The sequence below is a fragment of the Enterococcus sp. DIV1420a genome (genome assembly GCF_051712165.1).
Taxonomy (GTDB): Bacteria; Bacillota; Bacilli; order Lactobacillales; family Enterococcaceae; genus Enterococcus; species Enterococcus faecalis.
This window is the reverse complement of sequence record NZ_JBIOOI010000001.1, coordinates 657501-772843: the sequence shown is the minus strand read 5'-3', so window position 1 is coordinate 772843 and position 115343 is coordinate 657501. Positions and strand designations below refer to the sequence as shown.

Annotated in this window: 99 protein-coding genes, 1 rRNA gene and 2 other annotated features (2 of these 102 cut by a window edge); of the genes, 47 read left to right on the top strand and 53 right to left on the bottom strand. The window is 39.1% G+C overall.

Translation table 11 applies throughout. The features are described 5' to 3' along the window. Positions 1-430: the 5' portion of a Holliday junction branch migration protein RuvA gene (ruvA, locus tag IGI80_RS03840; RefSeq protein WP_002359241.1), read on the bottom strand. It extends 185 nt beyond the left edge of the window; the window shows 430 of its 615 coding nt (coding positions 1-430); it begins with the start codon at positions 428-430; the stop codon falls past the left edge of the window. Positions 431-648: 218 nt separating this feature from the next. On the opposite strand from ruvA, the gene IGI80_RS03835 reads away from it, so the two are divergent. Both IGI80_RS03835 and IGI80_RS03830 read left to right on the top strand, forming a co-directional pair. Continuing rightward, positions 649-1635 (top strand): LLM class flavin-dependent oxidoreductase, encoded by a 987-nt coding sequence (locus IGI80_RS03835; protein ID WP_002356071.1) that lies wholly within the window; start codon positions 649-651, stop codon positions 1633-1635. Positions 1636-1649: 14 nt separating this feature from the next. Further along, entirely contained in the window at positions 1650-1874 is a 225-nt protein-coding gene (locus tag IGI80_RS03830; RefSeq protein WP_002356070.1) for a DUF896 domain-containing protein, read from the top strand. 46 nt (positions 1875-1920) lie between these two features. Here IGI80_RS03830 and IGI80_RS03825 read toward each other — a convergent pair whose 3' ends face one another. The 20 genes from IGI80_RS03825 to IGI80_RS03730 all read right to left on the bottom strand — a co-directional run bounded on the left by IGI80_RS03825 (position 1921) and on the right by IGI80_RS03730 (position 24692). Next, positions 1921-3600, bottom strand: a complete 1680-nt coding sequence (locus tag IGI80_RS03825; protein ID WP_002356069.1) for a peptide ABC transporter substrate-binding protein — start codon at positions 3598-3600, stop codon at positions 1921-1923. A 135-nt stretch (positions 3601-3735) separates the two neighbouring features. Then, on the bottom strand, positions 3736-7677 hold the full coding sequence (locus IGI80_RS03820; RefSeq protein WP_438722696.1) for a 5'-nucleotidase C-terminal domain-containing protein: 3942 nt from the start codon (positions 7675-7677) through the stop codon (positions 3736-3738). A 393-nt stretch (positions 7678-8070) separates the two neighbouring features. Next, positions 8071-9456, bottom strand: a complete 1386-nt coding sequence (gene glmU / locus IGI80_RS03815; protein WP_438722694.1) for a bifunctional UDP-N-acetylglucosamine diphosphorylase/glucosamine-1-phosphate N-acetyltransferase GlmU — start codon at positions 9454-9456, stop codon at positions 8071-8073. A 201-nt stretch (positions 9457-9657) separates the two neighbouring features. Further along, positions 9658-10479, bottom strand: a complete 822-nt coding sequence (purR, locus tag IGI80_RS03810) for a pur operon repressor (protein WP_002381336.1) — start codon at positions 10477-10479, stop codon at positions 9658-9660. A gap of 143 nt (positions 10480-10622) precedes the next feature. Beyond that, complete coding sequence (locus IGI80_RS03805; RefSeq protein ID WP_002383493.1) at positions 10623-11462, bottom strand: metal ABC transporter permease; 840 nt, start codon at positions 11460-11462, stop codon at positions 10623-10625. Between the two features lie 161 nt (positions 11463-11623). Next, positions 11624-12316 (bottom strand): metal ABC transporter ATP-binding protein, encoded by a 693-nt coding sequence (locus tag IGI80_RS03800; protein WP_002356064.1) that lies wholly within the window; start codon positions 12314-12316, stop codon positions 11624-11626. A 25-nt stretch (positions 12317-12341) separates the two neighbouring features. Further along, positions 12342-13295 carry a metal ABC transporter substrate-binding protein gene (locus IGI80_RS03795; RefSeq protein WP_002379847.1) on the bottom strand — a complete coding sequence of 318 codons (954 nt, stop codon included), beginning with the start codon at positions 13293-13295 and terminating at the stop codon, positions 12342-12344. 166 nt (positions 13296-13461) lie between these two features. Beyond that, positions 13462-14313 carry a 4-(cytidine 5'-diphospho)-2-C-methyl-D-erythritol kinase gene (gene ispE / locus IGI80_RS03790; RefSeq protein ID WP_002356061.1) on the bottom strand — a complete coding sequence of 284 codons (852 nt, stop codon included), beginning with the start codon at positions 14311-14313 and terminating at the stop codon, positions 13462-13464. Between the two features lie 180 nt (positions 14314-14493). After that, positions 14494-14796, bottom strand: a complete 303-nt coding sequence (locus tag IGI80_RS03785; protein WP_002383497.1) for a Veg family protein — start codon at positions 14794-14796, stop codon at positions 14494-14496. 57 nt (positions 14797-14853) lie between these two features. Further along, entirely contained in the window at positions 14854-15420 is a 567-nt protein-coding gene (locus tag IGI80_RS03780; RefSeq protein WP_002356059.1) for a sigma-70 family RNA polymerase sigma factor, read from the bottom strand. A gap of 85 nt (positions 15421-15505) precedes the next feature. Next, the gene (locus IGI80_RS03775; protein ID WP_002356058.1) at positions 15506-16036 is read right to left on the bottom strand and encodes an NYN domain-containing protein; all 531 of its coding nucleotides are present in this window, start codon (positions 16034-16036) and stop codon (positions 15506-15508) included. 14 nt (positions 16037-16050) lie between these two features. After that, positions 16051-16908, bottom strand: coding sequence for a 23S rRNA (guanosine(2251)-2'-O)-methyltransferase RlmB (rlmB, locus tag IGI80_RS03770; protein ID WP_002378685.1), 858 nt, complete (start codon positions 16906-16908; stop codon positions 16051-16053). Further along, positions 16898-17296 carry a Mini-ribonuclease 3 gene (locus tag IGI80_RS03765; RefSeq protein ID WP_002356056.1) on the bottom strand — a complete coding sequence of 133 codons (399 nt, stop codon included), beginning with the start codon at positions 17294-17296 and terminating at the stop codon, positions 16898-16900. The genes rlmB and IGI80_RS03765 overlap by 11 nt, the downstream gene beginning before the upstream one ends. Then, positions 17293-18705 carry a cysteine--tRNA ligase gene (gene cysS / locus IGI80_RS03760; RefSeq protein WP_438722692.1) on the bottom strand — a complete coding sequence of 471 codons (1413 nt, stop codon included), beginning with the start codon at positions 18703-18705 and terminating at the stop codon, positions 17293-17295. Before cysS ends, IGI80_RS03765 begins: the two co-directional genes overlap by 4 nt. After that, entirely contained in the window at positions 18698-19237 is a 540-nt protein-coding gene (gene epsC, locus IGI80_RS03755) for a serine O-acetyltransferase EpsC (RefSeq protein ID WP_002356054.1), read from the bottom strand. Before epsC ends, cysS begins: the two co-directional genes overlap by 8 nt. 64 nt (positions 19238-19301) lie before the next feature. Continuing rightward, positions 19302-19508 (bottom strand) — a binding site (T-box leader). Continuing rightward, on the bottom strand, positions 19507-20964 hold the full coding sequence (gltX, locus tag IGI80_RS03750; RefSeq protein ID WP_002389540.1) for a glutamate--tRNA ligase: 1458 nt from the start codon (positions 20962-20964) through the stop codon (positions 19507-19509). It overlaps the preceding feature by 2 nt. A gap of 52 nt (positions 20965-21016) precedes the next feature. Next, positions 21017-21490 carry a 2-C-methyl-D-erythritol 2,4-cyclodiphosphate synthase gene (gene ispF, locus IGI80_RS03745; protein WP_002407586.1) on the bottom strand — a complete coding sequence of 158 codons (474 nt, stop codon included), beginning with the start codon at positions 21488-21490 and terminating at the stop codon, positions 21017-21019. A gap of 18 nt (positions 21491-21508) precedes the next feature. Further along, positions 21509-22654 carry a PIN/TRAM domain-containing protein gene (locus IGI80_RS03740; RefSeq protein ID WP_002368622.1) on the bottom strand — a complete coding sequence of 382 codons (1146 nt, stop codon included), beginning with the start codon at positions 22652-22654 and terminating at the stop codon, positions 21509-21511. Positions 22655-22757: 103 nt separating this feature from the next. After that, a complete protein-coding gene (radA, locus tag IGI80_RS03735; protein WP_002356050.1) occupies positions 22758-24128 on the bottom strand; it encodes a DNA repair protein RadA in 1371 nt (456 codons plus the stop codon). Between the two features lie 78 nt (positions 24129-24206). Continuing rightward, positions 24207-24692: a dUTP diphosphatase gene (locus IGI80_RS03730; RefSeq protein WP_002359232.1), complete on the bottom strand. Its 486-nt coding sequence runs from the start codon at positions 24690-24692 to the stop codon at positions 24207-24209. 319 nt (positions 24693-25011) lie between these two features. On the opposite strand from IGI80_RS03730, the gene proB reads away from it, so the two are divergent. Further along, the gene (gene proB / locus IGI80_RS03725; protein ID WP_002389550.1) at positions 25012-25827 is read left to right on the top strand and encodes a glutamate 5-kinase; all 816 of its coding nucleotides are present in this window, start codon (positions 25012-25014) and stop codon (positions 25825-25827) included. Beyond that, positions 25814-27067: a glutamate-5-semialdehyde dehydrogenase gene (locus IGI80_RS03720; protein ID WP_002385467.1), complete on the top strand. Its 1254-nt coding sequence runs from the start codon at positions 25814-25816 to the stop codon at positions 27065-27067. The genes proB and IGI80_RS03720 overlap by 14 nt, the downstream gene beginning before the upstream one ends. 91 nt (positions 27068-27158) lie before the next feature. On the opposite strand, the gene IGI80_RS03715 is transcribed toward IGI80_RS03720, so the two are convergent. Then, positions 27159-28106 (bottom strand): helix-turn-helix transcriptional regulator, encoded by a 948-nt coding sequence (locus IGI80_RS03715; protein ID WP_002404711.1) that lies wholly within the window; start codon positions 28104-28106, stop codon positions 27159-27161. 64 nt (positions 28107-28170) lie between these two features. Between IGI80_RS03715 and IGI80_RS03710 the strand changes: the two genes are divergently transcribed. The 3 genes from IGI80_RS03710 (at position 28171) to IGI80_RS03700 (ending at position 32315) form a co-directional block, all read left to right on the top strand. After that, on the top strand, positions 28171-28638 hold the full coding sequence (locus IGI80_RS03710) for a VOC family protein (RefSeq protein WP_438722689.1): 468 nt from the start codon (positions 28171-28173) through the stop codon (positions 28636-28638). Positions 28639-28645: 7 nt separating this feature from the next. After that, positions 28646-29155 carry a ClbS/DfsB family four-helix bundle protein gene (locus IGI80_RS03705; protein ID WP_438723404.1) on the top strand — a complete coding sequence of 170 codons (510 nt, stop codon included), beginning with the start codon at positions 28646-28648 and terminating at the stop codon, positions 29153-29155. 544 nt (positions 29156-29699) lie between these two features. Then, a complete protein-coding gene (locus IGI80_RS03700; RefSeq protein WP_002413969.1) occupies positions 29700-32315 on the top strand; it encodes a YfhO family protein in 2616 nt (871 codons plus the stop codon). Between the two features lie 36 nt (positions 32316-32351). Here IGI80_RS03700 and mprF read toward each other — a convergent pair whose 3' ends face one another. The 5 genes from mprF to IGI80_RS03675 all read right to left on the bottom strand — a co-directional run bounded on the left by mprF (position 32352) and on the right by IGI80_RS03675 (position 39342). Then, positions 32352-34943: a bifunctional lysylphosphatidylglycerol flippase/synthetase MprF gene (gene mprF, locus IGI80_RS03695; protein ID WP_438722688.1), complete on the bottom strand. Its 2592-nt coding sequence runs from the start codon at positions 34941-34943 to the stop codon at positions 32352-32354. Between the two features lie 202 nt (positions 34944-35145). Next, positions 35146-35526 (bottom strand): RidA family protein, encoded by a 381-nt coding sequence (locus IGI80_RS03690; protein WP_033598408.1) that lies wholly within the window; start codon positions 35524-35526, stop codon positions 35146-35148. A gap of 99 nt (positions 35527-35625) precedes the next feature. Continuing rightward, positions 35626-36840, bottom strand: a complete 1215-nt coding sequence (locus IGI80_RS03685) for a MalY/PatB family protein (RefSeq protein ID WP_016635155.1) — start codon at positions 36838-36840, stop codon at positions 35626-35628. 14 nt (positions 36841-36854) lie between these two features. Continuing rightward, positions 36855-38423, bottom strand: a complete 1569-nt coding sequence (gene malX / locus IGI80_RS03680) for a maltose/glucose-specific PTS transporter subunit IIBC (protein WP_002378674.1) — start codon at positions 38421-38423, stop codon at positions 36855-36857. A gap of 148 nt (positions 38424-38571) precedes the next feature. Next, the gene (locus IGI80_RS03675; RefSeq protein WP_002387434.1) at positions 38572-39342 is read right to left on the bottom strand and encodes a MurR/RpiR family transcriptional regulator; all 771 of its coding nucleotides are present in this window, start codon (positions 39340-39342) and stop codon (positions 38572-38574) included. A gap of 197 nt (positions 39343-39539) precedes the next feature. On the opposite strand from IGI80_RS03675, the gene IGI80_RS03670 reads away from it, so the two are divergent. After that, entirely contained in the window at positions 39540-39743 is a 204-nt protein-coding gene (locus tag IGI80_RS03670) for a hypothetical protein (protein WP_002381332.1), read from the top strand. Positions 39744-39790: 47 nt separating this feature from the next. Here IGI80_RS03670 and IGI80_RS03665 read toward each other — a convergent pair whose 3' ends face one another. The 7 genes from IGI80_RS03665 to IGI80_RS03635 form a co-directional block, all read right to left on the bottom strand. Beyond that, entirely contained in the window at positions 39791-40318 is a 528-nt protein-coding gene (locus tag IGI80_RS03665; protein WP_002356034.1) for an HdeD family acid-resistance protein, read from the bottom strand. 247 nt (positions 40319-40565) lie between these two features. Next, positions 40566-40943 (bottom strand): DUF956 family protein, encoded by a 378-nt coding sequence (locus tag IGI80_RS03660; RefSeq protein WP_002356033.1) that lies wholly within the window; start codon positions 40941-40943, stop codon positions 40566-40568. A gap of 161 nt (positions 40944-41104) precedes the next feature. Continuing rightward, positions 41105-42016 carry a PTS system mannose/fructose/sorbose family transporter subunit IID gene (locus IGI80_RS03655; RefSeq protein WP_002356032.1) on the bottom strand — a complete coding sequence of 304 codons (912 nt, stop codon included), beginning with the start codon at positions 42014-42016 and terminating at the stop codon, positions 41105-41107. Between the two features lie 22 nt (positions 42017-42038). Beyond that, complete coding sequence (locus tag IGI80_RS03650; RefSeq protein WP_002356031.1) at positions 42039-42842, bottom strand: PTS mannose/fructose/sorbose transporter subunit IIC; 804 nt, start codon at positions 42840-42842, stop codon at positions 42039-42041. A gap of 34 nt (positions 42843-42876) precedes the next feature. Next, complete coding sequence (locus tag IGI80_RS03645; RefSeq protein WP_002356030.1) at positions 42877-43869, bottom strand: mannose/fructose/sorbose PTS transporter subunit IIA; 993 nt, start codon at positions 43867-43869, stop codon at positions 42877-42879. Between the two features lie 234 nt (positions 43870-44103). After that, on the bottom strand, positions 44104-44616 hold the full coding sequence (locus IGI80_RS03640) for a mannose/fructose/sorbose PTS transporter subunit IIB (protein ID WP_002385473.1): 513 nt from the start codon (positions 44614-44616) through the stop codon (positions 44104-44106). 202 nt (positions 44617-44818) lie between these two features. Next, entirely contained in the window at positions 44819-47704 is a 2886-nt protein-coding gene (locus IGI80_RS03635) for a sigma 54-interacting transcriptional regulator (protein WP_002356028.1), read from the bottom strand. 252 nt (positions 47705-47956) lie between these two features. Between IGI80_RS03635 and IGI80_RS03630 the strand changes: the two genes are divergently transcribed. After that, the gene (locus IGI80_RS03630) at positions 47957-49588 is read left to right on the top strand and encodes an ABC-F family ATP-binding cassette domain-containing protein (RefSeq protein WP_002359215.1); all 1632 of its coding nucleotides are present in this window, start codon (positions 47957-47959) and stop codon (positions 49586-49588) included. Between the two features lie 238 nt (positions 49589-49826). Here the strand turns inward: IGI80_RS03630 and IGI80_RS03625 are convergent, their stop codons facing one another. From IGI80_RS03625 to dnaA, 14 genes are all read right to left on the bottom strand, one after another. After that, positions 49827-50696 carry a DegV family protein gene (locus IGI80_RS03625; RefSeq protein WP_002359214.1) on the bottom strand — a complete coding sequence of 290 codons (870 nt, stop codon included), beginning with the start codon at positions 50694-50696 and terminating at the stop codon, positions 49827-49829. Positions 50697-50820: 124 nt separating this feature from the next. After that, positions 50821-52113 (bottom strand): adenylosuccinate synthase, encoded by a 1293-nt coding sequence (locus tag IGI80_RS03620; protein WP_438723403.1) that lies wholly within the window; start codon positions 52111-52113, stop codon positions 50821-50823. A gap of 236 nt (positions 52114-52349) precedes the next feature. Continuing rightward, positions 52350-53717, bottom strand: a complete 1368-nt coding sequence (dnaB, locus tag IGI80_RS03615; protein ID WP_002381331.1) for a replicative DNA helicase — start codon at positions 53715-53717, stop codon at positions 52350-52352. A gap of 274 nt (positions 53718-53991) precedes the next feature. Beyond that, entirely contained in the window at positions 53992-54444 is a 453-nt protein-coding gene (rplI, locus tag IGI80_RS03610; protein ID WP_002356023.1) for a 50S ribosomal protein L9, read from the bottom strand. Positions 54445-54449: 5 nt separating this feature from the next. Next, positions 54450-56426, bottom strand: coding sequence for a DHH family phosphoesterase (locus IGI80_RS03605; protein WP_002356022.1), 1977 nt, complete (start codon positions 56424-56426; stop codon positions 54450-54452). A gap of 205 nt (positions 56427-56631) precedes the next feature. Further along, complete coding sequence (rpsR, locus tag IGI80_RS03600) at positions 56632-56871, bottom strand: 30S ribosomal protein S18 (protein WP_002356021.1); 240 nt, start codon at positions 56869-56871, stop codon at positions 56632-56634. Between the two features lie 25 nt (positions 56872-56896). Further along, complete coding sequence (gene ssb, locus IGI80_RS03595) at positions 56897-57463, bottom strand: single-stranded DNA-binding protein (RefSeq protein WP_002364599.1); 567 nt, start codon at positions 57461-57463, stop codon at positions 56897-56899. 44 nt (positions 57464-57507) lie between these two features. Further along, positions 57508-57810 carry a 30S ribosomal protein S6 gene (gene rpsF, locus IGI80_RS03590; protein WP_002356019.1) on the bottom strand — a complete coding sequence of 101 codons (303 nt, stop codon included), beginning with the start codon at positions 57808-57810 and terminating at the stop codon, positions 57508-57510. Between the two features lie 174 nt (positions 57811-57984). Continuing rightward, entirely contained in the window at positions 57985-60486 is a 2502-nt protein-coding gene (gyrA, locus tag IGI80_RS03585) for a DNA gyrase subunit A (protein ID WP_002361457.1), read from the bottom strand. Between the two features lie 55 nt (positions 60487-60541). Beyond that, entirely contained in the window at positions 60542-62491 is a 1950-nt protein-coding gene (gene gyrB, locus IGI80_RS03580) for a DNA topoisomerase (ATP-hydrolyzing) subunit B (protein ID WP_002359210.1), read from the bottom strand. Then, a complete protein-coding gene (recF, locus tag IGI80_RS03575) occupies positions 62488-63615 on the bottom strand; it encodes a DNA replication/repair protein RecF (protein ID WP_002356016.1) in 1128 nt (375 codons plus the stop codon). The genes gyrB and recF overlap by 4 nt, the downstream gene beginning before the upstream one ends. Then, complete coding sequence (gene yaaA, locus IGI80_RS03570; protein WP_002356015.1) at positions 63602-63847, bottom strand: S4 domain-containing protein YaaA; 246 nt, start codon at positions 63845-63847, stop codon at positions 63602-63604. The genes recF and yaaA overlap by 14 nt, the downstream gene beginning before the upstream one ends. Before the next feature lie 578 nt (positions 63848-64425). After that, positions 64426-65556 (bottom strand): DNA polymerase III subunit beta, encoded by a 1131-nt coding sequence (gene dnaN / locus IGI80_RS03565; RefSeq protein WP_002356014.1) that lies wholly within the window; start codon positions 65554-65556, stop codon positions 64426-64428. Between the two features lie 201 nt (positions 65557-65757). Then, a complete protein-coding gene (gene dnaA, locus IGI80_RS03560) occupies positions 65758-67101 on the bottom strand; it encodes a chromosomal replication initiator protein DnaA (RefSeq protein WP_002356013.1) in 1344 nt (447 codons plus the stop codon). A gap of 522 nt (positions 67102-67623) precedes the next feature. On the opposite strand from dnaA, the gene rpmH reads away from it, so the two are divergent. The 5 genes from rpmH (at position 67624) to IGI80_RS03535 (ending at position 70836) form a co-directional block, all read left to right on the top strand. Continuing rightward, positions 67624-67758, top strand: a complete 135-nt coding sequence (gene rpmH / locus IGI80_RS03555) for a 50S ribosomal protein L34 (protein ID WP_002356012.1) — start codon at positions 67624-67626, stop codon at positions 67756-67758. A gap of 203 nt (positions 67759-67961) precedes the next feature. Continuing rightward, positions 67962-68318, top strand: coding sequence for a ribonuclease P protein component (rnpA, locus tag IGI80_RS03550; protein ID WP_002356011.1), 357 nt, complete (start codon positions 67962-67964; stop codon positions 68316-68318). Beyond that, entirely contained in the window at positions 68318-69145 is an 828-nt protein-coding gene (locus IGI80_RS03545) for a YidC/Oxa1 family membrane protein insertase (RefSeq protein ID WP_002356010.1), read from the top strand. The genes rnpA and IGI80_RS03545 overlap by 1 nt, the downstream gene beginning before the upstream one ends. A 14-nt stretch (positions 69146-69159) precedes the next feature. After that, entirely contained in the window at positions 69160-69936 is a 777-nt protein-coding gene (jag, locus tag IGI80_RS03540) for an RNA-binding cell elongation regulator Jag/EloR (protein ID WP_002356009.1), read from the top strand. Positions 69937-70113: 177 nt separating this feature from the next. Beyond that, entirely contained in the window at positions 70114-70836 is a 723-nt protein-coding gene (locus IGI80_RS03535) for a response regulator transcription factor (protein ID WP_002363545.1), read from the top strand. A 43-nt stretch (positions 70837-70879) separates the two neighbouring features. On the opposite strand, the gene IGI80_RS03530 is transcribed toward IGI80_RS03535, so the two are convergent. Both IGI80_RS03530 and IGI80_RS03525 read right to left on the bottom strand, forming a co-directional pair. Beyond that, positions 70880-71575: a GntR family transcriptional regulator gene (locus tag IGI80_RS03530; protein WP_002356006.1), complete on the bottom strand. Its 696-nt coding sequence runs from the start codon at positions 71573-71575 to the stop codon at positions 70880-70882. Between the two features lie 133 nt (positions 71576-71708). Further along, positions 71709-73106: a CitMHS family transporter gene (locus IGI80_RS03525; RefSeq protein WP_002356005.1), complete on the bottom strand. Its 1398-nt coding sequence runs from the start codon at positions 73104-73106 to the stop codon at positions 71709-71711. 403 nt (positions 73107-73509) lie between these two features. Between IGI80_RS03525 and IGI80_RS03520 the strand changes: the two genes are divergently transcribed. The 32 genes from IGI80_RS03520 to guaB all read left to right on the top strand — a co-directional run bounded on the left by IGI80_RS03520 (position 73510) and on the right by guaB (position 110331). Next, the gene (locus IGI80_RS03520; protein ID WP_002356004.1) at positions 73510-73872 is read left to right on the top strand and encodes a hypothetical protein; all 363 of its coding nucleotides are present in this window, start codon (positions 73510-73512) and stop codon (positions 73870-73872) included. Then, positions 73856-74257, top strand: a complete 402-nt coding sequence (locus IGI80_RS03515) for an acetyl-CoA carboxylase biotin carboxyl carrier protein subunit (RefSeq protein ID WP_002363547.1) — start codon at positions 73856-73858, stop codon at positions 74255-74257. The genes IGI80_RS03520 and IGI80_RS03515 overlap by 17 nt, the downstream gene beginning before the upstream one ends. Positions 74258-74286: 29 nt before the next feature. After that, the gene (locus tag IGI80_RS03510; protein ID WP_002383526.1) at positions 74287-75402 is read left to right on the top strand and encodes a sodium ion-translocating decarboxylase subunit beta; all 1116 of its coding nucleotides are present in this window, start codon (positions 74287-74289) and stop codon (positions 75400-75402) included. 21 nt (positions 75403-75423) lie between these two features. Further along, positions 75424-75558 (top strand): OadG-related small transporter subunit, encoded by a 135-nt coding sequence (locus tag IGI80_RS03505; protein ID WP_002356001.1) that lies wholly within the window; start codon positions 75424-75426, stop codon positions 75556-75558. A gap of 32 nt (positions 75559-75590) precedes the next feature. Continuing rightward, positions 75591-76583 carry a [citrate (pro-3S)-lyase] ligase gene (gene citC, locus IGI80_RS03500; protein ID WP_002359207.1) on the top strand — a complete coding sequence of 331 codons (993 nt, stop codon included), beginning with the start codon at positions 75591-75593 and terminating at the stop codon, positions 76581-76583. Between the two features lie 5 nt (positions 76584-76588). Continuing rightward, complete coding sequence (citD, locus tag IGI80_RS03495; RefSeq protein WP_002355999.1) at positions 76589-76897, top strand: citrate lyase acyl carrier protein; 309 nt, start codon at positions 76589-76591, stop codon at positions 76895-76897. Then, positions 76885-77772: a citrate (pro-3S)-lyase subunit beta gene (gene citE / locus IGI80_RS03490; RefSeq protein WP_002355998.1), complete on the top strand. Its 888-nt coding sequence runs from the start codon at positions 76885-76887 to the stop codon at positions 77770-77772. The genes citD and citE overlap by 13 nt, the downstream gene beginning before the upstream one ends. 2 nt (positions 77773-77774) lie before the next feature. After that, positions 77775-79307, top strand: coding sequence for a citrate lyase subunit alpha (gene citF, locus IGI80_RS03485; RefSeq protein WP_002355996.1), 1533 nt, complete (start codon positions 77775-77777; stop codon positions 79305-79307). After that, a complete protein-coding gene (gene citX, locus IGI80_RS03480) occupies positions 79300-79836 on the top strand; it encodes a citrate lyase holo-[acyl-carrier protein] synthase (protein ID WP_002386428.1) in 537 nt (178 codons plus the stop codon). The genes citF and citX overlap by 8 nt, the downstream gene beginning before the upstream one ends. Then, a complete protein-coding gene (locus IGI80_RS03475) occupies positions 79829-81226 on the top strand; it encodes an oxaloacetate decarboxylase subunit alpha (protein ID WP_438722685.1) in 1398 nt (465 codons plus the stop codon). Before citX ends, IGI80_RS03475 begins: the two co-directional genes overlap by 8 nt. Positions 81227-81343: 117 nt before the next feature. After that, on the top strand, positions 81344-82516 hold the full coding sequence (locus IGI80_RS03470) for an NAD(P)-dependent malic enzyme (RefSeq protein ID WP_002363552.1): 1173 nt from the start codon (positions 81344-81346) through the stop codon (positions 82514-82516). A gap of 6 nt (positions 82517-82522) precedes the next feature. Beyond that, positions 82523-83392 (top strand): triphosphoribosyl-dephospho-CoA synthase CitG, encoded by an 870-nt coding sequence (gene citG / locus IGI80_RS03465; RefSeq protein ID WP_002359201.1) that lies wholly within the window; start codon positions 82523-82525, stop codon positions 83390-83392. A 672-nt stretch (positions 83393-84064) separates the two neighbouring features. Next, positions 84065-89041, top strand: a complete 4977-nt coding sequence (locus tag IGI80_RS03460) for an Ig-like domain-containing protein (protein ID WP_438722682.1) — start codon at positions 84065-84067, stop codon at positions 89039-89041. Between the two features lie 232 nt (positions 89042-89273). Beyond that, on the top strand, positions 89274-90671 hold the full coding sequence (mnmE, locus tag IGI80_RS03455) for a tRNA uridine-5-carboxymethylaminomethyl(34) synthesis GTPase MnmE (RefSeq protein WP_010707908.1): 1398 nt from the start codon (positions 89274-89276) through the stop codon (positions 90669-90671). 19 nt (positions 90672-90690) lie between these two features. Beyond that, a complete protein-coding gene (gene mnmG / locus IGI80_RS03450; RefSeq protein WP_002355988.1) occupies positions 90691-92589 on the top strand; it encodes a tRNA uridine-5-carboxymethylaminomethyl(34) synthesis enzyme MnmG in 1899 nt (632 codons plus the stop codon). A 171-nt stretch (positions 92590-92760) separates the two neighbouring features. After that, positions 92761-93561, top strand: coding sequence for an SDR family oxidoreductase (locus tag IGI80_RS03445; protein WP_438722680.1), 801 nt, complete (start codon positions 92761-92763; stop codon positions 93559-93561). 15 nt (positions 93562-93576) lie between these two features. Beyond that, entirely contained in the window at positions 93577-95439 is a 1863-nt protein-coding gene (locus tag IGI80_RS03440; RefSeq protein WP_438722678.1) for a BglG family transcription antiterminator, read from the top strand. Beyond that, entirely contained in the window at positions 95436-95921 is a 486-nt protein-coding gene (locus tag IGI80_RS03435; protein WP_002355985.1) for a transcriptional regulator GutM, read from the top strand. Before IGI80_RS03440 ends, IGI80_RS03435 begins: the two co-directional genes overlap by 4 nt. Next, positions 95921-96475, top strand: coding sequence for a PTS glucitol/sorbitol transporter subunit IIC (srlA, locus tag IGI80_RS03430; protein ID WP_002355983.1), 555 nt, complete (start codon positions 95921-95923; stop codon positions 96473-96475). Before IGI80_RS03435 ends, srlA begins: the two co-directional genes overlap by 1 nt. A gap of 16 nt (positions 96476-96491) precedes the next feature. Continuing rightward, positions 96492-97487: a PTS glucitol/sorbitol transporter subunit IIB gene (srlE, locus tag IGI80_RS03425; RefSeq protein ID WP_002379286.1), complete on the top strand. Its 996-nt coding sequence runs from the start codon at positions 96492-96494 to the stop codon at positions 97485-97487. Between the two features lie 23 nt (positions 97488-97510). Then, positions 97511-97867, top strand: a complete 357-nt coding sequence (locus IGI80_RS03420; RefSeq protein WP_002355981.1) for a PTS glucitol/sorbitol transporter subunit IIA — start codon at positions 97511-97513, stop codon at positions 97865-97867. 27 nt (positions 97868-97894) lie between these two features. After that, complete coding sequence (locus IGI80_RS03415; protein ID WP_002355980.1) at positions 97895-98572, top strand: fructose-6-phosphate aldolase; 678 nt, start codon at positions 97895-97897, stop codon at positions 98570-98572. 200 nt (positions 98573-98772) lie between these two features. Continuing rightward, positions 98773-100545: an oleate hydratase gene (locus IGI80_RS03410; protein WP_002361446.1), complete on the top strand. Its 1773-nt coding sequence runs from the start codon at positions 98773-98775 to the stop codon at positions 100543-100545. A gap of 410 nt (positions 100546-100955) precedes the next feature. Then, on the top strand, positions 100956-101942 hold the full coding sequence (locus IGI80_RS03405; protein WP_002388658.1) for a DUF3114 domain-containing protein: 987 nt from the start codon (positions 100956-100958) through the stop codon (positions 101940-101942). Positions 101943-102190: 248 nt separating this feature from the next. Next, a complete protein-coding gene (gene rsmG, locus IGI80_RS03400; protein ID WP_002355977.1) occupies positions 102191-102907 on the top strand; it encodes a 16S rRNA (guanine(527)-N(7))-methyltransferase RsmG in 717 nt (238 codons plus the stop codon). A 15-nt stretch (positions 102908-102922) separates the two neighbouring features. Continuing rightward, positions 102923-103684 (top strand): ParA family protein, encoded by a 762-nt coding sequence (locus IGI80_RS03395; RefSeq protein ID WP_002355976.1) that lies wholly within the window; start codon positions 102923-102925, stop codon positions 103682-103684. After that, a complete protein-coding gene (locus tag IGI80_RS03390; protein ID WP_002355975.1) occupies positions 103677-104567 on the top strand; it encodes a ParB/RepB/Spo0J family partition protein in 891 nt (296 codons plus the stop codon). The genes IGI80_RS03395 and IGI80_RS03390 overlap by 8 nt, the downstream gene beginning before the upstream one ends. A 117-nt stretch (positions 104568-104684) precedes the next feature. Continuing rightward, positions 104685-104870 carry a DUF951 domain-containing protein gene (locus IGI80_RS03385; protein WP_002355974.1) on the top strand — a complete coding sequence of 62 codons (186 nt, stop codon included), beginning with the start codon at positions 104685-104687 and terminating at the stop codon, positions 104868-104870. 56 nt (positions 104871-104926) lie between these two features. Continuing rightward, positions 104927-106042, top strand: coding sequence for a redox-regulated ATPase YchF (gene ychF / locus IGI80_RS03380; RefSeq protein ID WP_002355971.1), 1116 nt, complete (start codon positions 104927-104929; stop codon positions 106040-106042). Between the two features lie 112 nt (positions 106043-106154). Further along, positions 106155-106844: a DUF1129 domain-containing protein gene (locus IGI80_RS03375; RefSeq protein ID WP_002363563.1), complete on the top strand. Its 690-nt coding sequence runs from the start codon at positions 106155-106157 to the stop codon at positions 106842-106844. A gap of 165 nt (positions 106845-107009) precedes the next feature. Next, positions 107010-108692, top strand: a complete 1683-nt coding sequence (locus tag IGI80_RS03370; protein ID WP_438722676.1) for a 6-pyruvoyl-tetrahydropterin synthase-related protein — start codon at positions 107010-107012, stop codon at positions 108690-108692. A 157-nt stretch (positions 108693-108849) separates the two neighbouring features. After that, positions 108850-110331 carry an IMP dehydrogenase gene (gene guaB / locus IGI80_RS03365; protein WP_002355966.1) on the top strand — a complete coding sequence of 494 codons (1482 nt, stop codon included), beginning with the start codon at positions 108850-108852 and terminating at the stop codon, positions 110329-110331. 168 nt (positions 110332-110499) lie between these two features. Here guaB and serS read toward each other — a convergent pair whose 3' ends face one another. The 3 genes from serS to IGI80_RS03350 all read right to left on the bottom strand — a co-directional run bounded on the left by serS (position 110500) and on the right by IGI80_RS03350 (position 113966). Then, complete coding sequence (gene serS, locus IGI80_RS03360; RefSeq protein ID WP_002355965.1) at positions 110500-111771, bottom strand: serine--tRNA ligase; 1272 nt, start codon at positions 111769-111771, stop codon at positions 110500-110502. An 87-nt stretch (positions 111772-111858) separates the two neighbouring features. Next, positions 111859-112065 (bottom strand) — a binding site (T-box leader). Positions 112066-112105: 40 nt separating this feature from the next. After that, the gene (locus IGI80_RS03355) at positions 112106-113287 is read right to left on the bottom strand and encodes a sensor histidine kinase (protein ID WP_002363566.1); all 1182 of its coding nucleotides are present in this window, start codon (positions 113285-113287) and stop codon (positions 112106-112108) included. Then, the gene (locus IGI80_RS03350) at positions 113277-113966 is read right to left on the bottom strand and encodes a response regulator transcription factor (RefSeq protein ID WP_002355963.1); all 690 of its coding nucleotides are present in this window, start codon (positions 113964-113966) and stop codon (positions 113277-113279) included. The genes IGI80_RS03355 and IGI80_RS03350 overlap by 11 nt, the downstream gene beginning before the upstream one ends. 667 nt (positions 113967-114633) lie before the next feature. Here IGI80_RS03350 and IGI80_RS03345 point away from each other — a divergent pair. Next, positions 114634-115343, top strand: a 16S ribosomal RNA gene (locus IGI80_RS03345) (it continues 851 nt past the right edge of the window).

The window sequence follows — 115343 nt, the reverse complement described above, 5'->3', positions numbered from 1 at the left end:
CCGCAACCGCTGCTTCGGAAGACTCTAATTCGCCTAATTTTCCTTTTAAATCTAAAATCATTTGTTGGGCTGTTTTCTTGCCAACACCTGGGAACTTCGTTAAATATGTAACATCTTCCCCTTCAATTGCATTGATTAAACCACCATGATCAGCCACAGAAGCCATGATAGCTAAGCCACTTTTAGGTCCAATTCCAGAGACACTGATTAATTTTAAGAACAATTGTTTTTCTTCTAAACTGCCAAAACCAAATAAAAGTTGTGCATCTTCCCGCACGACTTGGTGAAGATATAGTTTAATATCCGTATCCATTTTTCCTGAATAGCGATACGGGTTATCGACTGAAATCTGATAGCCAATGCCATTTGTTTCAACGACAATATAGTATGGGCTAACAAACGTTACTTTTCCAATAATATATTCGTACATGTTGTCACCTTTCCAATTGCTGATTGCGTACATATGTTCCATTTTAACACAAAGCATCAAAAAGCCATAGCGGAGAATTTTTTATCATCGATCTTGGCTACATCTATTTGTTACTTTTCGCTCACTAGGGAATTAAAAAGTGCGTACTGTTTTTTTTGACATGCTTGCGTGATAATAGCGGTAGCTTCAAAAAAATAACCAAGAAGGAGACTACATACATGAAATTAAGTATCTTAGATCAATTAACGGTTCCTAAAAATCAATCAGCAAGCGACACATTACAAGAAGCCAAAGAGCTCGCTCAATTAGCGGAAAAACTTGGTTACACAAGAATTTGGTATGCCGAACATCACGGCTCAGACGCCTTTGCCAGTGCAACGCCAGAAATTTTAGTTGCACATATTGCTAGTGCCACCGAAAAAATTCGTGTTGGCGCGGGTGGCATCATGACCATGCATTATGCGCCATTTAAAGTCGCAGAAACGTTTAAAACATTAGCAGCTTTATATCCTGATCGAATCGATTTAGGCATGGGCCGCTCGCCTGGCGGCAGCCCTTTGACTACGTTAGCGTTAAATAATGGTCAGCCACCACAGCTAGACCAATTTGATAAATTACCTGAAATTTTACTCTTTTTAAGAGAGGAATTTCCTGAAGATCATTTATATTCTAAAATTTCAGCTGTTCCGCGGGAAGTTCTATTACCACAACCCTGGTTACTAGGTGCTAGCAAAGAAAGCGCACGTTCAGCTGGTGAATATGGCATTAATTTTTCCTTTGCGCAGTTTATTCATGGACATTTGCCCAAAGAAGTATTGTCCGCATATTACAAGCATTTCCGACCAGTAACTGAACAACAAGAGCCGCAAGTGAGCGCTGCGTATTTCACTTTTGCCGCCGACACGAAAGAAGAAGCAGAATACCATGCGGCTAGTTTCGAGCATTATATCTTTGCCACCGAACATGGGCTTCCAAATAAATTTTTATCGCCAGAAGAAGCCCTAGCTTTCCCTTACAGTGAAATGGACAAACTGGTTTTAGAACAAAATAAACAACGCTTTGTCATTGGCAGTAGCCAAGAAGTTGCGGAGTTTTTCCACCAACAAGAAGAACTAGGGTTGACAGAAGCAATGCTAATCACCCCAGGTTATGACAAACAAACGCGCTTTCAATCGTTTGAACGCCTAGCAAAAGAATTATTATAGAAAGGAAATGAGAAATGTTAGAGGTTTTAAAAAGAATTAATACGCTTGCACAAAAAGAGCGTGAACAAGGTTTAACATCTGAAGAACAAGCTCTTCGTGTCGATTTGCGACAAGAATATTTGCGGACCATTCGTGAACAATTCAATAAAACATTAATGGGCGTCACTATTTATGATCCTACTGGTGAAGATGTAACCCCAGAAAAATTAAAAGAAGAACAGCAGAAATATTTTGATTAAAAGAGACACAGAACAGTCGATTTGACTATTCTGTGTCTCTTTTTAACTACTCTTCTGTCACATATGTCCACTTATAATCATATTGTGCGCCAGCACCATGGGCAACGACGCCTTTCACTTCTTTACTGCGTAGATGGGCAGTCGCCTTTTGATAAAGTGGTGCTAAAGCGGTCTCTTCACCAATCAATAACTTCTCAGCCTTAACCATGTCTTCCCAACGTTTTTCAGGATCTGAAGCATCTCTTGTAGCTGAAGCCTCAATCAACTCATCGTAGGCTTTACTTGAAAAACGCCCGCGATTATAGTTATTACCAGTAACAAAAAGATCTAAGAAACTACTGGGATCTGCGTAATCCGCAGCCCAACCACCTAAGATTGTCTCAAAATCGCCGCGACTACCTCGATCAATTCGAACTGAAAACGGCACTGGGCTCACTGTTACATCAATGCCCTCTAAAGTATCCTTTAACGTACCTTGAATATATTCCGCTAACTTTTTCGTAGAATCGACATCATCGGCAACAATATCCATTTTGAGTGTTGTTATGCCCAATTCTTTCTTCGCTTTTGCCCAATATTCTTTTGCTTTTTCTGGGCTATATTCAACAATTTTTTTATTTTCATCAGCAAAATCTGTGTCATCTGTCGGCGAATACGACATCCCTTCTGGAATTAAGCCGGTAGCGACTACTGAGCCGTCGCCTAAAATTTTATCTACTAATGCGTTGCGATCAATCGCTGCTGAAATTGCTTTGCGTAAATTCACATTATTATACGGTGAATTTTTATCTCGCTGATTAAATTCCAAATAGCTGGTTCGTGCTTCTTTTTCGATAACCAATTCTGGATCCTTCGCCATTTGCTGGGCCAATTCGCCACTTAAAATAACATCGTCTGCTTGACCATCTTGGAATAAGTTCAAGGCAGTTGGTGCCTCCTTGACGACATCAAAATTGATTTTATCTAATTTGACATTGTCTTTATCCCAATAGTTTTCATTTTTTTCCAAAGTCCAATTGGTATCTGAGCCAGCCCCTTCAAAGTTAGCTAAGACAAACGGACCATTATAGACTGCTTTTTCACTGGAAGCAGCGTAATCTTTGCCATATTTCTCTACGGTTGCTTGATGTTGCGGGAAAAATAGTGGAAAGGCCAGTAAATAATCAAAATATGGTGTTGGTTTTGCCAGTTTAATTTCTAGCTCATAATCCCCGTTTGCTTTAATGCCTAATTCAGAAACTGGTTTCTTACCAGCTACAATATCTGCGCCGTTTTCAATCATTTCTAGAAAATAAGCATACTCAGCGCCAGTCTGAGGATCTGCTGTACGTTGCCAACTAAAAACATAATCGGCAGCTGTGACAGGATCACCATTGGACCATTTTGCTTCTTCTCTTAGTTTCACTGTGTACGTCAGACCATCATCACTGACTTGCACTTTTTCTTTAGCCCCTGCTGGTTGCGGCTTGCTTTTATCATCTAAACGATAAATTCCTTCATACGCATTATTCAGTGCCGTAAAACTAATTGTATCTGTTCCTAAAGATAAATCTGCAGAAGGCATTTCTTGTTGAACTACTACTTTAAATTCTTGTTTAGCGGCAGTTTTCTCTGATCCGCCCTTTGCTTTTTCGGCGCCAGCTCCCCCATCACCACCACAAGCAGCTAAAACTAACAGCGTTGTTAAACTTAACCCGATAAGTCCTTTTATACGTTTACTTTTCATGCCTTTCTCCCTTCACAGAAAAAACTCTTCATTTTTTAATTTTTAGAATATTCTTATAATACTAAAATTAAAAACAAATGGCAAGCATTAAAATAAAAAAAGAACCAATCCCGAAGGACGGTTCTTAAAAAATGACTAACTAGCTTTGTTACGTCGTTTATAAATATACCAGCCAGAAGAAGAAAGTCCAACGAACAGTAAACCATATAATGCAAGCGTTTCTGTTTCTGTACCCGTTTTAGGTAAAAAGCCGCCATACTTTTTCTTCTCTGTTACGGATGGATTGCTCTGTCTTGCTCCCGCTTGGTTTTGTTTATTGGTTGCTACTGGTGTTTCTGGTGTTGGTTTCGGGTCTGGTTTTGGATCTGGTTTTGGCGTCTCTCCTCCACCGATTAACTCTTTGTAAGCTTCTTCCGAAATAGAAACAATTCGTTCGCCTGGGAATGGTTCTTTATATTGTGCTAAATCAATCGTCGTTGCTGCACGATACAACCGCAAGCTGGTTGCACTTTTTAAGTATTCAATTAAGACAGCATCTAGTGAAATCCCTTCTTCTCGTTCACCACCTAGCATATCGTAACCATCACCACCAGCAGCTAAGAAATCATTGGTAGCCATCCGGTATTGTTTCTTCTCATCCAATGGTTCAAACTTTTGTGTTTGCCGATTTTTAATTTCTATTCCTAATACGCGACTACCGACAATCGTTTGTCCTGTTTCATTGCCTTCGTCACTAGCCAAGCGAGTACCTGGTTTTGTGGAATCATAGTGGATACGAATGGAGCTTGAAACATGTAGGAAACCACCATTTGCGCCAAGTTTTGGTTGGCCAGCATCATCTAGTAAAATTGTGCCATTCTCATCTTTTTGTGGAATCGAACGAACAGACATTTCAAACATTTCTTTAACTTGAGCGCCGGTTACTTGAATTTGCGCAATGCTATTGCCAAAAGGTAACACAGCAATGACATCCCCAACTTTAATTGGCCCTTGTTTAATATCAGCGCGAATGCCGCCACCATTAGTTACTGCAAAATCAGCAGGTTGACTAAACGCGTCTTGGCCATATGACATAATCGCATCACCAATCAAATTCCCTAAGTTGGTCTCTCGTGTGCGCACATTTTCTCGTTGTCCATCCAATGTGAATGGAATATAATCGACAATTACTTTTTCATTTTCAGCGTTAAAATTCGTTCGTGCTTCATCAACGATGGCTTTAACTGCCGGGTTTTCTGGCAATTCTAGCAACTCTGCTGCTGAAATCAATTTTGCTGTTTTCTTAGTTGGTTCACTCTCTGGTGCTGTGACGATCCCAACATTATTTAAATAATTACCTGTTTGAGTATAGATCACTTTGCCATAACGTTTGCCGCTTTCGACGGCTGTATGCGAATGTCCATCAATCACATTAATATCTAACTCAGGATATGTTTGACTAAGGGTTTCTGCTAGCGTATCACCACGCCAGATATGCGGCGTCGTTTCATCTACGCCTAAATGCCCAGTAACTACGAAAGCTTGAATATCCGCGTACTTCTCTTTAATTTCATTAATCACTGCTTCTACTTCTGGAATCGGGTCTTTAAATGTCACCTTCTCCACGTTTTTCGGGTGTGTTTTCGTTGCTGTTTCTGGGGTCGTCACACCTACAATGGCAAACTTTTTCCCGGCTTTTTCTACGATTGTATACGGATCAAAAACCCGTCCACTGCCATCTTTGTAATACGTATTACTAGATAAAATCGGAAAATTCAGTTGGTCTTTATAACCTAGTGCAATCTCTAAACCAAAATCAAACTCGTGATTTCCCACCGCCATGGCATCATAACCAACTTCATTCATTGCTTTGGCCATATCCGCGCCTTTGGAGAAATTGGAGATTGGTAATCCTTGGAAAACATCCCCTGCATCCACCATCAAGGTTGGGTTTTCTTGGTCTTTAAAGGTTTTTAGACGCGCCATACCCAATTCGCCTTTCCCTGCTTCTAATCGTCCATGAACGTCATTTGTGTGCATAATGGTATATGCATTATCTAAATCAAAACCCGCATTACGGACATCTTGTTTCGTAATAGCGGCGGCGTTTGGTGTACGTCCATCAGGAGAAGTCGGAATTTGAAGAGTGCCGTCATTCACTAATTCGATTGCTTTGGCACGCCATTTTTCATCAAAATTTGTCCCAATAATTGACCAATTTCGTTCGATTTCTTGTTCTGGATCAAGCGTTCCTTTTTTCTTAATATAATCAACAATCATTCCTCGTAAGGTTTCTGGATCAGAATTTTTAATAGGTTCTCCTACTTGAATCCCTTGGCTAGCTAAACCGCCGTAACGATAATTATTCATAGCAATCGTATATTCTTTGGCAGGATCCAACGGTTGGCCGTCAATTTTCGCATCTACAATTCGTTCACCCACTGGTTTTGAAATGTCAATCTTGTAGTCCACTCCAGAAATCATGTCATAGTTATATACACGAATGTTTGGATTAAAACTAACGGTCAAATCATCTGGCTGTGTTTGGTTATAGTACGCCCCTTGTTTTTCTAAATACTTCAGTAAGTTTTCACCGTTAATGGGAACACTCACTAAGGTATTCGGGTATTTGTAGATATCAAAAATCGTGGCATAGGAAATCTTCCCCGCAGGTAATTTACTGTCGTATTTAAACAACGCTGCCGCACTTAATTGTGCACCTGTTACTTCTTTTTGAACGTTATTAATTAAAGAAATCATCGCTGTTGGTTGTAATTGTGCTTCGGGAATTCCTTTAATTTCTTGTTTTGGTAAAAAATCAGCTGTTGCTGTGCCGATCTCCTCCTGAATAAACGCTCGCGTTTTTTCATGGTATTCTTTTGTCGCTGCCTTAACTGCTTCATCTGCTGGAACATTCGTTGTTGGTACAATCGTTGCTGTACCTTCTTGCACTTCCCACTTATCGGCATTTTTAGCAACTGAAAGATCAATCTTAACAACTTCTGTCCCCGTATCTTTCGGTCCCCCTACCGGTACAGTTTTTCCATTCGGCGCTGCTCCTTGCTTGGTAAAAGAAAGGTGGTCATGACCCAGAATATACGCATCAATCCCCGCGACATTTTCAATTACTTGGTCGGCGCTGGCAGCCGGATCACTATTTTGTTGTCCCGCATGAATCGAGGCAACAATAATGTCAGCCTGATCGTTAGCTTTCAACTCAGTAACTGCTTTTTCTGCTTCTTCTTTCAAAGGTAAAAAATTAAGCGAAGTAACACGAGGGCCATCCCACAAAGGAATGTGCGGAATTGTTAAGCCGATAATCCCAACTTTTAAATCTGGCTGCCCATCTTGATTAAAATCAAGTTCCTTCGTGGTAGTCCCTTCAACAAAACGAAGACCATCTTCCTTATTGTAGGTATTCGCAGACAAGATTGGAAAAGTGGCTTCTTGTTGAATTTTTTTGATTAACGGTAAACCAAAATTAAACTCATGATTTCCCAAAACCATTGCATCATACTTCATCACATTCATGGCGGTGATCATTGGATGGGTCTTTTCATTCACTAAAGGCGCTTTATTATACAAGTCATCTGTTAAAATAGTGCCTTGAATATTGTCGCCATTATCAATTAAAACGGTGCCTGCTGGGTTTTGTGCCCGGACTTGGTTGACGACTGTACTTACTTGGGACAAACCAACTGGTAGTTCTTTATCATCTTCATAAGACCAATTCCATAATTGACCATGAACATCTGACGTACCTAAAATTGTTATTTTTTGCGGCGTGCTCGTTTCTTCTTTTTCAGCGGTTGACGTTTCTAAATTCGTCGTCTCTGTTGGTGCTGTGGTTTCTTGTGACTGCTTGACACTGTCACTCGTAGCCTGATTTGGTGCTTCTTGTTTGATGTCTGTTGTTTCCTGTGTAATGACTGGTTCTTGTTTTCTACTTGAATCGGTGGTACTTGTTACTGCTTCTGAACTTTGTTGACTCGTTGTTTCTACTGCATATGCCGTACTAGTAACGCTTGGCGCTATCAACGCAACAGCCATTAAAAAATGCATGCCCCACTTCACTTTTTTAAAGCTCAACTTTTTCACAAATTTCCTCCTTGTGTTTCAACCCATTTGCAACAAACAATTGTCAAAGTAACAAACAACAAAAAGAGCCTTCCCCCATCACGCTGCTCTTCTTTTCCTATCATAATATATCCGTTAAATAAAAAACAGTAAATTCCGTTAAAATAAGATGTTTTTCCTGTAAATTGTTTTTATTTTTGGACAATACAGCGGATTTGTTTGTGAAAAAAATAGTAATTTTGACCAAAACACGAACTTTATAAAAAAGAAAGTCTTTTTATATTGGAAAAGCAGAACAAAAACTATTTTTTTGAAAAAAATAACTAAAAATACCGAATAAACAGCATTGGTCTAGTCCTTGAATGTCTCTAAACAAATATTAGCAGCAATTGGTCTAGTCTTTTTTATTTGAGGTTAATCCTTCATGTAAGGTAACTTTTTAGCATAGCCTTCTTTATTCACTTGACGTGCCCGGGCAATCGCCAAATCTTCTGAAGGGACATCTTCTGTGATGGTTGAACCAGCAGCAGTCACCGCATGATCACCAATCGTGACTGGCGCAACAATGTTCGTTGCAGAGCCAATAAACGCGTGATCACCCACGACTGTTTGGTGTTTATTTTTGCCATCATAATTAACAAAAACAACGCCGCAACCGACATTAATATCTTTGCCTAATGTTGCATCACCAACGTATGTTAAATGGCCCACTTTTGTTCCTTCATCGATTGTTGCATTTTTTACTTCCACGAAGTTACCAATGTGTACGTTTGCCCCCACATCTGCTTTAGGACGTAAATGTGCATACGGACCCACATCGGCCCCCTCGCGAACCACACTTTCTTCAATCACAGACTGTTTAACAACCACTTGATTGCCGATATGACTATCAACGATTTCTGAATGTGCGCCAATCAAGCAATCTTCGCCAATCACTGTTTTTCCTTTGATAGTGACTCCCGCTTCAATGACTGTGTCTGAACCAATTACCACGCCTTCATCAATATATATTGTATCTGGATCAATAAATGTAACACCATTTCGCATATGCATCTCATTTAAACGACGATGCATAATTTTATTAGCAGTGGATAAAGCAACACGATCATTTACACCCATTGCTTCGTCAAAGTCTGCCATTTGGTAAGCAGCGACAGCTTTGCCTTCTTTTTTCAAAATTTCAATGATATCTGTTAAATAGTATTCCCCTTGTGTATTGTTTGTATCTGTTTTCGCTAACGCTTCAAACAATGATTCATTATCAAAACAGAAGGTTCCTGTATTAATTTCTTGAACACGTGCTTCTTCTTCACTGGCATCTTTTTGTTCCACGATTCGTTCAACAATGCCCACATGATCACGAATAATTCGACCATAGCCTGTTGGGTCTTCCGCATGCGCTGTTAAAATAGTCGCACTTGCATTCTTACCTTGATGGTAATCGAATAAATTTTTCAAGGTTTCCGCAGTTAATAACGGCGTATCCCCTGTAATAACTAATGTTGTTCCTTGTTTGCCACCTAATAACTCTTGTGCTTGCATGACTGCATGCCCAGTTCCCAATTGTTCAGCTTGTAAGGCATATTGACTACGTTCGCCTAAATGGCTTTTAATCATTTCCGCCCCGTGTCCAACGATCGTCACGATTTCTGTTGGTTCTGTTTGTTCTACTTGATCTAAAATATGTTCGACCATTGGTTTACCAGCAACTGGATGCAATACTTTATAAAGTTTAGATTTCATGCGTGTTCCTTTACCAGCTGCTAAAATAATTGCGTATCTATTTTCCACGTTTGCCACCTCAAATTAACTAAATTGTTTGATTTTCTTCTAAATCGTCCTCATTATACCTTTTCTAGTTTATCTTACTCTTTTGTCTTTTTCAACAAAATAAGGCATTTAAAAGGTAGACCAATTTATTTTCTCATCTTTTTTTAAAGGAATAAAACAGAAAAAAAGAACCTGAAAATGGAATGGACCATTTTCAGTTTCTTTTTCAAATTATTTCTCTGTGAAATAGTTTCCTGGGACTACGCTAATCGTTTTTGTTTGTGTATCCACATCTTCCACATATAATAGCGAAGTGTAGTCATCGATTGCACGACGGCCATTGAATTTTGACTCAGCAAAAACGGTAATGCCCACAAGTTCTGCTTCAAATTCTTCAATCATACTCTTCATACCATTGACGGTGCCGCCGCCTTTCATGAAGTCATCCACGACTAAAACTTTTGATCCGCGTTTTAAGCTGCGTTTTGAAAGTTCCATTTTTTCGATACGTTCTGAAGACCCTGATACATAGTTCACGCTCACCGTTGAACCTTCAGTAATCTTAGAATCGCGACGAACAATCACAAACGGAACATTTAAGTAATAAGACACAGCTTGCGCAATTGGTACTCCTTTGGTCGCAACGGTCATTACCGCATCAATTTGTTTGCCTAAATATTTAGAAGCAATAATCCGGCCCACTTGTCTTAATAAATTCGGTTCCCCAAGTAAATCTGAAAGATAAACATAACCCCCAGGTAATAAGCGATCTTGTTCTGACAAACGATCACACAAATCCATAATCAACTGCTCCGCTTCCTCATAAGGAATTTCAGGGATAAAGCGGACACCGCCTGCAGCGCCTGGAATCGTTTCTAAAATACCTGTTCCACGTTCTTTAAATGTTTTTTTAACAATTGCTAAATCTTCACTAATGGAAGACTTGGCAGATTGGTATCGGTCAGCAAAATATGTCAAAGAAACCAATGTATGGGGATGATCTAAAAGATATTGGGTCATATCGATTAATCGTTCACTTCTCCGAATTTTCAAATTCGTCACTCCTTTTCATTCTATCGTTCCTTATTATAAGGGGTTTAACCGAAAAATTCGAGGATTTTTTTCAAATAACTGAAAATAGTTCGCCATTTCTTTTAAAAAAAAGAAATAAAGGAGAAAAACTTTCGTTTTTCTCCTTAGTTTCTTTGCATTTTTTGTTTTCGTTGGACCATAACAACCACTCGGCGATAAATATTGACTAATAAGAATAAACCAATAAAAATTAGGGTAATGCTTGCACTCGGTGGTGTTTCCAAATAATACGAGCTAGTCAACCCTGTTAGCATGCCAATCAAGCCCATAAACACACTGATGATGATCACCGTGTTGAAGCCTTTACCAATTCGCATACCTATCGCAGCTGGTAAGACCATAATTGCTGAAATTAACAAGGCTCCCGCGATCGGAATCATCACAGCAATCGCCACACCAGTAATTACATTAAAAAGCATCGACATCCAATGAATAGGTAGCCCATCAACATGAGCAGTATCTTCATCAAATGTTAAAACATACATTGGGCGTTTAAATAACATAAACAATAGAACTAAAACTACGAATAAAATTGCCAACATAACCACTTGATCCCACGTAATCGTGACGATGGAACCAAATAAATACGATTGAATACTAGCAGCTGAATTGCCTCCTGTTAAATTCATTAAAACTAACGCCAAAGCCAAACCGCCTGACATTAAAATAGCAATCGAAATTTCTGAATAGGTGCTATAAATCATTCGTAAATATTCTAGAATGATTGCAGCCACAATCACGACAATTAAGGTCATTAAATTAGGATTCCAATTAAAAAAGAAGCCTAGTGCCACACCGGCTAATGACACATGTGAAAGGGTATCTGCCATTAAAGATTGTCGGCGAATAACTAGAAAGACGCCGAGCATTGGGGCAATCACTGAGATAAACAGTGCTGCTAAAAAGGCCTTTTGCATAAATGCATAAGAAAGCATTTCTGCCATACGATTCACTCCTTACCGCTAAAATGAACACTACCATTGTAGCGACGTTTAAGCGAATTAATTTTTTAATTCCTGCTTATTTTTTAAATTTTTCCAACATTTCTTTAAGCCGTTCCTTGGCTTTCGTTATTATCGAGCCAGATAACGTTTTATTGGAAAATTTACGTATACGATTCTTCACTCATATGGAAGCAACGCCATTTCGAATCTTCTTTGCGGACAAGACGAATTTGACGATCCACATAGGTTTTGATATCTTCATGATCATGCGTAATCATCAAAATAGCTTTTCCATGTTCATGCGCACTGTGTTGCAACAATTGATAAAATTCGTTTCGCGATTGTTCATCCATACCTGTTGTTGGCTCATCTAAAATAAACAAATCTGGATCAGTCGCAAACACTCGTGCTAAACTAATTCGTTGCTTTTGCCCGCCAGAAAGCTCGCCAATTCGTTTGTGGCGCATTTCCCACATGTCCACTGATTTCAAAGCTTTTTCCACATGAAGATGATCTTTTTTCGTCAACGGTTTGAACCAACGATTTCTGGGAAAACGACCTGAACGTACTAATTCAATGACGGTGCTAGGAAAGCCCGCATTGAAAGAAGCGACTTGTTGTGGAATGTAGCCAATGCTGATTTTTTCACCAGCACTATTTTTTTTAGCGACCGTAATTTTGCCACTTGTTGGTTTTAATAACCCTAAGGTACTTTTGATCAGCGTTGACTTGGCAGCGCCATTTTCTCCTGTTAAAATAACGAATTCCCCTGGATCAACATAATAAGAAACATCTTCTAAAACAGGTTCATCATCATAATAGAAGGTTAAATTTTCGACTTCAATATAATGCATAAGTTGGCTCCTTTCTGTTGCCAGATTAATGAATGCTTTTTTGTAAAGCAGCGAGGTTTTCTTTCATGACAGACACGTAGTTCTCGCCTGCTTCTTGTTCTTTTTGAGTTAAACTCTCTAAAGGATTCAATACGGCTAATTCGACGCCTGTCTCGTCTGCCAATGTTTTGGCTACTTTTGTAGAAGCCGATGCTTCAAAATAGATCACAGAAACATTGTTTGTTTTAATATATTTTTTTAATTCGGCTAAACGACTTGGCGAAGGTTCTTGGTCTGGAGAAATCCCAGCAATCGGTTCTTGGGTCAAGCCATATTGTTTCGCCAAATAGCCAAATGCAGCATGTTGCGTCACAAAGGTCCGATTTTTAGCGCCTGCAAATGCAGCTTGGTATTCCTTATCTAGCGCAGTCAATTTTTCCAAATAAGCAGCGGTATTTTTTTCAAATACGGCTTTTTTCTCAGGATATTTTTTGATAAGCGCATCCCGAATCGCTATCACTTCTTTTTGCGCTAACACGGGATCTAACCAGACATGCGGATCCAGTTCGTGAGAATGGTTATGGCCTTCATGACCTTCTTCGCCAGATTCTTCCTCTTCTGTTCCTTGCATCAATTGAATGGATTGACTGGCTTCCACGATTGAAACTTTTTTCGTGTCCAAGTTTTCAATAACATTCGGAACCCAAGTTTCTAGCTCTTTACTATTATAAACAAAGACATCCGCATCAGTAATTTTCGCTAAGTCTTTTGCGCTTGGTTCATAATCGTGTGGTTCCGTTCCAGCTGGAATCAACAGCTCAACCTCTCCCTCATCACCAACGACTTGTTTTGCGAAATCGTACATCGGATAAAAAGTAGTCATTACCGTGAGCTCTTTCTTCTCTTTTGGCGATTGTGTGGTTTGCCCACAGCTAGCTAAAAGAAAAGCACTGATTGCTAAAGTAACGCCGATTATCAAACGGCGGTAGATTTTCGTCATGTTCTGTCCTCTTTTCGATTTACCTATTATAAACCGTAATATTTACGATTTGCCAGGAATAATGTACCAAATGGATCACGGGACGTCAAGGAATAAATTTAAAAAAACAACAGAGCGTGGGACAAAAATCACTTTGGGTTTTTGCTCCACGCTCTGTTGTTTTTATTTATTTCAATGTCCGAACCAAATAAACTTCTTCACAAAAGCCTTTAAGTCCATTATAAATCCGTTGTGCTCGTGTTTTCTTTTCACATAAAGCAAAGACTGTCGGTCCACTGCCGCTCATCAACGCTGCATCAGCGCCGTACTTCAGCATGCGATCCTTGATTTGTTGCACGATTGGATGTCTGGCAATCGTGACACTTTCCAACGCATTGCCAACCGTTTGGGTCATCCCAGTATAATCACCATTTTCAATAGCTATTCTTAGTCCAGCAATATCTGGATGGTGCAATTCATCTACCGCTAAATCATTAAAAACGGTACTAGTAGATACACTAATTCTTGGTTTAACTAACACAATCCAACATTGAGGCATGGTCGGTAATGCTTCAATTTTCTCCCCACGTCCGTTTGCAAAGGCTGTTCCGCCCCTTAAACAATAAGGAACATCCATACCAATTTGGCTGCCAATTTCACAGAGTTCGTCCATCGTCAACCCCAGATTCCACAGCTTGTTCAAGCCTCGTAATGCTGCGGCACAGTCACTGCTACCCCCTGCTAAACCAGCTGCCACGGGGATACGTTTTTCAATATATATTTTAATTCCTTTATGAATATTATAGGTACGCTTTAATAAGTCAACTGCTTGATAGACATGATTCCGTCGATCCACGGGTAAAAAAGAGCTGTCCGTTTCAATACGAATGATGTCTTCTTCTAGATTTTCAAAAGTTAAATGATCGGCTAAATCTACACTTGCAAAAATAGATTCAACTTCATGATAGCCATCCACACGTTTATGCAGAACATCTAACCCAAGATTAATTTTCGCAGGAGCTCGTTCGATTATTTCCATCGGTTCCCTGATTCACCTTCCTTAATCTTTTGTCTACCAACATTTTAATCTTTTAGATTCTATCATATGTCCATGAAGAAGTACACCGAAGATTGCTCTTTCTCTGACGACAGATGGCTGAAATTAAAAAGAGCTTAGGAACGAAGGGCTCTTCCTTCACTCCTAAGCGGACTTTCTAAATTATACGGCTTGACCGATGAATTCGATTTCAACGGTGCGTGTTAAAACATCTGAATAGCTATAAGATACACGTTCAAATGAGTTCTCGTCTGGATCCAAGTCAACAACAAAAACAGATGGATAAGTCTCCGTTAAGATTCCTTTACGTTCTGTTTGGCGCTTTCTTCCAGTCTGAGCAACTAACATAATTTCACTGCCGATACGGCCTTCCAAATCTTTCTTAATTGACGATAACGTTGTTGGCATTGCATTCACCTCGAGAAACATTATATCACTTTTTTTAAAAAATTTCAAGTTTATCATACTAGAAGTCTGTTTGCAACTACTTTTGCTCGACAAACCGGCTGTTTTGTCGAATTTTTATTCATTTTCTAATGTATATTTCATTTTTGCTTTGGCACGATCATAGGCACTTCGGACAGCTGAAAAAGTTCCCCCACGCACTTTAGCGATTTCTTCTAACGTGTAGCCTTTTAAGTATGCGTTTAAAATTTGTTGTTCCAACGAGGAAAGACGTGTCGGAAAAGCTGCCAATTTTTCTTGAATCATTAATTGACCTAATGGGTCGGTAGCCGCTGTCCCTAAATAGTCCACTAACTCTTCACCAGCGCTTTCTAATCGTTGTTCCAGAGAAATAGACAAGGTATCTGTTCGCCGCTTATAGGCGCATTGATGGCGAATTAAGCTATGTACGTGATTTTCAAAATTTCGTTTAAAAAACTTTCCTAATGATGCTTGTTTTTCTGAATCAAATCGTTCTAACGTCCGAAAGAAGACAATTCGTCCTTCTTGAAGCCAGTCTTCAGTATCATAATCTTTTAAATAGTATTTTTTCATGCACTTATAAATCACTGGCTGATATTGCCCATATAAGGCTTGAAATTGTTCTTGGTCTCCTGCTAATGCTTGTTGAATCTGTTCTAACATAAAAAGCCCTCCTTTTCGATAAACGTATCGAATGATTTAGGAGAGCATAGCATGTTAGAAATTTATGACTTAAGCGAACATTTGTTTAATCTTTTTTTTGAGACAATTCTTCTAGCTTCTCAGAAAGTTTTGATAACTGCTCCACGTTCCATGGAGAATTTCGACGAAATTGCTGGAAATGGATATCCGTTGCATGAATGGCAATCGTCTTTTCTGTTTTCTGGACAGCTTTGTAAAGTTCATTGGCCGAAGTCCGCAATGCACCTTGTGAAAAGACCACCCATTGTTCAGCCAAATCACTCGTTGCGACTGTTACTTGCGTTAAACGATCATTTTTTTCACCAGCTAGACGTTCAATATAACTATCTGCTGTTTCATCTTCTTTGGTGAAAACCACGGTCAAAAGGTACTTTTTGTACGTTTGCTGAATACCTGGGACTAATTGGGCATCAAAGACCACAATGATTTCCAACCCTTCATATTTGGCATAATTGGACAGACGACTAAGAAGCAGTTCACGCGCATCCTCTAAACGCTCTTGCTTTTTCAACTGGACCAATTCTGGCCAAGCACCAATCATATTATAGCCATCAACGATTAACAATTGTTTTTTCATACAATCGCCTTCTTCTATAATGGGTTGCGGCCACGATAGACTTCATACATTAGCAAGCCTGCAGCCACACCAGCGTTTAAGCTTTGAACGTGTCCAGTCATTGGAATCGTTAATAATTCATCCACTTCTTTATGAAGACCTTGACTCATGCCACGACCTTCATTTCCGATGATTAAGGCAATTGCGCCTTGTGTATTCCAGCGACGATAATCCGTCCCAGACATATCTGTACCAAAAATCCAAAATTGATTCTCTTTTAGCGTTGCAATACTTTGCGCTAGATTCGTTACACGAGCCACTGGAATATGTTCCACGGCCCCTGTTGATGCTTTGGTTACGGTTGGTGTAATTCCCACTGCACGATGTTTCGGAATGATAATACCGTCCACGCCTGTCGCATCAGCAGTTCGCAAAATTGAGCCAAAGTTATGTGGGTCCTCTAGACTGTCTAAAATTAGGAAAAATGGTGTTGCTGTCTTTTCTTTTGTTTGTTCCAATAATTCTTCTAAAGTTAAATATTGATACGCCGTGATTGCTAAAACCATGCCTTGATGCACGCCGTGATCACTCATCGTATCTAATTTTGCTTTAGGCACCCATTTGACTGGAACAGCCTGTTCTTTCGCTGCTTGTTTTAATTGCTCAATTTTCTCGCCACGAGCATCTTCTTGTAAAAACAATTTATTTCCGCGTCCTTGCTGCAACGCCTCAACAGTGGCATGGAAACCAAAGACAAAGTTATCTGCTAGCTCTTCTGAGGTTCCATCAGCACCTGCTGTCGCTGGTCGTGGGTTCCGTTCTTTTGAACGCTTATCTGAACGTTCTGGACGTTTCTTACCTTTTTTAAAAGGACGAGATTTTTCATTTTTCATTGGTTTCACCTACTTTCTTGATACACCAGTTAATTAATTCTTCTAAACGTTCTTTTTGTTGTGTTAAATGTAAATAACCCATCAAGGATTCGAAACCGGTCGCTACCCGATAGGTCGTAACATCAGCATTTTTGGCAAAGGTGTGACTTTTAGCATTCCGACCGCGTTTGTACATCACTTCTTCTTCCTCCGTTAGCATTTCTCCCGCTAACATCGCTTGCATTAAGCTTGCTTGGGCTTTTGCTGACACGTAATGTGTCGCCATGCGATGCAAAACATTCGGTTTCGTTTGTCCTAAGGAAACTAAATAATCACGAATGTAAATTTCATAAATCGCATCGCCAACATAGGCCAAAGCTAAACCGTTTAATTGTTTGTAATCTCTCATTCACTTCTTCTCCATCTCGTTCCTTGCGGAGTATCTTCTAAAACAATGCCTTGTTCTTTTAATAAATCGCGGATTTCATCACTTCGGGAAAAATCACGGTCTTTCCGTGCTTGGTTCCGTTCTTCAATTAACGCATCGACTTGTGCATCCACTAATTCTTCGTTTTTAAAGAATAAACCAAAAATAGCTAACCAGCCACTGAAAAGCTTATCCATCGCCACTAGAACTGGTTCCGAAACTGTCGCTTGTTCACTGTACTGATTCATCATCTTCGCTAATTCATAAACGACCGTAATCCCGTTAGCTGCATTGAAATCATCGTCCATTTCCGTAATAAAACGTTGTTCTAATTCGTTTAATTGAGCCAAATAGTGTTCATCCTCTGGCAAACTTGCGACCGCATCTGCTTGTCTAAAACGTAAATTTTCAAACGCATTTTTCAATTTTTGATAATTGGCTGCTGCCTCTTTTAGAGTGCTTTCGCTATAACGAATCGGGCGACGGTACTGGGTGGTGGACATAAAGAAACGTAAAATTTGCGGATCCACTTTTTGAATCATTTCATGAACAGTAATGAAGTTACCTAGGGATTTGCTCATTTTTTCATCGTCTTCACCAATTGTGACATAGCCGTTATGCATCCAGTAATTGGCAAAGGTATGGCCTGTTTTGGCTTCGCTCTGTGCAATTTCATTCTCATGATGTGGAAATTCTAAATCTTGTCCACCACCGTGAATATCAATCGTCTCTCCCAAGTGTTTTGTCGCCATGACAGAGCATTCAATATGCCAGCCGGGACGTCCTTTCCCCCAAGGAGAATCCCAAGAAATTTCATCTTCTTTGGCACTTTTCCAAAGAGCAAAATCCAATGGGTCTTCTTTTAATTGTTGTTCAACGCCAGTTCGTTGACTTGCCCCCACTTCTAATTCATCAATTGATTGATGGCTTAATTTACCATAATTAGGGAATTTACGGGTGCGATAATACACATCACCTGCGACCTCATAAGCAAAACCTTTTTCAATTAAAACGTCGATGAAAGCTAAGATATCAGGCATGTGGTCCATCACCCGAGGATGTAACGTTGCTGGTTGGACATTCAATGCTTGCGTGTCTTCTTCAAAGGCTTTGATAAAACGCTCCGCCACTTCCGGCGCAGTAATTTTCAATTCTTTAGCTGCCTTGATAATTTTATCATCGACATCTGTAAAGTTCGAGACATAATTCACTTCATACCCACGATATTCAAAATAACGACGAATCGTATCAAAGGCGATCGCACTGCGCGCATTACCGATATGGATATAGTTATACACGGTTGGTCCGCAGACATACATCCGAACTTTATGCGCCTCAATTGGCGTAAATACTTCTTTTTCTCTGGTCAATGTATTATAAATTTTAATCATGCCCTTTTTCCACCTTTCTTCCATTTAGACGAACGACTTTCGCAGGAACACCCACAGCTGTGGCATCTGCTGGGATGTCTGAAATAACAACAGCACCCGCACCAATTTTTGAACGTTCACCAATCACAACTGGCCCTAAAATTTGAGCTCGTGCCGAAATCATCGCTCCTTTTTTCACTGTTGGATGGCGTTTACCCGTATCACGACCGGTCCCACCTAACGTCACTCCGTGAAACAAAACAACATCTTCTTCTATTTCCGCGGTTTCCCCAATCACAATGCCCATGCCGTGATCGATAAAAACTCCCGCTCCAATTGTGGCTCCGGGATGAATTTCTACGCCCGTTATGAAACGCCAAAATTGTGCATGAATCTTCGCCAACAAAAACAACTGATGCCTATATAAGAAATGAGACAAGCGATGCCAAAACAGGGCGTGCAAGCCAGGATACGTTAAAAGAACTTCTAGTGTGGTCCGCGCTGCAGGATCGTTTCTTTTAACAGCTGCGACGCTACGTTTCAACCAACTCATATGGTGAACTCCTTTCTACTATACAAAAATAAAAAACGTCTTTTAAGCAACAAAAAAACGTTGCTTAAAAGACGCCCATGCGTGGTTCCACTTTTCTTCACAAGAACTAGCTCTTGCCTCGATACAGTTAACGCCTGCCGACGTCTTCGGTTACTTTTTTCACCAAAGCCACTCATAGATGCATTTCGACAAAAGATGCTCGCTGTTCTCACCACCCACAGCGTCTCTGAAATCCATCTGCTTGTCTACTTCTTCTATTCTTTGTGTTTTTATAACACTTTATTTAAATGATCTAATGCTTTTTCTTTGCCTAATAATTCGATGGTTTCGCCTAATTCAGGACCATGCATTTGTCCAGAAACAGCAATTCGAATTGGCATAAACAAGTTTTTGCCTTTAACGCCGGTTTCTTTTTGGACGGCTTTAATCGCTGCTTTAATACTTGGGACATCGAAAACGTCCAAGGCTTCTAATTGTTCTTTAAACGCATGTAACACAGTTGGCACTGTTTCTCCTTGCAAGAATTCTTTCGCAGCATCATCTAAAACTGGATGTTCATTAAAGAACAAGTTTGATAGTTCCACAATTTCAGCTGCATAACTCATTTGTGGTTGATACAAGCTAACTAATTGTTTTAACCATTCGATTTTTTCAGGAGATGGATTTTCTTCAACACGACCGTCAGCGACTAAATAAGGAAGACACATATCTGTTAGTTCACTTAAGTCCATTTGTTTCATGTATTGATTGTTAATCCATTCTAATTTTTTCGCATCAAAGGCCGCTGGTGACTTGCTTAAGCGTTGTTCATCAAACAATTTAATCAAGTCTTCTTGTGAGAAGATTTCTTCTTCGCCAACAGGAGACCATCCTAGTAAAGCAATAAAGTTGAACATGGCTTCTGGTAAGTAACCTAATTCACGGTATTGTTCAATAAATTGTAAAATTGTTTCATCACGTTTGCTCAATTTTTTGCCAGTTTCTGAATTAATGATTAAGGTCATATGGCCAAAGACAGGTGGTGTCCATTCAAACGCTTCGTAAATCATTAATTGTTTTGGTGTGTTCGCAATGTGATCATCGCCACGTAAAACATGAGAAATTTTCATTAAGTGATCATCTACTGCAACGGCAAAGTTATACGTTGGCATCCCATCGCGTTTTTGGATGACAAAATCGCCACCAATGTTATCTGACTCAAAAGTAATTTCACCTTTCACGATGTCATCAAATTTGTATTCTGTGTTACGTGGCACACGGAAACGAATCACTGGTTCTAGACCAGCCGCTTCTTTGGCTGCTTGTTCAGAAGGTGTTAAATTCGCACAAGTGCCTGCGTAGTGAGGCATTTCCCCACGAGCTTGTTGTGCTTCACGTTCTGCTTCTAATTCTTCTGGCGTACAATAACACTTATACGCACGATTGCTACTTAATAATTGATCAATCAATGGTTGGTAAATTTCTTTACGTTCTGATTGACGATATGGACCATATTCTCCCGGATGAGCAGGTGATTCATCCCATTCCATCCCTAACCATGCTAAGTTTTCCAACTGACTTTTCTCGCCGTCTTCGATGTTCCGTTTTTGGTCGGTATCCTCGATACGAATGATAAATTCTCCGTCATTGTGGCGGGCAAATAAGTAGTTAAATAATGCTGTTCTTGCATTCCCAATGTGCAAGTGTCCAGTTGGACTTGGTGCGTAACGCACACGAACTTTCGTCATGTTCATTCCTCTTTCCATTTTTTAAAAACAGACGGTTTAACGTCGTTTTCAGTTATTTTTCCAATAAAGCAACGGCAATTGCGCCGATTCCTTCTTTTTTACCAACAAAGCCCATCGCTTCCATGGTCGTTGCCTTAATGTTCACTTGTGTGACCGCTAAGTGGCAACTCGCGGCTAGATTCTTTTTCATCTCTGCCAAGTATGGGCTCATCTTTGGCTCTTCCGCTAAAATTGTACAATCAATATTGCCAATAGTAAAGCCCGACCGCCCAACTTTTTCATTTACTTTTGTTAATAAGTTTACAGAATTCGCATTTTTGAACTGCGGATCGGTTTCGGGAAACAGTTGCCCAATATCACCCAGACCAGCGGCACCAAGGATTGCATCAATAATTGCATGTGTTAAAACATCGGCATCTGAGTGACCTAACAGACCTTTTTCATAAGGAAGAGTAACCCCACCAATAATTAAAGGTCGTTGCGGAACTAATTGATGAACATCAAAACCTTGACCGATTCGAATCATACTAAGTCCTCACTTTGCTTAATTTTTATCGTTTTTAGGATGGTTATCCTTGCGATCATTAATCCCGCGACCCGCGTGTGCCGGTTTGGCAAAAATCATACGCCCAGCTGCGGTTTGTAAAGCACTTGTGACGACCACTTCGATTTGCTCATTCATGTAATGCTGGCCATCTTCTACCACAACCATTGTGCCATCATCTAAGTAAGCGACCCCTTGTTGACGCTCTGTTCCGGCTTTTACAACCATCACATTCATCGTTTCACCTGGAATCACCACTGGTTTCACAGCATTAGCTAAAGCATTAATGTTTAAAACAGGCACATTTTGAAATTCAGAGACTTTATTTAAGTTGTAGTCATTGGTCACAACCACGCCATCTAATAATTTTGCTAATTTGATTAATTTACTGTCTACTTCAGAAATATCCTCGAAATCTCCGTCATACATCTCAACGGAGATACCTTCTTCTTTTTGTAAAGCATTTAAAATATCTAAGCCACGACGACCTCTCACCCGTTTTAAACTGTCTCCAGAATCAGCAATGTATTGTAATTCATATAAAACAAAGTTAGGGATGAGCAAAACACCTTCTAAAAAGCCTGTTTTAGCGATATCGTAGATTCTGCCATCAATGATGACACTGGTGTCTAAAATTTTGTATTTATGGAAGTTGTCTTCCACTTTACGTTCCAACATTTGTCCTTCGGTGTCTTCCGTATTTGCTTTCTTTTGGCGAGGTGTAAAAACTTTTTTCCACTCCTCAATCCGTGTTGTTCCCATTCGGAAACCTAAGTAACCCAGAATAATCATAACTAGAATTGGCAGTAAACTATTCACGACAGGAATTTGTAAGTTGTACATTGGAATGGAGATAATGACGCCAATTGTTAAACCAATGATGGCACCAATACTTCCAAATAATAAATAGGTTAAACTCATTTCATTTAAAGCTGCTTCGATTTTTTTGACAGCGGAAACAATATACTTTGCTAACCCTAAAGATAAAATAAAGAAAATAATTGCACCGATTAATCCGTTCGTAAAGTTATTGTTTAACCAACTGTTATTGCCTTGCTTAGCCATTTCCCAAGCCATTGGGAAAAGAGAAATTCCTAAACTTGCACCAGCAATGATCATCAGCAACGTGATGATTCGTTTTTGCATATAGCCATCCTCCTCGTTTATTTAATAAAGACGTCTAGTGTTGTGGGGCGTACAAAAATCATACGCCACTAACAACCTAAACGGATTATTTCTACTTTTTTCATTATTTAAAAACTTTTCTTAACGTTTCACCAATTGTTGAAACGCCAATAATTTCAATCCCTTCAGGCGCTTCCCAGCCACCAAGGTTATTTTTAGGGACATAGACTTTTGTAAAGCCTAGTTTTTGCGCTTCACGCACTCGTTGTTCAATACTATTCACGCGGCGGATTTCACCAGTTAAACCAATCTCACCAATGAAACATTCTGAAGATGAGGTTCCTTTTTCTTTATAGCTAGAAGCAATACTGATTGCTAACGCTAAATCAATAGCTGGTTCATTAATTTTGACTCCACCAGCCGCTTTTAGATACGCATCCTGGTTTTGTAATAAAAGGCCTGCCCGTTTTTCTAAAACCGCCATGATTAAAGAAACGCGATTAAAGTCCAACCCGGTGGTCGTTCGCTTGGCATTGCCAAACATCGTTGGGGTAACTAACGCTTGGATTTCCACCAAAATGGGGCGTGAACCTTCCATTGCTACCACAATCGAAGATCCGGTGGCTCCTTCTAAACGTTCTTCTAAAAAGACCTGAGAAGGATTCATAACTTCAACCAATCCATGTGTCTGCATTTCAAAAATACCAATCTCATTCGTTGAGCCAAACCGATTTTTGACAGCCCGTAAGATTCTAAAGGTGTGATGCTTATCTCCTTCAAAATAAAGAACCGTGTCTACCATATGTTCCAACATCCGTGGCCCTGCGATAGACCCTTCCTTCGTTACGTGTCCGACAATAAAAATGGCAATCCCATTCGTTTTTGCCAGTTTCAATAATTCGGCAGTTGTTTCTCGGACTTGACTGACACTACCAGCAACGCTGGTAACATCTGGCTGCGTCATTGTTTGAATCGAGTCAATAATGACATAGTCTGGTTCTAATTTTTCAATGGCTCGTGATATTTCGTGCATATCTGTTTCTGCGTATAAGTAAAATGTCTCGTTGACGGTGCCTAGACGCTCCGCTCGTAATTTAATTTGCTCAGCACTTTCTTCACCAGAAACATATAAAACCGTGCCACCTGTGGCTGCTAATTGTTGCGATACTTGTAAGAGCAATGTTGACTTACCTATTCCGGGATCGCCACCGATTAAAACTAACGAACCTGGAACAACGCCACCACCTAAAACCCGATTCAGCTCCACTAATTCAGTTTTTACACGCGGCTCTTTTTTAGGTACGACTTCAGATAGCCGTTGTGGTTGTGTCTTTTTACCAGTCAAACTTACTCTAGCACGACGATCAGAAGTATCTTGAATAACCTCTTCCACCATCGAATTCCATTGTCCACAATTAGGACAGCGGCCGAGATATTTTGGAGACACATACCCACAGCTTTGACATTCAAATTGAACTTTTGCTTTTTTTGCCATGTAGAATCTCCTTATCTGTTGTTTATTTTAACATTTATTAAATGGTTTGAATAACGTTGCCTACTGAAAAAATGGGCTTTATTTTTGTCCAGACGAACCAAAACCGCCCGTTCTTTCTGCCTCGACTTGGTCATCATCCGCTAATAAAAACGGCTTAAAAATCCCTTGGCCAATTCGTTCACCTTTTTCAATGACAACATCTTCATATCCAAAGTTTAAAAATTGGAACATGATATGTCCTTCGTTATTCTCGTTATTATAATAATCACTGTCAATGACTCCGACACCATTCGCTAAAAGTAGGAATCGTTTTAGCGGGTTCGAAGAACGACTTACCAATTCTAAATATTCAGAATCAGGCATATACGCCTTAATTCCTGTTTTAACTAAAATTGGTTTGGGATTTTCTCCAGCTTGTTGTAACTTCCAAAGACTTGGTACAACGACCGTTTCGGCTGCTTGAAAATCATACCCCGCGGCACCTTTTGTTGCTCGTTGTGGGACACTCAAGCCCTCTTCTTGATACTTAGAAATAATCTCAAAACCACGTTGTTTCATATCCATTCTCCCCTACTGTCTAAACTACTCCTATTTTACCATAATCTCTGATACTCTGGTTGTTTTTAGTAAGTTTCTCATTTCTAAAAGCCCAGTTAATCTAGACTACGCAAAAAAGAGGAGAATTTTTGTTTATTTTCCTTCTTTTAGTCTATCATCTTCTCTTAAAATAAACAGACCAAATCCCAAAAAGTCCCAAGATTCCCTCAAAAAGTTCACACTTTCATTAAACTTTCTTTACTATTCATTATTTAGCACTTTCTAGTAGCCGCTGATTTTGTTATAATGAGTGTCAAATTTTACTGTAAAAAGAAACGAGGCACTTATGAGAAACAAACTCCAACAGGCCAAACGAATTGTGATCAAAGTCGGAACCAGTTCTCTGATTTATCCCAATGGCAATATTAACTTAAAAGCAATTGATCAATTAGCCTTTACTTTGAGTGATTTAAGCAACCAAGGCAAAGAAATTATTTTAGTTTCTTCTGGCGCAATTGGTGTCGGACTGAATAAATTAAATCTATCTGTGCGCCCAACGACAATTCCCGAACAACAGGCAGTCGCTGCAGTCGGCCAAGCAGAATTAATGAACATTTATAATCAGCGGTTTTCAACCTATAGCCAACAAATGGCACAAGTTTTATTAACTCGTGATGTTATTGAATATCCTGAAAGTCGCAATAATGTTACCAATACTTTTGAACAACTGTTAAAAATGAATATTATTCCTATCGTCAATGAAAATGATACTGTCGCAATTGAAGAATTGGATCACTTAACCAAGTTCGGGGATAACGATCAATTGTCTGCCATTGTCTGCCAAATTGTTCAAGCTGACTTGTTAGTTATGTTATCAGATATTGATGGTTTCTTTTCAGACAACCCTACTGTCAACAAAGAAGCCACGTTATTTTCTGAAATCAATGAAATTAATGAAGACTTGTTCCAATTAGCCGGTGGTAAGGGGAGCCGCTTTGGCACTGGTGGGATGTCTAGTAAATTAAAAGCTGCTGAACGTGTGTTAGCTAATCAACAGGCGATGATTTTAGCAAACGGAAAGCAGCCAAAAATCATTTTTGAAATTTTAGAAGGAAAAGATATCGGTACGTTATTTATTAAAGGAGGGCATGAAAGTGACTGATTTAAAGCAACTAGGGCAACAAGCTAAAGAAGCCTCTTATACGCTAGGCTTGATGGATACTCGTCAAAAAAATACTTTGTTAAACAAAATGGCCGCAGCCATTGAAGCCAATGCACCCCGCATTTTACAAGCAAACGCATTAGATTTAGAGCAAGCCGCTACCCACGGAATTTCTGAAACAATGCAAGACCGCTTACGTTTAACAGAAGAACGGATCACAGCGATGGCCGAGGGCATACGCCAAGTCGCTACTTTACCCGATCCAATTGGGGAAGTAGATAAAATGTGGCGCAATGAAGCGGGGCTGTTAATTGGGCAACAACGCGTGCCTTTAGGTGTTATTGGAATCATTTATGAATCGCGGCCAAACGTGACAACAGATGCCGCTAGCCTTTGTTTCAAATCGGGAAATGCTGTTATTCTTCGAGGCGGAAAAGAAGCGTTTCACTCCAATCAGATATTGGTGACAATTTTACAAGAAGCGCTAATACAAGAAGCCGTTTCTCCCCATCTCATTCAATTTGTTGATGATACTTCTAGAGAAACAGCCCAACAACTTATGCGCTTAAATGACTACTTGGATGTCCTCATTCCGCGTGGCGGCGCCAACTTAATCAAAACTGTTTTGACAACAGCCACTGTTCCTGTTATTGAAACGGGCACAGGCAATTGTCATATTTACGTGGACAAAGACGCCCAGTTAACAATGGCAACTGAAATTATTGTCAATGCTAAATGTCAACGTCCTTCTGTCTGTAACGCCGCCGAAACGTTATTAATTCATCAAGAAGTGGCTGAAGCCTTTTTACCAACAATTGAAAAAGCCTTGAAGGAGTTTCACGTGGAACTTCGGGCAGATGAACGTGCGTTAGCAATTTTTGAAGAAGCCATTCCAGCGACTGAACAAGATTGGGAAACGGAATTTCTCGACTTTATCTTAGCAGTGAAAGTCGTTGATTCTTTAGACGAAGCCATCCAGCATATTAATCGCTATAATACAAAACATTCTGAAAGTATTATTAGTGATAATTACTTTGCCACACAACAATTTTTACAACAAGTGGATGCAGCCGCTGTTTATGCGAATGCTTCAACTCGTTTCACGGACGGTTTTGAATTTGGATTTGGCGCCGAAATCGGCATTAGTACGCAAAAATTACATGCCCGTGGACCTATGGGCTTAGCAGAGCTTACTTCGACAAAATATGTTATTTATGGAAATGGGCAAGCACGTTCTTAGAAAGAAAAACCCTTGATTTAAAAATCAAGGGTTTTTCTTTCTCCTCTCCAATGTGCATTTTTACACATGAGATTGTTCACAGTTCCACAATCTATTCTTGATATTTTTTTTGAATCCTCATTATACTTTCTACATATGCTTGTTTCACTTGGACTGGCTCTAAAATTGTCACTTCTTCACCAAAGCCCATAAAATAGTTGGCTAAAAATTGTGTTTCTGTTGGATGAATCTGTCCAACTAAAAAACACTGCGTGGGCGTTTCTTCCAACTGAATATTGTCAAAGCGATGTTTATAAAAAAATTCTTTGCCTTTTTCTGTAATGATTGCTTTAAATGGAATCGTACGTGCCGTCGTTTGTTGATGGCGATACGATTCTTTCAGTTCTTCAGTCGTAAAATCCAGTGTTTGGTTTAACTGCTGAATAGCCTCCATAAAATCACAGCGGTAAGTACGCCAAGCCTTTTTAGTCACATCATAGCCTGAACAATACCAATACCCTTCTAAAATAGTTAACCGGGTTGGTAAGATTTTTTTCGTTGTTGCTTCATATCTGGTATAGTTAAACTGAATTACTTGTTGCGCCAAAATACAATGAAACAGCTGCTCTAAATTGCCTGGTGCTTCTACTTGTTCAATTCCTTCGTAATAGACGACCTTACTCATTTGACTGATTTTAAATTGGGTTGGTTCATCTAAAGAATGCAATAATTTTTGCTTAATTTGCTGATAGGAATGACCAAACGGTGACTCTGCAACTAATTTCAGTAATTGTAACGAAAAAAAGATCGCTAACACTTCGTTTTCATTAAAATAAATCGGCGGCAACAACGGTTTGTTTAAAACTCGATAGCCACCATAACGACCATTCTCCACATATAGCGGCACGCCTAAATGTTCCAAAGCTTCAATATCCCGCAAAGCTGTGCTTTTAGAAATCCCAAAAGTTTTCATTAACTGATTTAAATTAAACTGAGGATGGGTTCTCAAGAAAAAAAGTTCCTGATTTAAACGTTCTGATTTTTTCATTTTTCCCTCCATCGGTGTCACTTTTTGACACCTTTTATTGTTATGCTTATCTTATCAACCTTAGGAGGTTCAAACAATGAAAAACACACAATTTGCCCTTTTTATGGTCTTAAGCGGACGAGCAACGGAAGCCTTGACGTTTTACCAAGAAGCCTTTGCTGGTGATATTCTTTTTAAAATTACTAATCAAGAATTTAAAGAGCGTTTAAATCCTTCTTTGACCATTCCCGCTGGCGAAGAACACTGGCTTTCTCACTCGATTTTACAAATGGACACTTTTCAATTACAACTAGCTGATAATCCTTTGTTTGCAGGAATGAATACCACGCCCACAGAACAATTGACCCTCAGCTTAACCGTCGACAGCCGTCACTCTGCCAAAACAATTTTTGAAAAACTCACGTGCCATCCCGAATCCTGTATTATCCAAGAACCAATTGAAAATGAATTTGCAACATTTTATGCGATTGTGAAAGATCCTTTTGGTTTAGTCACTCAAATTACTCATGAAAAACAAGCAGATCCTACCAAGAAAGGACGTTAACCGAAGAATGCGAACCTATGAATCAAAAGAAACCTTGATTGAGGCCATTCAAATAGCTTCACAAAAATATTTAGCTGAATTTGCAGAAATTCCTGAAACACTTAAAGATCACCGAATTGAAACAGTAGCTAAAACACCTTCAGAGAACTTAGCCTATCAATTAGGCTGGCTCAACTTGCTGCTTTCTTGGGAAGAACAAGAACAACGTGGTCTGACCGTTCAAACGCCAGCTGAAGGTTATAAATGGAATCAACTGGGTGCTCTCTATCAATCATTTTATCAAACCTATGGACAAATGAGTTTAGAAAGTCAGCTGATTGCGTTGCAAGACACCTTAGAAAAATTACTTCATTGGATTGACTCGCTTTCCGAAGACGAATTATTTTTACCTCAACAACGGGCTTGGGCGACCACCAAAGCACAATGGCCTCTTTGGAAATGGATTCACATTAATAGCGTTGCCCCTTTTACTAGTTTCCGAACGCAAATTCGCAAATGGAAAAAAGTGTGTCTTTAAAAAGTTATCCACATTTTTTCAAAAAAAGCTTGACAAGCATTTTTAAATTCTCCACAGAAAACTTTGTGGATGAAATTTCTTGTTTTTTCCAAAAAACTTTTCCACAGTGCTTATTTGTTCGACATTAAATCTTTGTAAATTCTAGAAAAAAGAAGATGAAAACGTTGTTTTAATAACGTTTTCATCTTCTTTCAACTTTAGGGATTCCTTTACTTTTAGCAAGCAGGCCTTCTGAACTTGCGTCTATTTTTTTTAGCAACTCGAAAACTTATCCTTGTGGATAAACCGAGATAAAAAGCTTTTTTGTGGTTTTCAACAGAGTTATGCACAAAGTTATCCACAGGGTGTTTTCAGCAATTTTTCGGAGAATATTCGTTGTTTTAATCTGGTGATTTAGCATTTGAATGTCAATCCCTTACTCCTAATTCTTCTTCACTCCACCCTTAGGATCCTAATAAAATTTTAAAGTTTTTCTTCTATTGGTACATCAAATAAAGAGTATGATAAACTATAGGTACTTTCGAAAAATCAGGTGAGGTTATTTATGAAAAATAAAAGTAGGCAGTTTTTAAAAAACAACTGGCCTTATATGTTAGCCAGTTTCTTCATTCCATTTTTAATTATGGCAATTATCTATTTGAGTATTGGGATTTATCCAGGAAGTAGTCGCAGTGTTTTAGCCAGCGATGCCTTTTCTCAATTTTCAAATTTTCACGCAAGCTTTAACAATGTTCTTCATGGAAAACAAAGTCTTTTCTATACGTGGAATGCTTCTTTGGGACTAAACTACTTGTCCTTAATTTCCTATTATCTTGGTGGCTTATTTACGCCGCTCGTCTTTTTCTTTAACAATCAAAACATGCCTGATGCGCTCTATTTCCTAACGTTGTTGAAAATTGGGAGTGCCGGCTTGAGTTTTTGGTTCTTGGCAAAACAAACCTTTAAGATTCCTAAATGGTCCCATGTGACTTTAAGTGTGTCTTATGCGCTAATGTCCTTCATTGTGGCCCATTCAGAATTAATTATGTGGCTGGATGCCTTTATTTATCTGCCACTCGTAATTTTAGGAATTCATCGTTTAATGGACCAACGAAAACCGACATTATTGTTTGTCAGTTATTTCTTGCTTTTCATTACAAATTATTATTTTGGCTTTATGATTGGGTTGTTTTCCTTCCTGTACTATTTTGCACGAACGTTTACAGACTGGCAACGATATAAATCTCGAATCGTTGCGTATTTTACTACTTCTCTTTTAGCTGGTGGAGCATCCATGATTATGGTCTTACCTGCTGTCTTAGATTTACGAACCAATGGTGAAACTCTTTCTGAAATTACAACCTTTAAAACAGAAGCGACTGCCTTTTTAGATATTATTATGAAAAATATGATTGGCGTTTACGATACAACCAAATATGGGTCCATTCCTTTTATTTACATTGGGTTGTTGCCTTTGATTTTTTGTCTCTTCTATTTCGTTACGAAAGAAATTCCATTGAAAAACAAACTACTTTTTGGCAGTTTGTTTGTCCTATTGATTGCTAGCTTTTACATCACGCCCTTAAATTTATTCTGGCACGGTATGCATGCGCCGAACATGTTTCTTTTCCGCTATAGTTTCCTCTTTTCATTCCTAGTTATTTTGCTTGCTGGTTATGGTTGGGAAAAATTTGAAAAGGATGATCTCGGCGTCTTAAGCGGCTTGATTTTGATTCTTTTAGCAATTTTTGCTCTTGCAATGGGCACAAAAGGTGCTACTAGTTATACGTTTGTGACTTTAACCTCTTTCGTATTAACGGCAACTTTTTTACTATTATACTTTTTCGGGATTGCTTTTTATCAATTGAAAAAAGCGCCTATGCAATACTTAGTGATTTTGTTATTACTGCTCGTTTCTGGTGAAGCAATCATTAATACACGGGCGATGGTCACTGGTATTTTAGATGATTGGAACTATGCATCACGTAGTTTGTATTCTGAACCTTATCCTGACTTAAAAAATCTAGTCGATCAAACAAAAAAAGAAAATGATACCTTTTACCGCTTGGAAAATTTAAATGGTGTTTCGGCCAATGACGGCATTAACTATGGCTACAGTGGCATTAGCATGTTTTCTTCCGTGCGGAACCGACATTCTTCAACATACCTAAACGCCTTAGGTTTCCGCTCACGAGGCACGAATTTAAATATTCGTTACCAAAATAATACCTTGTTAATGGATGCTTTGATGGGCATTAAATACAATATTGCTGAAAACAATCCAATGAAATTCGGCTTTGAGCGACAAGCAGCTGCTGGTAAATATCAGCTTTATCGTAACGAAAATGCTTTGCCGTTAGGATTTTTAGCAGACAAAGAGATTTACAATGTTCGGCAACCTCTCAATGATAATTTAGGTAGTCAAACAAATTTACTAAATGCTTTAGCCAATACCAATGAACGGTATTTTACCTTTTATCAACCAACGATGACGCTTCAAAATAACGTGACAATTACGCAAAATACAGCTGGCGTAACTTTTACGGAGAAACAACATAACGTAGCCAAAGAGATTTCTTATACAGTCAATGTGCCCGCCAATACGCAAGCTTATTTGAGTTTATTCCCAACGGATTTTGCTCAATTGGAAAGTTCCACTGCGACGGTCACCGTGAACGGCTCGAGTCAGCAATCACAAATTGGCATTACTGGCCAATATTATAATTTAGGCTACTATCCAAAAGATACAACTGTTAACTTCAAAGTAAGTTTTTATGGAACCAAAGCAGTAAGTTTTGTTCAGCCGCAAGTAGTTGGCTTAAATACCAATGCATTTGAAAAAGCCATTTCCGCCGTGCAAGAAAAAGGCGTTGATTTAACCACTGGCAAACGCTCTGCTTCAGGTACCTTTACCGCGGACAAAGATCAAGTACTCGTCACTACAATTCCTTATGACAAAGGTTGGCGTGTCAAAATTGATGGCAAAAAAGTTACCCCAAAAGCCTTTAAAGATGCCTTTCTAAGCGTTCCTGTCAGCGCTGGAACCCATACTATTCAGTTCTCTTATTTACCAGAAGGATTGATTCCTGGCATCGTGTTATTCGTTCTATGTACTGGTGGTTTCGTTGCCTACGTAACCTTGATTCCTGCTAGACGAAACCGTAAAAAAGAAGACAAATAAAAAATCACGCGATGGCTAAGTCATCGCGTGATTTTTTTAAATTTCAGTCATTGCTTCTTCCACAAGCGAAACACTTTGATGTCTTCCTTTCGTAATCAACAAGGAAAGTTGCACAAAAGCAAAGAGTACACTGGTCCGCTTAGGATAAGCAAAATAACGTGGTTGCCAACTAGTGACATATTGTTCTTTGCGCTTGCGTGTATCTTGAAACGCATAAATTTGATAACTATACTTGTAAAAAATATTAACAAAGCGTTCTTTTAAGAAAGAGTACTTGCTCTCCCCTACGTTAGCCAACGGCGCCATCCCAATATCAATTAATTGATAGCCCTGCTGTTGATAGGTTTCAATAAAACGAGTGAACAAATATTCTCTAGTAAAAGCAGGTGCTTCTGAACGAATACGTAACAAATCATACGAAATACTTTTGCCTTTTTCCATTTCTTTTCCAGTAATGAAACCGATGACCGTTTGTTTCTGTCTCACCAAGCCCACGCTACTGCATTTCAAGTACTCGGGATCCAACCGTCCACCAATAAAGTAGCGCTCTTTTTGATTCCGTGACCAGTCCGCAGAAACTCGTTCTAACTCTTGATATAAGGCATCACTAATCGTTTCGGGATAAAATTCAAACTGAAAATCCGCTGCTTCTGCTGCTATTTTTTCAGTCACTGTTTCCGTCCAGGCTGTTTGATTCACTGTTGACAGCTCATCAAATTGAATCAAGCCTTCTTCCCCAACTTTCATAAATTCAAAGCCGCAATCGTGAAGATTCATAACATATTCTTCCGAAATACGATAAAAAACTAATTGATAGCCTAACAAATCAGCTTGATCCATAAACGCCAGTGTCGCCGCTGTCCATTTCTCTCGTTGCCCAATTGGATCCGCCAAGACAAAGCATTTATTAAACTTCATTTGAAACCCAAAAAGTACTTGATCTTCGCCTTCTTCTTGGTAATAAAAATGACCATAATCCTTTAAATACAAAAATTGACTGCCTTCGTTGCCACCAAATTTTTCCAAAAAGCGTGTCAACCGCGCTTCCTCAAACCCCTCACCTAAAGTAACAGTTGTTTCGGCTAAATATTGATACAAAAAGAATAAACCAATCAAGGAAATACTTAAACCAATCAATCCGTTAAACCAAACATCATCTGACGGAAACAACAAAAAGTGATTGATAACTTGATTGCCACCAGCTGGTCGTGCGGCGTAATAGCCAGCAACCGCATAACCGATAAACAAGCAGCCAAACAAAATACTATCTACCGTTAAAGCGCCCCATGAATAAACGAACTTTTCACGATAAAATTCTTTACGAGCCAAAATAACCGCCAATAAAATAACGGCATAAACAGCAATTAACTGCCACGAAGTCGTTCGTGCCACCGTATTTACAATACAAAATCCTAGTAAAATAATTGTAGGCCAATAAGCTTTTTTCACTTTCATAGAAATGCCTCGAGCTAAACCTAATAACAAGAATCCTACAAATAAATTCAATGTTTGATCTAAAAAATTAAACGAAAAGGGAAGTAATACTTGGAATAAACGACTGACATTCGACAAATTCGTCACAGTCGACAATAGAACCATCATAATTCCTGCAAAATATAACGCCGCCACCAAAATAAAATGCGCCACTTTTTGTGAAAATAACCGAGGTAAATTATCAAAAAATTGATTAACTTTCATGCCTGCTTGTTGCAAGAACAAAATAACTCCTGTCATAAAAGGCGTCACATAATAGAACAAACGATAATACAACAACCAGACGACCGCTTGTGATCGATCAATCCCTAATTGTGATAAGCCCAAAATCATTAAGACATCAAACGTTCCCATACCACCAGGAACCATGGTTAACATCCCGATTAACGTAGCGATAACAAACATTGGATAAACAGAAACCATCGAAACTGGTACCTGCATCAAACGACCTATCATTAAGAAAGCAAACATCCCACCTAGCCATTGGCCTAATGAAGCGCCGAATAAAAGGAGCACCGCTTTTGGAAAAAATGTTTTAAACAATGTTCGCCGTTTTAAATACGTGAAAAACCAGAGCGCTGGCGCAATCAGGCTGCCCAGTAATAACCAAACCCAATATTCACGAAAAACATTTTGGGTTCGAATAAAAAATAAATCAACAAACGCCACAAAAGATAAAATAGATAACCCTGAAATCAAGAACAGAGCAACTTTTGAGACCGTTGCTACAACCTTGCCCCGTGGTACATCTTTTCCGTAAAAATTAATCCGTAGCGTTGCCCCAACCACACCGCCAAAACCCGCTAAGTTATTAATGGTATTGGTGACCCAAGCCGAAGTTAACCAATCCATTCGTTTCATTGGTGGCTTACCTTCTTTTTCCAATAACTTAACGACTACATAGTCATAAAGGAGCATCGGAATAACCCCTAATAGTCCTGCCAAGACCATACCAATTAAACGCCCCGTACTTTGTTGTTCCATCGTGGAAAAAATATCCGCCCAGGTCATGCCTTGAGCGATATGTGTCACTTGGTTAGCCACGAAAACTAATACAGAACCAAGAAAAATTAGTTTCAATAATAAACTGTGTTCTTTCAACCACTGCGTTAGTTGGCTAATATTTTTTTTCATCTTATAGCCTCTTTCATATCTCTTTCATATCTCTTTTCTATTCATTTAACTTTCGTTTTATCGATTTTCTTCCATGGTAGCCTATTTGCTGAAAATTTTCCAGCACGGCTAGACATTTTGGCTGAATCGTATTGTTTTATTGAAAAAAAGAGTGAGAAAAAAATCTAAGACGATTTTTTTCTCACTCTTTTATCTGTATTTTTTACGCCACTACTTCTGCGATAATCTCCATCTCCACCAACACATCCATCGGTAATTTAGAGATTTCAATCGTTGTGCGTGCAGGATATTCCGCACTAAAATACTCAGCATAGACTTCATTGAATGCCGTGAAATCCGCCATATTTTGTAAATAGCATGTCGTTTTGACTACATGAGCAAAATCACTACCAGCTTCTGTTAAAATCCCTTGAATATTTTTCAGTACTTGATTGGTTTGTTCTTTAATCGTTGTACCAACCACCTTGCCTGTTTCAGGATCCAGTGGAATCTGACCAGAAGTAATCAATAAACCATTCACAATTTTTGCTTGTGAATATGGCCCAATTGCTTGTGGTGCTTGCTTTGTTTTAATTGTTTTCATTTCTTTTCCCCCAGTAAATGACAAGTTGTTACTTTTTGTTATTTTATTTGTTTCTATTTTTCCATTGTACTGCAACCATTTTCGGAATGCTATCTTTTCTCAATTATTCCCAAGCGCTGATGCTGTGCCATCCTTTTGTAAAACAGCTTCAAAACCTTGGCGCATCCTTTCAAGTCCCTCGTGTAGTTTTGCTTGCGAACAGCCAATATTTAACCGTAAAAATCGTTGCCCATTACCGCCATAAATCGAGCCGTCCATAATGGCGACTTTCCCCACAGAAACTAAAGCCTCTTGTAAGCGGGCCACATCTGGAACTGCCGCTGATACATCCAACCACATTAAGTAAGTGGCTTCCAGCTCCGTCACTTTAATTTTTGGCAAATATGTCTGTAAAAAATCTTTCACGTAACGTTGGTTCTCCGCTAAATAATCATTCAACTCGTCAACCCAAGTACCACATTTTTGATAGGCCGTCATGGTTGCTAGCATTCCCAAAATACTTGTTGATGATAAACCATCGGCGTTTTTTAATTTGAGCTGAAAAGCGTCACGCAATTCGTTATCTGGAATTAAGGCGTAAGCAAAAATCAGCCCTGGAAAATTAAAGGTTTTCGTGCCACTGGTAATAATGGCAGATTTTTTATAATCAAATTGCGTAATTGGTCGATGAACATGGCCTTTATTAACGATATCCATATGAATTTCATCAGAAAGTAAAAACACATCATACTGTTGGCACAATGAAACTATTCGCTCTAATTCCCATTGCTCCCAAACACGTCCTGTTGGATTATGCGGGGAACATAAAAGCAAACAGCGATTTTCTGGTTGCGCTAGTTTTTTTTCTAAATCAATAAAATCAATGCTGTAGCGCTTCTCTTGATAAAGCAGTTCATTCGCCACTACTTGCCGCTTATTTTCCTGAATAACTTTAAAAAATGCATCATAGGCAGGTGTTTGTAAAATAATGCCCTCCCCTTCGTTAGTCAATAATTGAATCAAAGCAGAAATACCATAGATAACGGTCGGGGTATACATAATCCAGTGTTCTTCAATCTTCGTCTGGAATCTTGTCTGGTACCACGTTTGAATTGCTTCTTTTAATTGCGGATGGTTCCACCTCGTATAGCCAAATACTGGATGGTTCAAACGCTCCTGTAATGTTGCCAGAACTGCCTCTGGCACAGCAAAATCCGTATCGGAAATAGTGAAGGGAAGCAAGTCCGCTTCCCCAAATCGGTCTTCTACAAAATCCCACTGTGTACAATACGTTCCTCGTCGATCAATTGCTTTATCAAACGACACACTCTTCACCTTCTGTCTTTTTTCTAACCTAAAATCATCTCTAATTGATTACGGACCGTTGTCACTTTGGTTCCGATAATCACTTGTACATTCTGCGCATCTAAATGTACAACGCCTAAAGCCCCTAATTGCTTTAATTTGTCATCATCTACTTTATTAGCATCTGCTAACACTAAACGTAAACGCGTAATGCAATTATCAATAGCTTGAATATTCTCTTGCCCACCCAAAGCCGCTAAAATCCCAGGCGCATCATAGCCACCCGTTTTCTTATATTGAACTTCTTGATCGGTATATTCAGTCTCATCTAAGACCTTGTCTCGTCCAGGTGTTTTTAAATCAAAGGTTACAATGACTGTTTTAAAGACGAAATAATAAACAACAAACCAGATAGCGCCGACAATGAGAACCCACCACCATTTTGTATAAGTTCCTTGTAACAAGCCAAAAATAACAAAGTCCAGTAGCCCGCCATCAGTGTTCCCAATCACAACACCTAATAAAGCCATTACCATGAAACCTAGACCAGTCATAATGACATGAAACAGCCATAATAATGGACTAATAAATAAGAATAAAAATTCAATTGGTTCTGTAATGCCAGTGATAGCCGTAGCAATTACACCCGAAAGGAGTAAGCCTTTAATCTTATGTCGATTCGCCGGAGCTGCAGTATGATACATCGCAAGTGCCGCCGCTGGTAAGCCAAAAATAAAGGTCGGCATTTTCCCTTGTGACAAGAAAGCTGTTGCGCTTGGTGAAATCGGTAAATTATTTTGCAATTCTGCATAGAAAATATTTAACGCACCAAACACTTCTTTGCCAGCCACCACCGCTGAACCCCCTGCTTCAGTAAAACGAATCATGGAAACCAAAATATGATGCAACCCAAACGGTAACAGTAGACGTTCCCCTGACCCAAACAGAAAAGGCCCAAAAATACCAGAACGTTGGATAAGTTGGCCAATCGCCATAATCATTAGCGCGAAAAGTGGCCAAACTAACGGAATTACTAAGCCCACGAATGCCATCACTAATGAAGTAATAATTGGTACAAACCGTGCGCCAGAAAAGAAGGCAAAACTATCTGGTAGTTGCACCGTATAAAATCGATTATGCAACTTATAGACAATAAGCCCAGCGATAATTCCACCAAGAACACCCATTTCAATCGTTTGAATCCCAAAAACCATTCCTTGGCCGGCTTCCCGCAACTGCTCAGGATCCACGAGGCGATTCGTCTGCACTAAATAGAAATTAATCGCTAAATTCATCACCGTATAGCCTACGAAACCTGAAAACGCAGCAATTCCTTTTTCTTTCCGAACTAACCCCAACGGAATGGCCATTGCAAACATGACAGGTAAATAGGCAAACGCAAAACCACCAATTGTCGACATAAATTGGAAAATAATTTTTACTGCGGGCTTTCCTAAAAACGGGATCGTTTCAATCATGGATTCACTGGAAAAAGAACTTCCTAATCCCAACAAAATCCCCATAAAAGCTAATAAAGCCACTGGCAACATAAACGTTTTACCTAATCCTTGGAAAAACTCCCAGAAAGTCGCTTTCTTTTTCTTTACTGCCATTTCTTAACTCCTCCATTCATTCTTTACAAAACTAAAAATGATTGCGTTTACATTCATTGCCCTCATTATAACTAGCCCAAAACAAAGAAAAAAGAGGCTACACTCTTTCTGTATCCCCTTACATCATTTAGTATGGTGTTGCATAAAATTACCGCGGCTGCTTTGCCTCTGCATACATTAATAAAACCGTATCGAACAAACAAATGACAGCAATTCTTGAACTTAAATCTACGCGCTGATGATAACGTGTCGTCCCTTTGGCAAATAACGTCGTCGTCGACAATTTTTCCAAGGTGCTTCCTTTAGTCGAAATCAAACTAATCATCGGCACTTGCTGTTCCTGCGCTACACGTGCATACGCTAAAATCCCCTTAGTTTCTCCTGTATAACTGACAAAAATGGCTAAATCCTGTCCGTCCAGATTCTTAACTGCTGCCGCTTGTTCATCCCAATCAGATCGTGCATAGGCTTTTTTTCCTAAAAATGTTAGCTTTCGTGCAAAATCAGTACAAATAGGAAAACTGCCACCAACACCGAACACTTCAATCGTATTCGCACGCTCAATCATTTTAAGCATTTCCGCGACTTTGGCTTCATCCATTTGTTGAAAACTATCTTGCACATTGGCAATCAACTGTTGCGTAATAGCTTGAAAACTACGACTATCGCTTTCTGTGCTCTCGCTCTGCACCGATTGGACGATTGCGTATTTTAATTCTTGGAAGCCTCGATAACCTAAGTGTTTTGCTGTCCGAGAAATAGTGGCTGTTGAGACAAACAACGCCTGCGCCACCTCATAAATGGTTTGTGAACTAATTTCCGTCATATGCGTCAAAATATAATCCAGTACTTGATTTTCAATTTTACTTAAATGATTTCGTTTCTTTTCTAACAAAGCGATTAATCCCTCAGTCGACATCCAATCCCTCACTTTAAATCCTTTTTTATAATTATACACCAGAATATTCTGATTATTTCAATAAGAAAGTCCAAAATAACCAACAGCGGCTCCATCATTCGCCAGAGAAAAAAATCAGCCTTCCGATGGAGGTGTTTGTTGCGCTTTCTTGCTATACTCTGTATATAGAAAACAGGAAAAATTTGGAGGTAGTACGTATGAATAATCAACGACCAATGTTTATAAATATTCTTTTAGTGGTCCTTTTATTTTTAGTTGTCGGTTCACTCTTTAGTGCCGTTGTCGGTATCGTGGGAAGCTTATTGTGGCTAGCAGTAAAAATTTTAGTTCCCGTAGCGATTATCGTGTGGCTTGTTCGAACAATTTCGGGAAATAATGGCAACTGCCGCCGTCGTTATTAAAAAAAAACAGGTTTTCCTTTTCGGAAAACCTGTTTTTTTTACTTCTTTTATCTAAAAGCATATACAATATTGCTAATACCAAACATCATAAAGTAGAAGCCAACTAAGAAGCTTAGAGTTAATGCTGAAGACAATGGATTAAATAATAACATTACACCTAAGATAATCCCTAAAACGTCAACAATTAATGTGAACCAGAAGTAACCTGTGCTTACTCTTTTAGCAAAATCTAAAGTAAATAAGCCGAAAATTGAGTCGAATAAAAACCAAATTGCAAAAACAAATGGTAACACAGCGACACCAATATTTAAGTTAAACAATAAGTAAACACCAATTAGGATATCAATAATCCCTAAGATGATTGGTGCATAAGCTTTGTAGCCTAGCAATTCTTTCATACGATTACGTACAAAAATTTCAAAAATCCCTTTAATAATAGCAAAAATCGCAAAAACCATCACAATGGCAATTAAATTACCGGCAGGATTTTGGAAAGAAATTAATGCAGTCAGAACAAATAGAATTCCTAATACTAATGAACCCCAGTCCATTCCATGATGTTGTCGTTGTTCCATGACACTCACTCCTCTATAAAATAATTTATTACACTTATTATGTTACTACTATTTTACAAGGTGTCAAATATTTTCATCGTGCTTTCTGAAAACCATTTCAATGATAACTCCATTAAAAACAACGTATCACTTGATTGTCTCTTTTTTGGTGCAAAATTGTGCCTTTTTTGTATAAATAAGTCCCTCGTTTTCCTACAAAAAAACCGCTACTTTTTCATCTAGTTTATAAAAAAGTAACAGTTATAAATTATTTTTTCTTTTTCCCAATCGAGAGAATCCCTCTTTTTATGACATCAAAGAAACTCAAAGATTGGACCATATGATCTGGGTCAACATATTCACGAATAGCTCGTAACACTCGCTTCGGCTCTTTTGAAGCAAACGTATACGTCCCATTTTTCTTGGTTTGAATCGCATAACGAGGAATCCATTTTCCTTTGAACATTACTGAAGCCAACACGTAATCGACTTCTTCCCACGGAATTTGGATAAACTTACGTGGATCTTTGGCATGGTAAAATTCAAACCCGCGGTCACCTATCATAATTTGTCCATAATCTGTTAATCCTGTAAATGCCGTCGCATCTATAACTAAATCAACTTTTGTGTTTAATGATTGTACCATGTTATCTGCTCCATTTCATTCGACTAATTCCTCTTTATTATACGTTTCTTTCCTGATCGAAACAAACAAAATTACATCTTTGTTTAAAAAAGCGGAAGAAAAGTTTCTCGACTTCTCTTCCGCTTTTTTTGATTAGAAGTAATAAACTTACCTCGTCATTCTTATAATAAGCCGATTAAGTGGCCGACAACGCCGACTACGAATAAACCAAGAATGATAACGATTGGGCTAACTTTTTTCTTCAATAACCACATACATAAGAATGTAAGTAGTAATGGTGCTAGACCTGGAATCAATTGATCTAAGTTATCTTGTAAAGTAGTAACTTTCGTTGGTGAAAGCGCCAAGCCTTGGTTCACTTGTTCAAAGGCTTTATGCATTCCTTCACCGCCAGCAGGAAGTTTATCCCACTCGATATAAGCACCTTTGTCTAACTTAACTTGTGAGACAATTGGTAAGAACTTAATCGATACCCAACGTTGAACTAATGCGGCCAGTACGAACATCCCTAAAATAGAAGCACCTTTTGTAATATCTTGTAGTAAACCACCTGAAAGGTCATCAGTAATTTTAGAACCTGCTTTGTAACCAAACTCTTGTGTATACCACATGAATGACCAACGAATTAAGTTCCAAGCAACGAAGAATAAGATTGGGCCTAAGATGTTACCACCCATTGCTAAGGAAGCACCTAAAGCGCCTAACATTGGACGAACAGTAAACCAGAAAACTGGGTCACCAACACCGGCTAAAGGACCCATCATCCCAACTTTAACCCCTTGAATCGCTACGTCATCAACTGGTGCGCCATTGGCACGTTCTTCTTCCAAAGCTAATGTTACACCAAGGATTGGTGAGGCAATGTATGGGTGTGTATTAAAGAACTCTAAGTGACGTTTTAACGCCGCTGAACGTTCTTCTTTCGTTTTATATAATTTTTTGATTGCTGGAATCATTGAGAATGCCCAACCGCCGTTTTGCATACGTTCATAGTTCCAAGAACCTTGGATAAATGTTGAACGCCAAGCTACAGCTAAACGATCTTTTTTAGTTAATTGAATTTTTTCTGCCATTTTCTTTGCTCCTCCTTCAGAATTAGTAGTCGTTTAAAATATCGCCTAATGGGTCGCCAGAGTTGCCTCCGCCATTTGAGTTAGAAGAACCGCCCATTTTAGATAAGTTCAAGTAAATAAGAGCTAAAGCGACACCTAAAGCACCTAATGCGATTAATGTTAATTGAGAAATCGCTGCGACTACGAAACCGATAATGAAGAATGGCCATACTTCTTTTGTTGCCATCATGTTGATTACTAATGCATAACCTACGGCAACGACCATACCACCACCGATAGCCATACCATCAGTTAACCAAGCTGGCATTGATTCTAAGAAATTACGAACAGTGTCAGCAGGAATGAATAGTAAAGCACCTGCTGGAATCGCAATACGAATACCTTGTAAACATACAGCGAAAATGTGTAACATTTCAACTTGTTTAATGTTGCCTTTTTCAGCAGCCGCATCCATCATGTGAACGATTGGAACCGCAACTGTCCGAACGATCATTGTTAAGAACAAACCTGCAACCGCTAAAGGAACTGCGATGGCAATCGCTGAAGGAACACCTTTAACACCTTGGCCACCTAAAACTAAAATAATTGCTGAGGCAACAGATGCTAAAGCGGCATCCGGCGCAACGGCAGCCCCGATGTTCGCCCAACCTAACGCGATCATTTGTAAAGTACCACCTAAAACAATTCCGGCTTCTAAATTACCAGTAACTAATCCGATTAATGTACATGCTACTAACGGTTGGTGGAATTGGAACTCATCCAAAATCCCTTCCATACCAGCTAGAAAGGCAACGAGTAAAACTAAAATAATTGATATAACAGACATGATAAGCCTCCTATTTTGATTTGTATTTGGCGAGTTACGCGTTTGCTAACTCATTTTTTGCTTTTTTCAAAATTTCGTCCATATTCGCTTTTGAATCATTTGGCACTTTACGCACATCAAATTTGATGCCTTTGGCTTTTAATTCATCAAACGTATCAACGTCTTCTTGACCCATTGATAATACTTTGCTTACAACGACTTTTCCAACAGAGTGAGCCATTGAACCAACGTTTACTTCTGGGATTTCTACGCCGCCTTCAACCACTTTTAAGACGTCTTCAGGATTTTCAAATAATAATAATGCTTTTGTATTGCCAAAACGTGGATCTTTCGCTACTTCAATCATTTTACTGATTGGAATAACATTGGCTTTTACTCCTGGAGGAGCTGCTTGTTCGATTAATTTCTTACGTAAGTCATCTTTTGCAACGGCATCAGAAACAACAATAATTCTGTTTGGTTGTGTTGCTTTTGTCCAAGCTGTTGCTACTTGACCATGTAATAAACGTGAATCAATACGTGCTAGCACAAATTTAATTTTGCCATCGCCAACAACTGTACCTGGTGGTAACGAACCTTTTGGCTGTGCATCTTCTGTCGCAGCAGCTTTTGGTGCTTCTGCTGGTTGTAACTCTTCTGGTTTAACTTTGACACCATCTTTTGCTGTTTCAAGAATGTGTGTCGCAATTTCTTGTGCTGATTCCATAGAGAAACGAGAAGCATATGCTTCAATAACCATTGGTAAGTTCATACCTGCAACGATTGCCCATTTGTCTTTATGATCTTCTAACAATGAGTTCGCTTGGTTAAATGGTGTTCCTCCCCATAGGTCAACTAAAAATAGTACTTCGTCTTGATTGTCAAACGATGCAATGGCTTCTTGCATTTTTGCTTTTACATCATCGGGACCTTCGCTAGGCATTAACGTAACTGCTTTTACATTTTCTTGTTCGCCAAAGATCATTGCACCAGATTGCAAGATCCCTTCAGCAAATTCACCGTGACTTGCTAGGATAATTCCTACCATTTTTATACCTCCTGTATAATTGATGTTTTTTTTCATGGTTGTACTGCTAAACGCTTTCACTTTTTGAAAAAAATCAGATAAATCAGATTCTGACAAAAATAAATGAAAAAATTTCAATAGTTCTTGATTTTTTTCAACATCAGCACTTGCCTTTATCAATACAGTTCATGAAGCAATGATGTTGGTCCTAGGCCACCACATCCTTTCAATGTCTTTCGTCTGTAAAAATGAACGTCAGCTGGCGTTATTTTCTTTGCTACGCTCTTTTTTCAGTAAATCCATCAAATTCACTTGGCTGTCTGCTGCGACTTTTCGAATTTCCAATTCAATACCTTGTTCATTTAAAAACAGAAATGCTTTTAAATCGTTGGCATCCACTGCGACTGCATTCGTAATCATTCGCTTGCCTGTACTGAAACTCATTCCGCCAATATTCACAGAAGTTAGTTGTACACCGCCTTCGACCACTCGTTTCACGTCCAAAGGATTAGTGAATAACAACATGGCTCGAAACGAATCAAAACGAGGATCAGGGTAAACATCAATCATTTTTTGAACAGTGATGACATTTACTTTGACACCAGGTGGAGCAGCTTGAACCAACAAGGCTTTTCTCAAATTGTCATGAGCAACGGAATCACTAACCACTAAAATGCGATTAATGTTCGTCAATTTTGCCCAAACAGTTGCTACTTGGCCATGAATTAATCGATCATCAATTCGAGCTAAACGAATATCCATTACCATCGGGAATGCTCCTTTAAATTCATTTTTAAAGGTTAGGACCTTTGTCTTTTTACCTAAAAATTTTAGGTAAAAAGGGACACCTTATTATAAGCAAGTTTCGTGCCAACTTTAGTGTATCGGTTCGAAACCTAGAAAATTATAGGTTTTTTTAAGAAAATAAAAAAAACGATACACTAATAAATAGTGTATCGTTTTTTCTGTATTAATCTAGTGTATCAATTTCGGTGATTTTATCTTCGATACACTGAGCATTTTTGACTAACTGTGCGATAAAATAAACTTCTTCTGCTGGAACATCCATATTAAGAGCTTCTTCCATAGTCTCAATTGAGGCCACAATCACTGGATAAATTGGCTCTTGAACCAATCGACCAAGTTCTTTTTCTGAAACCGTCAGTGTATCATTCCGTAAAATACGCTCCAACATGCCCGATGTGTGCATAATCAAATTGATGTAAAATGTGTACTCTTCTGGCATCGCTAATTGGGTTTGGATATTTTTAGCGAATGACCACAACAGATCAATGATTTTTTTTCCATTAATGAAAGTGAAACTTTGCTCCATATATTTTAGACAAATTTCTTTTGCTGCCGCTTCGTCCAACGGCTTATTCATTACTTCTTCTTTCCGCTCTGCTAGTAATTGCTGAATAATTTTTTCTGCTTCACCGGAAAAGAAATTTTCCATGGAAATATAAGGAACACCAATTTTGGGATTGGTAATCCCAGTTGTCGCAATAATTTCATAGTCTTCTTGAATTTTAGGCAAGACTTCTTTCATATTTACAATGGACAAAGGAATCACTTCTAAATGCCAGTCTATTTGTGGCAAGACAGCTTCCTCAATAAGCTCTTTCATTCGGCGCGCAGTTCCTTCTCCAGAAGCGCAGATAGCAATAATTGCTCTTGTTTTCCAATTTTCAATGATTTGTTTCGTTTCACTTTGGCGAATATCGGCATAGCCATGAAAGTTTTTTAAAGACTCGTGAAGTGTTTCCAATTGCGTATCAATTAATGCGGTTTTGCGGGCCGCTTCAAGAACAATTGGCGTGGTCACCATGTCTACTGTCCGCACATCAATGCCTGTCTGGCGTACAATTTCTTCTGAAAAAGTACTTAATGAACCCATATCCACCAATAATAGTACGCCATTCTCTTCATTCACTTCACCAACTGCTTCAACGATTTTACGCAAAGCTTCTTTCGGTGGCATATCTAACGGCATATCCACAGCCTTCAAATTATCAACATTTAACAATTGAGAAACCACTTGTACCATACTGCTAGCGGTACTATTTCCGTGCGCAGCCACGACAATGCCAATCCGGCCAGCCTCAGGATTTTCTCTTAAAGAAATGAGCAAAACAGCTAAATAGTAACTTTCAGATTCAGGAATCTCCATCTGATAACTACTTTCAATAATATTTTTAATTTCTTTCGCTGTTTCAAACTCTGTTGGATAATCTAAAACCATATTTCGAATACTTTCATTTAAAGGATGCTTAGGATCTTTGCCTAATTGGATGCGTTTCAAGAAAGAACTAATGTGTAAACTCATTGCATAAATAAAGTTGGGTTGAAACGAATACGATAACCGCTTCGCTGCAAAATTATAAATTTTCTTAGTGACATCAATAATTCGTTGGTCAACAATTTCGGCCAATTTATTTTCTGTATCAAAGGTGAATCCATAATCTTTGTAGAAAGATTTTAAATGAACATTGATATCCGTTGTAATAAAATTATTAATTAGTTCTTGGTCCAAGCCGTCTGCTTTTAAGAGAGCCGCTTTATCTCCAATAATCTCATATAGATTGTAAGGCAATTCATAGGCATCTGACTGAATAGCTACTAAAGATTCATTTGGTGATACCACTAATTGCGGTTCCAGATATTTCGATAACTCCGACAATACTTCTCGATTACTGGCAAGTTGCATAATGCCTTCTTTGATATTGTCCGTTAATTCGTCCATCGTAATCATTAATTCCTCTTGTTCCATCTGATTAAGGAACCCTCGCGCAGTCACAAGTTGCACATTCGATTTTAGCTGACCGACATTTCCATAAGAAACACTTCCAATTAACGCTTTGACCACATCTTCTGACAAAGAGATTCGCCGTTGAATCCGCGCTGCTTCCATTGAAACCATCACTTTTAGGAGGTCAATTTTTTCTTTCGCAGGACGGTCACTAAAGTTCGGTAATTGAATGATAATCGGAATGCGTCGCACAAAAGTATTCAATAAAGAAGAAGTAGGATTCTCCGTCGTAGCACAAATAATCCGAACATCCGCATGATGTGATTTCACTGTTTCACCTAAACGCGCGTACACGCCGTGATCCATAAAATAAAAAATCATTTCTTGTCCTTCGGGTGGTAACCGATGTACTTCATCTAAAAACAGAATGCTGCCATCTGCTTCATCAATAATCCCTTCTTTCGCTTTCGTAGCGCCTGTGAAGGCCCCTTCTACATACCCAAATAAATGCGACATCAAAAGTTCTGGATTATGCGCATAGTCTGCACAGTTAAACACCACAAACTCTTTTTCTTTGGCCACAATTTGGTTCAGCTTCGCAAATTGAAACATGGCATGAGCAAAATAAGTTTTCCCAGAACCTGTTGGTCCAGTAATTAAACAATTCAAGCCTTTTGGCGGATATAAAATCGCTGCTTTGGCTTGTTCCACCGGCGTTTTCATGCTTCCAGCTGAACCGATAATTTTTTTGAAAATATCTTCAACTTCTGGGGTTTTACTTGTCGTGACTACTGGTTCAACCAATGGTTCGATAAAAGTTTTTGTGGAGTGATCCATTGATTTTTCCCGATAACTTTTAACTGGCTTGGTTAATGGTCGATGCTGAAACGCCACCTGCGCGACATATTTTACTGGTCGACCAGATAATTTTTTCAAGCGCCCTTCACGAACCAGTTGATTCAAATCTTTACTAGCATTGGTCCGCTGAATGTTTAAACGTTCTGAAATTTCTTGTGTCGTGACTCCCGCATCACTTGTTAAGGTCATTGGCGTTAAATTCTTCGTTTGCTCTTTAACATATTGATAGATTTTTTCAATCCGCTTCATTTTTGATGGCTCCTTTAATCGATACACTAATTAATTTACATGATACAGTGTATCATTAAAGAAATACACTAAAAACCCTTTCATGAAAAAAATTTCTGTTTCACATGAAACATTTTAAAAAAGCGCCTTTTTTCTATAAAAAACCCACCTTTTTATTCGTTTCTGTAAAAAGATTGAAACTCCTTGAAAAAAGGTTCTGTAGCCGATATAATGCAGAGAGGTTCAAGAATATATTAAAAGCGAGGAAAACAATTGATTACTGTTAATGATGTAAGTTTACAATTTCCAGATCGTAAACTTTTTGAAGAAGTGAATATTAAATTTACTCCTGGCAACTGTTACGGCTTAATCGGCGCAAACGGTGCAGGAAAATCAACGTTTCTTAAAATTTTATCAGGTGAGATTCAACCGACAACTGGCGTGGTTTCAATGGGTCCTAATGAGCGACTAGCAACGCTGAAACAAAATCACTTTGACTACGAAGACTACACTGTTTTAGAAACTGTAATTATGGGACATAAACGTCTTTACGAAGTAATGAAAGAAAAAGATGCTATCTATATGAAAGAAGATTTTTCAGATGAAGATGGGATTCGTGCCGCAGAACTAGAAGGCGAATTTGCTGAACTTGACGGTTGGGAAGCAGAACCTGAAGCAGCTGTTTTACTCCAAGGGCTAAACATTCCAGAAGAATTACATGATCAAAAAATGAGCGAATTAACAGCTGGTCAAAAAGTCAAAGTATTATTAGCTCAATCTCTTTTTGGTAAACCAGATGTCTTACTATTAGACGAGCCGACAAATGGTTTAGACACCCGCTCAATCAATTGGTTAGAAGAATTTTTAATCAACTTTGAAAATACCGTTATCGTGGTTTCCCATGACCGTCATTTCCTAAACAAAGTCTGCACTCACATGGCAGATTTAGACTTTAGTAAAATCAAACTTTACGTTGGTAACTATGATTTCTGGTTGGAATCAAGCCAACTAGCGACAAAATTGCAAGCACAATCTAATGCCAAAAAAGAAGAACAAATCAAAGAATTACAAGACTTTATCGCTCGTTTTAGCGCCAATGCCTCAAAATCAAAACAAGCAACGTCTCGTAAAAAAATGTTAGATAAAATTACCTTAGATGACATTCAACCTTCCTCTCGTCGTTATCCATTCGTTGGTTTTACACCAGAACGTGAAATCGGCAATGACTTATTACAAGTTGAAAATGTCTCTGTAACGATTGATGGCAAAAAAATCTTAGATAATATCTCGTTCAACTTAACAAAAGATGATAAAGTGGCATTCATCGCTGACTCAGATATTACAACGACTACGTTATTCAAAGTGATTATGGGCGAAATTACTCCCGATACAGGTTCTGTTCGTTGGGGCGTTACAACTAGCCAAGCTTATTTACCAAAAGACAACAGCAAAGACTTTGAAGAGCCATTAACCATTTTAGATTGGTTACGTCAATTTGCTGGTAAAGAAGAAGATGACAATACGTTCTTACGTAGTTTCTTAGGTCGGATGTTATTCTCTGGTGAAGAGGTACTAAAACCAGTCAATGTTCTTTCCGGAGGCGAAAAAGTGCGTGTCATGCTTTCAAAATTAATGCTTTCTAAAGCCAATGTCTTGGTTTTAGATGATCCAACGAACCACTTAGACTTAGAATCAATCACTGCATTAAATGATGGGTTGATGGCTTTCACTGGTTCAATTCTTTTTGCTTCACATGACCACCAATTTATCCAAACATTAGCGAACCGAATTATTGCTGTTTCTGATAAAGGGGTTATTGATCGGGCAGAAACAACCTATGATGAATTCTTGGAAAACCCAGAAATTCAAAAACAAATGGACGTTTTATTCAGTTCAGATTATTAAAAAATGAGGTCGGGACAGAAGCGTTTAACTCCGAGAAATAAGAAGGAATTTCCGAAAATTGTTCTATAATTTTTGGAGAATTTCGGCTTATTTCCGAAGGACCTTCAACTCTTAGAGCTTTAGCTCTTAGAAGTTGTTGAGATCGGAGCAACGCGTAGTGTTGCTTCTGTTCCCGCCGTTTATCAATTTTTAAGCCTGGGACAAAAATCCAAAGTGATTTTTGTCCCAGGCTCATTTTTTATTTTCTTTTTTCACCAAAAGAAAACACAGCAATACAACCTATTCCGGTATGACTAGTAATGGTGGGTCCTAGAGGATAAATCAGTATCTCATTAACTTCTATTTCTTTTTCAATTAATTCTTTGACTTTTTCCGCGTCATCTTTCGTTCCCGCATATGCAATCAACAGTGTTTGTTTCATTGGCTCTACAATGCCTTGAATCGTTTCTTGCGCAATCTTTTGCAAGGACTTGTTTCGTCCACGAGTTTTACCAACGGATGCTAGTTTGCCTGCCGCATCCACGCGAATAATTGGTTTAATGTTCATTAAGCCACCAAGTGCTGCCGCTGTTTTAGAAATCCGTCCGCCACGTTCTAAATGTTTTAAATCATCTACCGTTACCCACGAGTGAAGTTTCATTTTTTGCTCTTCAAGATAGGCAACAACTTCTCCTAATGAATGACCATCTGTTTGTAATCGAATGGCTTCTCGGACTAACATCCCTTGACCTAAGCTAGCTGCTTTTGTGTCAATAATATGAATTTCTACATTATCATACTCTTCTTTTAACATCTCTACTGATTGCAACGCACTTTGATAAGAGCCACTTAACCCAGATGAAAAAGCTAAATAAATCACCGGTAACCCTTGCTCCACAAAAGGACGGAAAAATTCATTGTAGCGTCCTACATTAACTTGAGAGGTAGTGGGCATACTTCCATTTTTAATAGCCGTTAAGAAGTTCTGATAATCAAACGTTTCACCTAAATCATCGCGATATTCTTTCCCGTCAATTTGAATATTCATGCTAATAAAAGGTACTTGGTTTTCTTTTAAGTATGTATACGGCAAGTCACAACAAGAATCTGTCACTAATTGATAATTCACGGACAATTGCCCCCTTCATGTTTTCTTTTATTTTACCATAGTTTTTCATTTTTATATAAAATTAAAAAAGAACGTAAAGGCTGAACTGGCATAAGCCATCCTTTACGTTCCCTTAAAAATCTGCTTAAATTTGTGCCCAAACGCTTTCTAAAACGTTCGTTTGGTTACGGTCTGGACCTACAGAGAATGTTGAAATGCGCACACCAACTAATTCTGAAATCCGATGCACATAGTTACGAGCATTAGCTGGTAAATCAGCTAAAGTTTTGCAACCAGTGATATCTTCAGACCAACCTGGTAATTCTTCATAAACTGGTTTACAGCGGCTTAATTCTTTCAAGCTTGCTGGATAATGATAAATTAATTCACCATCAAGTTCATAAGCTGTACAAATTTTCACCGTTTCTAAACCACTTAACACGTCAATCGAGTTTAATGACAAGTTTGTAATCCCTGATACACGTTTTGAATGACGCATAACTACTGAATCAAACCAGCCGACACGACGCGGACGTCCTGTTGTTGTTCCGTATTCTTTACCGACACGACGAATGATTTCTCCTGTTTCATCAAATAATTCTGTTGGGAATGGGCCGTCACCGACACGTGAAGTGTACGCTTTGCAGACACCAACCACTTTATTAATTTTTGATGGACCAACGCCACTACCGATAGTTACGCCACCAGCTACTGGATTAGAGGAAGTAACAAATGGATAGGTTCCTTGATCGATATCCAACATGACACCTTGTGCCCCTTCAAATAAAACCCGTTTTCCAGCATCTAATGCATCGTTTAAAATAACCGAAGTATCTGTAACATATTGTTTAATTTGTTGTCCGTATTCATAGTATTCTTCAAAAATATCATCAAATTCAATGGCTTCGCTATCAAACATTTTAACGAATTGACGATTTTTTTCTTCTAAGTTAATTTGCAAACGTTCCGCAAAAATTTCTTTATCCAATAAATCAGCGATACGGATTCCCACCCGTGCTGCTTTATCCATGTAGGCTGGGCCAATTCCTTTAATCGTTGTCCCAATCTTGTTTTCACCTTTCGCATCTTCTTGCAATTGATCCAATTTAATATGATACGGCAAGATGACATGAGCACGATCTGAAATACGTAAATTATCAGTGGCAACATTATTTTCTTTTAAATAAGCTAATTCTTTTACTAAAGATTTTGGATTCACAACTACGCCGTTACCAATTACACTAATTTTTTCTTTATAGAAAATCCCTGAAGGAATTAAATGTAATTTATACGTTACGCCGTCGAATTTAATGGTATGTCCGGCGTTATCTCCGCCTTGGTAACGAGCGATCACTTCTGCGTTTTCACTTAGAAAGTCTGTAATTTTTCCTTTACCTTCGTCGCCCCATTGCGTTCCAACAACTACTACTGATGACATTCGAACACCTCGTTCATAATTTTTTTGTCCTGAATCATTGTACCAGTAAAACCAGTCCCTTTCAAGGGTAAAAATCGAATATTCTTTCACAATTAAAAGCGTTTCTGTCAAAAATACGAACATTTTTAGTTATGTTTTTGTAAAATAATAAAATATACGAATATTGTTCGTGTTTTACTCTCTGATTTTAATCCCTTAATAAGCAAAAAAACGAACTCAAAAAATGAGTTCGTTTTTTAAAATTCTGTCCTCGGCGAAAGCGAAGAAAATTTATTATATTCTTTAATGAAAAGTAATTCGACCGTTCCACGCGCACCACTACGGTTTTTCTCAATGATGACTTCTACAACATTGTCAACTTCTGGTGGCTCATGATCGCCGTCTTCTCCTTCACCACGATCGTAGTAATCATCACGATAAAGAAAGGCAACGATATCGGCATCTTGCTCAATGGAACCTGACTCACGAATATCACTTAACACAGGACGTTTATCTTGACGTTGTTCCACGCCACGAGAAAGCTGTGACAAAGCGATAACCGGGACTTTTAATTCTTTCGCTAATTTTTTTAATTGACGTGAAATATCAGAAACCTCCTGTTGGCGGTTCTCTTTTCCAGTTCCTTCAATCAATTGTAGGTAGTCGATCAAAATTAGACCTAAGTTGCCTTTTTCTTGTGCTAATTTACGACATTTCGCACGAATTTCGGTAATTTTAATCCCTGGTGTGTCATCAATATAGATATTCGCACGGGACAAACTACCCATCGCAATAATTAAGTTTTGCCATTCTTCTTCAGATAATTGCCCTGTTCTTAAATGGCTGGCCTCAATGGATCCTTCTGCACAAAGCATCCGGTTCACTAATGATTCTGCCCCCATTTCTAAACTAAAAATAGCGACAGCTTTATCTGTTTTGGTGCCGACATTTTGGGCAATATTTAATGCAAAAGCGGTTTTCCCTACCGCTGGACGGGCCGCTAAAATAATTAGCTCTTCCGCTTGCAAGCCAGCAGTCATTTTATCCAATGCTTGATAGCCTGTAGGTAAACCAGTAATCTCTTCATCATTTTGGTATAATTGGTCAATATTCGCAATAGTTGTATTTAGAACATCTGAAATTGATAAAAAGCCACTACGATTCCGCTTTTCGGAGACTTCTAAAATGCTTCGTTCTGCATCATCCAAAATAGATTCAACATCTTCACCTTGCTCAAAGCCTTTAGTTACAATCTCTGTAGCGGTTTGGATTAAGTTGCGCAGCAACGATTTTTGTTCAACAATTTTTGCATAATAAATGACATTGGCAGCTGTCGGCACAGCTAAAGCTAAATCTGACAGATAACTTAGTCCACCAACATCTTCTAACAAATTCTCTTGTTCTAGGCGATCTTTGATTGTTACCACATCAATCGCTTCATTTCGGTCGCTTAAGGTCATCATCGTTTGGAAAATCAACTGATGACTACGACGATAGAAATCTTTAGGTTCCACATATTCCATCGCTTCTATTAGCACATCTGCATCTAAGAAAATAGAACCTAAAACGGCTTGTTCCGCTTCAATATTTTGTGGCGGTACCCTATCTTGCAATAATTCATTCATTTTGTTCTCTCCCACGATGTCTTACTTTCTGGTTCATTTAGTCTATCCATTTTAACACAATTTCATTAAAAAAAGTACATTTTTTCTCTGCTGATTTCTCTATTTTTAGTTCACTTTCCAATTTTAAAAAATACACAACTAATAAAAATATAATACTTCCGTTAATTTAAAGTGTTATTCATTTTATTTTAAAAAAAACAATAAAAATAAACCTGGTAATTTATTTGGCATAAAAAAGAAGCCGGAGAAATCGGCTTCTTTTTTATCGATTGTATCATTCCGCTACGACATGAACCTTAATTTTCGCTGTAACTTCATGATGTAGTTTGACTGGTACGTTAGTGTAACCTAGAGAACGAATTGGGTTGGCTAATTCGATTTTGCGTTTATCCAATTTTACATTGTATTGTTTGTTTAAGGCTTCTGCAATTTGTTTTGAAGGAATTGAGCCAAATAAACGGCTGTCTTCTCCAGCTTTTGCCTTGATCTCTACAACAGTCTTTTCATCTTCTAAAAAGGCTTGCATTTCTTTTGCTTGTGCTAAAACTTCTGCTTCATGTTTTTCTTGGGCTTTCTTTTGACCCGCTAACGCACTCATGCTCCCTTTATTGGCTTCTTTCGCATAACCATTTTTAATTAAAAAGTTTTGGGCGTAACCAGTTGGCACTTCTTTTACGTCCCCTTTTTTTCCTTTTCCTTTAACGTCTTGTAAAAAAATGACTTTCATTTCCTTCACTCCTGTTCATACATTTCATTAATATTTTGACGAATTACATCAAGTAGTTGCTCTTTTACTTCTGCTACTGTTACGTTTGATAATTGTACTGCCGCATTAGTAAAGTGACCGCCACCACCTAAATTTTCCATAATAATTTGGACATTAATTGAACCATTACTCCGAGCACTAATGCCAATCTGTTGATCCGTCCGCTTGGTAATGACAAATGCTGCATTAATCCCTGCCATAGAAAGTAATGTGTCCGCTGTTTTGGCAGCTGTGACACTATCATATTCTTTGTCTTCACTCCCTGCAACAACGACGGTATCTTTTGTGACATATTCGCTTTTAGAGATTAAGTTGTTCATTTCCAGATAGCTTGTAAGATCAGAACTTAATAGATATTGTACTAAAGATGAGTCTGCTCCACAAGTTCGTAAATAACTAGCCACATCAAATGTTCGCGCCGTCGTTCGTGTATTGAAACTTTTCGTATCAACCACAATTCCCGCCAACATCATGGTTGCTTCAAAGGCCTGCAGTTTATTTGCGCTATTACTTTGGTATTCGATCAATTCTGTGACTAATTCTGAAGCAGAAGAGGCAGAAGATTCAATATAAGAAAGCAAGGGTTTTGCTGGAAATTCGTCTCCTCGTCGATGGTGATCAATGATTACTACTTTATCAAAACGCTCATAGAGCTCTTGTGAGATCGATAGAGACGGTTTATGGTAATCTACCATAACTAATAAGCTACTTTCTTTCTTGCGCTTCATGGCCTCTTTAGGACTAATAATGCGCTCTTCTAATTCTGGGTACTCTTTAATCGCCTCTAACACTCTTTTGACATCGGGAATGATTTCATTTTCATCTAAAACAATCCACGCTTTTCGATTATTAAACGAGGCTAAACGAGCAACACCAAATGCTGAACCTAACGCATCCATATCTGGATAACGATGGCCCATAATATAGATGTCAGCAGATTCCGCAATAATTCCCTTAATTGCCATGCTCATTGCGCGAGAACGTACTTGGGAACGTTTCGTCGTTACTGCCGTTTTTCCACCAAAAAATAACGGCTTCGCTTCATCTTTGGCTTCTTTTACAACCACTTGATCGCCGCCACGTACTAAAGCTGTATCTAGGTTTGTTTGAGCCGTGGTCCCGGTTTGATCTAAGGTTGGCCCCCCATAAGCAATCCCCATACTTAACGTAATGGCTACTTCATGGTTAGCTGATTCCTTACGGATCGTATCCAAAATAGAAAATTTTTCGTCCATCATTTTTTGAATATCTTCCCATTGGGCAATGAAAAAATAACGTTCTGCGTTGATTCGCTTATAAAAAACTTTGTATTGGTCCATCCAATCAGAAACCATCGTCGTAATGAAACTATTCAAATAAGAAATTTCTTTCTCATCCATTGTATCGGTGACATCATCATAATTATCGACAGACACAATGCCAATAGCCGTTTGCATTTCGACTTTTTCTTGATACAAATTACTTTCTTTAGTGATATCTTCAAAAGTAATTGTATGTTGTTCTTTATTGACGCTAAAGCGATAGGTATTTTCGTCAATCGTAAAAATATCTTGGTTTCGTTCTGCTAATTCTAAATAAGACGTAACTTGGCTAGCGGTTAACGTTAGCTGATTGTCTTTATTAAAAATAGAAGCAGCATAAGGATTAAGCCATTCTACCGCGCGTGTTTCCCCGTTATACGTAATAATCCCCACAGGTACTTCATTCACAACATAATCCAACGATTGTTCAGCAATGGAACTTGCTTCTTGAATCTTTTCTACGTTTGTAATTTCTACATCTCTAATCAACAGCCGAATAACCACTAAGAGAAAGATATCTAATGCGATAATTACCGCCAATAGCAGCCATTTATTTGTTAGTAAGAAATAGAGGAGAAATTCTACTAAGAGAAGACCCACAACAATTAAGAAACCGTTTTTTTGAATTCTCTTCTTTTGCATTTTTTTTGCCTCCAATCTTTCTGCAGACCTTTGAGGCGACTTGTTCCAACGAGCATATTGCTCTGGTGATTCACTAGTTATTTCATCCCTTATTTTATCACAAAACACTTCATTCTGCGAACCTTGTTATGTTTCACGTGAAACACTAGTCAAGATAAAAAAGAACCAAAGAGCAAGCTCTTTGGTTCTGGAAATTGTCATAAAATTATTGTTCGTCACTAACGAATGGTAATAATCCCATGATACGTGCGCGTTTAATAGCAATCGTTAATTTACGTTGGTTTTTAGCGCCAGTACCTGTAACACGACGTGGTAAAATTTTGCCACGTTCTGAAATGAATCGTTTTAACAATTCAGTATCTTTATAGTCGATGTATTCGATGTGGTTTGCTGCGATATAGTCGACTTTCCGACGTTTACGTCCGCCTCTTCTTTGTTGTGCCATTCTTGTTCCCTCCTATCAAATTCGTTTAGAATGGTAAATCATCATCTGAAATGTCGATAGATGAACCTGAGCCACCAAATGGATCAGAATCTTTATCGAAATCAGGCATACCGTTATTGTTTTGCGACTGAGAAGATGATGGATTGAAACTATTGTTGTTGTTATTAAATCCAGAACCGGCATTGTTATTACCAAAGCTACGATTTTGTGATTGATAACCATTTTCGTTGTTATTAAAGCTACCGCCGCCAGTTCCTCTTTGTTCTGAAGCAGAACGAGATTCTAACAATTGGAAGTTTTCACAAACCACTTCAGTTACGTAGACACGTTGACCTTGTTGGTTCTCGTAGTTACGAGTTTGAATTCTTCCGACAACACCTAATAATGTACCTTTACGGGCATAATTAGCCATTGTTTCTGCGGGTTTACGCCAAATCACACAGTTGATAAAGTCTGCTTCACGGTCACCATTTTGATTCGTAAAGTTACGGTTTACAGCAAGTGTAAAGGTCGCAACAGCTGAACCACTAGCGGTGTAACGTAAGTCAGGATCTTTTGTCAATCTTCCGACTAATACAACGTTATTAATCATTCAAAACATCTCCTTTCGTCAATAAATGTTTCATGTGAAACAAATTATGCTTCTACCTTCACGATCATATGACGGATAATATCGTCATTGATTTTTGCTAAACGATCAAACTCGTTGATTGCGCCAGCTGTTGATGGAGAAGTAACATTAACGATATGATAGATGCCTTCACGGAATCCGTTCATTTCATATGCTAAGCGGCGTTTTTCCCAATCTTTAGATTCGATAACTTCTGCTCCGTTATCTTTTAAGATTGTGTCGAAACGTTCTACTAAAGCAGTTTTTGCTTCTTCATCAATGTTCGGACGAATAATGTACATGATTTCGTACTTCGTATCTTGACTCATTGATTTTCACCTCCCTATGGACTTCAAGGCTCTTAGTTGGCTAAGAGCAAGGAGAACATACCTAAAAAGGTAGTTCACAATCTCTAATTATATGCTAATTGATGGACAAAAGCAAGAAATAGTTTTGAAAAGCCCCAATAAAAAAGTTTCGCCAACTGGCGAAACTTTTTTATGTTATTCTTCTGTTTCTGATGTTGTTTCGTTTTCTGTTGTTTCTACAACTTCAACAATTTCTTCTTCCACTTCTTCTGGTTCTACAACGGCCATTGTTACCACTTTGGCACCATCTTCCATTCTCATTAAACGAACCCCTAATGTTGCGCGTCCTGTTTGAGAAACAGAATCTACGTTAAAGCGGATAATGACGCCTTTGTTCGTAATCAACAAGATATCTTCATCCCCATTGACCGTGGTTAAACCAGCTAATGGACCATTTTTCTCAGTGATATTTGCTGTCTTAATCCCTTTACCGCCACGTCCTTTAACTGGATATTCAGAAGCTTTTGTACGCTTACCATAACCATTTTCAGTAATGACTAGGACTTCTTTATTTTCATCCAGAATCGCTGCGCCGACCACATAATCATTTTCGCGGAGACGGATTCCCCGAACGCCTGATGCTGTCCGGCCCATATCACGTACAGTATTTTCATCAAACGTGACAGAGTATCCTGCATGTGTTCCGATAATCATCTTCTGATTGCCATTAGTCGTTACCACGTTAACTAACTCATCATCTTCTTTTAAGCTAATGGCGATTAATCCATTACTACGGATATTAGAAAAGGCTGTTACGGCTGTCCGTTTGACGGTTCCTTTTAAGGTTGTGAAGAACAAGTATTTACCTGCTTCCGCTTTGCCCTCAACAGAAATAATCGCTTGAATTTTTTCTGCAGAATCAATTCCCAGTAAGTTAATCACTGGAATTCCTTTTGCTGTTCTACCGTATTCAGGGATTTCGTAACCTTTTGCTCGGTAAACTTTCCCAGTGTTCGTAAAGAATAATAACGTGTCGTGTGTTGAACAAGAAACTAGGTTTTTCACGAAATCATCATCATGAACGCCCATCCCTTGGACACCACGTCCACCGCGGCGTTGCGCCCGGAATTCGGAGTTTGCCATCCGCTTAATGTAGCCGTTATTGGTTAACGTAATCACGACTTCTTCTTCTTCGATTAAATCTTCATCTTCAAGACTTAAGACTTCACCTACTAATAATTCTGTGCGTCGTGCATCACCAAATTTTGTGCGAACGTCATTTAACTCTGTTTTAATGATTTCAATGACGCGTTCTGGGCGGGCTAAAATGTCCTCTAAGTCCGCAATGAATTTCAATAGCTCTTGATATTCATTTTCAATTTTGTCGCGTTCTAAGCCTGTTAAACGGCGTAAACGCATATCTAAAATCGCTTGCGCTTGACGATCTGAAAATTCAAAGCGTTCAATTAACGTTGCTTTTGCTTCGTCATCTGATTGTGATCCACGGATAATGGCAATGATTTCATCGATATGATCTAAGGCAATTCGTAGACCTTCTAAAATATGCGCCCGTGCTTCTGCTTTGTTTTTGTCAAAAATCGTCCGGCGAGTAATGACTTCTTTTTGGTGCTCGACGTAATTTTCTAAAATACGTTTCAAGCTTAAAATTTTCGGTACGCCTTTTTCAATGGCTAACATGTTAAAACCAAAAGATGTTTGTAAGGCAGTCATTTTGTACAAGTTGTTTAACACAACAGAGGCACTCACATCTCGACGAACATCGATGACGATCCGCATGCCTTCACGAGAAGATTCATCTCGCAAATCAGTAATTCCTTCAATTCGTTTATCTCTGTGTAATTCAGAAATTCGTTCGATTAATTTGGCTTTATTCACCATATAAGGCAATTCAGTTACTAAAATACGTTCTTTTCCATTCGGCATTTCAGTCAATTCAACTTTTGCACGAACAGTAATCGAACCTTTCCCTGTTTCATATGCTCGGCGAATCCCTGATTTCCCCATCACTAAACCGCCTGTTGGAAAATCTGGTCCAGGTAACACTTCCATCAATTCATTCGTCGTTACATCAGGATTGTCCATCAATAAACTTGTTGCATCAATCACTTCACTTAAATTGTGTGGTGGAATATTTGTTGCCATCCCCACCGCAATCCCCGTTGTTCCGTTAACTAGTAAGTTTGGAAAACGAGCAGGTAAAACTACTGGTTCTTGTTCTGAATCATCATAGTTTCCTTGGAAATCGACTGTATTTTTGTTAATATCTCGTAGCATTTCTAAAGCAATTTTACTCATACGTGCTTCGGTATAACGCATAGCGGCAGCGCCGTCACCATCGACAGAACCGAAGTTTCCGTGGCCGTCAACTAACATAGCCCGATAACTAAAAGGTTGTGCCATCCGCACCATTGATTCGTAAATCGCACTGTCCCCATGGGGGTGATATTTACCCATAACATCCCCAACAATCCGGGCTGATTTTTTGTGTGGTTTATCAGGGGTTACCCCTAATTCGTTCATTCCATATAAGATTCGGCGATGAACAGGTTTTAAACCGTCACGAACGTCAGGTAACGCGCGGGCTACGATAACACTCATTGCGTAGTCAATGAAAGATTCTTTCATTTCGCTGGTCAGATTGACGTCTTGAATGTTTTCTTTAATTTCTTCACTCATGAATTTTTTCCCCTCTAAATATATGTTCTAGCGTCTCTTACAACGTTGCGACACATTAAATATCCAAGTTTTTCACGTAATGGGCATTTTCTTCGATAAACGCACGACGTGGTTCCACACGATCGCCCATTAGCATTTCAAAAATTTGGTCAGCTTCAATGGCATCATCGACACTCACTCGCGCCATTAATCGTTTTTCTGGGTCCATTGTTGTTTCCCAAAGTTGGTGATCATCCATTTCACCCAAACCTTTGTAACGTTGAACACTTGGTTTTGGTGAAGCAGGTAATTCTTCTAACACTTTTGCTAGTTCCTCTTCAGCATGTTTGCCCGGTTGAACGTAGGTGATGTTTTTCCCTTGTTTCACACCATATAGTGGTGGTTGGGCAATATACACATAACCAGCTTCAACAATTGGACGCATGAAGCGATAGAACAAGGTTAATAACAACGTTCGAATATGCGCACCATCGACATCGGCATCGGTCATAATCACTAGTTTGTGATAACGTGCTTTAGAAACATCGAAATCTTCGCCGAAGCCTGTTCCCATAGCTGTAAATAATGACCGAATTTCTTCATTGGCTAAAATTTTATCCATGCTGGCTTTCTCAACATTCAAGATTTTCCCACGAATTGGTAAAATGGCTTGGAATTCACGGCTACGTCCTTGTTTTGCTGAACCGCCTGCCGAGTCTCCTTCGACGATAAATAATTCGCATTTTTCCGGATCTTTACTTGAGCAATCAGCCAGCTTCCCTGGCAAGTTGCTAATTTCTAACGCGCCTTTACGACGGGTGACTTCACGGGCTCTTTTAGCGGCTAAACGAGCTTTTGAGGCCAACATACCTTTTTCGACAATTTGTTTGCCGACTGTTGGATTTTCCATTAAGAATTTTGTAAAGTATTCTGAGAATAAACGATCCGTAACGGTCCGTACTTCTGAGTTCCCTAATTTCGTTTTGGTTTGTCCTTCAAATTGAGGATCTGGATGTTTGATGGAAACCACTGCGGTTAAACCTTCACGAACATCTTCCCCAGTTAATTTTTCATCGTTTTCTTTCATCAATTTTTGTTTACGTGCATAGTCATTAATCACACGTGTTAAAGAAGTTTTAAAACCAGATTCATGCGTTCCGCCTTCATAAGTATGAATATTGTTGGCAAAACTTAAAATATTTGAGTGGTAGCCATCTGTATACTGCATTGACACTTCCACTGTAATATCTTGTTGCTCTCCTTCAATGAAGATTGGCTCTGGGAAAATAACGTCTTTATTGGCATTTAAATGCTCAACATAACTCTTAATCCCGCCTTCATAGTGATACTCTTTTTTATCTTCTTGTCCTTCACGACGGTCTTCAATTGAAATGTGTAAGCCTCGATTTAAAAAGGCTAATTCACGAACCCGTGTTGCTAATTTATCAAAATCATAAACGGTTGTTTCTGTAAAAATTTCAGGATCTGGAATAAAGTGAACAGTAGTTCCGTGACGATCCGTTTCTTCGATAACTTTTAGGTCATCAACAACCGCACCACGACGATATTCTTGGTAATACACTTTGCCATCTTTATAAACACGAACATCTAAACTGGTCGATAAAGCATTAACAACAGAGGAACCAACACCGTGCAAGCCACCTGATACTTTATAGCCGCCACCGCCAAATTTCCCGCCGGCATGTAGCACTGTAAACACTGTTTCCACAGCTGGGCGACCTGTTTTGGCTTGAATCCCGACTGGAATTCCACGACCATCATCGATAACAGTAATACTATCGTCTGGTTCGATAATTACTTGAATTGATTTAGCAAATCCTGCTAAGGCTTCGTCGATAGAGTTGTCAACGATTTCCCATACTAAGTGGTGTAACCCTTCGCCACTAGTAGAACCTATGTACATACCAGGACGTTTCCGGACAGCTTCTAAGCCCTCCAAAACTTGAATCTGACTAGCGTCATATTCTTGCGCACGTTCTCTCATGTTTTTTTCTTCTTCTGTCATGTCGCTGAATTCCTTTCTATCTTGCCTTGTTGAACATAAAAAATATCTGGTTCAACTGTTAGCTTGTCTTTTATGTGATCTAAACTAGTTGTCGTTAAGAACGTTTGAACTTTGCCTTCAATCGTTTCTAACAAGTGAATTTGACGTTCATTATCTAATTCACTCATGACATCATCTAGTAATAACACAGGATATTCTCCTGTTTCTGAATGCATCAAATCAATCTCTGCCAATTTAATACTTAAAGCTGTCGTTCGCTGTTGACCTTGTGAGCCATACGTTTGAACATTTTGACCATTGACAATAAATAGCAAATCGTCACGATGAGGGCCTAAAAAAGTATTCGCTTTAAACAATTCACGCTTACGATTGTTCATTAATTGTTGGAGCAATTGATTTTGAAGTGCTTCTAAGGAAAGATCCGTGTTGTCAATTGGGATGCTTGATGCGTAGTCAATGGTGAGCGTTTCGCGTCCATGACTAATTTTTTGATGGAGTAAGTTTGCCCAGTGTTCTAATTTTTTAAGAAAACCTAACCGAGCGTATAGAACTTTCCCGCCAAATTCAGCTAGCTGCTCTGTCAAAATATCCAGATAAACAGTATCTGTTTGTTTTTTTTCAGCTAGTTGTTTTAGGTATTGGTTCCGTTGCTTTAAAACAGACTGATATTGGACAAGATCATAAAGATAAATAGGACTCACTTGTCCGAGTTCCATGTCAATAAATTTCCGGCGGACTTGAGGTGAGCCTTTCACCAAAGATAAATCTTCTGGGGCAAATAAAATAACATTCAGTTGCCCAATGTACGCACTGAGCCTTTTTTGCTCAATGTGGTTAACCTTGGTTTTACGTCCTTTGTTGGAAATTAAAATTTCCAACGGCACGGTGCCTGTCTTTTTTTCAACCACACCGCTAATTTTAGCTGCTGCTTGTTCCCAGCCAATTAATTCTTTTTCATTGCTGGTTCGATGACTTCGTGTCATTGCTAGAACATAAATGCTTTCTAACAAGTTGGTTTTTCCTTGGGCGTTTTCGCCTAAAAAAAGATTTAACGTTTTTGGAAAATCTAAGCTGACTGTTTCATAATTACGATAATGCTGAAGTGTCAGCTCATTCAGCCGCATCGTCGGACTCGTTTCCGTTTTTCACCATAAAAAAAGTACCTTCTTCAGGTATCTCAATCATCATGCCCGCATAAAGTTTCCGTCCGCGACGATTTTCCAACTCGCCATCAACAAACACGCTATTATCTGCCAAATACCATTTGGCTTGGCCGCCACTACCAATGACGTTGATTTCTTTAAGAAACTGACCAAGCGTTATATACTCAGTTGCTAAAACAAACGTTTTTTTCAATGTGCATCCCTCTTTTTTCTAATACGTTCTCATATATATTATACCCTTTTTCATAAGAGAAAACAAATTTATCTGTCTAATTTTCATTCTAAGCAATTTTAATTCTAAATGACCGAAAATATTATTAGGATAAAAAAACTCTTAAAAAGCATTTTAAAACGGAAATTGATATTTTCTTGAGAAAAAAGGGGCCTGATTTGGCAGAAATGACGAGTAGCGTTTAACTAAAAAACAATTAGGGGTAACTCAAAGACAAACGAAGAGGGCGCGCAATGAAGAAAAGTAGCTTGTAGAGGTCTGAGCGTCGTTTTAAGCAACGTAAACTTCTTTCACTAGGAAATATTCATAAAAAAATGAACAGCCCTTAAACGAAAAATTAAAGGGCTTTTTTCTTTATCCACGAAAAAAAGGCAGAATTTATTCGTCAAACGATAGTTCAAACATTCACAATCATATTAGCGTAAAAGCTATTCTAGTTTTAAAAAGCTTATCTAGCAGCGTTTATCGGCTTTAAACAGACGACAAAAAAGAACCTTCGGCGATCATAGTGATTTTCCGAAGGTCTTTTTTAAACATGATTAATTTGTACGAACCGGTGTAATTAGTTGAATGAAATCTAGTTCTGTTTCGGTTGGCTCCAATGTAAACGGACGAATTGGAGAAAGGAATTTCACGGTAATATTCATATCGCCAAACGCTCGCAACGCATCTTTCATATAATCTGGGTTGAAAGAAATATCCAACGCTTCACCAGAAACATTTTCATAGTTTAAAGCTTCTTCGACTTTTCCAATTTCAGGTGAATTTCCATATAAAACAACAGAATCTGGTGAAATTGAAAGGCGAACAATATTGTTACGTCCTTCATGAGAAAGTAAAGAGGCACGTTCGATTGCTGAAAGCAATTCTGGTACATAAAATTCAATTTGCGTGTTATGGCTAGTTGGAATTAAACGGTTGGTATCAGGATAATTTCCTTCTAACAAACGAGAATAGAAGTACATTGTTTCTGTTTTAAATAGCACTTGGTTTTCCATAATGCTGATTTCAACCATTTCTTCTTCATTGGTTAATGAACGAGAAAGTTCAGTTAAACTTTTTCCTGGAATTACAATGTTAAAGTCTTCTACTGCTTGTTCTGTCGGGATCACACGTTGACTTAAACGATGTGAATCTGTCGCAACGGCAAGTAATTTTTGATTTTCTAAAATAAAGTGAACCCCAGTTAAAATTGGACGACTTTCGTGCATCGATACAGCAAAACCTGTTTCACTAATAATTTTTGTCAATAAATGAACAGGTAATTTCATTTGGTTTTGAGTATCAATTACTGGTAAGTGCGGATAATTATCCGCATCTAATCCATTAACCGTAAAATCAGCTTTTCCTGAAGTAATTGCAACTTGATTGTTATCTAGAACTTCCATTGTGAACATATCTTCTGGTAATTTACGAATAATTTCGCCAAAGAAACGAGATTGTAAAACGATGCTACCTGTGCGTTCAATGGTCATTTGAGCTTTTTCATCGTCTTTACTTAAAAAACTTTCAATTGAAATATCCGCGTTACTCCCAGTAAGTGATAAGCCATCTTCTGATAACACAATTTTAACACCTGTTAAGATTGGAATCGTTGTTTTAGAAGAAATTGCTCGTTGAACAGTTTGTAATTCTTGTAAAAAGACACTTCGTTTGACCGTTAATTTCATAATGTAAACTCCTTTTTAAGTATTTTCAATACGTTCTAATTTTGTACGCCACTGTTTTGTATATTATATATAAATAAATAATAAAAGTAATAGGGCATGTTGATTCTGTGGAAAAGTCAAAAGAGCATTGATTTTACTAAGTTATCCACTTGTGTATAAGTTGTGGATAACTTTGTTCTTTTTTGTTTAGTTTTCCACATCCTAAGAGTTCAATAAATTTTTAATTTCACTGACTTCTTTTTGAATCGCTGGATCTTTTTCCAATAATTGCTGAATCTTTTCGTGCGCATGAATCACCGTTGTATGATCTTTGCCGCCAAATTCGGCACCAATTTTTGGCAAGGAATTGTCGGTCATTTCTCTAGCAAGATACATTGAGATTTGACGAGGAACCACAATTGTTTTCACCCGTTTTTTCCCTTTTAAATCTTTAAGAGGCACATGATAATATTTGGATACTTCTTCTTGAATTTGTAAGATGGACAATTGATTTTTACTACCAACTGATTTTAGAGATTTCAAGGCGTCCGCCGCTAAACTAGTGGTAATATCTTCTCCATTAATAGTTGCAAAGGCTTGAACGCGGACCAAAGCACCCTCTAATTCACGGATGTTGGAATCAATTTGACCAGCGATATAACTTAGTGTATCATCCGGAATTTCTAAACGCTCGGCATCTGCTTTTTTGCGCAAAATTGCAATCCGTGTTTCTAAATCAGGCGGGGTGATATCGACAGACAAACCCCAAGCAAAGCGAGAAACTAATCGTTCAGGTAATTTTGGAATATCATTCGGCGGGCGATCACTTGTTAAAACAATTTGTTTATTTTCATTGTAAAGATCGTTGAAGGTATGGAAAAATTCTTCCAATGTTGCTTCTTTTTCCGCCAAAAATTGAATATCATCGACTAATAATAAGTCAACATTGCGATATTCTTTCCGAAATTGTTCGGATGTCTTTGTTTGAATTGAGTTGATAAATTCATTCGTAAACGTTTCGCTACTAACATATTTGACTTTGGCATCTGGTTGATTCACTAACATTTGATGACCAATAGCATGCATCAAATGGGTTTTCCCTAACCCTACACCACCATAGAAGAAAAGGGGATTGTAAATCGAACCTGGATCCTCGGCAACAACAAGCGCTGCAGCATGAGCCATTTGGTTTCCTTTACCAATAACGAAGGTGTCGAAAGTGTACTTAGGATTAAGCATCGCTTTTTTACTTTGTTCACTAAAAACAACTTCTTCTTCGGCAGGTTCTTCGAGTTCTTGTGCCAGTGCTGCGTCTTTTTCATCGGCAACAACAAAATGGGGCATCACTTCTGCACCGGTCAATTTAAATCCAGTTTCGACAATTTTTGCCGAAAGATTTTTTTCCCAGTAATCACGATGAACTGCAGAAGGGACTTCTAGCCACAATTGATTATTGTCTAATTTCAAAGGGCGTGTGGTTTTAATCCAAGCATCAAAACTTGGCGCCGACAAAATCGCTTGATAGGCTTCTTCAAGGCTATGCCAAAAACTTTCCACGTCGGGCATACAGTGACCTCCTATATGTTTAAATTTTGGTTATCTAAAAAATGTGGATAACTTAAAAGAATGAGCATAGTCGATTTTAGCATTTTTTTAAAACTTTTTCCACAAGCAATTGTTCAATGTGGAAAAAAAGTACACAAGGGTGAAAAAAGTTTCCCACAGGGTGTCGACACTTGCGGAAGAAAGTGGTTGCTGAATGAGTTATCCACAAAAAGTTGAGAATAATTAAGCTTGACACAATCATGTTTCAAGAACTTATCAACAGATAAAAAAATACCTGTGCAAAACTTTTTAACAGGTTGTTTTTTTGTGTAAAACTAGTGGAAAAATGGCTGTGAACAGAAAAAAATGTGGAAAACTATCCACAAGCTACTCACAGGAAAATTTAATTTGTGGATAATTGAAACGAATCTTTCTCAGGAAATATTTCTTAAATTTTATTGACAAAAGACCCCATTACTCGTTATACTATCAAAGTATGTCTATATATTGATGGATAGTTACAATTTCAGGAGGTGTAATTGCATGAAAAGAACGTATCAACCAAACAAACGTAAACGCCAAAAAGTTCACGGATTCCGTAAACGTATGAGCACTAAAAATGGCCGTCGCGTATTAGCAAGCCGTCGTCGTAAAGGTAGAAAAGTTATTTCTGCTTAATGATGGTCTGGTCTTTTAAACAGTCAATTTCTAAGAACCCTTAGTTATCTCCATAATTTTTTGGAAGATGTGAAGATAACTAAGGGTTCTTTTTCTGTTTTCAATAAAAGAAAGCAGGATTCTATAGAAAAGGCTACTAAAAAAGAGCGGAAATATGCTATTATTATTAAGAAGTAAAAAAATATAGAAACAAAGGGATGCCGATGAAAAAGTCCTACCGTGTCAAGAAAGAAAAAGAATTTCAACAGGTGTTTAATAAAAAACAATCTTGTGCAAATCGTCGTTTCGTGGTGTACGTTTTAGAGAAACCACAACAAGCCCATTTTCGAGTGGGGATTTCTGTTGGGAAGAAAATTGGAAACGCGGTCACAAGAAATGCTGTGAAGCGGAAAATCCGCGCGAGTTTATTTCAATTAAAAGACCGTATCTCTCCAGAAATTGATTTTATCGTGATTGCACGTCCAGGATTGGAAAAATTATCGTCTGAAGAAGTGAAAGCTAATTTAACACATGTGTTAAATTTAGCTAAAATATTAGATGTAAGAGAGGGAATTGAGTAGTGAAGAAGTATAAGCGCTTATTATTAATGGCTGGGTTAGTGACCTTAGTCTTTGTTTTATCCGCCTGCGGAACCGCGCCCGTAAGTGAAAGTAGTACAGGAATTTGGGATCGATACATTGTTTATTATTTTGCCCAAGCGATTAAGTTCCTATCATTAGGCGGCAGTGTCGGAATTGGGATTATCCTATTTACGTTAGTCATCCGGATTATTTTATTGCCGTTGATGCATTTCCAAACGAAGAGTATGCGTAAAACACAAGAGTTGCAACCTCAATTAAAGGCCTTGCAACAAAAATATTCTTCAAAAGATCCTGAAACACAACGCTTATTCCGAGAAGAACAGCAACGTTTGTATGCAGAGAATAATGTGAATCCTTACATTGGCTGTTTACCACTGTTGGTTCAACTACCAATCATGATGGCTTTGTATCAAGCCATTTCACGCGTGCCTGAGTTAAAAGAAGGAACGTTCTTGTGGTTAAGCCTCGATAAGCCGGATCCGTATTTAATTTTACCGATTTTAGCGGCTGTCTTTACGTTTGCTAGTACGTATCTTTCAAGTATGAGCCAACTAGAAACAAATGCCTCACTGAAAATTATGAATTACGTTATGCCAGCGATGATCTTCTTTATGGGGATTTCATTAGCCAGCAGTTTATCTCTTTACTGGGTGGTCTCAAATGCCTTCCAAACAGGGCAAACATTGTTATTAAACAACCCATTCAAAATCCGTAAAGAGCGGGAGGAAGCAGCACGTCAAGCCAAAGCACGGGAGCGAGCGCTTGAACGAGCAAAAAGTCCTAAGAAAAAAGGGAAGAAAAAATAAAGGAGGTCGTTCAGATGCCGATTTATGAAGGAAATACAATCGAAGAAGCAACGCAGAAAGGCTTACAAGCACTTGGTTTAACCAAAGAGGATGTTACAATTGATGTGTTAGACGAAGGAAAAAAAGGATTTTTAGGTCTAGGAAAAAAACTTGCCCAAATTTCAATGGAACCAACGATTAGTGAGCAAGTCACAGAAGCGGTCGAAGAAACAGTGGAAGATATTGTTGTTGCCGATGAAGCAAAAGCAGTGGAAGAAGCAGTTGAGGAATTAACCGAAGCAATTCCTAGTCTCTCAGAGGAATCAACACATTCTTTAGAAAATCTGGAAGACGAAGCTGCTATTACTGAATTAGCGATGTATTTAACGAATATTTCAAATGAACTGAACGCCCCTGCCATGGTTCGCATAGCGCGCGAGAATGGCAATATTATCTTCCATTTAGAAACAGAAAAACAAGGTATCTTAATTGGAAAACACGGAAAAGTGTTAAATGCGTTACAGTATTTAGCGCAAGTCTTTATTCACCGCATTGCAAGCAATAAGCTATCGATTGTTGTGAATGTCGGAAATTATCGTGAAAAACGTCATGAAATTTTGGAACGTTTAGCGAAACGCACCGCGGAAAAAGCCAAACGCACTGGGCGGCCAGTCTTCTTGGAACCAATGCCGGCTTTTGAAAGAAAACAAATTCATCACACGCTAAGTAAAGATGAGCAAATCAAAACCCATTCTGAAGGGGATGAACCTTATCGGTATTTAGTGGTTGAACCAGTTAAGAAGTATTTTTAAACAAACAAAGAAACGTTGGCAACTCTCAGCAGGGACTGAATAGTTGCCAACGTTTCTTTGTTAAATGATTTTTTAGCCGTCTCCGTTTCTTTTTTTATGTTATGATAATCAGTAATTACTCCAGTAGTAAATTCAAATGAAAAAGTTTTGTAAAGAGACGTAGGGGGAGCAACAGGTATGCGTACGGAGAAAATACTGGTTGTAGATGATGATGCAGCAGTTCGTCGCTTGATTTGGAAAGCATTACAATCAACAGGTATTCTTATTTACCAAAGTGAATCAATTGAAAAAACAAAAGATATTGTGTCCAGAGTTACCTTTGATTTGTTCATTTTAGATGATAACTTGGAACATGACAGCGATGGTTACTACTTAGTCCAAATGATTAGAGAGAAATATCCACTAGTGCCAATTATCTTTTTTAGTAGCAAAAAAGAAGAAGAGGATATCATTGCAGCCTTGGAAATGGGCGTGGATAGTTATATAACGAAACCTTTTTCCTTGAATGTTTTTAAGGCTCAGGTGATTGCTTCGTTGAATCGAGCTCGAATGATTCGAAAACAATTGAATGTTTATAAAAAAGAAGAGCTACAGGTAGGCGATTTCCGTTTTGATTATGGTCGTTATCAACTATTTAAAAAGGATTTACCTATTTCATTGTCTTCGAAAGAAGTTCAATTAATTCAATTTTTTCTGGAGAATCCCGAGCAAGTATTCTCTAAAGAACAAATTTACAGCAGTGTTTGGGGTACTGGGGATGTCGATGCGAATACGATTATGGTTTTTATTAATCGTTTACGAAGTAAATTAGAAGAAAACCCGAAAGAACCTTGTTACCTTCGGACCGTTTGGGGCATTGGTTATACCTTTACGCCAGATGGTTGCGTACAAAAAAAATGAAAAAAGGCCCGCAGTTGCACGAGCGACTGCGGGCCTTTTTTGATTATTCAATTTGTCGACGTTCCATTTCTTTCAAAATAAATTGAAGCGAACGATTTAGATGTTCATGGGTTAAAAGTGTGATCTGGTCAATATTCTTTGTTTTCATTCCGCGGAAAATTAACCAATGTTCTTCTAGGGCAATACTACGACGTTCTGAGGCACGAATCGCAATATCTCTGAAATAGATTAAGTAAGCATGGAGATCAGTCACAATTTTTTTTAAACGTAGCATCTGACTCTTAGTATAAATAAAGGAATTAAAATCTGAAAAGTTCTGTAGTAAGTCATCTACTTGGTTATTTTTATTGTATTGTTCTCCTTCGAGAAGTAAGGCTTCCAATTCATCAAAATCTTCTGGTGTCATGAGTTCCATGGCTTTAATGGTTGCTAAAGTGTCCAAAGATTTACGAATATCATAAATTTCATAAGCATCTTTCATACTAATCCCTTTAACCACGATACCCACCATAGGTATATGTTCCACCAATTGTTCTTTGACCAATTCTTGTAAAGCAAAGCGAATGGGCGTCCGACTAATGTTTAATTGCTCGGAAAATTCTTTTTCGTTAATCCGTTCACCTGCAGGAATATCCCCTAAAATAATGGTTTTTTTAAAGGCTTCGTAGGTACAAATTTTTAGAGGTTTACTGCTGGTTAAATCTAAGTTCCGTTTTACTGCTTCAACCGTTGGATTCATATGAGGCACCTCCCTATAGGTTATTTTTATAGATAATAAATATAATATTAAAAATGAAAATATAACGCAAGAAAAGACAAAATGAAAAGAAAACCGAGGAGAAAAGGCACTCCTACGGTTTCAGCGACGACGTTTAATTTTGTGGAATAAATAAAGGCATGTGACCTAAAGCAACAATTGTAACAACGAAAATAACGAAAATTCCTAAGGCATATTTTGCTGATTCTTTTTGCCATTGGCCCATATCTAAACCAGTTAAACGTAATAGCAAGTAAATAAATGCCACTAATGGACTTAATAAGTGGAACGCTTGCCCCATTAAGGAAGCTAAAGCCATAGACATATTGTCAAATCCATAAGAACGTCCAGCTTCTGCTAGGACTGGTAAGACACCGAAATAGAAACCATCGTTTGAAATAAAGAATGTTCCTGGTGCTGAAATGAACGCAATCACTAAGCCCCAAGCGCCGGCTAATTGTTTTGGAATAATATTAACAAAGCTATTTGCTAAGGCATTGGCCATACCAGAACCTTGGAATAAGCCCATGAAGACGCCAGCAGCAAAAACTAAGATAACTACTTGCACAGCATCACCAGCATTTGCACTGATACGGCTGCTTTGATCTTTTAATTTTGGATAGTTAATCATTAAAGCGATACAAGTACCAACTAGGAATAATAATAACGGTGGCATTTCAATCCACGAAGGCAAACCTAATTGACCAACGAATGAACTTAGGACTAACCAACCGATTAAGACAATCGTTAAAATACCATTGAACGCAAAATTCTTTGGACGACGAATTTCTAATAACTCAGGATCGTTAACAATAGTCATTTCTTCCAATTCTTTATCAGTAAGCGTTGTCACGCCTAAGCGAGCACGTTCTTTTTTCCCCATGCGATAAGCAACAAAGAAGATAACATACAATACAGATAAAATCATACCAGGTGCTAAATAAGAAAGAATGTCGGCATCAACTTCTAGTACGGCCATGGCACGAGCTGTTGGACCGCCCCAAGGTAATAAGTTCATAATGGTGTTTTGTAAGATAACAAGCACACCTAAATTCATCAATTTCATATTAAGTTTTTTGTAGATGGGAATAAACGCAGAACAGCAAATCAAGGTTGTAGTTGTTCCATCTCCGTTTAAGGAAACAGCAGCAGCAACTACCGCAGTAGCCATCAAGACTTTCATTGGATCGCCTTTAGCAAAGTAAATCATTTTTTTAGTGATTGGGTCAAACAAACCAGCATCCAACATAATAGAGAAGTAAAGAATGGCAAATAATAACATAATACCAGTTTTTGAAGTAGTTGAAATCCCATCTAAGACGAAATTCCCAATGTTGACTTCAGGGACAACACCGTCAGCACCAGGTGGCGGACTCGCTACTCCAGTTGCAATTGCAATCAAAGTAAAAATAAGAGGAATAATTACTAAAGATGTAAACGGTGACAATTTCTTTTTCATGATTACATACATAAAGATGATAATCATACCATAAGCTAAAATAGTGAGTAACATGTTTTTCTTCCTTTCTTTTTTAGAACTTTTTTGTAAGCGTTAACAACCGGTGTTAATAAAAAAGAATAGCCATGAGAAATGTTTCACAGTATTCTGGTTTACAACAAAAAATATTTTTTGTGTTTGTCTATAGTGTGAGAATATACAAACTTTCGCAGAGAATAAATAGCCTAAAACAAAAAGAACATCAAAAAAACAATTCAACAATCAAATTCTTATTAATAACTTAATATAATATTAATAGAATCTTAACGGCTGATAAATGCTTATATACCAATGTTTACAGAGTTTTTTTCACAAAATAAACAATAAAAGAACAATCTGAGCTAGTGTTTTCACTAGGTTTTTTAACGGTTTTTTCTATAATGAACGTATACCAAGAATTAGTGAAAGGAGAGACAATATGGGCCTATTTAAGTCCTTATTCAAGAAAGAGCAACACACGCAGGATACCGAGATTAATGAAAGCGTTATCCAACGTGAAGCGGATAACTTGGAAAAGCGATGGATAGATATACCAGCATATATTCCTGCTGAGCCAAAAGAATATCAATTGGTAAGTATTGTGGCCACTGCCATCGCAGCAGGAGAGTTTCCAGAAAGTCGTTTTGTTATCAAAAAAATCGCAAAACGAAATCCAGAAGCAAAAGAAGTTGCCATTATTGCAGCCAGTATAGCTGCAGAGCTTTCAGAAGAGTCTCAGCTAGTTGTCAAAAGAATTTCAAAACAAAACCTTGAGGAGGATCATTATGTTACGCAAATTTAAAATTTCAATTGATGGGAAAGAATATTTAGTCGAGATGGAAGAAATCGGTGGCGTCCCACAACCAGCACCTGTTGCGCCACAACCAACAGCGCCAGTTGCTACGACAGAAACACCAGCCCCTGCTGTTGAAGAAGCCCCAGCGCCAGCAGCACAGCCAGCCGCCCCAGCAGGAGCAGATGCAATGCCTGCGCCAATGCCAGGAACTGTGTTAAAAGTATTAGTCAATGTTGGTGATACGGTGTCTGAGAACCAACCATTGTTAATTTTAGAAGCAATGAAGATGGAAAATGAAATCGTTGCAGGAAAAGCAGGTACGGTAACAGGAATTCATGTTACCCAAGGCCAAATTGTGAATCCAGGGGAACCATTAATAACAATTAACTAGAATTAATTTAAGAAGAGGAAGTGATTTGTGTGGAGACACTGATTCAAGGTGTTATAGGAATGGGCCAAGAACCAGGACGCATTGTGATGATGCTGATTGGTGGACTATTAATGTATTTAGGAATAAAAAAAGAATATGAACCAACACTTTTAGTGCCGATGGGTTTAGGAACGATTTTAGTGAACTTTCCTAATTCCGGCGTATTGAGCGCTGGCGGCGAGCCAGGTCCGTTTAATGTTCTTTTTGATTTTGGAATAAAAACAGAGTTATTCCCGTTATTATTATTTATTGGGATTGGGGCAATGATTGATTTCGGGCCATTGTTACAAAATCCGTTTATGTTGATGTTTGGTGCCGCTGCACAGTTTGGGATTTTCTTTACAGTTATTATGGCTGTTTTATTAGGTTTTGATTTAAACGATGCTGCTTCGATTGGGATTATTGGTGCCGCTGATGGTCCAACGTCTATTTTCGTAGCAAATACCTTACATTCAAAATACATGGGGGCCATAATGGTTGCCGCTTACTCCTACATGGCGTTAGTTCCGATTATTCAACCAGTAGCGATTAAAGCAGTGACGACGAAAGCCGAACGTCGTATCCGTATGACTTATCGGGCCGGTGAAGTTTCTCAAACAGCAAAAATTCTTTTCCCGGTTGTTATTACGATTGTCGCAGGGTTAATTGCGCCGGTGTCATTACCATTAGTTGGTTTCTTAATGTTTGGGAACTTATTAAGAGAATGTGGCGTTTTGGACCGCTTATCCATTACAGCTCAAAATGAATTGGTAAATATTATTAGTATCTTGCTAGGACTATCTATTTCCGTTAGCATGAACTATGCAGAGTTCTTAAAAGTCGATACGTTGATGGTTATTGGCTTAGGGTTAGTCGCCTTTATTATGGACTCAGTCGGCGGCGTGCTTTTTGCTAAATTCTTGAATTTATTTAGAAAAGAAAAAATCAATCCAATGATTGGTGCTGCGGGTATTTCCGCTTTCCCAATGTCTAGTCGGGTCATTCAAAAAATGGCTACAGATGAAGACCCACAAAACTTTATTTTAATGCATGCTGCTGGTGCCAACGTTTCAGGACAAATCGCTTCTGTAATTGCTGGTGGCTTACTATTAGCCTTTTTAACATAGGACGGAAAGGAGAACGAATACATGTCTGTTAACATGGAAGATTTAAAAATTGCTTTTGAACTGTTAGGTTTTGGTTGGGGCGGCGTTTTCGTTGTTTTATTTATCATTTATCTAGCATCTAAATTACTAACAAAATTATTTCCAATTAAAAAATAAAGGAGGTTATTGCTGTGAGCAGCGTATATACAATGAAAAGAATCTGGTTGCAAAAAGATAAAAAAGCTTATCAAGCTTGGCGCGAATTAATGGAAAAAGCCGAATTGCAAACGACAGAAGCACTTGATTACACCGTTGGCATATATGATGACACAGCATTAATCGCCTCTGGCTCGCTTTCAGGCAAAACGATTAAGTGCGTGGCCGTTTGTAAAAAATATCAATCTGAAAATTTGTTAACCCAATTGGTGGTTCATCTACTTGAAAAACTGAGAGAAGAAAACCAATTACACAGTTTTTTGTATACAAAACCAAAAAATGAACAAATTTTTCAGTCGCTAGGCTTTCAAAAAGTGGTTGCGAATCAAGAGGTGCTATTTATGGAGCAAGGCAAACCAGATTTTGCCGATTATCTTGATTACCTGACACAGCATAAAAAAGCAGGGCCAGCCAGTAGCATTGTCATGAATGCAAATCCTTTTACGAAAGGCCATCAGTACTTAGTCGAAAAAGCAGCCAAAGAAAGTCCGCACGTTTATGTGTTTGTTTTATCTGAAGATAAATCGCTGTTTTCAAAAGAAGCACGTTTCGCAATGGTGCAAAAAGGGGTCGCCCATTTACCCAATGTGACAGTCCTATCTACAGAAGATTACTTAGTTTCGTCTGCGACTTTTCCTACCTATTTTTTGAAAGAAAAAGCGCCATTAGAGGTAGCTGCAATTCAAGCAACGCTTGATGCAACGTTATTTAAAGAAAGAATTGCGCCAATACTTGAAATTCAGCAACGTTATGTGGGAGAAGAGCCTTATTCAGAAGTGACCGATGTCTACAATCAAGCAATGCAACAAGTTTTCGGACAAACGATAACGCTAACCATTGTCCCGCGATTAGCGAGTGATGGAGAGCTGATTAGTGCGACGAAAGTTCGCAAAGCGATGGCTGAAGGCGACAAAGAGACACTCAAGAAGTTTTTACCAGCAACAAGTTATCAATACTTAGTAGAACACAAGAAACTAATGAGGTGAAGAAAGTGAAGATTATCAAAAATGCTACTGCAGGGACAGTAGAATCAAGTGATATTATGATTACCGTCCAACCCATTGAATCAACAGAAAATACCATTGAATTAGAAAGTAGTGTCGAAAAACAATTTGGCAATCAAATTCGTCAGGTGATTACGACAACTTTGGAACATTTAGATGTCCAAGGCGTTGCGGTCAAGGCGATTGATAAAGGGGCATTAGATTGTACAATCAAAGCTCGGATGATTACAGTTTTACATCGAGGCGCTGAAAAAGAAACGTATGATTGGAAGGAGTTGGACTCATGGAACGTTTAAGAAGAACAATGATGTTTGTCCCTGGAGCGAACGCGGCAATGCTAAGAGATGCACCTTTGTATGGGGCAGATTCAATCATGTTTGATTTAGAAGATGCAGTTTCATTAAAAGAAAAAGACTCTGCCCGTGTTTTAGTCCATTCTGCTTTGAAAACTTTCGATTATGGCAATATTGAAATTGTTGTTCGGATCAATGCTTTAGATGCTGGTGGTGCAGAAGATATTGAAGCAATGGTCTTAGCTGGTGTCGATGTGATTCGTTTACCAAAAACAGAAACAGCCCAAGATATCATTGATGTCGAGGCAGTCATTACAGAAGTAGAACAGCAAAATGACATTCCCGTAGGAACAACGAAAATGATGGCTGCCATCGAATCGGCCGAAGGTGTTCTAAATGCGCCCGCGATTGCCAAAAGTTCAACTCGCTTGATTGGCATCGCGTTAGGCGCCGAAGACTATGTTACCAATATGAAAACACGGCGCCATCCAGATGGCCAAGAACTATTCTTTGCTCGTAGCATGATTTTACATGCCGCTCGAGCAGCTGGGATTGCAGCTATTGATACGGTCTATTCAGATGTAGACAATACGGAAGGCTTTGAAGCCGAAGTTCGTTTGATTAAACAGCTAGGTTTCGATGGGAAATCGGTGATTAACCCTCGTCAAATCCCATTAGTTAATACTATTTATGCGCCAACAGAAAAAGAAATCCAGAATGCTAAGGAAGTAATCTGGGGCATTCGGGAAGCCGAAGCAAAAGGTTCCGGTGTTATCTCCGTAAATGGAAAAATGGTTGATAAACCAATTGTTGAACGAGCTGAACGGGTCATTGCGTTAGCATTGGCGGCTAAATTAATTACCGAGGAGGAAATATAGACATGGTAGTAAATAAAGTAGGCAAAGACATTCCTCAATCTTATGCAGAGCAATACGGCATTTATGAAGGAGAATTAGCACACATTGATGCTTATCAAGAAGCGAGCCGAGCAATTAAACCAGTGAAACCTCGGGAGACAAAACTTTTAGGAAGTATTCGTGAAGCAATTGAAAAAACAGGGTTGAAAGATGGCATGACCATCTCTTTCCATCACCATTTCCGTGAAGGAGACTATGTGATGAATTTAGTTTTAGCCGAGATTGCCGCCATGGGGCTGAAAAACATTTCGATTGCACCTAGTTCAATTGCAAATGTTCATGAACCTTTGATCGAACACATTAAAAATGGAGTAGTCACCAACATTACTTCTTCAGGTTTGAGAGATAAAGTAGGCGCCGCTATTTCAGCAGGTATCATGGAAAATCCTGTGGTGATTCGTTCACATGGTGGCCGGGCACGGGCAGTAGCAGCAGGCGATATCCATATTGATGTAGCTTTCTTAGGTGCACCAAGTTCAGACGCTTATGGAAATGCGAATGGAACCAAAGGAAAAGCTACCTGTGGTTCTCTTGGATATGCGATGGTCGATGCAAAATATGCGGATCAAGTGGTCATCATTACTGACACATTAGTACCATATCCTAATACCCCTATCAGTATTCCACAAACAGATGTTGATTATGTGGTAGAAATTGATGCAATTGGTGATCCAGATGGAATTGCCAAAGGCGCAACACGTTTTACAAAGAATCCTAAAGAATTATTGATTGCTGAATATGCCGCAAAAATAATTACACATTCTCCTTACTACAAAGAAGGCTTCTCATTCCAAACAGGAACAGGTGGCTCTTCACTAGCAGTTACGCGGTTCATGAGAGAACAAATGCTTAAAGATGGCATTAAAGCAAGTTTCGCTTTAGGCGGAATTACGAATGCAATGGTGGAACTTTTGGAAGAAGGCTTAGTAGAAAAAATTATTGACGTCCAAGACTTTGATCATCCATCAGCTATTTCTTTAGGGGAAAATGCCAATCATTATGAAATTGATGCCAATATGTATGCTTCACCGCTTAGCAAAGGGGCGGTTATTAATCAATTAGACACAGCTATTTTATCTGCTTTAGAAGTGGACACAGATTTTAATGTAAATGTCATTACTGGTTCAGATGGTGTCATCCGTGGTGCTTCTGGCGGACATTCCGATACAAGTATGGCTTGTAAAATGAGTCTAGTGATTGCACCACTTGTTCGTGGACGGATCCCAACAATCGTTGAGCAAGTAAATACAGTCGTTACACCAGGTACGAGTGTCGATGTCGTAGTAACAGAAGTCGGCATTGCAATCAATCCAAAAAGAACAGACTTAATTGATTGTTTTAAAACCTTAGATGTTCCTCAGTTTACGTTAGAAGAGTTGAAAGACAAAGCCTACAACATTGTTGGCACCCCGGAACCAATTAAATATGGAGACAAAGTTGTTGCGTTAATTGAATACCGAGATGGTAGTCTAATTGATGTGGTACGCAATGTTTAATGGGGAAAAAGTAACACTTTTAGAGATGTTGGATGCTCGCGAACAAAGAGCTGCCACACAGAAGGAGTTGTTAGAAACAGCACCAGAAGCTAGTCTCTTATCTGCCACAATGAATATTCCTGGAGAAGTGAAAAATTCGCCCACCTTAACGGCTGTTTTTTTAGAAGTAATTGACGAAGTCGAGCAACAATTGCTGGATCAAGTACCGATTGTTAATTTTTACCGGAATGAAAAGACAGGTCCTGAATATTATTTGGCGGTTTCGTTAGCCCCGCAAGAGTTAAAACAAAGAATGGTCAAAATTGAAGAAACACATCCTTATGGTCGTTTAGTGGACCTAGATGTTTTATGGGGAAATGAGGAACTAAAAAGCCTTCATCGAGGAGATTTAGGCTTGCCACCACGGCGCTGTTTTATGTGCCAAGAAGAGGCGAAAGTCTGTGGACGAAATCGACGTCACAGTCTTGAAGCAATGCAAGAAAAAATAACAGAAATAATTTTGACACGAAAGGAGCAGCCAAGTGAGTAAAAAAATTCGTTTTACAGAAACGGTGCTACGGGATGGACAACAAAGTTTAATTGCAACACGGATGCCAACCTCAGATATGCTGCCGATTATTAAAACAATGGACGAGGCAGGATTTCATGCATTAGAAATGTGGGGCGGGGCAACGTTTGATTCCTGTGTCCGCTATTTAAACGAGGATCCTTGGGAACGTCTTCGCCAAATTCGCAAAGAAGTTAAAAATACCAAACTTCAAATGTTATTACGAGGACAAAATTTACTAGGATATCGTCATTACGCTGATGATGTGGTGCGGGCCTTTGTCGAAAAATCAGTTGAAAATGGGATTGATATTATTCGTATTTTCGATGCCTTGAATGATGTCCGTAATTTACAAACAGCAATTCAAACAACAAAAGAAGCTGGCGGACACTGTCAAGCAGCGATTTCTTATACTACGAGTGAAATTCATACCATCGATTACTTTGTAAAATTAGCCAAAGAATTAAGTCAAACAGGAGCGGATTCCATTTGTATTAAGGACATGGCAGGCGTTTTGACGCCACAAACGGGTTTTGAATTAGTGAGCAAAATGAAAGATGCCATTGATTTACCTTTAGAGGTGCATACGCATGCGACTAGTGGTATTTCTGAGATGACCTATTTAAAAGTTGCTGAAGCAGGTGCGGATATCATCGATACAGCTATCTCTTCTTTCGCTGGCGGTACGAGTCAACCAGCCACAGAATCTGTAACCATTGCGTTAGAAGATTTAGGCTTTGAAACAGGTTTAAATATGGAAAAAGTAACAGAGATTGCTGACTATTTCAATCCGATTCGTGATCGCTTTAGAAGTGAAGGCATTTTAAACCCTAAAGTTAAAGATACGGAACCGAAAACCTTGATTTATCAAGTGCCTGGTGGTATGTTATCAAACTTATTAAGTCAATTAACGGAGCAAGGTTTACAAGACAAATATGAAGAAGTTTTAGCTGAAGTACCTAAAGTAAGAGCGGATTTAGGGTATCCACCACTAGTTACGCCGCTTTCACAAATGGTCGGAACACAAGCTTTAATGAATGTGATTTCTGGGGAAAGATATTCCTTAATACCGAATGAAATCAAAGATTATGTGCGCGGAGAATACGGTAAATCACCAGCACCTATCGCAGAAGAGATTAAGCAAAAAATCATTGGGGATGAAGAGGTAATCACTTGTCGACCAGCGGATTTATTGAAACCAGAGTTGCATAGTTTAGAAAAGGAAATCCAACAATACGCAAAATCTGAAGAGGATGTCCTATTATATGCGATGTTCCCACAACAAGGAAAAGACTTTTTAGGACGTCGCGAAGATCCTTTTTACGATGTACCGTTACAGAAAGTGACAGTCAAACTTGACTTGCCAGAATAGAACGGGCAAGTGCTCCGCAAATGTATAAAGAAGCAAGGGTTTGAGCGACGATAACGGTTGTTCAAACCCTTGCTTCATCAAATAGAAAAAAGGCAGCCCGTGAAAGGAAGTGACAATGTGTTAGAAGAAGTTCTAGCAATTCATCAAAAAAATATTGGTGTGCTAAGTCTTGAAGCAACAGAAGCGGTGTTAAACCATCATGATTTAGCCAAAATGTATACACCTGGTGTCGCAGAATTGAGTTTAATGATTGCCCAAAATCATGAATTAGCGCGCGAGTGGACCATTAGTGGTAAGTTAATTGCGGTTATTACAGATGGGTCAGCTGTTCTGGGTCTCGGCAATATGGGCACGCAAGCGGGCTTGCCAATTGTTGAAGGCAAAGCTTTACTTTATAAAAATTTGGCGGGGGTCGATGCTATTCCTTTAGCACTGGAACAAAAATCAGTGGATGAGATGGTTCAAACAATTGAAAATTTACAAAATAGTTTTGCAGGAATCCATTTAGAAGATATTTCTGCACCAAAATGTTTTGAAATTGAAGAAAAACTTCAACAACGTTTGAACATTCCTGTGTATCATGATGACCAAGAAGGCACAGCCATTGTCGTTTTAGCTGGGCTAATCAACGCAGCCAAAATTAAAGGAAAACCTTTAAATGAATTGCGTGTGGTGATTAACGGAGTTGGTGCTTCTGGTGTAGCGACCGCTAAGTTATGTATTCAAGCGGGAATTACGCATCTCACCTTAGTAGATCGCCAAGGTGTTTTAAGAGAAGAAGACCCGACATTGAATCCTTACCAACGTGCTTTGCTTCGACAGGTAATAAAACCATCAGTAGAAAACAAAGATTTAGCCACCGCTGTCGTCAATCAGGATGTTTTTTTAGGCTTATCAGAAGCGGATGTGCTAACGCCAGCCCTGATTAAATCAATGAACCAAGACCCAATTATCTTTGCTTTAGCAAATCCTAAACCAGAAATTGAACCAGCCCTCGCCCAAGCCAATGGTGTCCGTTTATTAGCAACTGGTTCTTCCAAATATCCGAATCAAGTGAACAACATTTTAGCTTTTCCAGGTCTTTTTAAAGGGTTATTGGCAGCGAAAGGCAGAAAAGTCGATGTCGGTTTGCAAATGACAGTAGCACGAAGCTTGGCCGCTATGATTTCAGAACCCACAGCAGAAAAATTCATACCTAATGTATTTGATGGCGGCGTAGTTGACACGGTTTTTAATGCTGTACTAGACTATATAAAACAAGAAAAGGCCACGGCAGAAGAAGGGACGTAAAAGGCAATGACAAAGCAAGCAAGGAGTAAATTAGCGCAGCAAGCACAATTGGCACTACTCTATGAAGTGACCTGTTTAAATAAACCAGGCTTGGTGGATCCAGTCGATGCAGGCGCCCATCAAGATATGGATGTTTTCACTTTTTTAGAAAGTAGTGTGGTTTTGACTCCTTATTTTGAAACCTTCGTTCAAGCTGGGACAGAGCTACGTCATTTGCCGATTGAGGCAACATTTCGCGCGATTCGACAAGTTGGTTTAGAAGCAGAACGAGCGATGTTTGAGGCAACAGAAGGTATCAATACACATAAAGGAGCGATTTTTTCTCTAGGTATTTTTTTAGCTGTCTGTGGTCGTCTAATGATTTGGGAGACCCCTTGCACCTTACAATTGTTTCAACAAACGCTTCAAACAATGACGCAAGACTTACTGGCCGACTTTGAAAACCTCGCTACGAATGAGCTAGAAAAACTAACTTGGGGTGAACGACTATTTGTTCAGCATGGCTTGACTGGAATCCGTGGTGAGGCGCAACAAGGTTATCCCGCTGTCTTTGAACAGGGAGTGCCTTATTATCAAAAACATCAAGGCACACAACAACAAAAACTCATTGATACGCTCCTTTATTTATCGCTCTATGTTGAGGATACGAATTTGATTAAACGAAGTCAAAATGTCCAAATTTTTGAAATATATCAACCGTTAATCCAGGAATATTTTGCTTTAGGGGGGACACAAACGTTACGGGGAACCCTTTGCTTAGAAAGATTGAATCACTTATTCAAAGAAAAAAATTGGAGTATTGGTGGCAGTGCAGATGCTTTAATTTTGGTGGTGTTTTTAGATAAACTAATGAAATTAAATTGGCTGACCCCTTAATTAAAAAGATAGTTACAACGCTGATTTGGTCAGTTATTTTGACCTTATATGCCTATGGAAAGGTCTCAAGAGAATTCAAGAAAGCGATTGACAAATACCACGAAACACAGTATATTTTATTACGAAATCATTCTTATCAGAGTATACAAATACGATGATAAACAGTTGAAGCGAATCTTGATTTGCTTTTCCTAAACCTGATTCTTTTAGAATCAGGTTTTTGTTTATCTAAAAGGCGGCATTCGTTCAAAAACGGCTGTCGCCTTTTTTTATGAAATTTTTTTAATGTAAAGTTTTTATGACTTACAGCCATAAAATTGATAAAAACAGTCAAAGAAGCAGAAAAAATAATAGTGGAATTTCTCAAAAAAATAAAAAAATTTTCCGTTATTTAATTATCGATTTATCAAACGATAAGTTATAATAAAATAATTTATTTATCTTTAATGATTGAGGAGAAATGTATAAACTTCCTCATTTTCCTCTCATTGTATAATAACTCACTAATGAATTAGTGAGTTATTATACAATGAGAGGATGTTTGTTATCAAATGAATTTTTATATAAAAATTCACAGCATTATATTTTGAAAAGCTGAGGAAATGTACTAAACTGCAGGTGTTAAATCCATTTAAATCGCTAAAGGGGGAGATGAACAACTAGGGGAAGCTAATGATCTTGGTATTTATCGTTTATTTTAAAGAAAAGAGGGACGATCAGATGAAAAAGAAAATTGTTGAGGATTTTAATCGGAAAAGTCAGCATAAAAAATGGACAAAACGCAAGATGCTTAATTTAGCAATATCAAGTGGTTTATTATTTACGTCATTAGCAATCCCTGTAAGTATAGCTGTTACCTCTGGCACAATCAGTGCATCAGCAGCGGTCTTGGATATCGAACTATTATCAAATGTTACGTCAAATAATGACAGTGGCACTTCAACGAGTAATCGTTGGACAGCCGCAAACCAAAATCAACCAGTTAATTTCACGGTTTCTGGTGGCGCTTTAGCAGATGCTTCCGCTGTGTTTAGTGGACAAAAACAAGCGGTGTTAGTGGTTCCTCCTGAGTTAAGAGGAAATGTAGCTGCAGCAGGCAGCGCAGCAATCAATACCAATGTCACGATTGATCTTTCAAAAGTTACTTTTTTGACCGCCGTTTTGAATGCAGCCAATGATTTAACCAATGTCATTACTCAAATTACCAGTGGAGCGTTAGGGAATTTAACTGGTGTTGATATTGATCTGACGGAAGTGAATCGTCAGTTGGAATTAGTGAATAACATTGAAAACTTAGGTGCTGCTTCATTTACAGCTCCGGAAACGTTAGCAGCTGACGGCTCATACATTAGCGCACCAATTAGTGATGGTTTAGGGTTAGTTTTAGCCCAAAATGTTTCAAACATCTTACAAGATTTGAATGCAGCAGTTCAAGCTTTGGAGGCAAAAGGAACCAGTATCCCAAGTAATCTTGTCGCCACAGCCATAAATACAGCCTTGCTTCCTGTCAAAGGCACGGTAAACGTGGCTGTTTCAGGTGCTTTGCCTTTATTAGCGGTTGGTGGTTCAGGTGTGAATGAGTTAGTGGATGCTTCTTTACTAGGCGCAACTACGGTTACTTTACCAACTACCGTTTCAACACCTCAAAATTTATCCAATAATTTAGATGCTCGTTTTGTAGGAACAGTCGTTCAAACAGATCTTTTAGACGTTAATTTATTAGCAACAGCAGACGGTGTATCCAACATTTATTTTGCTGCAGGTACTACTAGTGAAGTAACCGCACCTACCGTAACAGGAGTAACAGGCAATTCAACGGCAGGTTACGAAGTTAAAGGAACTGCCGATGCCAATGCCACGGTTGAAATCCGAAATGCAGGAGGTGCCGTGATAGGTACAGGTACTGCTGATGGGACAGGGGCATTTACAGTTACCATTCCCGCAGGTGAAGCAGGTGCGAATGAAACGTTAACCGCCGTAGCGAAAAACGCCAGCGGCACAGAAAGTACGCCAACAACGTTCCAAACACCAGCGGATGAAGCAACCGTAACCGCACCAACAATCACAGGAGTGACAGGTAATTCAACGGCAGGTTACGAGGTCAAAGGCACCGCTGATGCCAATACCACGGTTGAGATCCGAAATGCAGGAGGTGCCGTGATAGGTACAGGTACTGCTGATGGGACAGGGGCATTTACAGTTACCATTCCCGCAGGTGAAGCAGGTGCGAATGAAACGTTAACCGCTGTAGCGAAAAACGCCAGCGGCACAGAAAGCACGCCAACAACGTTCCAAACGCCAGCGGATGAAGCAACCGTAACCGCACCAACAATCACAGGAGTGACAGGTAATTCAACGGCAGGTTACGAAGTTAAAGGAACTGCCGATGCCAATGCCACGGTTGAAATCCGAAATGCAGGAGGTGCCGTGATAGGTACAGGTACCGCTGATGGGACAGGGGCATTTACAGTTACCATTCCCGCAGGTGAAGCAGGCGCCAATGAAACGTTAACCGCCGTAGCGAAAAACGCTAGCGGTACAGAAAGTACGCCAACAACGTTCCAAACACCAGCGGATCCTAATACGCCCGTGGCGACGCCAATTGTTGAGACTGTAACAGGTAGTACAACAAAAGGCTATGAGGTCAAAGGGACTGCTGAAGTTGGCACCACCATTGAGGTTCGCGATGCAGCTGGCACGGTCCTTGGTACTGCAACAACTGGAACTGACGGAAAATATACAGTGACTTTAGATTCAGGAACAGCAACAGCAAATCAAACGCTGAGCGTTGTAGCGAAAAACGCTAGTGGCACGGAAAGTCAACCAGCAACGGCGACAACACCAGCTGATGTCACTGCACCAACAGTTGATAACATCACAGGCAACTCTGGTTCGGGTTATGAAATTACAGGAACAGCAGACCCTAACACAACAATCGAAGTTCGTGATCCATCTGGGGCAGTCATTGGTACAGGTACCTCTGATGCGAATGGTGATTTTACTGTAACGCTACCAACGGGAACGACCAATCCTGGGGATACGTTAACAGTGATTGGAAAGGATAACGCGGGAAATGAAAGTCAACCGACTGAAGTCCTTGTTCCTGCTGATGCCACGGTTACAGCACCAACTGTAACAGGAGTAACAGGTAATTCAGTTGCTGGTTATCAGGTGACAGGCACCGCTGATCCGAATGCTACCATCGAAATTCGTGATGCAGATGGGAACGTGATTGCAACAGGGACTGCCGATGGGACTGGTTCCTTTGCTGTGAACCTTCCAGCTGGGACGGCAAATGCGAATGAAACATTGACAGCGTTAGCCAAAGATCCTGCTGGCAATACAAGTACACCGACAACGTTCCAAACACCAGCAGATGAAGTAGTGGCACCGCCAAGTGTCGACAAAGTAACTGGGAATACAACACAAGGATATCAAGTGACAGGTACCGCTGAACTTGGCACCACCATTGAAGTTCGTGCAACAGACGGAACAGTTTTAGGCACCGCAACAACTGGACCGACTGGCCAATATACTGTGACGTTAGCTTCAGGAAAAGCAACAGCTAAACAAACAGTGAATGTAGTTGCTAAAAATGATACTGGACTTGAGAGTCAACCAACTACAGCTATGACACCCGCTGATGTTACCACACCAACAATTGGTGACATTACTGGAGATTCAACAACTGGTTATGAAATCACTGGGACGGCGGACCCTAATACCACCATTGAAGTACGGAACCCAGATGGAACAATTATTGGTACAACGACAACGGATGATCAAGGAAACTTTACTGTGGACCTTCCAGCGGGAGCCGCTAATCCTGGTGATACATTAACAGTTGTTGGAAAAGACGGTGACGGCAATGAAAGTCAACCAACGGAAGTGACGGTCCCTGAAGATGCAACCGTAGCAGCACCAACTGTGACGACTGTTACAGGAACAACTGCCACTGGGTATCAAGTAACCGGCACGGCAGAGCCAAATGTCACCATTGAGATTCACAATGAAGCAGGTTTAGTTATTGCTACGGGAACGACTGATGGTGCTGGCGCCTTTACAATCACTCTTCCGACGGGCACAGCAACAGCTAACGAAGCCTTAACTGCCATTGCGAAAGATGCTGCTGGGAAAGAAAGTAATCCGACTGCTTTCAAAACACCTGCTGATCCAGATGCACCAGTCGCGACACCTACTGTTGACAAAATCACTGGTAGCACGACAAAAGGCTATCAAGTAGTAGGAGCAGCAGAAGTTGGTACAACAGTTGAGGTGCGTGATGCCGATGGCACAGTCCTTGGCATGGCAACTACTGGAACTGATGGCAAATACACAGTGACTTTAGAGCCAGGGAAGGCCTCAGCTAACGAAACAATAACTGTCGTAGCGAAAAATGCAACAGGAAAAGAAAGTCAGCCAGCTACAGCAACTACACCAGCCGACTTAGCCACACCAACCATTGATTCTATTACCGGAAATTCTGGTAAAGGTTACGAAATCACTGGAACGGCGGAGCCCAAAACCACTATTGATGTCCGTGACGCAGACGGAACCATCATTGCTGCTACCACTGCTAACGAAACCGGCCAATATACGGTGACTCTACCAGCTGGCGTAGTGACACCAGGAGAAACGATTACGATTATTAGCAAAGATGGCGCTGGCAATGAAAGTCAACCAGCTACAGCCGTTATTCCAGCGGATGTTGTTTTAGCGGCGCCAACTATTACGAAGGTTGAAGGAAACAAAGCCAATGGCTATACAGTCACTGGAACTGCTGATCCAAATGTCACGGTTCAATTTTACAATAGCAGTGAACAATTATTGGCAAGTGGCAATACAACTACTGGAGGCACCTTCTCCGTTCATATTGCAGCAGGGTTAGCAACAGAAAAAGAAACGTTAACCGCACTAACCACAGATACACAAGGAAATGTGAGTCCTAAAACCACATTTATGACGCCAGCCGATATTACGGGAGAACCAGAAATTAAAATTGCGGCACCAACTGTTTCTTCAGTTTTAGGAACGTCTAAAGCCGGCTACCTCATCAAAGGAACAGCTGAACCAAACCGAATCATTCAAATTAGTAACCGACTATTAAGAAGTGTGATTGCTGTAGGTGCCACCGATGCTGAAGGCAACTTCGCTATCCAATTAACAGCGGGACAAGCGACTGCTCAACAAAGTTTACTTGCGACAGCTACCGATGGCGCAGGACATTACAGTACGGCTACAACCTTCATGACACCAGCCGACCCAACGAATCCTGGAGGAGGCAATGGTAACACTGGCGGAAATAACGGCAATACAGGCGGCAATACAGGCGGCAATACAGGAAACAATGGCGCAACTGGCGGGAATAATGGGAATGGTTCAAACACAGGTTCAAATCCAAATGGAGGTTCTGGTTTAGGCACAACAGGTTCTGGCTTAGGTTCACTAGGCAATGGCCTCGGTACAAATGGTAGTGGCTACCACCCTAAACTAAGCACCATCAGTTATGGCACTGGAAATCACGGGAAAACAGGCTTATTACCTAGCACAGGTGAAAAAGAGTCTTCAGCCGTGACAACAAGTTTGTTTGGCGCCTTTGTCGCACTCCTTGCGAGCATGGGAATCATCAAACGCAAACGTAAAAACTAGCTCTCTCCTTTAATTCCTATAGATGAGAAAACGTATTGTTGAGAATTCCCCACTCAATGATACGTTTTCTCGTTCCATTTAATGAAGAAAAATTGCCAAATAGAATAAAATGTGCTATTCTATTTTCAGAAAATCGAAGGAACAAGCAGTGAAAGTGCTAAATCCAACCTGAATTTTTTAATGCAGGAGGAGTGGGCGCTTTTTTTGTTGTTATGAAGAAAGGAAGCTAATTATGCAATCAGCTACAATGGAATTTGATACAATTGCGGCGATTTCTACGCCGCCAGGTGAAGGTGCGATTAGTATTGTTCGTTTAAGTGGCGAGCAAGCAGTTGCTATTGCAAACAAAGTTTATCGGTCAGGCACTAAAGATTTAGCTAAAGTCCCCACGCACACGATTCATTATGGTCATATTGTTGATCCGAAAAACGATCAATTGATTGATGAAGTCATGCTTTCTGTGATGCGGGCACCGAAAACATTTACACGAGAAGACGTAGTAGAAATTAACTGTCATGGCGGCATTGTCGTGGTGAACCAATTATTGCAATTACTGTTACGTGAAGGCGCACGAATGGCCGAACCTGGGGAATTTACAAAACGTGCTTTTCTAAATGGCCGAATGGATCTTTCACAAGCAGAAGCAGTGATGGACTTAATCCGTGCTAAAACAGATAAAGCGATGAATGTTGCATTGAACCAATTGGATGGTAACTTGTCGGCGTTAATTCGTTCATTAAGACAAGAAATTTTAAATACTTTAGCACAAGTAGAAGTTAATATTGATTATCCAGAGTATGATGATGTCGAAGAATTAACCACGAAATTACTTTTAGAAAAAGCCGAATTTGTGAAAGCGCAGATTCAACAATTATTAACGACCGCTAAACAAGGAAAAATTTTGCGAGAAGGTCTAAGTACAGCAATTATTGGCCGACCAAATGTCGGGAAATCCAGTTTGTTAAACCATCTGTTACGAGAAGAAAAAGCTATCGTTACAGATATTGCTGGAACGACACGTGATGTCATTGAAGAATACGTTAACGTTCGCGGCGTTCCTTTAAAATTAATTGATACAGCGGGGATTCGCGAAACAGAAGACATTGTGGAACGAATTGGTGTCGAACGTAGCCGCAAAGCGTTAGCAGATTCGGATTTAATTTTGTTAGTCTTAAATCAAAGCGAAGAATTGACAGAGGAAGATCGTCAACTGTTGGAAGCAACGAAAGGCTTAAAACGCGTTATTCTTTTAAATAAAATGGACTTACCGACAAAACTGGATCCTAACGAATTACAAGAATTAGTCCCTGCAGAAGAAATTTTATCCGTTTCGGTGTTGTCAAACACAGGCTTAGACCAGTTAGAAGCGAAAATTGCTGATCTTTTCTTTGGCGGCCAAACAGGCGAAAAAGATGCTACCTATATTTCTAATACACGTCATATTGCTTTGCTGGATCAAGCAGCGCTTTCGTTACAAGAAGTGATTAACGGCATCGAAGCAGGTATGCCAGTCGATTTAGTTCAAATTGATATGACCCGTTGTTGGGATTATTTAGGGGAAATCGTCGGCGATAGTGTCCAAGATGAATTAATTACACAGTTATTTAGTCAATTTTGTTTAGGAAAATAAGACAAGAGAGGAATTTTTTATGAATCAATATCAAGCAGAATCATATGATGTTATTGTCGTCGGTGCTGGACATGCTGGCTCTGAAGCAGCCTTAGCAGCCGCACGAATGGGCGTTAAAACGTTACTTTTAACAATTAATTTAGATATGGTTGCTTTTATGCCATGTAACCCTTCTGTTGGTGGACCTGCCAAAGGAGTCGTTGTCCGAGAAATCGATGCATTAGGCGGCGAAATGGGTAAAAACATTGATAAAACCTACATCCAAATGCGGATGCTAAATACTGGTAAAGGTCCAGCAGTGCGTGCGTTGCGCGCGCAAGCTGACAAACATGCCTATGCGACAGAAATGAAACATACCATTGAAAAAGAAGAAAATTTAACCCTTCGTCAAGGGATTGTTGAAGAATTAATCGTGGAAGATGGCGTTTGTCGTGGTGTTGTAACTTCAACAGGTGCCGCATACCGTAGTCAAGCAGTGGTGATTACTGCCGGTACTGCCTTGCGTGGCGAAATTATTATTGGTGAATTAAAATATTCATCAGGACCAAACAATTCGCAACCTTCCGTTGGTTTAGCCAATCATTTAAAAGAATTAGGTTTAGAAATCGATCGCTTTAAAACAGGAACGCCGCCGCGAGTAAAATCAAGTACGATTGATTATTCTGTGACAGAGGAACAACCAGGCGATAAAGAACCCAACCACTTTAGTTACAGCACGCCAGATAGTGCCTACAATCAAAACCAAGAACCTTGTTGGTTAACTTATACGAATGAAACAACGCATGAAATTATTCAAAAAAATCTACACCGCGCCCCAATGTTTACTGGGATTGTTGAAGGTGTGGGCGCTCGGTATTGTCCATCCATCGAGGACAAAATTGTTCGTTTTGCAGACAAACCAAGACACCAATTGTTCTTGGAACCAGAAGGGTTGAATACCGAAGAAGTTTACGTCCAAGGCTTATCTACTTCTTTACCAGAAGATGTCCAAACAGAAATGCTTCATTCTATTGAAGGATTAGAAAAAGTAGAAATGATGCGTACAGGTTACGCCATTGAATACGATGTGGTAGTCCCTCACCAATTACGCCCAACATTAGAAACAAAGGTCATTGAAAATCTTTATACAGCAGGTCAAACGAACGGAACTAGTGGCTACGAAGAAGCTGCTGGTCAAGGCTTGATGGCAGGAATTAATGCTGCATTGAAAATTCAAGGCAAAGAGCCTCTTGTTTTAAAACGTAGTGATGGCTATATTGGCGTCATGATTGACGATTTAGTTACAAAAGGCACTAACGAACCTTATCGCTTATTAACGTCACGTGCGGAGTATCGTTTGATTTTACGACATGACAATGCGGACTTACGTTTAACAGAAATGGGTCATGAAATTGGCTTAGTCAAAGAAGAACAATATGCCGCCTATCTAGTCAAAAAAGCGGCTGTTGAAGCGGAAATTGCCCGCTTAGGCAAACATCGGATTAAACCAACCAAAGAAGTGCAAGCATTTTTGGAAACTAAAGGCGCTGCTGGCTTAAAAGACGGTATTTTAGCTAGAGATTTTCTGAAACGCCCAGAAATCAGTTATCAAGAAGTCGCTCAATTTATTCCCGCACCTGAAGAGGCGCTCGATCCAAAAGTGATTGAACAAGTAGAAATTCAAATCAAGTACGAAGGCTACATTAAAAAAGCCATGGAAAAAGTTGAGAAACTAAAACGCATGGAAGCAAAACGCATTCCAGAAAACATCGATTACCAAGCGATTAACGGCTTGGCTACAGAAGCAAAACAAAAACTACAAAAAATCCAACCAGAAACGATTGCCCAAGCAAGCCGTATCAGCGGTGTGAACCCCGCTGACATTAGCATTTTGATGGTCTACATCGAACAAGGAAAAATCGCGAAAGTGCAAGGATAATAAAAATTTGAAGCAGTTGCTTCTTCACGGATGATTGATTGTGAAGAAGCAACTGCTTTTTTGTTTTGAATTAGTCTACTTTTTTTTCTAAACTGCAAAAAAAGACTGTCTTAAATAATTTCACAAACTGACCTATACTGAAAGCGCAAACAAATGATAGGAGTGGAACAAATGACAGATTGGTTAGGAATTAAAGGAAAAGTAGTGATTGTTACAGGAGGCTCATCTGGTATTGGTCGCAGCATTGTTGAAAGCTTGTTAGCACAAGAGGTCTATGTCGCTAATTTTGATATTTCAGCATCAGAAACGCAACATGAGCATTTACTCTTTGTGAAAGTCGATGTAACTTCTCGAGCAGAAGTAGAAGCGGGTGTCGCTCAAGTGGTGGAAAAATTTGGAACCGTAGATGGCCTAGTAAATAATGCCGGAATCAATATTCCTCGTCTATTGGTGGATAAAAATCATCCTCATGGGCCTTATGAATTATCGGATGAGGTATTCGACAAAATTGTAGCCATCAATCAAAAAGGGCTCTACCTAATGAGCCAAGCAGTGGGCCGGGTTCTTGTACAAAAACAAGCAGGTGTCATTATTAATATGTCTTCAGAAGCTGGATTAGAAGGCTCCGAAGGGCAAAGCGCCTACGCTGCAACGAAAGCAGCGGTCAGCAGTTATACACGTTCATGGGCTAAAGAGTTAGGAAAATCAAACGTCCGTGTCGTGGGGATTGCGCCAGGCATTATGGAAGAAACGGGCTTGCGCACTTTAGCATACGAAGAAGCATTGGCTTATACACGAAACATTTCTGTGGAGCAATTGCGAGCAGGTTATTCAAAAACAAGTACGATTCCATTAGGTCGTAGCGGAAAACTCCATGAAGTCGCTGACTTAGTATGCTATTATTTATCAGACCGTTCAAGCTATATTACAGGCATCACCACAAACGTAGCTGGAGGTAAAACAAGAGGATAGAGGTGGGAAAACTAAATGACGCTAGTAAATAGATGGTACCAAGTAATAAAATTACTAGTTGATCACAAAGGAATGAGCTTACAGGAATTGCAAGAAAAATTAGCCGCAAGTCCTCAAACAGTTCGTAAAAACATTGATACATTGAATGATGAATTAATCGGTATCGCCCAAATTATTCAGAAGGAAAATCTCTTTCAGTTAGAAATCAATAACTTTGAAGGTTTTGAAGAGGTTTTGTCTGGACGGCTAAAAAGGGAATCTGATTTTAATTCTTCAAGCAAGCGTGTTTCCTACATTATCAAACGATTAATAGAAGAAGATCAATTTATTTCAACTTATAATTTATCCGAAGAACTCGCCGTTAGTCGCGGCACAGTTAATAAAGACATTAAGCGCATGAAAGAGCTGATTGCTCCTTGGCAGGTTGCGGTTGTAGGTACGCCAAACCGTGGTATTCATTTAGAAGGAAAAGAGTTTGATTTACGCTTACTTCATGTGAATTACGTCCAAGAATATTTTGAAGAACAGTTTCTTCATGAAACTACCAAACAAATGATACAAAAAATAATCAAAGAAACAAGACTAGCGAAACAAGATAGTTTTCTTTTACGAAGAGTGGTTTCAATTGTTTTGCAGCGTGTTTTAGCTGGAAAACTCATTACGGAACTACCACTAGAATATGTTGATTATGTTCGTCATAACGAGCAGATTGAAGAACTGATGTATCACTTGGAAATAACCTATAATGTAACGTTAAGCCAATGGGAACGTTCCTTTATCAGCTTTCCTTTTAACATCAACACAAACCATATTCGTAATTCTTTATTGGCTGATGAAGGACTCTTAGCTGACTATTTTCAAAAAATGATGAAAAAAATTCATCATTCAGTTGTTGTTGAATTTGATGAGGACTTCTTGTTTTCAGAAATGAAAGATCATTTAAGAAACGTGATGAATCGACTCGTTTTTCATGTGGAGTGTCACGATTTATTTTACGGAGAAATTGAACGACAATATCCTTTGGCCTATGAATTAGCCAAGATTGGCTTGCAAGAATTGGGCCGTTTGTTAAATCGTTGTGTGCCGACGGTTGAATTTGGGTATCTCGCTTTGTATTTTGAACTAGCATTGAGAGGGAACTATGAAGCGGGAGCCAAAAAAGAAATCGCTGTAATCTGCAGTACAGGTCATGGAACGGCCTTGATCATTCAGCGGCAATTGGAAAAAGTTTTGGGTCCAGACGTCCAGATTGCCCATTTTTCTGAAGAAGAGGCAGAGAGAAGAGAATTGAATCAATATTTTGCTATTTTTACAACCATTCCCTTAAAAAATATTCGACCACAAACACCGATGATCCATTTAACTAATTTATTTAACGATACTTGGCTCAGAAATGAGTGGCAGAGAGCAAAAGAAATTCGTTCCGTGGAATCTCAAAATATTCATATGACCTATCAATTATTAGAGAATACTCAAGGTTACCGAGCGAATATCCAGAAAATGGTTGCTGATTTAGAAGCAGAAAAATTAGTAGATCCTCAATTTATCGAACGAATTTTTACTAGAGAAGATCAACAAACAACTATTTTTGAATCGGGGATTGCCTTTCCCCATACAATTAATCAAGCCTTACCAACGATTATTTTATCGATTGGGGTTTTTGAAGAATCACTGGTTACACCAGAAGGTAAAGTTGATGTTATTTTGCTGTTGGGTATTCCAGAAGAGCTGACGGCCACTGTTGAAGCAGAGTTACTACAACTATATGACCGCTTGTTTACAATCGCAGGAGACGAACGTTTACGTAATGAATTACGGAAGCAACGAGATGTTTTAGCGGTTAAAGAGTGGATGCAAAGGAAGGGGATTATCATATGAGTTTTATCTACGTATTCGGGGCGCTTTTTTTAACAGCTTACTTCGTTCAGATAGCTATGGGAATGAAACAGATTAAACACTTTAATCAAAACTACCAAGAATTGCGACAATTAGGAAAAGTCGCGATTGGTCGACGTGCAGGGAAGTTAAAAGCAGGCACGATTATCTTGTTTGCTGTGGATTCGCAAGGGAAAATCTTAGCCGCTAGAAAGATGCAAGGTGTCACCGTTCTAGCTAAATTTCATCCCTTACCTCAGTACGTGAACGAGGATATTCATTATATGGATCATTACCATCCACTCGTACAAAAGGAAAATAAATTAACCCAACAAGCGATGGAAAATGCACGAGAAATTTACTTACGTGTTGAGCTTGGCAATTATCAAGAAACACAACCATTAACGCCGCTTAATGGAGCCAAAATTCAATGGCAATTATGGAAAAATAAAGTACAAACAAAATTGAAAGGAAGTGTCGAGTAATGTCTTATATTACAAAATTTGCGGAAGGATTTATGCACCTTTTCCAAACAGGAGCAGAAACATTTATTTCTTGGATGACAGGCATCGTACCTGTTGTTTTGATGTTAATGGTAGCTATGAATACTTTAATTGCTTTTCTAGGAGAAGAAAGAGTAACCAAAGTAGCCAAACTTTCTGCCAAAAATCCTGTTACGCGATATTTAGTGCTGCCTTTTTTATCCGCTTTTATGTTAGGCAATCCAATGTCCTTTACGATGGCTCGATTTTTACCAGAATACTATAAACCTAGCTATTATGCTGCACAAGCGCAATTTTGTCATACCAGTAATGGAGTTTTCCCTCATATTAATCCTGGTGAATTGTTCGTTTGGTTAGGGATTGCGCAAGGGATTGATACGTTAGGACTAAATTCGATGGACCTAGCGATTCGCTATATGTTTGTAGGGATATTAATGAATTTTATTGGCGGTTGGGTTACCGATTTCACTACCGCCTATGTTTGCAAACAACAAGGAATTACCCTTAGTAAAACAGTAGAGATTGCTGTGGATTAGAAAGGAGCAAGGTGCGATGACGTACAATAGTATTAAGGTAGTTAAAGGAAATGGCGGTTATGGTGGGCCCTTAGTAATTACACCGACAGAAGAAAAACATAAATTTATTTACATTACAGGTGGCGGCGAGAAACCCGCAATCGTTGATAAAATCGTAGAATTGACAGGAATGGAAGCGGTCAATGGTTTTAAGACATCGATTCCAGATGATGAAATCGCATTAGCCATTATTGATTGTGGAGGCACTCTTCGTTGCGGGATTTATCCTAAAAAAGGAATTCCTACTATTAACGTTGTTCCAACTGGCAAAAGTGGTCCCTTAGCACAATACATTAATGAGACAATTTATGTTTCCGCTGTAGGCCCGAAACAGATTACATTGACATCAGAAGAAGCTTCTGCTGATACAGAAAAGCCCACCTCGAAAAAAACAGAATTTAAATATGATACAAGTAAAAAAATTACTGAACAAAAAGCGGAACAACAAAGTTTTGTTGCGAAAATTGGTATGGGTGCAGGAAAAGTTGTAGCGACATTCAACCAATCAGCCCGTGAAGGCGTACAAACGATGATCAACACAGTGATTCCGTTTATGGCATTTGTTTCTTTATTAATTGGTGTGATTCAAGGTTCAGGAATTGGTGAATTTTTTGCCAATATCATGGCGCCATTGGCAGGAAACATTGTGGGGTTAACAATTATTGGTTTTATTTGTTCTCTGCCATTTCTTTCTCCTTTATTAGGTCCTGGAGCAGTAATCAGCCAAGTAATTGGTACGTTAATTGGTGTGGAAATTGGGAAAGGCAACATTCCGCCACAACTAGCTCTACCAGCATTGTTTGCTATTAATACACAAAACGCGTGCGACTTTATTCCCGTGGGTTTAGGCTTGGAAGAAGCTGAAGCTGAAACCGTTGAAGTCGGGGTCCCTTCTGTTTTATATTCTCGTTTCTTAAATGGTGCCCCTCGAGTACTAGTTGCTTGGTTAGCAAGTTTTGGATTGTATAGTTAAAAAATTTTTTTGGAGGATGGGAAATGTCAGTATTTACAACAAAGGTTCAGTCTATTGGACCAGAAGCCGAATTATTTAAAGAAGAAAAAATGGTCATCTTATTTGGAAAAGATGCACCAGATGCTTTAGCAGATTATTGTTATAACATTGAGGTTCAGCCAGTCACAGAAGCGATTACGGACAAGCAAACGTTAGTGATTGATGAACAAACTTACCAGATTACCGCTGTAGGCGAGGTAGTATTAACTAATTTAGACACATTGGGTCACATTACTATTAAATTTGATGGCGCAACAACACCTGAATTACCAGGTACATTATATGTTGAAGAAAAAGCTATTCCTGAAATAACTGTTGGTACAACAATCACTATTCTATAATTATCGTTTAAGGGAGGAACGTAAAAGATGGAATTTATGCTAGATACAATTAATCTTGAGGCTATTCGAAAGTATCAGAAAATTTTACCACTGGCAGGCGTAACGTCTAATCCTAGTATTGTTAAGCAAGCAGGAAAAATTGACTTCTTTGCGCAGATGAAAGAAATCAAAAAAACGATTGGACAAGCGAGTTTGCACGTCCAAGTGGTCGGTCAAACGACAGAAGAGATGCTAGAAGATGCCCAAACCATTGTACAACAATTAGGCCAAGAAACATTCATTAAAATCCCAGTCAATGAAGCAGGCTTGGCAGCCATCAAACAACTAAAGCAGGCAAATTATCGGATAACAGCAACCGCTATTTATACAGAATTTCAAGGCTACCTAGCGATTGCGGCAGGTGCAGATTATTTAGCGCCGTATTATAATAGGATGGAGAATTTAACAATTGATTCTCAAAAGGTTATTGAGCATTTAGCTGCAGAAATTAAACGGACGAACGCAAAGAGTAAGATCTTAGCTGCTAGTTTTAAAAACGTGGCACAAATTAATCAAGCCTGTCAAATGGGGGCGCAAGCGGTCACTATCGCACCAGAACTCGTGACACAAGGCTTGGCAATGCCCGCCATTCAAAAAGCAGTAACTGATTTTCAGGAAGATTGGGTTGCTGTTTTTGGAGTAGAAACGGTAAACGAATTAGCATAAAAAGAACGAGAAGAAAAAACGGCCATTTTTCTTCTCGTTCTTTTTTTGTTTCACATGAAACATCTACGATTATTCACTTGCTTAAAAATTAGACAATTCTCTTTATTTGTCAAAGAATTTCTTAAAAAAAAGGGTTATCTTTTGGGTATTTTTTTTGGTAGCAGTATGATGAGGGTATCAAATGATAGGAGGAAACGAGAATGAGATACACAAATGGAAATTATGAAGCATTTGCTCGACCAAGAAAACCAAAAGGTGTAGATGACAAGAGTGCCTACATCGTTGGTGGTGGCCTAGCAGGTTTAGCAACGGCTGTTTTCTTAATTCGTGACGGTCAAATGAAGGGCGAAAATATTCACATTTTTGAAGAACTCACGCTGTCTGGCGGTTCTTTAGATGGTAAATTTATTCCCCATGATGGCTTTGTCACTCGCGGCGGACGCGAAATGGAAAACCATTTCGAGTGTTTGTGGGATCTATTTCGTTCGGTACCATCATTAGAAGTAGAAGATGCCTCTGTCCTAGATGAGTTTTACCGGTTAGATTTAGATGATCCGAATTCTTCAAATTGCCGCATTATTCATAACCGTGGCGAACGTGTCCCCGATGATGGACAATTTACTTTATCCAAAAAAGCACAAAAAGAAATCGTTGATTTATTTATGACTTCTGAAGATCAATTAATTGGCAAAAAAATTGAAGATGTTTTCGGCGAAGAATTTTTTGAATCCAACTTTTGGATCTATTGGTGTTCAATGTTTGCTTTTGAAAAATGGCACTCTGCCATTGAAATGCGCCGCTACATCATGCGCTTTATCCACCACATCAAAGGTTTGCCTGACTTTACAGCCTTGAAGTTTACCAAATACAATCAATACGAATCGTTAGTGAAACCATTATTAAGCTTTTTAACCAATCAAGGGGTAGACTTTCAATATGAAACAACGATCAATGATATCCAAGTCGACATCAAAGGAGCTACTAAAGTTGCTCGGCGATTATTGTTGACACAAGCGGGCAAAACCAAAGAAATTCCTTTAACTGAAAATGATTTAGTCTTCGTAACGAATGGCTCAATTACTGAAAGTTCGACGCAAGGAGATCATCATACACCAGCACCAATTACTCATGAACTAGGGGGAAGTTGGAATCTCTGGAAAAACTTAGCAAAACAATCCCCAGAATTTGGGCACCCAGAAGTTTTCTGTGAAAATTTACCAGATGAAAGTTGGTTTGTCTCAGCAACGATTACGTGGGAAAATTTCGATATTGAACCGTATCTTTCTCGGTTAACACATCGTAAATTACGCACAGGAAAAATTGTCACAGGTGGTATTATTACTATCAAAGACTCTAATTGGATGATGAGTTTCGCTATGCATAGACAACCGCATTTTAAAGAACAAAATGATCAACAATCTATAACTTGGGTATATGGATTGCTTTCTAATAAACCAGGAAATTATATTAAAAAACCAATCGAACAATGTACAGGGCAAGAAATTACGCAAGAGTTACTTTATCATTTAGGGGTCCCAGAAGGGGAAATTGAACGTATTTCAGAAGAATCGGCTACCACTATTCCGGTTTATATGCCGTTTATCACTTCTTACTTTATGTTAAGAGAACCAGGCGATCGACCATTAGTTGTACCAAACGGCTCTAAAAATCTTGCTTTCATTGGGAACTTCGCAGATACTGAACGAGATACGGTGTTTACAACAGAGTATTCTGTACGGACAGCGATGGAAGCTGTTTATCAATTGCTAGAGGTTGAACGCGGAGTACCAGAAGTGTTTGCTTCTGCATACGACTTGCGCGTCTTAGCAAACTCTGTTTATTATTTATCTGACAAGAAAAAATTAACAGAAATGGATATGCCGTTCGTGGAACGCAAAATGGTTGAACACTTTGTGAAGAAATTTGAGGATACGTATATTGGTGATATTTTAAGAGAAAATCATTTAATTTAGTTGAAAAAGCGAGTGTAAATCACTCGCTTTTTTGGTTGTTTTATTAACCATTGAATAAATATTCATTATTATGTATATTTCTTTTGTGATTTTATGGATATTAAATATATAATATGCTGAATGGGAGTAGCCAGTGGGCAACTTCGCAAAAAAATCTTAATTTCTGAAGAGACTTTTTCAAAATTTTGTTGAAAAGAAGGCGCATTTTTACCATAGTTTCTTCACATTTAACGGCTATTATTTAAACATACCCGATAAACAAAACCCTAACAAAACACTTTTTCATTTTTTAACTCCTCCGCCCGCCCTTCCCCAAAGGGCGGGTTGTTTTTTTGCTTTAAAGCAGTTGGCATTTTGCGGGGAAAGGATTATCATTATAGAAGAAGTATATAGAAAAAGGCGGCGAGAAGATGGGACGTTGGCAAGAATTACAACAAGCAATGAGTGCTGGTGTAGAGGCGGCGATTGACGCTGGCTGGGACCGCCAAGCTGTTTATGGATTAGTGGAAAGCGCCATAAAAGACACGCGTTTCTTGCCACTTGAGCAAGCGAAAACAGCAGTCGCGGAACTGTTTTCTGAAGTGGGAGAAGTGGGCTCTTCAGCGTATGAACGATTATTTTGCTTTTCGGCTTATCGTCCGCAAGAAAAGCTCTCGTTACTGTTATGGCAATTAGGTGCAGTGTTGGATCAGCATGGCATGTTGCAATTAGTAGGACCTTATCGTTTCTCGAAGACGGTTGCACCGCATGCGACGTTTTGGGATTTGTTGGCAAAAACAGTTCAAAAAGCCTATCCGTTAGGTCTTCTTGGGAGCTTTAATCAAGAGAAAGCGAAAAAGATACATCAATTAAGAATGTATATTGATCGTCAAAATATCACGTATATCCGCGATTTTTTTAAACAAGAAGGGGACACCGATGAACAGGCATTAAAACGCTATGTTTTTGCGGCGAAGCCGCAAGGAATGGGCGGGCGGAAACTGAAAAAAAGCTCTGCTCGTTTACACAACAAATACCCTGAGGGGGCATCTTATTCTTTAATTAATAAGAAACGATTGACGCCTAATTTTCACAGTGAGTTTATTTTGAATGAAGAAGGGACCTTTGTAACCCAGTGGGATGTGTTAGTTGAAGACTGGCGAGGCAGATTAATTAGTAATCCAGCTTATTATCAAGCGGCCAAAAACAATGAATACCAGGAAAAAGTCTTGAATGGTGAATCGTTTAATTATGCAAATCGGAATAATCGTACCCATGAATTACTAGATAGTTCACCACCAGGGAGATTTGATCATCAATTACGAAAAACAGCCAAAAAAGGTTGGTTAAGTCCCCGTATCCAAGAATACGACTACCGCAGAGAACGACAAATAAAGTGCGATGATTATAGTAAGTAAAACAAGCCAATGTTTCACATGAAACATTGGCTTGTTTTACTCTTAGAGAAAGGCGGTTTTCGTTGCCGCCAATTGAACATTTTGGCCCGTGGGCTAGAGCCTTTTTACTACACAAAAAGGCGGATTTTTCTTTTATCATTCAGGCAAAAATCTTCCGAAAAGCATTGCAAGAAATTGCTATTTGCGTTAAAGTAGGAAAAGATGATTGTGAAACATTTTTCTGTTTCACAAAAAAGGAAGGAGTCTTTATGCTACCCGAAGAATTTAGACAACTATTAGCCGCAAAAGGCATTGAATTGACAGACCAACAGATGACACAATTTGACCAATATTTCCATTTACTAGTAGAATGGAATGAAAAAATGAATTTAACAGCCATCACAGAAGAAAAAGAAGTTTATTTGAAACATTTCTATGATTCTGTTTCGTTGGCATTCTTTGAAGACTTTGCCAGTGACAAAGCCATTTGTGATGTTGGCGCAGGCGCAGGATTTCCAAGTATTCCTTTGAAAATTGTTTTTCCTTCATTAAATGTCACAATTGTTGACTCTTTAAATAAACGAATTACTTTCCTAACAGAGTTGGTGAATCAACTAGGTTTGGCTAATGTTTCTTTGTATCATGATCGTGCAGAAACATTTGGTCAAAAAGCAGAATTTCGTGGCGCGTTTGATTACGTTACAGCGCGAGCAGTTGCACGATTAAATGTTTTAAGTGAACTGTGTTTACCCTTAGTTAAAAAAGAAGGCTATTTTTTAGCCTTAAAAGCATCGAAAAGTGAAGAAGAAATTAATGAAGCAAAACCTGCAATCGCTACATTAGGCGGTCAATTTCAAAAAGAAGTTGGTTTTACTTTGCCGATTACGGCAGACGAACGCCACATTGTCGTGATTCAAAAGAAAAAAGAAACCCCTAAAAAATATCCCAGAAAACCTGGATTACCAAATAAACAACCGATTAAATAAGATGGAGGCACACACATGACACGAATTATTTCTGTAGCGAACCAAAAAGGCGGCGTTGGTAAAACAACGACCACTGTAAATTTAGGCGCATGTTTAGCAAACTTAGGCAAAAAAGTCTTACTGATCGACATTGATGCACAAGGAAATGCTACCAGTGGCATGGGTGTCCCTAAACCAGATGTCGCACACGATGTGTATGATGTCCTTGTAAATGAAGAACCAATCACTAGCGTGGTTCAACATACCAGCCGTGAAAATTTAGATATTGTCCCTGCAACTATTCAATTAGCAGGCGCCGAAATTGAGTTAACTTCAATGATGGCTCGAGAATCGCGCTTGAAATTAGCAATTGATGAAGTAAGAGACATGTATGATTTCGTTTTAATTGATTGCCCGCCTTCTCTAGGGCATTTAACAATCAATGCTTTTACAGCAAGTGATTCGATTCTAATTCCTGTTCAATGTGAATATTACGCATTAGAAGGCTTGAGTCAATTGCTAAATACGATTCGCTTGGTTCAAAAACATTTTAACCCTGAATTGAAAATTGAAGGGGTCTTGTTAACCATGTACGATGCTCGGACCAATTTAGGTGCCGAAGTCGTTGAAGAAGTCCGTAAATATTTCCGTGAAAAAGTCTATGACACGATTATTCCAAGAAATGTCCGTTTATCCGAAGCACCAAGTCATGGTTTACCAATCATTGACTATGATATTCGCTCAAAAGGTGCCGAAGTGTATCAAGCACTAGCAAAGGAAGTGTTGGAGAATGAATAAAGGCAAAGGTTTAGGCAGAGGCATCGATGCCTTGTTTCAAGATATCGCAAAGCTAGAAGATGTCGACGTTAAGAACGAACAAGTGACAGAAATTCTATTAAACGAACTTCGTCCCAATCCTTACCAACCACGGAAAACATTTGATGAAACCTCTTTACAAGAACTTGCAAACTCGATTCTACATTCCGGTGTGTTTCAACCGATTATTGTTCGTAAATCGGCAGTTAAAGGCTATGAAATTATTGCAGGTGAGCGTCGGTTCCGGGCTTCTAAATTAGCCGGCAAAGAAAAAATTCCCGCAATTATTCGCGAATTTGATGAAGAATCCATGATGCAAGTTGCTGTTTTGGAAAACTTACAAAGGGAAGATTTAAATCCGCTAGAAGAAGCAGAAGCCTATGAAATGCTAATGAAAAATTTGAAATTAACACAAGCGGAAGTCGCAGAACGTTTGGGCAAAAGTCGCCCGTATATTGCCAATTATTTACGATTGCTAACTTTACCAGATGCGGTCAAAGCAATGGTTCAAAAACAAAGCATGTCAATGGGTCAAGCACGGACGTTATTAGGCTTGAAGAACAAAGAACAGCTATTGCCATTAGCTAATCGTTGTATTAAAGACAATTTAACGGTTCGACAATTAGAACAACTTGTCGCTGAATTAAACGAAACACAAGGCAAAAAGGGCAAAAAAGCGAAAAAAGCCATCAAAGAAAAACCCATTTATATTCGTGAAAGTGAAGACCGCTTAATGGATAAATTTGGGACAACCGTAGCGATTCAAGAAAAAGAAGGCAAAGGAAAAATTGAAATTGAGTACTTGTCCTCTTCGGATTTGGCTAGAATTTTAGATATTTTAGATATTCATTTTGACGAGGAATAAAAAGCAAAGTGAGAAAGTAAAACAGAAAGTCACAAATCCTTTTGCTAGTTTCGGTAAAAAATGGTATTGTAATCATGGTATTTTTATATAAGTAAGAGAAGAAAGAAGGCTTGGAACATGTATGATTTAGGCGATATTGTCGAAATGAAAAAGCCGCATGCTTGCCAAGCAAATCGTTGGCAAATCATTCGCATGGGCGCTGATATCAAAATCAAGTGCACGAATTGCGGGCATATTGTCATGATGCCGCGTCGTGATTTTACTAAAAAATTAAAAAAAGTAATCGAGAAAAAAGCAGACTAATGCTTTGATGCCTCTAATAGAAAAGAGAATAGACTGAGAGAAAGAGTGGAAAACAAATGGCACTAACAGCTGGAATTGTCGGCTTACCAAACGTTGGTAAATCGACCCTATTTAACGCAATTACAAAAGCAGGAGCAGAAGCTGCAAATTATCCCTTTGCAACGATTGATCCGAACGTCGGCATGGTTGAAGTACCAGATGCCCGTTTACAACGCTTGACAGAACTAGTAAAACCGAAAAAAACAGTTCCCACAACGTTTGAATTTACAGACATCGCCGGAATTGTTAAAGGTGCCAGCAAAGGAGAAGGGCTGGGAAATCAGTTTTTAAGTCACATTCGTCAAGTAGATGCAATCTGTCACGTGGTTCGTTGTTTTGATGACGAAAATATCATGCGTGAACAAAATCGGGATGCGGATTTCGTTGATCCTTTAGCAGACATTGATACAATTAATTTAGAGCTAATTTTAGCAGATTTAGATTCAATCAATAAGCGCTATACTCGCGTGGCTAAAATGGCGAAAGCAAAAGATAAAGAAGCGGTGGAAGAATTAGCTGTTTTAGACAAAATTAAACCAGTTTTAGAAGAAGGGTTATCTGCTCGTACGATTGAATTTACGCCAGAAGAAGAGAAAATTGTTAAATCTCTTTTCTTATTAACCACAAAGCCGGTCCTTTATGTAGCAAATGTTTCAGAAGATGAAGTGGCAGATCCAGACAACAATGAGTATGTACAACAAGTTCGTAATTTTGCAACCAGTGAAAATGCGGAAGTAATCGTAGTTAGTGCGCGAGCAGAAGAAGAAATTGCTGAATTGGATTCTGAAGAAGACAAGGCTGAATTTTTAGAAGCAATGGGCATTGAACAATCTGGCTTAGATCAATTGATTCGTGCGGCGTACGATTTGTTAGGCTTAGCTACCTACTTTACAGCTGGTGAACAAGAAGTTCGTGCGTGGACGTTCCGTAAGGGAATCAAGGCACCTCAAGCAGCTGGGATTATCCACAGTGACTTTGAACGAGGCTTCATTCGTGCGGAAACAGTTTCTTATGAAGACCTAGATAAATATGGCAATATGCAAGCTGCCAAAGAAGCGGGCCGTGTTCGTTTAGAAGGAAAAGACTACGTCGTTCAAGATGGCGATGTTATGTTGTTCCGTTTTAACGTTTAAGAAAAGACCCATGCCCAACAAGCAATTTGTTTTGGGGTAAGCCCACATATTTAAGGCCATTCAGCCGTTTAGAAAGAGGTTCCCTCTACATGAGGGTGAGGAGGATACAACTATGGAAGCAGAAGCATTACGAGCAATCGTGGCTGAGAATCGTCAATTAGAACAGAATTTGACTAAAAGAAATGAACAATACATTTTTGACTTAAAAAAATCATTAAAAGCGGCTAATTTATCTGAAGAGGAGCTAGCATTGGCTCTACACGGTATTTTACCAGAATTAGTAGCCGGTCAAAAAACAGGTAAAACAGCCCGTCAGTTATTTGGCACTGTTTCAGAACGGACGGAAGCAATTTTAAATAAACCAGCAGAAGTCAAAGAACCAGCGGGCTGGATGATTTGGCTCGACAATACCTTATTATTGCTTGGTTTATTAACAATCATGTTAGCGGCGATGTCTCTATTTTCAAAAGGAACCGCACAGCCTCTCGGATTAACCACATATATCTTAGGTGCGATGGCTGGGGGTTATGTTTTCTATCTAATGCACAAATATGTTTACCGTTTTGATCGTCAAGGTGGCGACAAAAGCAAACGTCCTGGTTGGTTAAAAACGACTGCCATTCTATTTGGCGGAATGTTCTTGTGGATTGCAGTTTTCGCTGGTTCAGCGATGCTGCCACCAGTAATCAATCCCATTTTAGATCCGATGATTGCTTTAGTAATCGGTGCGTTAGCCTTTGTAGCACGCTATTTCTTCAAGAAAAAATACAATATTCAAGGTAGTTTCATGACACGTCAATAAACGGCGCGCGCTCAATTGTGAATGCGCTCGGCTGACGCAGAAACTGCAACAAGCAAAGTCGCTCTCTCAATAGAGCGTTTTAACAGTTAAAGCCTGGGGGATTAGTCGAAAAAACTAGTGTCCCAGGCTTCTGTTTTCAGAAGTTTGTAAAGAAAGGAGCCTCTTATGGGACAACAAGTGAAGTCTTGGTGCCGTCAACACGAGCGGCTACTCATTTTTATTAGTTTTCTCTTATTAAGTGGACTTTCTCTCTATTTTGTCTATTTTCAAGAGAATTTTTTACGAGCAAGTGATTTCCGCTTTCATCAAAATCGGGTGGAAGGTCTCGCATCAGCAATTAAAAACAACGACTGGTTTCCTAAAATCAATTATTTTTTCTTGGGAGGCTATGGCTATGCCTCTAGTTTGTTTTATCCAGATGCGTATCTTTATTTACCTGCGCTTTTGCGTGTTCTGGGGCTTTCCTTTGTCGCTAGTATGGCAATTTTTGTGTTTGCGGTAAACTTGGCAACATTTAGTCTTACTTATTATGCAGGCCGATTAATGGCGCTCTCTAAAAAAAGAAGCTATCTCTTTGCCATTTTGTATGGCTTATCTATTTACCGCATGCAAGACTTGTTTAATCGCCAAGCGTTAGGAGAATTTTTGGCGCTAAGCTTTTTTCCGTTGGTCTTAGCGAGCCTGTTTTTATTACGAAAGGGAACCACGAAATGTTGGCCGTTGTTAACGCTGGCGATGACTGGCATTGGGTTGGCTCACTTTATTTCTATTGAAATGGTTTCTATTTGGATTGGGTTATACATTCTGTTTTATTGGCAGCAGTTTTTTAAAAAGGAGGTCCTGTGGGCATTAGCGAAGGCTGCAGGTCTGACACTACTTTGGCTGGCCTTTTATCTTTTACCAGTTGCTGAACAAATGAAAAATCAAGTGTTTAAAGTTACATCCAATCCACTCACTTATATTTCCGAAAGAAGTTATCCCATTGATTCTCTTTTCATTAATAGTTTAAAGAGCAGTGTTTTTCACGCGAAAACAGCGAATCTAGGAACCCTTTTGTTTGTGGGACTTGTTGTAGCAGTGGTTTCGCTTGCCAGCAAAAAAATTCAGAACAAACGGTTTATTGGTTTGACGCTGGTACTCTTATTGATGGTTACTACGCTTTTTCCTTGGCACTGGCTGAACCACACGCCTTTAAATACGATTCAGTTTCCTTGGCGGTTTTTAGGGATTCTTTCCGTAATGCTCGCTTTTTTCATTGCACAAGACGAATGGGGCGTTTTCCGTAAATCTTGGACTGTGGCTTTGTTGGTTTTCCTTGCCATCAGCAATTTAGGCATTTATCAATATCAAAGTATTCAGTCACAACAAGGCCACCTGTTAACAAAAGCTGAGTATGAGCAACCAACGCCTTTTTATATCGGTGCGGGCCATGAATATTTGCCAGATGAAATCAATTATCAGGAATTATTGAAACAGAAAAAACGACAACTTGATTATTCGGCAGCACAAGTAACCATTACAAATGTTAGAATGCCTTATGGGAAAATTTCATTTGACTACCAAGTGGTGAATCAATCAGCGAAGGTGACCGTTCCTTTTATTTATTACTTAGGCTATCAAGCCACGATTCAAATGAAAAACCAAACGGGCGCTAAAAAAATGAGCCTAACCAACCAAGGAGGCTTAGCCGCTCTTTCTTTATCTGGTACAGGACATGTCGACATCCGTTACCAAAGAACAAAAGTGCAAAAAATAGGGACAATGATGACCTTGCTTTCTGTCGGTGGTTTTGGATTTAGCCGATTTTTACAACAAAAAAAGAAACACAAGATAAAAGAACAACGATGAAAGTAGGACCTTAATTAGGAAGAGTTGAATAAAGGACAAACCGATTTCGGCGTTTTGTCCTTTATTCCTCATTGATTATTTAAACAAATCTAGTTGACTTCCTTAGTATTATCTGTTATTTTCATATATAAAATTAAGTCGAGGAGTGGACAAAAAAATGTCAAATTGGGAAACAAAATTTGCGAAAAAAGGTCTTACATTTGATGATGTGCTATTAATCCCTGCAGAAAGCCATGTCTTACCAAATGATGTAGACATGAGTGTACAATTAGCTAAAAATATCAAGTTAAATATTCCATTGATGAGTGCCAGTATGGATACTGTTACAGATAGTAATATGGCAATTGCGATGGCTCGTCAAGGTGGACTAGGTGTCGTACATAAAAATATGACTGTCGCCCAACAAGCAGACGAAGTACGTAAAGTCAAACGTTCTGAAAGCGGCGTTATCATTGATCCATTCTTTCTAACACCAACAAACTTAGTAGCGGATGCAGAAGAATTAATGAGTCGTTACCGTATTAGCGGTGTGCCAATTGTAGAAACAATGGAAAACCGTAAATTAGTCGGAATTATTACAAACCGTGATATGCGTTTTGTAACGGACTACCAAATCAAAATTGAAGAAGTCATGACAAAAGATCATTTAGTCACTGCGCCAGTTGGCACATCTTTAAAAGATGCAGAAAAAATCTTACAAAAACATAAAATCGAAAAATTACCAATCGTTGATGAAGCAGGTCGCTTAAGTGGCTTAATTACAATTAAAGACATTGAAAAAGTGATTGAATTCCCAAATGCTGCCAAAGATGAACACGGTCGTTTACTTGTGGCGGCAGCAGTCGGTGTCACTAGTGATACGTTCGAACGTGCGGAAGCATTATTAGAAGCAGGTGCCGATGCGATTGTTATCGATACTGCACATGGCCATAGTGCCGGCGTTATTCGCAAAATTAAAGAAATTCGTGAAACGTTCCCTGAAGCAACATTAATTGCTGGTAATGTTGCCACTGCTGAAGCAACCAAAGCATTGTATGATGTCGGCGTTGACGTTGTCAAAGTTGGTATTGGACCTGGTTCAATTTGTACAACACGTGTCGTTGCTGGTGTTGGTGTTCCTCAATTAACAGCGATTTATGATGCTGCTTCTGTAGCTAGAGAATATGGTAAAGCAATTATCGCTGATGGCGGTATTAAATATTCTGGTGATATCGTGAAAGCCTTAGCTGCTGGTGGCCATGCTGTAATGCTAGGAAGTATGTTAGCTGGTACAGATGAATCTCCAGGCGAATTTGAAATTTATCAAGGCCGTCGTTTCAAAACTTACCGTGGCATGGGCTCATTGGGCGCAATGGAAAAAGGATCAAGTGATCGTTACTTCCAAGGAAGTGTCAATGAAGCAAACAAATTAGTGCCAGAAGGAATCGAAGGACGTGTCGCTTACAAAGGAAGCGTTTCTGATATTGTCTTCCAATTAATCGGTGGCTTGAAATCAGGGATGGGTTACGTCGGTGCAGCAGACCTGAAAGCGTTGCGTGAAGAAGCACAATTTGTTCAAATGAGTGGTAACGGATTGAAAGAATCACATCCACATGACGTTCAAATCACAAAAGAAGCACCAAACTATTCTGTTCAATAAAATAAAAGCTGATTTTTTTGAAATTTAAAAGAGGCAGACGTCATTTCGACGTCTGCCTCTTTTTCTGTAGAATGAAGGATTTGCTTCTGTTTCCGCCGTTTATCAGGCTCCTTTTTCTGTAGAATAAAAGCCGTTATCTGATATCAGACAACGACCTTCATCTTCCCCTTATTTAATAACTGTTAGGTTACCCATGTAAGGAACTAGGACTTCTGGTACAGTCACAGAGCCATCTTCGTTTTGGTAGTTTTCTAAAATAGCAGCGACTGTCCGTCCCACGGCTAAACCAGAACCATTGAGTGTATGCGCATATTGGACTTTATCGTTTTCATCACGGTAACGAATCATCGCACGGCGCGCTTGGAAATCTTCACAGTTTGAGCATGAACTGATTTCACGGTATGTCTCTTGAGCGGGAATCCAAACTTCCAAGTCATAAGTTTTCGCAGCTGAGAAGCCCATGTCACCTGTTGAAAGAGCCATGACACGGTAAGGTAATCCCAGTTTTTGCAGAATTTCTTCGGCATTATTCGTCATTTTTTCTAATTCCTCATAAGAATGCTCTGCATCACTAAATTTAACCATTTCGACTTTATTAAATTGGTGTAAACGAATTAACCCACGTGTGTCACGACCAGCGCTACCAGCTTCAGAACGGAAAGAAGGGCTCAAGGCCGTAAAGTAAATCGGTAAATCCTTGCCATCTAAAATTTCATTGTTGTAGTAATTAGTTAACGGGACTTCTGCCGTTGGGATTAACGTTAAATCTGTATCTTGTAATTGGAAGACATCTTCTTTAAATTTAGGAAATTGGCCAGTTCCGAACATGGCGGTGTCATTAACGATATAAGGCGTAATCATTTCTGTATAGCCATGTTCATAAACATGTAAATCTAACATGAAGTTGTATAACGCACGTTCTAAGCGAGCACCTAAGCCTTTGTAATAAACAAAACGGCTACCAGCTACTTTGGCACCACGTTCAAAATCTAGAATGCCTAAGTTTTCAGCGACTTCCCAGTGTGGTTTTGGTTCAAAAGCAAAAGTTCTTGGTTCACTCCAACGACGTACTTCTACATTTTCTTCTTCACCAGCACCAACAGGCACAGAATCATCTGGCAAGTTCGGTAAAGTAGTTGTGATCCCACGTAGCTCTTCGTCAATAGCATTAATTTCTGCATCTAACGCTTTAATATTACCGCCGACTTCTTTCATTTCCGCGATTTTGGCCGTTGCATCTTCTTTGTTCCGTTTTAATTGAGCAATTTCAGCAGACACATCGTTCCGATATTTTTTCATTTCTTCGACTTTGACTAATAAATCACGGCGACTTTCATCTAAACGCAGAAATTCCACTAAGATTTCTTCTTTCACACCACGGGTTTGTAGCTTTGCTTTTACTTCGTCAAAATTTTGACGCATCATTTTTACATCTAACATATTTTTTCCTCCTTAAAATTAGTACATAATCAATAATAACTGTTGTAGAAAACAACAAAAAAGCCATCTCACCCCAAAAATAAATATTCTTGGGACGAAATGACTGGAAATCTCGCGGTACCACCCAAGTTCAGTAATGTTACTGCCCTTGATTTGCAGATAACGGCTGCAGACCGTTCCAACTTATTTCGCTGGACACCTGGAAGAGACGGACTTCTTTATAGATGAATGTTTGCTCGCACCCCCGCAAACTCTCTGGAATTCAGTGCCATAAATACTTTTTCTCTTAGTTTTCTCTTTTCTATAGAATACCGAAAAAGTTCAGGGATGTCAATTAACTCTCTGATTTCTTGTTGGTACGCTGTAAGGGTAGATGAATAATAAAGGAAGTCCACTTTTGATCAGACTTCGCATAAATATATCCACCATGTAAAGCGACAATACTTTGTGCAATAGCCAGACCTAAACCAGTACCCCCCGTTTCTTGTGATCGGGATTCTTCGACACGATAGAAGCGGTCAAACAACTGATCTAAAGAATGTTTAGGGATAGCTGGTCCATCATTGCGAACAGCAATAATTGCTTCGGTGCCGACTTTGTCTACTTCCATCACAATATGATGGCCGCCTTTGCCATATTTCAAAGCGTTTGAAAGAAGGTTGTTAAAGACTCGGACTAGTTTTTCTGTATCGCCTTCCATCATTAAAGAAGCTGGATTGGCTTTTACTTGGATTTGCATATTAATCTTTTTCGCTTCCAATTCAAAATCGGCAGCAAGCTGTTCAATTAATTGTGCCATATCAAAAGTCGTCGTATGAATCGGTACACTTGGTTGACGGACTTTTGTATATTCAAAAAGATCATCAACTAATAATTTCATTTGTTTCGCTTTGACGTAAGCGGTATGCGTATATTTCAGTAAATCTTCTTGGCTATGAAATTGACGATCTTCAATCAATCCCAGATAACCAATAATAGAAGTTAACGGTGTCCGAATATCATGACTGACATTCGTAATTAATTCATCTTTTGATTTTTCAATTCGCCGTTCATCTTCAATGGCTGCGACAGTACTATCCACCAGACCGTTAATACTCGTCACGACTTTTGCTAAATCACCACTTAATTCAAACGGAATGCGGTGATTGTAATTACCATCAGCGATGTAATGTAACTCACTGATAATATGACGTAATTGCATTTGATGGTAGCGACGAATTAAGCGCCAATAGAGAACAGCTGCATCTACTAAAAAGAAAATGGGTAAGACAAATTTATTCCAGCTCCAAAACAAATCAGTATTTAATTCTTTAGCGACCGCATCCTTAGTGGCCCAGATGACACCAGCTAAGGGCGAGTTTTCACTAAGTAGTTGTCCTAAAAGGAACATAATTGAGACATTTAATAGTAGTAATAAAACAATTGTCACAATTGCTTCTGCTAATAACTCGCTGATTTCTTTAGAAGTTAAGGTAATTCGTTTTTGTTTTTCAATCTTTTTAGGTTTAACGAGCATCGATCTTATATCCAACTCCCCACACTGTTTGAATGACTTTTTCTCCACCAGTTGCTTCTTCAATCTTATCTCTTAAATGACTGACGTGAACCATCACGGTTTTAGCAGAAACAATACTTTCTTGTTGCCACACACGCTCAAAAATTTCATCCGCACTAAACACACGATTTGGATGACTAGCTAATAGATAGAGGATACCAAACTCAAGAGCGGTTAATTGAATTTCTTTTCCTTCTATTGTTTTGACTTCGTGAGAGTCCTTATTAATCATTAATGGGCCGACTTCTAATTCATCGGGTTCTTCTTTGGTTAATTGCATTTGGCTTCTACGTAAAATAGACTTTACCCGAGCCATTACTTCTAAAGGATTAAAAGGCTTGGTGACATAATCGTCTGCACCAGCAACTAAGCCTTTTATTTTATCCATATCGGTTGTTTTTGCTGTTAACATAATAATTGGAATTTGCGATTCTTTTCGAAGTTCTTTTACTACTTCCATTCCATCCATGATTGGCATCATAATGTCCAAGATTAATAAATCGATATCTGGTGTTGTGTGCAATTTGGATAACGCTTCTTTTCCATCATAAGCTTTCACGACTTCGTATCCTTCATTATGAATATAAATACTCAATAGTTCTACAATTTCTTTATCATCATCTGCAACTAAAATTTTCATAAGCGTTCATTTCCTCCATATATAAAAAAATCTCTTTTCCATATTTTAACAAATAATTGCTAAAAAGGACAAAATCCTTGATATATTACGATAAATTTAGAAGATTTTGCTAAAAGTTAATAAACTATAGCCAAAAAAGGATGAAAGGGGGTAAAAAACGAACGAAAATACCTATACCAATCATAATAATCGGTATTGAAAAAAAGTTTAAAAAAAGTGAAAATAATGATTGACCAATGCTTGAAATCTTGGTATATTATTACATGTCGCAAGGCGAGTCACACAGCTGAGCGATTCAGAAATCAATAATTAAATAACAATTCTTGATTTCAAATCTCTCGAAAAAAGTTTGAAAAAACAACAAAAAAGTTGTTGACAAATAACAAACGAGATGATAAGATATAGAAGTTGTCACAACGGACAACAACAACCGAGCAAAACAACTTAAAAAAACTTTTTTAAAAAAGTTCTTGACATTCAAACGAAAGTTTGTTATGATATAAAAGTTGCTGCGAGGTAACGTAGACCTTTGAAAACTGAACAAAGAATAGACGAACCAAATGTGTAGGGCGTCTTGATTCAATTCAAGACAACAAACATTTTTAACAAGCAAGCAATATGCTAGCAAACAAATTGAGCTTAACAATCGCAAGGTTGTTCTAACTTTTATTATGAGAGTTTGATCCTGGCTCAGGACGAACGCTGGCGGCGTGCCTAATACATGCAAGTCGAACGCTTCTTTCCTCCCGAGTGCTTGCACTCAATTGGAAAGAGGAGTGGCGGACGGGTGAGTAACACGTGGGTAACCTACCCATCAGAGGGGGATAACACTTGGAAACAGGTGCTAATACCGCATAACAGTTTATGCCGCATGGCATAAGAGTGAAAGGCGCTTTCGGGTGTCGCTGATGGATGGACCCGCGGTGCATTAGCTAGTTGGTGAGGTAACGGCTCACCAAGGCCACGATGCATAGCCGACCTGAGAGGGTGATCGGCCACACTGGGACTGAGACACGGCCCAGACTCCTACGGGAGGCAGCAGTAGGGAATCTTCGGCAATGGACGAAAGTCTGACCGAGCAACGCCGCGTGAGTGAAGAAGGTTTTCGGATCGTAAAACTCTGTTGTTAGAGAAGAACAAGGACGTTAGTAACTGAACGTCCCCTGACGGTATCTAACCAGAAAGCCACGGCTAACTACGTGCCAGCAGCCGCGGTAATACGTAGGTGGCAAGCGTTGTCCGGATTTATTGGGCGTAAAGCGAGCGCAGGCGGTTTCTTAAGTCTGATGTGAAAGCCCCCGGCTCAACCGGGGAGGGTCATTGGAAACTGGGAGACTTGAGTGCAGAAGAGGAGAGTGGAATTCCATGTGTAGCGGT

Bases quoted from the DNA above. Each gene is read 5' to 3' on its own strand.
- IGI80_RS03835 (WP_002356071.1), top strand. From the start codon at position 649: ATGAAATTAAGTATCTTAGATCAATTAACGGTTCCTAAAAATCAATCA.
- IGI80_RS03830 (WP_002356070.1), top strand. From the start codon at position 1,650: ATGTTAGAGGTTTTAAAAAGAATTAATACGCTTGCACAAAAAGAGCGT.
- IGI80_RS03825 (WP_002356069.1), bottom strand. From the start codon at position 3,600: ATGAAAAGTAAACGTATAAAAGGACTTATCGGGTTAAGTTTAACAACG.
- IGI80_RS03805 (WP_002383493.1), bottom strand. From the start codon at position 11,462: ATGGCAGAAATGCTTTCTTATGCATTTATGCAAAAGGCCTTTTTAGCA.
- IGI80_RS03800 (WP_002356064.1), bottom strand. From the start codon at position 12,316: ATGCATTATATTGAAGTCGAAAATTTAACCTTCTATTATGATGATGAA.
- IGI80_RS03795 (WP_002379847.1), bottom strand. From the start codon at position 13,295: ATGACGAAAATCTACCGCCGTTTGATAATCGGCGTTACTTTAGCAATC.
- ispE (WP_002356061.1), bottom strand. From the start codon at position 14,313: ATGGAAATAATCGAACGAGCTCCTGCGAAAATTAATCTTGGGTTAGAT.
- IGI80_RS03785 (WP_002383497.1), bottom strand. From the start codon at position 14,796: ATGATAAACTTGAAATTTTTTAAAAAAAGTGATATAATGTTTCTCGAG.
- IGI80_RS03780 (WP_002356059.1), bottom strand. From the start codon at position 15,420: ATGTTAGAACAGATTCAACAAGCATTAGCAGGAGACCAAGAACAATTT.
- IGI80_RS03775 (WP_002356058.1), bottom strand. From the start codon at position 16,036: ATGAAAAAACAATTGTTAATCGTTGATGGCTATAATATGATTGGTGCT.
- rlmB (WP_002378685.1), bottom strand. From the start codon at position 16,908: ATGAAAAATGAAAAATCTCGTCCTTTTAAAAAAGGTAAGAAACGTCCA.
- IGI80_RS03765 (WP_002356056.1), bottom strand. From the start codon at position 17,296: ATGAGAGATTACAAACAATTAAACGGTTTAGCTTTGGCCTATGTTGGC.
- cysS (WP_438722692.1), bottom strand. From the start codon at position 18,705: ATGATTAAAATTTATAATACATTGACCAGAGAAAAAGAAGTATTTACG.
- epsC (WP_002356054.1), bottom strand. From the start codon at position 19,237: ATGAGTTGGTTGAAACGTAGCGTCGCAGCTGTTAAAAGAAACGATCCT.
- gltX (WP_002389540.1), bottom strand. From the start codon at position 20,964: ATGACGAAAGTTCGTGTGCGTTACGCACCAAGTCCAACTGGACACTTG.
- ispF (WP_002407586.1), bottom strand. From the start codon at position 21,490: ATGATTCGAATCGGTCAAGGTTTTGATGTTCATCAATTAGTTCCGCAA.
- IGI80_RS03740 (WP_002368622.1), bottom strand. From the start codon at position 22,654: ATGCAAAAACGAATCATCACGTTGCTGATGATCATTGCTGGTGCAAGT.
- radA (WP_002356050.1), bottom strand. From the start codon at position 24,128: ATGGCAAAAAAAGCAAAAGTTCAATTTGAATGTCAAAGCTGTGGGTAT.
- IGI80_RS03730 (WP_002359232.1), bottom strand. From the start codon at position 24,692: ATGGATATGAAACAACGTGGTTTTGAGATTATTTCTAAGTATCAAGAA.
- proB (WP_002389550.1), top strand. From the start codon at position 25,012: ATGAGAAACAAACTCCAACAGGCCAAACGAATTGTGATCAAAGTCGGA.
- IGI80_RS03720 (WP_002385467.1), top strand. From the start codon at position 25,814: ATGAAAGTGACTGATTTAAAGCAACTAGGGCAACAAGCTAAAGAAGCC.
- IGI80_RS03715 (WP_002404711.1), bottom strand. From the start codon at position 28,106: ATGGAGGGAAAAATGAAAAAATCAGAACGTTTAAATCAGGAACTTTTT.
- IGI80_RS03710 (WP_438722689.1), top strand. From the start codon at position 28,171: ATGAAAAACACACAATTTGCCCTTTTTATGGTCTTAAGCGGACGAGCA.
- IGI80_RS03705 (WP_438723404.1), top strand. From the start codon at position 28,646: ATGCGAACCTATGAATCAAAAGAAACCTTGATTGAGGCCATTCAAATA.
- IGI80_RS03700 (WP_002413969.1), top strand. From the start codon at position 29,700: ATGAAAAATAAAAGTAGGCAGTTTTTAAAAAACAACTGGCCTTATATG.
- mprF (WP_438722688.1), bottom strand. From the start codon at position 34,943: ATGAAAAAAAATATTAGCCAACTAACGCAGTGGTTGAAAGAACACAGT.
- IGI80_RS03690 (WP_033598408.1), bottom strand. From the start codon at position 35,526: ATGAAAACAATTAAAACAAAGCAAGCACCACAAGCAATTGGGCCATAT.
- malX (WP_002378674.1), bottom strand. From the start codon at position 38,423: ATGGCAGTAAAGAAAAAGAAAGCGACTTTCTGGGAGTTTTTCCAAGGA.
- IGI80_RS03675 (WP_002387434.1), bottom strand. From the start codon at position 39,342: ATGTCGACTGAGGGATTAATCGCTTTGTTAGAAAAGAAACGAAATCAT.
- IGI80_RS03670 (WP_002381332.1), top strand. From the start codon at position 39,540: ATGAATAATCAACGACCAATGTTTATAAATATTCTTTTAGTGGTCCTT.
- IGI80_RS03665 (WP_002356034.1), bottom strand. From the start codon at position 40,318: ATGGAACAACGACAACATCATGGAATGGACTGGGGTTCATTAGTATTA.
- IGI80_RS03660 (WP_002356033.1), bottom strand. From the start codon at position 40,943: ATGGTACAATCATTAAACACAAAAGTTGATTTAGTTATAGATGCGACG.
- IGI80_RS03655 (WP_002356032.1), bottom strand. From the start codon at position 42,016: ATGGCAGAAAAAATTCAATTAACTAAAAAAGATCGTTTAGCTGTAGCT.
- IGI80_RS03650 (WP_002356031.1), bottom strand. From the start codon at position 42,842: ATGTCTGTTATATCAATTATTTTAGTTTTACTCGTTGCCTTTCTAGCT.
- IGI80_RS03645 (WP_002356030.1), bottom strand. From the start codon at position 43,869: ATGGTAGGAATTATCCTAGCAAGTCACGGTGAATTTGCTGAAGGGATC.
- IGI80_RS03640 (WP_002385473.1), bottom strand. From the start codon at position 44,616: ATGGTAATGGATATTCGTTTAGCTCGAATTGATGATCGATTAATTCAT.
- IGI80_RS03635 (WP_002356028.1), bottom strand. From the start codon at position 47,704: ATGAAGCGGATTGAAAAAATCTATCAATATGTTAAAGAGCAAACGAAG.
- IGI80_RS03620 (WP_438723403.1), bottom strand. From the start codon at position 52,113: ATGTCATCAGTAGTAGTTGTTGGAACGCAATGGGGCGACGAAGGTAAA.
- dnaB (WP_002381331.1), bottom strand. From the start codon at position 53,717: ATGAATGAATTATTGCAAGATAGGGTACCGCCACAAAATATTGAAGCG.
- rplI (WP_002356023.1), bottom strand. From the start codon at position 54,444: ATGAAAGTCATTTTTTTACAAGACGTTAAAGGAAAAGGAAAAAAAGGG.
- IGI80_RS03605 (WP_002356022.1), bottom strand. From the start codon at position 56,426: ATGCAAAAGAAGAGAATTCAAAAAAACGGTTTCTTAATTGTTGTGGGT.
- rpsR (WP_002356021.1), bottom strand. From the start codon at position 56,871: ATGGCACAACAAAGAAGAGGCGGACGTAAACGTCGGAAAGTCGACTAT.
- ssb (WP_002364599.1), bottom strand. From the start codon at position 57,463: ATGATTAATAACGTTGTATTAGTCGGAAGATTGACAAAAGATCCTGAC.
- rpsF (WP_002356019.1), bottom strand. From the start codon at position 57,810: ATGAGTCAAGATACGAAGTACGAAATCATGTACATTATTCGTCCGAAC.
- gyrA (WP_002361457.1), bottom strand. From the start codon at position 60,486: ATGAGTGAAGAAATTAAAGAAAACATTCAAGACGTCAATCTGACCAGC.
- gyrB (WP_002359210.1), bottom strand. From the start codon at position 62,491: ATGACAGAAGAAGAAAAAAACATGAGAGAACGTGCGCAAGAATATGAC.
- recF (WP_002356016.1), bottom strand. From the start codon at position 63,615: ATGCGGCTGAATGAGCTGACACTTCAGCATTATCGTAATTATGAAACA.
- dnaN (WP_002356014.1), bottom strand. From the start codon at position 65,556: ATGAAATTAACGGTCAAACGAAGTGTCTTTTTACAAGAATTACAAACT.
- dnaA (WP_002356013.1), bottom strand. From the start codon at position 67,101: ATGCCCGACGTGGAAAGTTTTTGGCATAGCCTTGAAGAAGCCTATCAA.
- rpmH (WP_002356012.1), top strand. From the start codon at position 67,624: ATGAAAAGAACGTATCAACCAAACAAACGTAAACGCCAAAAAGTTCAC.
- rnpA (WP_002356011.1), top strand. From the start codon at position 67,962: ATGAAAAAGTCCTACCGTGTCAAGAAAGAAAAAGAATTTCAACAGGTG.
- jag (WP_002356009.1), top strand. From the start codon at position 69,160: ATGCCGATTTATGAAGGAAATACAATCGAAGAAGCAACGCAGAAAGGC.
- IGI80_RS03535 (WP_002363545.1), top strand. From the start codon at position 70,114: ATGCGTACGGAGAAAATACTGGTTGTAGATGATGATGCAGCAGTTCGT.
- IGI80_RS03530 (WP_002356006.1), bottom strand. From the start codon at position 71,575: ATGAATCCAACGGTTGAAGCAGTAAAACGGAACTTAGATTTAACCAGC.
- IGI80_RS03525 (WP_002356005.1), bottom strand. From the start codon at position 73,106: ATGTTACTCACTATTTTAGCTTATGGTATGATTATCATCTTTATGTAT.
- IGI80_RS03520 (WP_002356004.1), top strand. From the start codon at position 73,510: ATGGGCCTATTTAAGTCCTTATTCAAGAAAGAGCAACACACGCAGGAT.
- IGI80_RS03515 (WP_002363547.1), top strand. From the start codon at position 73,856: ATGTTACGCAAATTTAAAATTTCAATTGATGGGAAAGAATATTTAGTC.
- IGI80_RS03505 (WP_002356001.1), top strand. From the start codon at position 75,424: ATGTCTGTTAACATGGAAGATTTAAAAATTGCTTTTGAACTGTTAGGT.
- citC (WP_002359207.1), top strand. From the start codon at position 75,591: ATGAAAAGAATCTGGTTGCAAAAAGATAAAAAAGCTTATCAAGCTTGG.
- citE (WP_002355998.1), top strand. From the start codon at position 76,885: ATGGAACGTTTAAGAAGAACAATGATGTTTGTCCCTGGAGCGAACGCG.
- citF (WP_002355996.1), top strand. From the start codon at position 77,775: ATGGTAGTAAATAAAGTAGGCAAAGACATTCCTCAATCTTATGCAGAG.
- citX (WP_002386428.1), top strand. From the start codon at position 79,300: ATGTTTAATGGGGAAAAAGTAACACTTTTAGAGATGTTGGATGCTCGC.
- citG (WP_002359201.1), top strand. From the start codon at position 82,523: ATGACAAAGCAAGCAAGGAGTAAATTAGCGCAGCAAGCACAATTGGCA.
- IGI80_RS03460 (WP_438722682.1), top strand. From the start codon at position 84,065: ATGATCTTGGTATTTATCGTTTATTTTAAAGAAAAGAGGGACGATCAG.
- mnmE (WP_010707908.1), top strand. From the start codon at position 89,274: ATGCAATCAGCTACAATGGAATTTGATACAATTGCGGCGATTTCTACG.
- mnmG (WP_002355988.1), top strand. From the start codon at position 90,691: ATGAATCAATATCAAGCAGAATCATATGATGTTATTGTCGTCGGTGCT.
- IGI80_RS03445 (WP_438722680.1), top strand. From the start codon at position 92,761: ATGACAGATTGGTTAGGAATTAAAGGAAAAGTAGTGATTGTTACAGGA.
- IGI80_RS03440 (WP_438722678.1), top strand. From the start codon at position 93,577: ATGACGCTAGTAAATAGATGGTACCAAGTAATAAAATTACTAGTTGAT.
- IGI80_RS03435 (WP_002355985.1), top strand. From the start codon at position 95,436: ATGAGTTTTATCTACGTATTCGGGGCGCTTTTTTTAACAGCTTACTTC.
- srlA (WP_002355983.1), top strand. From the start codon at position 95,921: ATGTCTTATATTACAAAATTTGCGGAAGGATTTATGCACCTTTTCCAA.
- srlE (WP_002379286.1), top strand. From the start codon at position 96,492: ATGACGTACAATAGTATTAAGGTAGTTAAAGGAAATGGCGGTTATGGT.
- IGI80_RS03420 (WP_002355981.1), top strand. From the start codon at position 97,511: ATGTCAGTATTTACAACAAAGGTTCAGTCTATTGGACCAGAAGCCGAA.
- IGI80_RS03415 (WP_002355980.1), top strand. From the start codon at position 97,895: ATGGAATTTATGCTAGATACAATTAATCTTGAGGCTATTCGAAAGTAT.
- IGI80_RS03410 (WP_002361446.1), top strand. From the start codon at position 98,773: ATGAGATACACAAATGGAAATTATGAAGCATTTGCTCGACCAAGAAAA.
- IGI80_RS03405 (WP_002388658.1), top strand. From the start codon at position 100,956: ATGGGACGTTGGCAAGAATTACAACAAGCAATGAGTGCTGGTGTAGAG.
- rsmG (WP_002355977.1), top strand. From the start codon at position 102,191: ATGCTACCCGAAGAATTTAGACAACTATTAGCCGCAAAAGGCATTGAA.
- IGI80_RS03395 (WP_002355976.1), top strand. From the start codon at position 102,923: ATGACACGAATTATTTCTGTAGCGAACCAAAAAGGCGGCGTTGGTAAA.
- IGI80_RS03390 (WP_002355975.1), top strand. From the start codon at position 103,677: ATGAATAAAGGCAAAGGTTTAGGCAGAGGCATCGATGCCTTGTTTCAA.
- IGI80_RS03385 (WP_002355974.1), top strand. From the start codon at position 104,685: ATGTATGATTTAGGCGATATTGTCGAAATGAAAAAGCCGCATGCTTGC.
- ychF (WP_002355971.1), top strand. From the start codon at position 104,927: ATGGCACTAACAGCTGGAATTGTCGGCTTACCAAACGTTGGTAAATCG.
- IGI80_RS03375 (WP_002363563.1), top strand. From the start codon at position 106,155: ATGGAAGCAGAAGCATTACGAGCAATCGTGGCTGAGAATCGTCAATTA.
- IGI80_RS03370 (WP_438722676.1), top strand. From the start codon at position 107,010: ATGGGACAACAAGTGAAGTCTTGGTGCCGTCAACACGAGCGGCTACTC.
- guaB (WP_002355966.1), top strand. From the start codon at position 108,850: ATGTCAAATTGGGAAACAAAATTTGCGAAAAAAGGTCTTACATTTGAT.
- serS (WP_002355965.1), bottom strand. From the start codon at position 111,771: ATGTTAGATGTAAAAATGATGCGTCAAAATTTTGACGAAGTAAAAGCA.
- IGI80_RS03355 (WP_002363566.1), bottom strand. From the start codon at position 113,287: ATGCTCGTTAAACCTAAAAAGATTGAAAAACAAAAACGAATTACCTTA.
- IGI80_RS03350 (WP_002355963.1), bottom strand. From the start codon at position 113,966: ATGAAAATTTTAGTTGCAGATGATGATAAAGAAATTGTAGAACTATTG.